Annotated in this window: 111 protein-coding genes and 5 tRNA genes (2 of these 116 only partly in view); 85 read left to right on the top strand and 31 right to left on the bottom strand. The window is 65.1% G+C overall.

The genetic code is table 11. The features are described from left to right. The 9 genes from nrdR to ACE3TH_RS08880 form a co-directional block, all read left to right on the top strand. Positions 1-135, top strand: the final stretch of a protein-coding gene (nrdR, locus tag ACE3TH_RS08920) for a transcriptional regulator NrdR (RefSeq protein ID WP_374599330.1). The gene continues 333 nt to the left of window position 1, outside the view; 135 of the gene's 468 nt are visible here — the last part of the coding sequence; its start codon lies off the left edge, out of view; the stop codon is at positions 133-135. Beyond that, positions 135-770 (top strand): RibD family protein, encoded by a 636-nt coding sequence (locus tag ACE3TH_RS08915; protein ID WP_374599328.1) that lies wholly within the window; start codon positions 135-137, stop codon positions 768-770. Before nrdR ends, ACE3TH_RS08915 begins: the two co-directional genes overlap by 1 nt. A 113-nt stretch (positions 771-883) precedes the next feature. After that, positions 884-1,474, top strand: coding sequence for a riboflavin synthase (locus ACE3TH_RS08910; protein ID WP_374599326.1), 591 nt, complete (start codon positions 884-886; stop codon positions 1,472-1,474). Then, the gene (gene ribB, locus ACE3TH_RS08905) at positions 1,474-2,607 is read left to right on the top strand and encodes a 3,4-dihydroxy-2-butanone-4-phosphate synthase (protein WP_374599324.1); all 1,134 of its coding nucleotides are present in this window, start codon (positions 1,474-1,476) and stop codon (positions 2,605-2,607) included. Before ACE3TH_RS08910 ends, ribB begins: the two co-directional genes overlap by 1 nt. Continuing rightward, entirely contained in the window at positions 2,601-3,065 is a 465-nt protein-coding gene (gene ribH, locus ACE3TH_RS08900) for a 6,7-dimethyl-8-ribityllumazine synthase (protein ID WP_374599348.1), read from the top strand. The genes ribB and ribH overlap by 7 nt, the downstream gene beginning before the upstream one ends. Then, complete coding sequence (gene nusB / locus ACE3TH_RS08895; RefSeq protein WP_296167682.1) at positions 3,062-3,589, top strand: transcription antitermination factor NusB; 528 nt, start codon at positions 3,062-3,064, stop codon at positions 3,587-3,589. Before ribH ends, nusB begins: the two co-directional genes overlap by 4 nt. Then, positions 3,589-4,578: a thiamine-phosphate kinase gene (gene thiL, locus ACE3TH_RS08890; protein ID WP_374599322.1), complete on the top strand. Its 990-nt coding sequence runs from the start codon at positions 3,589-3,591 to the stop codon at positions 4,576-4,578. Before nusB ends, thiL begins: the two co-directional genes overlap by 1 nt. A gap of 42 nt (positions 4,579-4,620) precedes the next feature. Continuing rightward, complete coding sequence (locus ACE3TH_RS08885; RefSeq protein ID WP_374599320.1) at positions 4,621-5,046, top strand: hypothetical protein; 426 nt, start codon at positions 4,621-4,623, stop codon at positions 5,044-5,046. A gap of 179 nt (positions 5,047-5,225) precedes the next feature. After that, the gene (locus tag ACE3TH_RS08880; RefSeq protein ID WP_374599318.1) at positions 5,226-7,376 is read left to right on the top strand and encodes a sodium-translocating pyrophosphatase; all 2,151 of its coding nucleotides are present in this window, start codon (positions 5,226-5,228) and stop codon (positions 7,374-7,376) included. A gap of 78 nt (positions 7,377-7,454) precedes the next feature. Here the strand turns inward: ACE3TH_RS08880 and ACE3TH_RS08875 are convergent, their stop codons facing one another. Next, the gene (locus ACE3TH_RS08875; protein ID WP_374599317.1) at positions 7,455-7,934 is read right to left on the bottom strand and encodes an outer membrane protein assembly factor BamE; all 480 of its coding nucleotides are present in this window, start codon (positions 7,932-7,934) and stop codon (positions 7,455-7,457) included. Positions 7,935-8,021: 87 nt separating this feature from the next. On the opposite strand from ACE3TH_RS08875, the gene ACE3TH_RS08870 reads away from it, so the two are divergent. The 7 genes from ACE3TH_RS08870 to ACE3TH_RS08840 all read left to right on the top strand — a co-directional run bounded on the left by ACE3TH_RS08870 (position 8,022) and on the right by ACE3TH_RS08840 (position 12,159). Further along, positions 8,022-8,561: a ubiquinol-cytochrome C chaperone family protein gene (locus tag ACE3TH_RS08870; protein WP_374599314.1), complete on the top strand. Its 540-nt coding sequence runs from the start codon at positions 8,022-8,024 to the stop codon at positions 8,559-8,561. Beyond that, positions 8,558-9,073, top strand: coding sequence for a DUF177 domain-containing protein (locus ACE3TH_RS08865; RefSeq protein WP_374599312.1), 516 nt, complete (start codon positions 8,558-8,560; stop codon positions 9,071-9,073). The genes ACE3TH_RS08870 and ACE3TH_RS08865 overlap by 4 nt, the downstream gene beginning before the upstream one ends. 124 nt (positions 9,074-9,197) lie before the next feature. After that, positions 9,198-10,241, top strand: a complete 1,044-nt coding sequence (gene plsX, locus ACE3TH_RS08860) for a phosphate acyltransferase PlsX (RefSeq protein WP_374599346.1) — start codon at positions 9,198-9,200, stop codon at positions 10,239-10,241. Beyond that, positions 10,238-11,215 (top strand): beta-ketoacyl-ACP synthase III, encoded by a 978-nt coding sequence (locus ACE3TH_RS08855; protein ID WP_374599310.1) that lies wholly within the window; start codon positions 10,238-10,240, stop codon positions 11,213-11,215. Before plsX ends, ACE3TH_RS08855 begins: the two co-directional genes overlap by 4 nt. Positions 11,216-11,291: 76 nt before the next feature. After that, positions 11,292-11,600 carry an integration host factor subunit alpha gene (locus tag ACE3TH_RS08850; protein WP_374599308.1) on the top strand — a complete coding sequence of 103 codons (309 nt, stop codon included), beginning with the start codon at positions 11,292-11,294 and terminating at the stop codon, positions 11,598-11,600. Between the two features lie 5 nt (positions 11,601-11,605). Beyond that, on the top strand, positions 11,606-12,031 hold the full coding sequence (locus ACE3TH_RS08845; protein WP_374599306.1) for a MerR family transcriptional regulator: 426 nt from the start codon (positions 11,606-11,608) through the stop codon (positions 12,029-12,031). Between the two features lie 51 nt (positions 12,032-12,082). After that, a tRNA-Pro gene (locus ACE3TH_RS08840) sits at positions 12,083-12,159 on the top strand. 127 nt (positions 12,160-12,286) lie between these two features. Here the strand turns inward: ACE3TH_RS08840 and ACE3TH_RS08835 are convergent. Both ACE3TH_RS08835 and ACE3TH_RS08830 read right to left on the bottom strand, forming a co-directional pair. Beyond that, entirely contained in the window at positions 12,287-12,493 is a 207-nt protein-coding gene (locus ACE3TH_RS08835) for a DUF2842 domain-containing protein (RefSeq protein WP_374599304.1), read from the bottom strand. Continuing rightward, positions 12,493-12,744: an LPXTG cell wall anchor domain-containing protein gene (locus ACE3TH_RS08830; protein ID WP_374599302.1), complete on the bottom strand. Its 252-nt coding sequence runs from the start codon at positions 12,742-12,744 to the stop codon at positions 12,493-12,495. Before ACE3TH_RS08830 ends, ACE3TH_RS08835 begins: the two co-directional genes overlap by 1 nt. A 134-nt stretch (positions 12,745-12,878) precedes the next feature. Between ACE3TH_RS08830 and ACE3TH_RS08825 the strand changes: the two genes are divergently transcribed. Next, on the top strand, positions 12,879-13,946 hold the full coding sequence (locus ACE3TH_RS08825; protein ID WP_374599300.1) for a COX15/CtaA family protein: 1,068 nt from the start codon (positions 12,879-12,881) through the stop codon (positions 13,944-13,946). Here the strand turns inward: ACE3TH_RS08825 and ACE3TH_RS08820 are convergent. After that, the gene (locus ACE3TH_RS08820; protein ID WP_374599298.1) at positions 13,915-15,327 is read right to left on the bottom strand and encodes an alkaline phosphatase PhoX; all 1,413 of its coding nucleotides are present in this window, start codon (positions 15,325-15,327) and stop codon (positions 13,915-13,917) included. The genes ACE3TH_RS08825 and ACE3TH_RS08820 overlap by 32 nt on opposite strands. Positions 15,328-15,622: 295 nt before the next feature. Here ACE3TH_RS08820 and rplM point away from each other — a divergent pair, with 295 nt between their 5' ends. The 4 genes from rplM to msrB all read left to right on the top strand — a co-directional run bounded on the left by rplM (position 15,623) and on the right by msrB (position 18,412). Next, complete coding sequence (gene rplM / locus ACE3TH_RS08815) at positions 15,623-16,099, top strand: 50S ribosomal protein L13 (RefSeq protein ID WP_292169462.1); 477 nt, start codon at positions 15,623-15,625, stop codon at positions 16,097-16,099. A 2-nt stretch (positions 16,100-16,101) separates the two neighbouring features. Further along, complete coding sequence (gene rpsI / locus ACE3TH_RS08810; RefSeq protein WP_374599296.1) at positions 16,102-16,599, top strand: 30S ribosomal protein S9; 498 nt, start codon at positions 16,102-16,104, stop codon at positions 16,597-16,599. A gap of 335 nt (positions 16,600-16,934) precedes the next feature. Next, positions 16,935-17,867, top strand: a complete 933-nt coding sequence (gene argC, locus ACE3TH_RS08805; protein WP_374599294.1) for an N-acetyl-gamma-glutamyl-phosphate reductase — start codon at positions 16,935-16,937, stop codon at positions 17,865-17,867. A gap of 47 nt (positions 17,868-17,914) precedes the next feature. Beyond that, complete coding sequence (msrB, locus tag ACE3TH_RS08800) at positions 17,915-18,412, top strand: peptide-methionine (R)-S-oxide reductase MsrB (RefSeq protein ID WP_374599292.1); 498 nt, start codon at positions 17,915-17,917, stop codon at positions 18,410-18,412. Between the two features lie 4 nt (positions 18,413-18,416). On the opposite strand, the gene ACE3TH_RS08795 is transcribed toward msrB, so the two are convergent. Both ACE3TH_RS08795 and phaC read right to left on the bottom strand, forming a co-directional pair. After that, on the bottom strand, positions 18,417-18,800 hold the full coding sequence (locus tag ACE3TH_RS08795) for a hypothetical protein (protein WP_374599290.1): 384 nt from the start codon (positions 18,798-18,800) through the stop codon (positions 18,417-18,419). Then, positions 18,797-20,791, bottom strand: coding sequence for a class I poly(R)-hydroxyalkanoic acid synthase (gene phaC / locus ACE3TH_RS08790; RefSeq protein ID WP_374599288.1), 1,995 nt, complete (start codon positions 20,789-20,791; stop codon positions 18,797-18,799). Before phaC ends, ACE3TH_RS08795 begins: the two co-directional genes overlap by 4 nt. Before the next feature lie 90 nt (positions 20,792-20,881). Between phaC and ACE3TH_RS08785 the strand changes: the two genes are divergently transcribed. The 13 genes from ACE3TH_RS08785 to ACE3TH_RS08725 all read left to right on the top strand — a co-directional run bounded on the left by ACE3TH_RS08785 (position 20,882) and on the right by ACE3TH_RS08725 (position 29,934). Next, a complete protein-coding gene (locus tag ACE3TH_RS08785; RefSeq protein ID WP_374599286.1) occupies positions 20,882-21,328 on the top strand; it encodes a hypothetical protein in 447 nt (148 codons plus the stop codon). Between the two features lie 66 nt (positions 21,329-21,394). Beyond that, entirely contained in the window at positions 21,395-22,351 is a 957-nt protein-coding gene (gene glpX, locus ACE3TH_RS08780; protein ID WP_374599284.1) for a class II fructose-bisphosphatase, read from the top strand. Beyond that, the gene (gene recJ, locus ACE3TH_RS08775) at positions 22,351-24,153 is read left to right on the top strand and encodes a single-stranded-DNA-specific exonuclease RecJ (RefSeq protein ID WP_374599282.1); all 1,803 of its coding nucleotides are present in this window, start codon (positions 22,351-22,353) and stop codon (positions 24,151-24,153) included. Before glpX ends, recJ begins: the two co-directional genes overlap by 1 nt. A gap of 61 nt (positions 24,154-24,214) precedes the next feature. Further along, positions 24,215-24,289, top strand: a tRNA-Glu gene (locus ACE3TH_RS08770). Positions 24,290-24,543: 254 nt separating this feature from the next. Next, positions 24,544-25,110, top strand: coding sequence for a cold-shock protein (locus tag ACE3TH_RS08765; RefSeq protein ID WP_374599280.1), 567 nt, complete (start codon positions 24,544-24,546; stop codon positions 25,108-25,110). 28 nt (positions 25,111-25,138) lie between these two features. After that, positions 25,139-25,624, top strand: a complete 486-nt coding sequence (locus ACE3TH_RS08760) for a DUF192 domain-containing protein (protein WP_374599278.1) — start codon at positions 25,139-25,141, stop codon at positions 25,622-25,624. Between the two features lie 49 nt (positions 25,625-25,673). After that, positions 25,674-25,750: transfer RNA gene (locus ACE3TH_RS08755), tRNA-Pro, on the top strand. A 79-nt stretch (positions 25,751-25,829) separates the two neighbouring features. Further along, positions 25,830-26,135: an ETC complex I subunit gene (locus ACE3TH_RS08750; protein ID WP_374599276.1), complete on the top strand. Its 306-nt coding sequence runs from the start codon at positions 25,830-25,832 to the stop codon at positions 26,133-26,135. A 90-nt stretch (positions 26,136-26,225) separates the two neighbouring features. After that, positions 26,226-26,302, top strand: a tRNA-Arg gene (locus tag ACE3TH_RS08745). Between the two features lie 47 nt (positions 26,303-26,349). Continuing rightward, positions 26,350-26,577, top strand: a complete 228-nt coding sequence (locus ACE3TH_RS08740; RefSeq protein ID WP_374599274.1) for a hypothetical protein — start codon at positions 26,350-26,352, stop codon at positions 26,575-26,577. Between the two features lie 69 nt (positions 26,578-26,646). After that, positions 26,647-27,390 (top strand): Crp/Fnr family transcriptional regulator, encoded by a 744-nt coding sequence (locus ACE3TH_RS08735; protein ID WP_374599272.1) that lies wholly within the window; start codon positions 26,647-26,649, stop codon positions 27,388-27,390. Between the two features lie 79 nt (positions 27,391-27,469). After that, positions 27,470-28,582 (top strand): amino acid ABC transporter substrate-binding protein, encoded by a 1,113-nt coding sequence (locus tag ACE3TH_RS08730; RefSeq protein WP_374599270.1) that lies wholly within the window; start codon positions 27,470-27,472, stop codon positions 28,580-28,582. Positions 28,583-28,611: 29 nt separating this feature from the next. After that, complete coding sequence (locus ACE3TH_RS08725) at positions 28,612-29,934, top strand: dicarboxylate/amino acid:cation symporter (RefSeq protein ID WP_374599268.1); 1,323 nt, start codon at positions 28,612-28,614, stop codon at positions 29,932-29,934. A 1-nt stretch (position 29,935) separates the two neighbouring features. Here the strand turns inward: ACE3TH_RS08725 and sseA are convergent, their stop codons facing one another. Then, complete coding sequence (gene sseA, locus ACE3TH_RS08720) at positions 29,936-30,751, bottom strand: 3-mercaptopyruvate sulfurtransferase (protein WP_374599266.1); 816 nt, start codon at positions 30,749-30,751, stop codon at positions 29,936-29,938. A 14-nt stretch (positions 30,752-30,765) separates the two neighbouring features. Here sseA and ACE3TH_RS08715 point away from each other — a divergent pair, with 14 nt between their 5' ends. Then, positions 30,766-32,340, top strand: a complete 1,575-nt coding sequence (locus ACE3TH_RS08715) for a cryptochrome/photolyase family protein (protein ID WP_374599264.1) — start codon at positions 30,766-30,768, stop codon at positions 32,338-32,340. On the opposite strand, the gene ACE3TH_RS08710 is transcribed toward ACE3TH_RS08715, so the two are convergent. Beyond that, positions 32,337-33,785 (bottom strand): deoxyribodipyrimidine photo-lyase, encoded by a 1,449-nt coding sequence (locus tag ACE3TH_RS08710; RefSeq protein ID WP_374599262.1) that lies wholly within the window; start codon positions 33,783-33,785, stop codon positions 32,337-32,339. The two genes, ACE3TH_RS08715 and ACE3TH_RS08710, sit on opposite strands and share 4 nt — an antisense overlap. 99 nt (positions 33,786-33,884) lie before the next feature. Here ACE3TH_RS08710 and kdsA point away from each other — a divergent pair, with 99 nt between their 5' ends. From kdsA to ACE3TH_RS08690, 4 genes are read left to right on the top strand one after another with little or no spacing between them, the layout of a single operon-like run. Further along, on the top strand, positions 33,885-34,754 hold the full coding sequence (gene kdsA / locus ACE3TH_RS08705; RefSeq protein ID WP_374599260.1) for a 3-deoxy-8-phosphooctulonate synthase: 870 nt from the start codon (positions 33,885-33,887) through the stop codon (positions 34,752-34,754). A gap of 18 nt (positions 34,755-34,772) precedes the next feature. Next, complete coding sequence (gene rfaE2, locus ACE3TH_RS08700) at positions 34,773-36,227, top strand: D-glycero-beta-D-manno-heptose 1-phosphate adenylyltransferase (protein WP_374599258.1); 1,455 nt, start codon at positions 34,773-34,775, stop codon at positions 36,225-36,227. After that, positions 36,224-37,225: an ADP-glyceromanno-heptose 6-epimerase gene (gene rfaD / locus ACE3TH_RS08695; protein ID WP_374599256.1), complete on the top strand. Its 1,002-nt coding sequence runs from the start codon at positions 36,224-36,226 to the stop codon at positions 37,223-37,225. The genes rfaE2 and rfaD overlap by 4 nt, the downstream gene beginning before the upstream one ends. Then, a complete protein-coding gene (locus ACE3TH_RS08690) occupies positions 37,222-38,328 on the top strand; it encodes a DUF3089 domain-containing protein (RefSeq protein WP_374599254.1) in 1,107 nt (368 codons plus the stop codon). The genes rfaD and ACE3TH_RS08690 overlap by 4 nt, the downstream gene beginning before the upstream one ends. Positions 38,329-38,350: 22 nt before the next feature. Here ACE3TH_RS08690 and recG read toward each other — a convergent pair whose 3' ends face one another. Then, positions 38,351-40,438, bottom strand: a complete 2,088-nt coding sequence (recG, locus tag ACE3TH_RS08685; RefSeq protein WP_374599252.1) for an ATP-dependent DNA helicase RecG — start codon at positions 40,436-40,438, stop codon at positions 38,351-38,353. A 115-nt stretch (positions 40,439-40,553) separates the two neighbouring features. Here recG and ACE3TH_RS08680 point away from each other — a divergent pair, with 115 nt between their 5' ends. Together ACE3TH_RS08680 and mfd are read left to right on the top strand one after the other, a co-directional pair. Continuing rightward, on the top strand, positions 40,554-40,871 hold the full coding sequence (locus ACE3TH_RS08680; RefSeq protein ID WP_374599251.1) for a succinate dehydrogenase assembly factor 2: 318 nt from the start codon (positions 40,554-40,556) through the stop codon (positions 40,869-40,871). A 14-nt stretch (positions 40,872-40,885) separates the two neighbouring features. After that, positions 40,886-44,320: a transcription-repair coupling factor gene (mfd, locus tag ACE3TH_RS08675; protein ID WP_374599249.1), complete on the top strand. Its 3,435-nt coding sequence runs from the start codon at positions 40,886-40,888 to the stop codon at positions 44,318-44,320. A 115-nt stretch (positions 44,321-44,435) separates the two neighbouring features. Here the strand turns inward: mfd and ACE3TH_RS08670 are convergent, their stop codons facing one another. After that, positions 44,436-45,755 (bottom strand): diguanylate cyclase domain-containing protein, encoded by a 1,320-nt coding sequence (locus ACE3TH_RS08670; protein WP_374599247.1) that lies wholly within the window; start codon positions 45,753-45,755, stop codon positions 44,436-44,438. A gap of 249 nt (positions 45,756-46,004) precedes the next feature. Between ACE3TH_RS08670 and ACE3TH_RS08665 the strand changes: the two genes are divergently transcribed. Next, positions 46,005-46,853 carry a YihY/virulence factor BrkB family protein gene (locus ACE3TH_RS08665; protein ID WP_374599344.1) on the top strand — a complete coding sequence of 283 codons (849 nt, stop codon included), beginning with the start codon at positions 46,005-46,007 and terminating at the stop codon, positions 46,851-46,853. Here ACE3TH_RS08665 and ACE3TH_RS08660 read toward each other — a convergent pair. Continuing rightward, complete coding sequence (locus ACE3TH_RS08660; RefSeq protein WP_374599245.1) at positions 46,819-47,052, bottom strand: sulfurtransferase TusA family protein; 234 nt, start codon at positions 47,050-47,052, stop codon at positions 46,819-46,821. The genes ACE3TH_RS08665 and ACE3TH_RS08660 overlap by 35 nt on opposite strands. Continuing rightward, complete coding sequence (locus ACE3TH_RS08655) at positions 47,049-47,540, bottom strand: CinA family protein (RefSeq protein WP_374599243.1); 492 nt, start codon at positions 47,538-47,540, stop codon at positions 47,049-47,051. Before ACE3TH_RS08655 ends, ACE3TH_RS08660 begins: the two co-directional genes overlap by 4 nt. An 81-nt stretch (positions 47,541-47,621) precedes the next feature. Here ACE3TH_RS08655 and ACE3TH_RS08650 point away from each other — a divergent pair, with 81 nt between their 5' ends. Continuing rightward, positions 47,622-49,931, top strand: a complete 2,310-nt coding sequence (locus tag ACE3TH_RS08650; protein WP_374599241.1) for a spermidine synthase — start codon at positions 47,622-47,624, stop codon at positions 49,929-49,931. Here the strand turns inward: ACE3TH_RS08650 and ACE3TH_RS08645 are convergent. Beyond that, the gene (locus ACE3TH_RS08645; RefSeq protein ID WP_374599239.1) at positions 49,928-51,085 is read right to left on the bottom strand and encodes a bifunctional 2-C-methyl-D-erythritol 4-phosphate cytidylyltransferase/2-C-methyl-D-erythritol 2,4-cyclodiphosphate synthase; all 1,158 of its coding nucleotides are present in this window, start codon (positions 51,083-51,085) and stop codon (positions 49,928-49,930) included. The two genes, ACE3TH_RS08650 and ACE3TH_RS08645, sit on opposite strands and share 4 nt — an antisense overlap. A 64-nt stretch (positions 51,086-51,149) precedes the next feature. On the opposite strand from ACE3TH_RS08645, the gene dusB reads away from it, so the two are divergent. The 6 genes from dusB to hflX all read left to right on the top strand — a co-directional run bounded on the left by dusB (position 51,150) and on the right by hflX (position 58,498). Then, positions 51,150-52,202 carry a tRNA dihydrouridine synthase DusB gene (gene dusB, locus ACE3TH_RS08640; protein WP_374599237.1) on the top strand — a complete coding sequence of 351 codons (1,053 nt, stop codon included), beginning with the start codon at positions 51,150-51,152 and terminating at the stop codon, positions 52,200-52,202. After that, positions 52,199-54,496: an ATP-binding protein gene (locus tag ACE3TH_RS08635; protein ID WP_374599236.1), complete on the top strand. Its 2,298-nt coding sequence runs from the start codon at positions 52,199-52,201 to the stop codon at positions 54,494-54,496. The genes dusB and ACE3TH_RS08635 overlap by 4 nt, the downstream gene beginning before the upstream one ends. A 9-nt stretch (positions 54,497-54,505) precedes the next feature. Further along, positions 54,506-55,921, top strand: coding sequence for a sigma-54-dependent transcriptional regulator (locus ACE3TH_RS08630; protein WP_374599234.1), 1,416 nt, complete (start codon positions 54,506-54,508; stop codon positions 55,919-55,921). Next, on the top strand, positions 55,918-56,781 hold the full coding sequence (locus ACE3TH_RS08625) for a D-amino-acid transaminase (RefSeq protein ID WP_374599232.1): 864 nt from the start codon (positions 55,918-55,920) through the stop codon (positions 56,779-56,781). The genes ACE3TH_RS08630 and ACE3TH_RS08625 overlap by 4 nt, the downstream gene beginning before the upstream one ends. 118 nt (positions 56,782-56,899) lie before the next feature. Beyond that, on the top strand, positions 56,900-57,145 hold the full coding sequence (gene hfq / locus ACE3TH_RS08620; protein ID WP_168048505.1) for an RNA chaperone Hfq: 246 nt from the start codon (positions 56,900-56,902) through the stop codon (positions 57,143-57,145). Further along, entirely contained in the window at positions 57,146-58,498 is a 1,353-nt protein-coding gene (gene hflX, locus ACE3TH_RS08615) for a GTPase HflX (RefSeq protein WP_374599230.1), read from the top strand. It begins immediately after the preceding gene. A gap of 96 nt (positions 58,499-58,594) precedes the next feature. Here the strand turns inward: hflX and ACE3TH_RS08610 are convergent, their stop codons facing one another. The 3 genes from ACE3TH_RS08610 to ACE3TH_RS08600 all read right to left on the bottom strand — a co-directional run bounded on the left by ACE3TH_RS08610 (position 58,595) and on the right by ACE3TH_RS08600 (position 59,403). Next, positions 58,595-58,918 (bottom strand): HPF/RaiA family ribosome-associated protein, encoded by a 324-nt coding sequence (locus ACE3TH_RS08610; RefSeq protein ID WP_374599228.1) that lies wholly within the window; start codon positions 58,916-58,918, stop codon positions 58,595-58,597. A gap of 33 nt (positions 58,919-58,951) precedes the next feature. After that, complete coding sequence (locus ACE3TH_RS08605) at positions 58,952-59,170, bottom strand: hypothetical protein (protein WP_374599226.1); 219 nt, start codon at positions 59,168-59,170, stop codon at positions 58,952-58,954. 80 nt (positions 59,171-59,250) lie between these two features. Beyond that, the gene (locus ACE3TH_RS08600; RefSeq protein ID WP_374599224.1) at positions 59,251-59,403 is read right to left on the bottom strand and encodes a hypothetical protein; all 153 of its coding nucleotides are present in this window, start codon (positions 59,401-59,403) and stop codon (positions 59,251-59,253) included. Positions 59,404-59,501: 98 nt separating this feature from the next. On the opposite strand from ACE3TH_RS08600, the gene nhaA reads away from it, so the two are divergent. After that, positions 59,502-60,737, top strand: coding sequence for a Na+/H+ antiporter NhaA (gene nhaA / locus ACE3TH_RS08595; protein ID WP_374599222.1), 1,236 nt, complete (start codon positions 59,502-59,504; stop codon positions 60,735-60,737). A 135-nt stretch (positions 60,738-60,872) separates the two neighbouring features. After that, complete coding sequence (locus tag ACE3TH_RS08590; protein ID WP_374599220.1) at positions 60,873-61,409, top strand: hypothetical protein; 537 nt, start codon at positions 60,873-60,875, stop codon at positions 61,407-61,409. Between the two features lie 15 nt (positions 61,410-61,424). On the opposite strand, the gene mazG is transcribed toward ACE3TH_RS08590, so the two are convergent. Together mazG and ACE3TH_RS08580 are read right to left on the bottom strand one after the other, a co-directional pair. Next, the gene (gene mazG / locus ACE3TH_RS08585; protein WP_374599218.1) at positions 61,425-62,213 is read right to left on the bottom strand and encodes a nucleoside triphosphate pyrophosphohydrolase; all 789 of its coding nucleotides are present in this window, start codon (positions 62,211-62,213) and stop codon (positions 61,425-61,427) included. After that, positions 62,210-63,640, bottom strand: coding sequence for an MFS transporter (locus ACE3TH_RS08580; protein WP_374599216.1), 1,431 nt, complete (start codon positions 63,638-63,640; stop codon positions 62,210-62,212). The genes mazG and ACE3TH_RS08580 overlap by 4 nt, the downstream gene beginning before the upstream one ends. 149 nt (positions 63,641-63,789) lie before the next feature. On the opposite strand from ACE3TH_RS08580, the gene ACE3TH_RS08575 reads away from it, so the two are divergent. From ACE3TH_RS08575 to wrbA, 3 genes are all read left to right on the top strand, one after another. Beyond that, positions 63,790-64,668 carry a D-alanyl-D-alanine carboxypeptidase family protein gene (locus tag ACE3TH_RS08575; protein WP_374599214.1) on the top strand — a complete coding sequence of 293 codons (879 nt, stop codon included), beginning with the start codon at positions 63,790-63,792 and terminating at the stop codon, positions 64,666-64,668. After that, entirely contained in the window at positions 64,665-65,129 is a 465-nt protein-coding gene (locus ACE3TH_RS08570) for a hypothetical protein (RefSeq protein WP_374599212.1), read from the top strand. The genes ACE3TH_RS08575 and ACE3TH_RS08570 overlap by 4 nt, the downstream gene beginning before the upstream one ends. 73 nt (positions 65,130-65,202) lie before the next feature. Continuing rightward, positions 65,203-65,805, top strand: coding sequence for an NAD(P)H:quinone oxidoreductase (gene wrbA, locus ACE3TH_RS08565; protein WP_374599210.1), 603 nt, complete (start codon positions 65,203-65,205; stop codon positions 65,803-65,805). 45 nt (positions 65,806-65,850) lie between these two features. On the opposite strand, the gene ACE3TH_RS08560 is transcribed toward wrbA, so the two are convergent. From ACE3TH_RS08560 to ACE3TH_RS08535, 6 genes are all read right to left on the bottom strand, one after another. After that, the gene (locus ACE3TH_RS08560; RefSeq protein WP_374599208.1) at positions 65,851-66,255 is read right to left on the bottom strand and encodes a DoxX family protein; all 405 of its coding nucleotides are present in this window, start codon (positions 66,253-66,255) and stop codon (positions 65,851-65,853) included. Between the two features lie 93 nt (positions 66,256-66,348). After that, a complete protein-coding gene (gene cysN / locus ACE3TH_RS08555) occupies positions 66,349-68,223 on the bottom strand; it encodes a sulfate adenylyltransferase subunit CysN (RefSeq protein ID WP_374599206.1) in 1,875 nt (624 codons plus the stop codon). Further along, complete coding sequence (gene cysD / locus ACE3TH_RS08550; RefSeq protein ID WP_374599204.1) at positions 68,223-69,134, bottom strand: sulfate adenylyltransferase subunit CysD; 912 nt, start codon at positions 69,132-69,134, stop codon at positions 68,223-68,225. Before cysD ends, cysN begins: the two co-directional genes overlap by 1 nt. A 122-nt stretch (positions 69,135-69,256) precedes the next feature. Further along, positions 69,257-70,330, bottom strand: a complete 1,074-nt coding sequence (locus ACE3TH_RS08545; protein ID WP_374599202.1) for a PA0069 family radical SAM protein — start codon at positions 70,328-70,330, stop codon at positions 69,257-69,259. Positions 70,331-70,468: 138 nt separating this feature from the next. After that, positions 70,469-70,553, bottom strand: a tRNA-Leu gene (locus ACE3TH_RS08540). Positions 70,554-70,648: 95 nt separating this feature from the next. Next, a complete protein-coding gene (locus ACE3TH_RS08535) occupies positions 70,649-72,313 on the bottom strand; it encodes an amino acid permease (RefSeq protein WP_374599200.1) in 1,665 nt (554 codons plus the stop codon). Positions 72,314-72,506: 193 nt separating this feature from the next. On the opposite strand from ACE3TH_RS08535, the gene hrpB reads away from it, so the two are divergent. The 9 genes from hrpB (at position 72,507) to ACE3TH_RS08490 (ending at position 83,015) form a co-directional block, all read left to right on the top strand. Further along, positions 72,507-74,969 carry an ATP-dependent helicase HrpB gene (hrpB, locus tag ACE3TH_RS08530; protein ID WP_374599198.1) on the top strand — a complete coding sequence of 821 codons (2,463 nt, stop codon included), beginning with the start codon at positions 72,507-72,509 and terminating at the stop codon, positions 74,967-74,969. A gap of 155 nt (positions 74,970-75,124) precedes the next feature. Beyond that, positions 75,125-76,036, top strand: coding sequence for a 30S ribosomal protein S2 (gene rpsB, locus ACE3TH_RS08525; RefSeq protein WP_374599196.1), 912 nt, complete (start codon positions 75,125-75,127; stop codon positions 76,034-76,036). A gap of 94 nt (positions 76,037-76,130) precedes the next feature. Further along, entirely contained in the window at positions 76,131-77,072 is a 942-nt protein-coding gene (tsf, locus tag ACE3TH_RS08520; RefSeq protein WP_374599194.1) for a translation elongation factor Ts, read from the top strand. Positions 77,073-77,206: 134 nt separating this feature from the next. Further along, positions 77,207-78,823, top strand: a complete 1,617-nt coding sequence (locus ACE3TH_RS08515; RefSeq protein ID WP_374599192.1) for a M20/M25/M40 family metallo-hydrolase — start codon at positions 77,207-77,209, stop codon at positions 78,821-78,823. A 70-nt stretch (positions 78,824-78,893) separates the two neighbouring features. Continuing rightward, the gene (mce, locus tag ACE3TH_RS08510) at positions 78,894-79,319 is read left to right on the top strand and encodes a methylmalonyl-CoA epimerase (RefSeq protein ID WP_374599191.1); all 426 of its coding nucleotides are present in this window, start codon (positions 78,894-78,896) and stop codon (positions 79,317-79,319) included. After that, a complete protein-coding gene (locus tag ACE3TH_RS08505; RefSeq protein WP_374599189.1) occupies positions 79,319-79,579 on the top strand; it encodes a DUF1467 family protein in 261 nt (86 codons plus the stop codon). The genes mce and ACE3TH_RS08505 overlap by 1 nt, the downstream gene beginning before the upstream one ends. Positions 79,580-79,652: 73 nt before the next feature. Further along, positions 79,653-80,969 (top strand): proline--tRNA ligase, encoded by a 1,317-nt coding sequence (gene proS, locus ACE3TH_RS08500; RefSeq protein ID WP_374599187.1) that lies wholly within the window; start codon positions 79,653-79,655, stop codon positions 80,967-80,969. Then, positions 80,966-82,267 (top strand): lipoprotein-releasing ABC transporter permease subunit, encoded by a 1,302-nt coding sequence (locus ACE3TH_RS08495; protein ID WP_374599185.1) that lies wholly within the window; start codon positions 80,966-80,968, stop codon positions 82,265-82,267. Before proS ends, ACE3TH_RS08495 begins: the two co-directional genes overlap by 4 nt. Continuing rightward, the gene (locus ACE3TH_RS08490) at positions 82,260-83,015 is read left to right on the top strand and encodes an ABC transporter ATP-binding protein (protein ID WP_374599183.1); all 756 of its coding nucleotides are present in this window, start codon (positions 82,260-82,262) and stop codon (positions 83,013-83,015) included. Before ACE3TH_RS08495 ends, ACE3TH_RS08490 begins: the two co-directional genes overlap by 8 nt. Positions 83,016-83,030: 15 nt before the next feature. Here ACE3TH_RS08490 and ACE3TH_RS08485 read toward each other — a convergent pair whose 3' ends face one another. Beyond that, a complete protein-coding gene (locus ACE3TH_RS08485) occupies positions 83,031-83,147 on the bottom strand; it encodes a hypothetical protein (RefSeq protein WP_292169289.1) in 117 nt (38 codons plus the stop codon). 251 nt (positions 83,148-83,398) lie between these two features. Between ACE3TH_RS08485 and dnaE the strand changes: the two genes are divergently transcribed. Next, the gene (gene dnaE, locus ACE3TH_RS08480; RefSeq protein WP_374599181.1) at positions 83,399-86,905 is read left to right on the top strand and encodes a DNA polymerase III subunit alpha; all 3,507 of its coding nucleotides are present in this window, start codon (positions 83,399-83,401) and stop codon (positions 86,903-86,905) included. 5 nt (positions 86,906-86,910) lie between these two features. Here dnaE and ACE3TH_RS08475 read toward each other — a convergent pair whose 3' ends face one another. The 3 genes from ACE3TH_RS08475 to ACE3TH_RS08465 are packed head-to-tail and all read right to left on the bottom strand — an operon-like array spanning position 86,911 to position 90,027. After that, positions 86,911-87,711, bottom strand: coding sequence for a TrmH family RNA methyltransferase (locus tag ACE3TH_RS08475; RefSeq protein WP_374599179.1), 801 nt, complete (start codon positions 87,709-87,711; stop codon positions 86,911-86,913). Next, on the bottom strand, positions 87,708-88,598 hold the full coding sequence (locus ACE3TH_RS08470; protein WP_374599177.1) for a class I SAM-dependent methyltransferase: 891 nt from the start codon (positions 88,596-88,598) through the stop codon (positions 87,708-87,710). Before ACE3TH_RS08470 ends, ACE3TH_RS08475 begins: the two co-directional genes overlap by 4 nt. Continuing rightward, the gene (locus tag ACE3TH_RS08465) at positions 88,570-90,027 is read right to left on the bottom strand and encodes a glycosyltransferase family 2 protein (protein WP_374599175.1); all 1,458 of its coding nucleotides are present in this window, start codon (positions 90,025-90,027) and stop codon (positions 88,570-88,572) included. The genes ACE3TH_RS08470 and ACE3TH_RS08465 overlap by 29 nt, the downstream gene beginning before the upstream one ends. Before the next feature lie 147 nt (positions 90,028-90,174). Here ACE3TH_RS08465 and ACE3TH_RS08460 point away from each other — a divergent pair, with 147 nt between their 5' ends. The 4 genes from ACE3TH_RS08460 to ACE3TH_RS08445 are packed head-to-tail and all read left to right on the top strand — an operon-like array spanning position 90,175 to position 93,363. Continuing rightward, positions 90,175-90,801 carry a TetR/AcrR family transcriptional regulator gene (locus tag ACE3TH_RS08460; RefSeq protein WP_374599173.1) on the top strand — a complete coding sequence of 209 codons (627 nt, stop codon included), beginning with the start codon at positions 90,175-90,177 and terminating at the stop codon, positions 90,799-90,801. Then, positions 90,798-91,595 carry an ABC transporter substrate-binding protein gene (locus ACE3TH_RS08455; protein ID WP_374599171.1) on the top strand — a complete coding sequence of 266 codons (798 nt, stop codon included), beginning with the start codon at positions 90,798-90,800 and terminating at the stop codon, positions 91,593-91,595. Before ACE3TH_RS08460 ends, ACE3TH_RS08455 begins: the two co-directional genes overlap by 4 nt. Beyond that, complete coding sequence (locus ACE3TH_RS08450) at positions 91,592-92,572, top strand: FecCD family ABC transporter permease (protein ID WP_374599169.1); 981 nt, start codon at positions 91,592-91,594, stop codon at positions 92,570-92,572. Before ACE3TH_RS08455 ends, ACE3TH_RS08450 begins: the two co-directional genes overlap by 4 nt. Continuing rightward, on the top strand, positions 92,560-93,363 hold the full coding sequence (locus ACE3TH_RS08445; RefSeq protein WP_374599167.1) for an ABC transporter ATP-binding protein: 804 nt from the start codon (positions 92,560-92,562) through the stop codon (positions 93,361-93,363). The genes ACE3TH_RS08450 and ACE3TH_RS08445 overlap by 13 nt, the downstream gene beginning before the upstream one ends. Here ACE3TH_RS08445 and ACE3TH_RS08440 read toward each other — a convergent pair. After that, entirely contained in the window at positions 93,315-95,399 is a 2,085-nt protein-coding gene (locus ACE3TH_RS08440) for a transglycosylase SLT domain-containing protein (RefSeq protein ID WP_374599165.1), read from the bottom strand. The two genes, ACE3TH_RS08445 and ACE3TH_RS08440, sit on opposite strands and share 49 nt — an antisense overlap. 108 nt (positions 95,400-95,507) lie before the next feature. Between ACE3TH_RS08440 and dapA the strand changes: the two genes are divergently transcribed. Beyond that, positions 95,508-96,392: a 4-hydroxy-tetrahydrodipicolinate synthase gene (dapA, locus tag ACE3TH_RS08435; RefSeq protein ID WP_374599163.1), complete on the top strand. Its 885-nt coding sequence runs from the start codon at positions 95,508-95,510 to the stop codon at positions 96,390-96,392. Continuing rightward, positions 96,392-96,862: an SsrA-binding protein SmpB gene (gene smpB / locus ACE3TH_RS08430; protein ID WP_292169314.1), complete on the top strand. Its 471-nt coding sequence runs from the start codon at positions 96,392-96,394 to the stop codon at positions 96,860-96,862. The genes dapA and smpB overlap by 1 nt, the downstream gene beginning before the upstream one ends. 3 nt (positions 96,863-96,865) lie before the next feature. Here smpB and ACE3TH_RS08425 read toward each other — a convergent pair whose 3' ends face one another. Continuing rightward, positions 96,866-97,225, bottom strand: coding sequence for a hypothetical protein (locus tag ACE3TH_RS08425; protein WP_374599161.1), 360 nt, complete (start codon positions 97,223-97,225; stop codon positions 96,866-96,868). Positions 97,226-97,317: 92 nt separating this feature from the next. Continuing rightward, positions 97,318-97,971, bottom strand: coding sequence for a uracil-DNA glycosylase (locus tag ACE3TH_RS08420; RefSeq protein ID WP_374599159.1), 654 nt, complete (start codon positions 97,969-97,971; stop codon positions 97,318-97,320). Positions 97,972-98,042: 71 nt separating this feature from the next. Here ACE3TH_RS08420 and folK point away from each other — a divergent pair, with 71 nt between their 5' ends. From folK to ACE3TH_RS08345, 15 genes are all read left to right on the top strand, one after another. Continuing rightward, on the top strand, positions 98,043-98,555 hold the full coding sequence (gene folK, locus ACE3TH_RS08415) for a 2-amino-4-hydroxy-6-hydroxymethyldihydropteridine diphosphokinase (RefSeq protein WP_374599157.1): 513 nt from the start codon (positions 98,043-98,045) through the stop codon (positions 98,553-98,555). 85 nt (positions 98,556-98,640) lie between these two features. Then, positions 98,641-99,000 (top strand): DNA-directed RNA polymerase subunit omega, encoded by a 360-nt coding sequence (rpoZ, locus tag ACE3TH_RS08410; RefSeq protein ID WP_296165124.1) that lies wholly within the window; start codon positions 98,641-98,643, stop codon positions 98,998-99,000. 218 nt (positions 99,001-99,218) lie between these two features. Continuing rightward, entirely contained in the window at positions 99,219-101,285 is a 2,067-nt protein-coding gene (locus ACE3TH_RS08405) for a bifunctional (p)ppGpp synthetase/guanosine-3',5'-bis(diphosphate) 3'-pyrophosphohydrolase (protein WP_374599342.1), read from the top strand. 37 nt (positions 101,286-101,322) lie between these two features. Then, positions 101,323-101,907 (top strand): orotate phosphoribosyltransferase, encoded by a 585-nt coding sequence (pyrE, locus tag ACE3TH_RS08400; RefSeq protein WP_374599155.1) that lies wholly within the window; start codon positions 101,323-101,325, stop codon positions 101,905-101,907. Next, entirely contained in the window at positions 101,904-102,665 is a 762-nt protein-coding gene (locus tag ACE3TH_RS08395) for a pyridoxine 5'-phosphate synthase (RefSeq protein ID WP_374599153.1), read from the top strand. The genes pyrE and ACE3TH_RS08395 overlap by 4 nt, the downstream gene beginning before the upstream one ends. After that, on the top strand, positions 102,662-103,063 hold the full coding sequence (gene acpS / locus ACE3TH_RS08390) for a holo-ACP synthase (protein ID WP_373257626.1): 402 nt from the start codon (positions 102,662-102,664) through the stop codon (positions 103,061-103,063). The genes ACE3TH_RS08395 and acpS overlap by 4 nt, the downstream gene beginning before the upstream one ends. Positions 103,064-103,123: 60 nt before the next feature. Beyond that, positions 103,124-103,936, top strand: coding sequence for a signal peptidase I (gene lepB, locus ACE3TH_RS08385; protein WP_374599151.1), 813 nt, complete (start codon positions 103,124-103,126; stop codon positions 103,934-103,936). Next, positions 103,936-104,652 carry a ribonuclease III gene (rnc, locus tag ACE3TH_RS08380; protein WP_374599149.1) on the top strand — a complete coding sequence of 239 codons (717 nt, stop codon included), beginning with the start codon at positions 103,936-103,938 and terminating at the stop codon, positions 104,650-104,652. The genes lepB and rnc overlap by 1 nt, the downstream gene beginning before the upstream one ends. A 20-nt stretch (positions 104,653-104,672) precedes the next feature. Then, complete coding sequence (era, locus tag ACE3TH_RS08375) at positions 104,673-105,608, top strand: GTPase Era (RefSeq protein WP_374599147.1); 936 nt, start codon at positions 104,673-104,675, stop codon at positions 105,606-105,608. Between the two features lie 4 nt (positions 105,609-105,612). Next, positions 105,613-106,845 carry a serine hydrolase domain-containing protein gene (locus ACE3TH_RS08370; protein ID WP_374599145.1) on the top strand — a complete coding sequence of 411 codons (1,233 nt, stop codon included), beginning with the start codon at positions 105,613-105,615 and terminating at the stop codon, positions 106,843-106,845. Between the two features lie 56 nt (positions 106,846-106,901). After that, positions 106,902-107,513: a flavodoxin family protein gene (locus ACE3TH_RS08365; protein ID WP_374599143.1), complete on the top strand. Its 612-nt coding sequence runs from the start codon at positions 106,902-106,904 to the stop codon at positions 107,511-107,513. A 35-nt stretch (positions 107,514-107,548) separates the two neighbouring features. Next, positions 107,549-108,001, top strand: coding sequence for a nuclear transport factor 2 family protein (locus ACE3TH_RS08360; RefSeq protein WP_374599141.1), 453 nt, complete (start codon positions 107,549-107,551; stop codon positions 107,999-108,001). Positions 108,002-108,055: 54 nt separating this feature from the next. Further along, the gene (gene recO / locus ACE3TH_RS08355) at positions 108,056-108,787 is read left to right on the top strand and encodes a DNA repair protein RecO (RefSeq protein WP_374599139.1); all 732 of its coding nucleotides are present in this window, start codon (positions 108,056-108,058) and stop codon (positions 108,785-108,787) included. Between the two features lie 39 nt (positions 108,788-108,826). Beyond that, a complete protein-coding gene (gene parC, locus ACE3TH_RS08350) occupies positions 108,827-111,031 on the top strand; it encodes a DNA topoisomerase IV subunit A (RefSeq protein ID WP_374599138.1) in 2,205 nt (734 codons plus the stop codon). 89 nt (positions 111,032-111,120) lie between these two features. Next, positions 111,121-111,374: the beginning of a LemA family protein gene (locus ACE3TH_RS08345; protein WP_374599136.1), read on the top strand. Its footprint extends 319 nt past the window's final position; the window shows 254 of its 573 coding nt (coding positions 1-254); the start codon lies at positions 111,121-111,123; the stop codon falls past the right edge of the window.

The raw sequence follows: 111,374 nt of genomic DNA, 5'->3' as shown, positions 1-111,374 counted from the left end.
ATCATGAAGGCACTGAAGTCGGTCGATGAAGTGGCTTATGTGCGATACGCCTCGGTCTACAAGGATTTCCGCGCCACCGGCGACTTCGCCCGCTTCCTGGGCGACGAAGGGCTGGACGAGCCGGGCAAGGGCTGATGCCCATCAAGGTGACACTGAAACTGGCGACGTCGCTGGACGGTCGCATCGCCATGCCGTCGGGCGAGAGCCGCTGGATCACGGGCGAGGCGGCGCGGGCGCAGGGGCATCGGCTGCGTGCGGCGCATGAGGCCATACTGGTCGGGGTCGAGACGGTGCTGGCGGACGATCCGGAACTGACGGTGCGGTTGGGGGAAGAGGGGCGTGACGTCGCTCAGCCCCTTCGTGTGGTCCTCGACAGCCGCCTCCGCACACCCTCGTCGGCTAAGGTCGCATCCGGCAATACCCTGATCCTGACCGCCACCGAGCCGCATCCCGTCGGTAGCGCCGAAGTCGTCCGGGTCGCGTCAGCCGATGGCCGACCCATCATCGAGGCCATCATCGGCGCTCTGTCCGAGCGCAATATCACCTCCGTGCTCATCGAAGGGGGAGGGCAGGTGGCGGCCGCCTTCATCAGCGCCGGCTGCATCGATCGACTGGAGTGGTTTCGCGCGCCTATCCTCCTCGGCGCGGAGGGACGCCCCTGTATCGCCGGCCTGGCCCTTGCGAAGCTGGGCAACGCCCCCAAGTTCCGTCGTCTGTCGGCCGAACCCCTCGGAGACGATTTGTGGGAACGCTATGAAGCGGTTCGCTAGCCCTTGCAGGCCCACCGGCGCTGGTGAGAAGGATCGAGCGACGACCTCCCATGCGGACTCAGTGGACCCAGTGGACTCTGTTTTTCGTCCACGTCTAAGCAGGCACGCCTGACATGTTCACCGGCATCATCACCGACATCGGCCGCGTGCGTTCCGTGCGCCAGACGGACCGTGACCACCGCTATGAGGTCGAGACCGTGTGGGACACGGCGACCATCGATCTGGGGGCCTCGATCAGCCATGCGGGCTGCTGCCTGACGGTCACCGAGAAAGGGCCCGGCTGGTTCGCGGTCGAGGTGTCGGGTGAGACGCTGTCGAAGACCACTCTGGGCGGCTGGGCCGAGGGGCATCGGGTCAATCTGGAGCGGGCGGCGAAACTGGGCGATGAACTGGGCGGCCATATCGTCTCGGGCCATGTGGATGGTCTGGGCCGCGTCGTCTCGGTGACGCCGGACGGCGGGTCGCACCGGATAGAGATCGAGGCTCCGGCCCCGCTGCACCGCTATATCGCCGCCAAGGGCTCGATCACCGTGGACGGGGTGTCCCTGACGGTCAACGCCGTCGAGGGCGCGATTTTCGGCCTGAACATCATCCCGCATACCTGGGAGGCGACCACCCTGGGCACTCTGAAAGCCGGGGATCCGGTCAATCTGGAGATCGACATGCTGGCGCGATACCTCGCGCGGTGGCAGGAGACGGCGTGATGCAATTGGCCGCGAACATGAATGACAGTCCGATCAGTCCCATCGAGGACATTCTGGAGGATGCCCGCAATGGGCGTCCCTACATCCTGGTGGATGCCGAGGACCGCGAGAACGAGGGGGATGTCATCATCCCGGCCCAGTTCGCGACCCCGGACCAGATCAACTTCATGGCCCGCCATGCGCGGGGCCTGATCTGTCTGGCCATCACCAGTGACCGCGCGCGGCAGCTTCGCCTGCCGCCCATGGCCGCCGACAATCGCACCAGCATGGGGACGGCCTTCACCGTTTCCATCGAGGCGCGCGAGGGCGTGACGACGGGGATTTCCGCCGCTGACCGCGCCCGGACCGTGCAGGTGGCCTCCGATCCGACCAAGGGAGCCGACGACATCGTCTCGCCGGGGCATGTGTTTCCGCTGGTCGCGCGGGACGGCGGTGTTCTGGTGCGGACCGGCCATACGGAGGCGGCGGTCGACATCAGCCGCATGGCCGGACTGACGCCTGCGGGCGTGATCTGCGAGGTCATGAACGACGACGGGTCGATGGCGCGGATGCCCGATCTGGTCGCCTTCGCCCAGTTGCATGGCCTGAAGATCGGTACCATCGCCGATCTGATCGCCTATCGCCGCCGCACCGAACGCTATGTCGAGCGGGTCATGGATACGCCGTTCGACAGCGTCCACGGCGGGCCGTTCCGCCTGATGCTGTATCGCAATACCATCGAGGGGGCCGAGCATATCGCCCTGGTCAAGGGCAAGGTCGAGGCCGGCAAGCCGACGCTGGTGCGCATGCACCAGGTCGATTTCGCTGCCGACATTCTGGGCCACGTCGAAGCGCGGCAAGACTATGTGCCCCAGGCTCTCAAGGCGATTTCGGATCATGACGGGGCGGGCGTGACCGTCTTCCTGCGCGACCCGGACCTGCATGGCTTGGCCGAGCGGCTGTCGGGGGTGCCCCGGCCGCAGGCGGCGGATCGTTCGCTGAAGAACTACGGGGTCGGGGCGCAGATCCTGCTGGACCTGGGCGTACGCGACATGATCGTGATGAGCTCTACCCGCCCCAATCCCACCGCTCTGGAGGGGTATGGCCTACGCATCGTCGGCTGGCGCAGCATGGATGGAGAAGAGCAATCCTGAGTGAACCCATCCGCGTCCTCATTGTCGAGGCGCGCTTCTATGACGATCTGGCCGACGCCCTGCTGGAAGGCGCGAAGGATGCCCTGCGCGAGCAGGGGGTGCAGTTCGACGTCGTTTCCGTGCCCGGCGCGCTGGAGGTGCCCACCGTCATTGCCCTCGCCGAAGAGGCCGGCCGCTATCCGACCGCGCCGCGTTATGACGGCTATGTCGCGCTGGGCTGCGTGATTCGTGGCGAGACCTATCATTTCGAGATCGTCTCGGATCAGTCGGCGGCCGGTATCCGCAATCTGGGCCTGAAGGGCATCATCATCGGCAACGGCATCCTGACCACCGAGGACGAGCATCAGGCCTGGGCGCGCGCCCGGATCAGCGAGGGGGACAAGGGCGGCGGCGCGGCCCGCGCGGCCCTGGACCTGATTGCGCTGCGCAAGCGGCTTCGCGTAGGACTGGGCTCGTGACCCAGCCCAACAGCATTCAATCCGTCCTCGAACAACTGGCAGAAAACCAGAAGGCCAATGCCGAGCCGCAGCTGAGCAGCCGTCAGAGGCGTGCCCGGACGGTCGCGCGTCTGGCCGCCGTCCAGGCCCTGTACCAGATGGAGCTGGCCGGCGAGGGCGTGGACACGGTCATCACCGAATTCTCCAACCACCGTTTCGACGCCGACATCGAAGGCGAGCCCCTGGCCGAGGCGGACGAGGACTATTTCGCCCAGATTGTGCGTGGCGTGGTCGGTGAGCAGTCGGCCATCGATGCGGCGGTCAAGGCGCGTCTGGCCTCCAACTGGCGGCTGGAGCGGCTGGACTCGACCCTGCGCGCCCTGCTGCGCAGCGGAGCGTGGGAGTTGCGGTCGCGCCCCGACGTGCCGCGCGAGATCGTGATCGACGAATATGTCGAGCTGGCCAAGGCCTTCTTCGACGAGGCGGAGGCCAAGTTCGTCAATGCTGCCCTGGATGGGGTAGCGCGGGACGTACGCGCGGCCTGATGCCCTCGGTCGATGTCGCCGGTGAGTTCGAGACCATCCGGCGATTGTTCGCGCCCCTGGCCCATCCCGAATGGGGCAGGGAACTGAAGGACGATGTTGCTGTTGTGCCGTCGCGGGCCGGCTTCGATCTGGTCCTGACCAAGGATGCGATGGTCGAGGGGGTGCACTTTCTGCCCGAAGACCCTCTGGACACAGTGGCGCAGAAGCTGTTGCGGGTAAACCTGTCTGACTTGGCGGCCAAGGGAGCGGAAGCCTTCGGCTATATGCTGGCCTGCCATTGGTCCGACCGCTGTGGCTGGCCCGAGCGGGAGGCCTTCGTCGACGGCCTGCGGCGTGATCAGGCGATCTTCGAAGTTTTACTGCTGGGCGGCGACACCGTCTCGACCAAGGGGCCGGCCAGCTTCTCCCTGACCCTGATGGGATGGACGCCGAAGGGACGGACGGTCGGGCGAGCGGGAGCCAGGCCCGGCGATGTGGTCATGGTCACGGGCGCGATCGGCGACGGCTGGCTGGGTCTGCAGGCGGCGCAGGGCAAGCTGTCGCTGGAGATGGAGCGGATCATCGCCCTGGTCGAACACTATCGCCGACCCATGCCCCAAACCGACTTCGCCACGACGATCCGCGATCTGGCCAGCGCATCCGTCGATGTGTCCGACGGCCTGATCGCGGATCTGGGCCATATCGCCTCGGCCAGTGGGGTTGGGCTGGAGATCGACCTGGAGGTCACGCCCCTGTCGCTGGCCGGCCAGGCCTGGTTCGAGCAGAGAGTCGATCCGCAGGCCGCGCTGGAGAAACTGGCCACTGGAGGCGACGACTATGAGATCGCCTTTACCGCTCCCGCAGCCAGCGAGGAGCTTCTGCGGCGCGAGGCGGACCGTCGGCATATTCCCCTCACGCGTGTCGGTCAGGTGGTCGCGGGCAAGGGCATGACCGTGCGCTATCAAGGTCAGGCCGTGACCTTGGCCAAGCCGGGGTTCACGCACAGCTAGGCTGCAAACGAAATCTCAAGCCCTGTTGGGTATTAGGATATCATGCGCCGTCGTGACCTCATTGCTGCCTCCGCTGTCCTGCCTGCCGGTCTGCTGGCGGGCGACGCCTTGGCTGGCGAGGATGCCCCGACCGGGCCCGCGCCGCTGAGCATCGCAGGTGTGGGTCTGCCGGTGATCACCGAGGGGCGCATCCGCAACTATGTCTTCGTTTCGCTGAGGCTGCATCTGGGTGCGGGCGCGACGGCGGAGGCTCTGCGGGTCAAGGAGCCCTATTTCCGCGACGCCCTGGTACGCGCCGCCTATCGCACGCCGTTCACGGTCGCGAACAACTGGACGGTCGTCGACGGGGCAGCCGTGGCGGCCAGCCTAATGCGGGCGGCCACGACCATCGCGGGGCGGGGCAAGGTCGCGCGGGTCGAGATCGTCAGCCAGACTCCGCGCCGCCGAACCGGTGTCCGCGCCGGCTGATCGCCGTTCACCGTAAGTGGTTGCGTCCTGTTGACGCATTTGCCAGTCTTCCGACGCAATCCCCACAGGACGCAGTTCCGCGTCCGTCGCGCACGGGGGGACCGGAAGGCGGAAGAGGCCAAAAAGGCCCGCCGCGCCAAGGATCCGGGCGCTCAATGCACTCAGGGTTTGGAAACGCCATGAACAATTATCTGTGGCTGGTCATCGCCGCAGGCGCGCTGGGAGTCCTTTATGGACTTGTCCAGACCGCGGCGCTGATGAAGGCCAGTACCGGCAACGACAAGATGCGCGAGATCGCCGCCGCGATCCAGGAGGGCGCATCCGCTTATCTGCGGCGGCAGTATATCACCATCGGCATGGTCGGGGTCGTCATCCTGATCGCCGCCTGGCTGCTGATCGGTGAATGGGCCGCGATCGGCTTCGTCATCGGCGCGGTTCTGTCCGGCCTGGCCGGCTTTGCGGGCATGCTGATCTCCGTCAGGGCCAATGTGCGCACGGCACAGGCCGCGTCGGAAAGTCTGTCCAAGGGACTGAACCTCGCGTTCCGCTCGGGTTCCATCACCGGCATGTTCGTGGCGGGCGGGGCCTTGCTGGGCGTCGCGGGCTATTATGCCGTCCTGACCGAAGGTCTAGGGCTGGAGCGTACGGGCCGAGAGGTCATCGACGGTCTGGTGGCACTGGGCTTCGGCGCTTCGCTGATCTCCATCTTTGCCCGCTTGGGCGGCGGCATCTTCACCAAAGGTGCGGACGTCGGCGGCGACATGGTCGGCAAGGTCGAGGCCGGCATCCCGGAAGACGATCCTCGCAATGCCGCGACCATCGCCGACAACGTCGGTGACAACGTCGGCGACTGCGCCGGCATGGCCGCCGACCTGTTCGAGACCTATGCGGTGACGACGGTGGCGACCATGGTGCTGGCGGCCATCTTCTTCCGCGACCAGCCCTATGTCGAAGCTATGATGCTGCTGCCGCTGGCGATCTGCGGCATCTGCGTGGTGACCTCGATCATCGGCAGCTTTTTCGTCCGTCTGGGCAAGTCCAACAACATCATGGGCGCGCTGTATCAGGGCCTGATCGTCACCGGCGTCCTGTCGGTCGGTGCGGTCTGGTGGGTCATCACGTCTATGACGCCTGCGACCATCACCGTGCCGGGCGTGGCTGAGGCCATTCCGGCCATGAACCTGTTCTGGTCCGGCCTGGTCGGCCTGGCGGTCACCGCCGCGATCGTGGTGATCACCGAATTTTACACCGGCTCGAACTTCCGCCCGGTGCGTTCGGTGGCCAACGCCTCGGTCTCGGGTCACGGCACCAATGTGATCCAGGGTCTGGCCGTCTCGCTTGAGTCCACGGCCCTGCCGGCCCTGACGATCATCGTCGGCATCGTGGTCAGCTTCCAGCTGGCCGGGCTGTTCGGCATCGCCATCGCCACCACGACCATGCTGGGCGTGGCGGGGATGATCGTGGCGCTAGACGCCTTCGGTCCCGTGACGGACAACGCGGGCGGCATCGCCGAAATGGCGGGCCTGCCCTCTGAAGTCCGTCATTCGACCGATGCCCTGGACGCGGTTGGCAACACCACCAAGGCGGTGACCAAGGGTTATGCGATCGGTTCGGCGGGCCTTGGCGCGCTGGTGCTGTTCGCCGCCTATACGTCGGACCTTCAGTACTTCTCGGCCAATCCCGCGGACTATCCGTTCTTCGCTAACATGGGTGCGGTAACCTTTGACCTGACCAACCCGTATGTCGTGGTCGGCCTGCTGTTCGGGGGGCTGTTGCCCTTCCTGTTCGGCGGGATGTCGATGATGGCGGTGGGACGTGCGGCCGAATCCGTCGTGGCCGAGGTGCGTCGCCAGTTCCGTGAAAACCCGGGCATCATGACCTATGAGACCAAGCCGGAATACGGCAAGGCGGTCGACATCCTGACGCGTGCCGCGATCCGCGAGATGATCGTGCCGTCCCTGCTGCCGGTGCTGTCGCCCATCGTGCTGTTCGTCGCCGTGCTGTTCCTGGCGGACAAGGCCAATGCCTTTGCCGCGCTGGGGGCCATGCTGATGGGTGTGATCGTGACGGGCCTGTTCGTCGCCATCTCGATGACTTCGGGCGGCGGGGCCTGGGATAATGCCAAGAAGGTGATCGAGGAAGGGTTCACCGACAAGAACGGCGTCGTCCACGGCAAAGGTTCGGAAGCGCACAAGGCCGCGGTGACTGGCGACACGGTCGGCGATCCCTACAAGGACACCTCCGGCCCGGCGGTGAACCCGATGATCAAGATCACGAACATCGTGGCCTTGCTGCTGCTGGCGGTGCTGGCGAGCGGGAAGATCGGTTAGGTTATCCCGACGGTTCAACGAAATGCGCCCCGGAGAGAGACCTCCGGGGCGTTATTCTTTTGGGGAGGGTGCTGGCCGTTAGTCGTCGCGGCGCTGCTGGCCGGGAACGTCCTCGTCGGTGCGTGGCAGCTGGCCGCGGCCGACGTTGCCGAGCAGCTGTTCCAGGATGGTCAGCTGGCGACCGCGGGTCGGGGTCTCATTGCCGTTCATAGCCAGGCGCTGACCATCTTCCAGACCCAGGGTGCGGACGGCCGCGACCTGACCGGCTTCGTTGAAGGTGATTTCCGTCACACTACGCTGCGTAACCTGGGGGCGGTTGTAGGTGTATTTTTCCGTCGTCTGGCTGATGTAGTACCAGATGGTGTCCTTCTCGAACGTCGAGGTGGTCGAGGGCGAGCCCAGACGGGTCAGGACGGTCTGGCGTGTGTCGGTGCCCGCGACGATATCCGTCGGCTTCGCGTCGATGGCCTGAAATCCGTTCTGGCCCACGGTCGGGGCACAGGCGACGGTCAGGACAGCGGCTGAAAGAACGGCGAAAGTCAGCTTGGTACGGAGCATGAGCGAGCCTGCGACAAAACAAGGTCTTTGACCTAACCGGACCTGCGCCTTAGTTCAACGGCGCGGCGGAAAAGGGGCCGTATGATCATGCTGTCAAAACTGTTTCGATCCCGACCCCACGCCAGGATGGGCGAGGCCCTGTATGAAAGGGCGGTCGATCAGGCGCGCCAGCCCGATTTTTACACGACGCTGGGGGTCACGGACCGGATCGATGCGCGGTTCGAACTTTACACCCTGCACGCCCTGCTGCTGATTCTGCGTCTGCGCGACGAGGACAAGACTGGCGAGGCGGGCGGGGCCGAGGCGGCGCAGTCTCTGTTCGACGCCTATGTGTCGGCGCTGGACCACGCGCTGCGCGAGCTGGGCGTGGGAGACACTTCCGTCGGCAAGAAGATGCGCAAGCTGGGCGAGGCGATGTACGGCCGGATGCAGGCCTATGAGACGCCCTTGCGTGCCGGCGATCACACGGCGCTGGCCAGCGGGCTGGCCCGCAATGTCTATGAAAGCGACGACCCCGCCACCGGAGACGCCCTGGCGCGTTACGCCGCGGCCAGCCGCCAGCGTTTGGCCGCGCAGGGTTTCAGTGATCTGGTGAAGAGCCCGGACTGGGCGGAGATTGCGGCATGATCGAAAGCGGCTTGCCCTACAGTGTTCCGGTGCGCCTGATTCAGGTCGGTGCGGGACTGGATCGTCGACTTGAGCCGGATGCGGCCGAGCGGGCAAGGATCGCCAAGTCGCTGGACCTGGCGTCGCTGGATGCCTTTGAGGCGGACATGCGGCTGGAACCCCATGGCAATGTCGGTTGGCGCGTGTCGGGGCGAGTACGGGCTGACGCGGTCCAGACCTGTGGTCTGACGCTGGAGCTGTTGCCGGTCCATATCGATGCAAAGTTCTCGATCCCGCTAACCGAGTCGGTCGAAACCGAAAGTGACGAGATCGATGTCACCCTGGATGACGATGCGCCCGATCTGATCGAGGATGGGCAGATTGATCTGGGCCAGTATGCCGTCGAGCAGCTGGCGCTGAAGCTGGATCCGTTTCCGCGCAAGCCGGGGGCGGAGTTTGTCCAGCCCGAGGAACCGGCGGAAATTTCGCCATTCGCGGTGCTGAAACAACTGAGACCGTCCGACGAAGGTTGACGCAGGGTCCGCGTGGTTGCATCCCGCCCGCGCGGGTCTATCCTTCCGCCTCGATGCGCCCGAGTCCCCGGCGCGACGGAGTCGTACCGGCTTGCCATCCTCCATTCTGATATCGCTCGACGGCATGGGCGGAGACCACGGTCCGCCCGTCGTGATCGCCGGCATCCGGGACTATCGCAGACAGCACGGCGGCGAAGATGTCCGCTTTCTGGTGCATGGCGACGAGGCCGCTATCCGTGCAGAGATGGCGAAGTGCGGTCTGGGCGACGACCTGATTGACGTGCGGCACACCGACAAGGTCGTGGGCATGGAAGAAAAGCCCGCCCAGGCTATGCGGCGCGGCAAGGGCTCCAGCCTGTGGAACGCCATCGAAACCGTGAAGACGGGCGAGGCGCACGCCGTCGTCTCTGCGGGCAACACCGGGGCGCTGATGGCCATCGCCAAGCTGATCCTGCGGATGTCGGCCCATGGGCTGGAGCGTCCGGCCATCGTGGCCAGCTGGCCGACGCTGCGCGGCGTGACTGCGGTGTTGGACGTCGGAGCCAATATTGAGAGCGATGCCGAACAGCTGATCGAATTCGCCATCATGGGCGAGGCCTTCCATGCTGCCGTGCATGGCGTGGCGCGCCCGACCGTCGGTATTCTGAACGTCGGCTCCGAGGACATAAAGGGCCATGAAGAGGTCCGCGAGGCTAGCCGCATTCTGCGCGACGGCGGCTTGGGCCTGAACTATCGCGGCTTCGTCGAGGGAGACGACATCGCCAAGGGCACGGTCGATGTGGTGGTCACCGACGGCTTCACCGGCAATATCGCGCTGAAGACGGCCGAAGGCGTGGCGCGGTTTATCTCGGCCCTGATGAAGGAGGCGCTGACGTCCAGCCTTCAGGCCAAGGTCGGCGCGGCGATCGCCATGCCAGCGCTCAAGGCCATGGGGCGCCGGATCGATCCCAGTTCGATTAATGGCGGACCCCTGCTCGGCCTGAACGGCATCGTGGTGAAGAGCCACGGAGGCGCGGATGCCAAGGGCTATGCCAACGCCATCCGCATCGCGGTCGATCTGGCCCGCAGCGACTATCTGACCAAGGTGCAGGACAGCCTGGGACGTCTGTCCGCGACCCTGGAACTGGCGGCGACCGCGCCGCAGACCGTGACGGAGCCTTTCCAGTGAGCGTAGTGCGCAGTGCCGTGACCGGCGTCGGGTCCTTCCTGCCCGAACAGGTCGTTACCAATGCCGACCTGGCCCAGATCGTCGATACTTCCGACGAATGGATCCAGGAGCGCACCGGTATCAAGCAGCGCCACAAGGCGCGTGACGGCCAGCCGACCAGCGACCTGGCCGTCGAGGCGGCTCGGCGAGCCCTTGCCGATGCGGGCAAGACCGTGACCGATGTCGATCTGATCATCGTGGCGACCACGACGCCGGATATGACGTTCCCGGCCACCGCCTCGATCGTGCAACGCAAGCTGGGCGCTTCGGTCGGCATTGCGTTTGACGTTCAGGCAGTCTGTTCGGGCTTCGTCTATGGGATGAGCGTGGCCGACGGCTTCGTGGCGCGCGGCCTGGCCAAATGCGCCCTTGTGATCGGTGCCGAGGAGATGACCCGGCTGATGGACTGGACCGACCGGTCGACCTGCGTCCTGTTCGGTGACGGGGCCGGGGCCTTCGTCATGGAACCGCGCGAGGGGCAGGGGACCAAGGCGGATCAGGGCCTGCTGGGCTTTGCCCTGCGCTGCGACGGCAACAAGACGGACCTTCTGTATGTCGACGGCGGGCCGGCGACGACGGGGACCGTCGGCCATCTGCGGATGGCGGGCAATCAGGTCTTCCGGCACGCGGTCGTCAATATCGCCGAGGCGATCACGGCGGCCTGCGAGGCGTCGGGCATCGAGGTGGCGGATGTCGACTGGTTCGTGCCGCACCAGGCCAATCAACGGATCATCAAGGGTGTCGGCGACCGGCTGGGTCTGGACGAGAACAAGGTGATTTCGACCGTCGCCATCCATGCAAATACGTCGGCGGCGTCGATTCCTCTGGCCATGGACGCCGCCATTCAGGATGGCCGGATCAAGCGAGGCGACATGGTCCTGCTGGAGGCCATGGGCGGCGGACTGACCTGGGGGGCCTGCGCCTTCCGGTTCTAGGCAGGAAATTCGGCTTTCCATTTGGCTGCGCTTGCCCTTTTATGGGGGCGAACGACCCTCGGAGGGGAGCGGCCTCGTGACCGACCAGCAAACACTGACCCGTGCCGACCTGTGTGAAGCCGTCCATGAAGAGGTCGGCTTGTCGCGTCTGGAATGCGCCGCCTTGGTGGAGCGCACTCTGGAACTGATCATCGAATCGCTGGAGCGCGGCGAGACCGTGAAGCTGTCCGGCTTTGGCGTTTTCCAGGTTCGCGAGAAGCGGGCGCGCATGGGCCGTAACCCCAAGACCGGAGAACCGGCGGCGATCAATCCGCGCCGGGTGATCAGCTTCCGCGCCTCGCAGATCATGAAGGGCCGGGTTCACGACGCGATCGTGAGCGCCTGACGCCCGTGGCCAAGAGCCCCAACGCCTTCCGCTCCATTTCCGAAGCCGCCGACGAGGTGGGCGTGCCCCAGCACGTGCTGCGATTCTGGGAGACGAAGTTCGCCTTCGTCGCGCCGATGAAGCGGGCCGGGGGCCGACGGTTCTATCGCCCGCAGGATCTGGTGCTGCTGAAGGCGGTCAAGCGCCTGCTGCACGACGAGGGTCTGACGATCAAGGGCGTGCTGCGGCTGCACAAGGAGCAGGGACTGAAAGCGCTGGCGCGCTACGGCGACCCCGGTGGCGTGGTCAGTTTCGATGGTGAAGAGGCTGTGGCCGTGCCGGATGCGAGACCGCCATCGGGTCGGGCGACGGTTCGGCTGCGTCAGGCCCTGGCCGAGATCGAGGGTGCGAGGGCCCGACTGGACGCCGTTCTGATGAGAAGCGCCAACTAAGCCATTTTTCCGTTTGCGGCGCGGCCAAGCCCGTCTATAGGGAGCGCCTCTCGGAGCGTGGCGCAGCCTGGTAGCGCACTTGACTGGGGGTCAAGGGGTCGCAGGTTCGAATCCTGTCGCTCCGACCATCTTCCCTTGACCCGGTCCATTTTTGTTTGTCCTAACGCTTGCGACGTGGTCGCGCGCTGCTTGAGGACATTGCTGGTCCTGATGCTCGCGACGCGGTCGCTCTCTTTTTTGAGGACGGTGTTGCGGTCAGTCTTTCGATTTGCCGCCCTCGGCCCATTTGATCAGTGGGAACAGCGGCACGCCCCAGGCGATGCCAGCGATGGCAAAGAAGGCCAGGTCGATCAGGGGCGAATCGGGAAGACGCTCGCCGATGGCGATCACAGCCCAAACGTAGAAGGTCAGAAAGGTGACGCTGCCCAAGGCGGCGATCAGACGGCGGAGACGCGGGTTCATCAGCGCTTGTTCCGGAACAGAAAGAAGGTGCCGAGCGACACGGCGGCCGCAATGCCGGACCAGGCCAGCCAGAGCCACTGCTGCGATGTCGCCACGCCGAAGACCCTGACCGCCAGAAACCAGCCGGCGACCGCGCCGACACCGGACACCAGCGCCATGGCGAAAAAGCCACGCCGTCCGGTCAGCATATCGGCCGCCCCGGCCAGGGCGACGGCGATGGCCACGGCGGCGGCGATCTGGGCGTAGGGCAAGCAGCGTCTCCTGTTGCGGCGATCAGACGCCGTAAAGCGACTGGCACTCGTCGTTCGGGGCGGGCATACCGCTCATCCCGGCGGTGGACCAGCGCCACTGCGAACAGTGTAACGGTCGGAACGGCAGGCGTCGAATGAAGCGTTTCAGCGCAAACGGGCAGAGCCGGGCGGTGGCGATCTGGCTTTTCGCGACCGCAGCCCTGGTCTTTGCCATGGTGGTCGTCGGCGGGGTGACGCGCCTGACCGGATCGGGCCTGTCGATCACGGAGTGGAAGCCGATCATGGGAGCCCTGCCGCCGATGAACGGTGCCGACTGGGCCGACGCCTTCCAGAAGTACAAGACGATCCCCCAGTACGAGCACATCAACCCGGACATGACCCTGGACGGATTCAAGACCATTTTCTGGTGGGAATGGGCGCACCGGTTCCTGGGCCGGATCATCGGGGTGGTGTTCGCCGTACCGTTCTTCGTCTTTCTGGCGCTGCGCAAGATTCCGAAGCGGCTGATCGGGCGGTGCGCGGTGCTGCTGGCCCTGGGCGGGCTGCAGGGCCTGATCGGCTGGTGGATGGTGTCCAGCGGCCTGTCGGAGCGGGTCGACGTCGCGCCGGAGCGACTGGCGACGCACCTGGGGCTGGCGCTGCTGATCTTCATGGGCCTGATCTGGACGGGGCTGGAAGCTTGGAGAGGCGAGGAGCATGCGCGGCCGCCCGTGGGCTGGAGCCGGGGGGCGGCGGTGCTGCTGGGGGCCGTGTTCGTGCAGTGTCTGCTGGGTGGACTGGTGGCGGGGGCCAAGGCGGGCTTCGTCTATACGGACTGGCCGCTGATGAACGGATCGGTCCTGCCGCCGGTCGAGTGGGGTGCGGGGGCGCTGACCTTCCTGCACGATCAGGCCCTGGTGCAGTTCAATCACCGCATCGCGGCCTATGCCCTGCTGATCGGCGGGACGGTCTATGCGGTGCAGGCCTGGCGGTGGCGGCTGGCCGAGGGGCTGGGAGTCAGCGCCATGGTCGTGGCGACCGTGCTTTGGATGCAGGCGGCGCTGGGCGTCGTCACCCTGATCCACGCCGTGCCCTTATGGCTGGGCGCGCTGCATCAGGCGGGAGCAGCGCTGGTTCTGGCCGTGGTGACGATCAACCTGTGGCTGGTGCGCCGGTCTCTGCCGCGTCTGTTCATGTCCGGACCGAGGACCAGGGTCCTCTGATCGCCAGGGTGATGCCCGGGTACATGATGTTGACGAACAGCACTTCGCCGTCGGGCGAAAAGACCGCCCCGGCGAACTCGGAGTTGCCGGCGAAGACGTTGCGGGCAATCGCATAGACCTGACCGTCCGGGGTGACGCCCTTCACATGATTGCGGACGTCATCGGAATAGTTGTCTTCGCAGACCACCAGATGACCCCAGGGCGCGACGGTGATGTTGTCGCCCATGTTCATGGTCCGCAGGTCCGCGCTTTCGGTGAACAGCTGCAGACGGCCGGGACGGTCGACCTCGCCGGTCTGGCCTTCGTCAGGCGAGGGGACATAGCGCATGATCTGGCCACGCTTCAGCGGTCCCCCCGAGGTGGCGGTCAGATACAGTTCGTTGTCGCCCCAATGAATGCCTTCGCCGCGGGCGACCAGCGCCGCACCGGTCGCGTGGCCGCGCAGACGCAGGTCGTCGTTCGGCGATTCGACGTCGTCCAGATCGATCCATACGACCTCGCGCCAGTCGCGCACGGCCCATTCGGCACTGTCCCAATTGCGGGTATCGGCGCGGGGCTTGTCCTTGAAGGCCATGGCCTGGAGGCGACCGCCCTCGACCAGCTTGCCGGGGGTATTGGGGATGAAGCGGTAGAAGAGGCCGTCGCCCTTGTCCTCGGTTTCGTAGACGATGCCCGTGCGGGGATCGACGCAGACGGCCTCATGCTCGAACCGGCCCATGGCTTTCAGCGGCACGGGATCGACCAGGCCGGTCGCAGTCGCGGGCACTTCGAAGATGAAGCCGTGCGGTTTGGTCACGTCCTTGTTGGCGGGCGTGTCGACATTCTCCTCGCAGGTCAGCCAGCTGCCCCACGGAGTCTGGCCGCCACAGCAGTTGGTCGAAGTGCCGGCGAGGGAGAGATGCTGGCTGACCTTCCGTCGCGTCGCCAGGTCGTAGATCAAGGTGGTGGTACCGCCGGGCAGGGCGCGACCGTCCTTGTAGGTGTCATAGCCCTTGGTGGGGTCCAGCAGGCCGATCCGCTGCTGATGAAAGCCGCCGGGACCAAGGTTGCGATGAAGGGCGCTGGAGCCCTTGAGCTCGTGGTTGCAGACCAGGGCGACGCGGGTACCCTCCAGCGGAAAGCAGCCCATGCCGTCCGGTTGGCCCGGGACGAACAGGCCGTCATCCATGGTGTCGCCGCTCTGGGACACGATCTCGTAGCTAAAGCCTTCGGGCAGATCGAGCAGCTTGTCGGGATCGGCGATCAGCGGGCCGTAACCATGGACGTCATTGACATAGGTTTCGCCCGTCGGAGCCGCCTGGGCCCTGACATTGCTGGCTAGGCCAGCAAAGGCGACGGCGGCGGCCGAGCCGGTGAACAGCTGACGACGATCAGGGCGCATGGGCAAATACTCTCCGAACCAAGCCCGCTTATGCCGGGCGGGGAGGGCGCAATCATCATGGTTCTGTGACGAAGCGCGGAATAACATAGGGTCCGGTGCGCAACGAGGTTGTCAGAAAATGCGGTATTTTATTACCGCATCCAAAAAGTTGTTTTTAGACATGAGGTTAGGCTGGAACAGGTCAATAAACTATCGTTGACCTCCAGACTTGCATCCCCTAGTAAGCGCGCCTTCCGCTTCTTCCGGCCATCTGGCGGGGAGGGGCCTCGTATCGCCTTCCCGGGAAACCCACGTCATGCTGAAGAGCACTACGGCTTCGCTGAAGCCGGCCGACGTCGAGAAGAAGTGGATCCACATCGATGCCGAAGGCGTCGTGGTGGGCCGTCTCGCGACGTTCATCGCCAACCGTCTGCGCGGCAAGCACCGCGGCGACTACACCCCCCACGTCGATTGCGGCGACTATGTCGTCGTCACCAACGTCGACAAGGTGGTGTTCACCGGCAAGAAGAACACCGACAAGATCTACTACCGCCACACCGGTCACCCGGGCGGCGTCAAGCAGACGACGCCGGAAAAGGTCCTGAATGGCCGTTTCCCCGAGCGCGTCCTTGAAAAGGCTGTCGAGCGCATGCTGCCCAAGGAGAGCCCGCTGGCTCGCAAGCAGATGACGCATCTGCGCCTGTTCGCCGGTTCGACCCACGACCACGAAGCCCAGAAGCCCGAGACGATCGACTTCAAGTCGGCCTCGACCAAGAACACCCGGAGCGTCTGAGCATGACCGACGTCACCAACACCGAAACCGCCACCGGCTTCGATGCTCTGAAGAGCATGCAGACCCCCGGCGCGGGCGAAGAGCACCCCGTCTACGAGCAGAAGCTGGACGCTCAGGGCCGCGCCTATTCGACCGGCAAGCGCAAGAACGCGATCGCCCGCGTCTGGGTAAAGCCCGGCACCGGCAAGTTCACGATCAACGGCAAGGATCAGATGCAGTATTTCGCCCGCGAAATCCTGCGCATGATGATTGCCCAGCCGCTGGTCGTCACCGGCCGTGAAACCCAGTTCGACGTGGTCTGCACCGTCGAGGGCTCGGGCCTGTCTGGCCAGGCCGGCGCGATCCGCCATGGCCTGTCGCACGCCCTGACCCACTACGAGCCGGCGCTGCGCCCGGTCCTGAAGCCGCACGGCTTCCTGACCCGCGACAGCCGCGTCGTCGAGCGCAAGAAGTACGGCCGCGCCAAGGCCCGCAAGTCCTTCCAGTTTTCGAAGCGCTAGTCGGTCACAGCGGCGACTTGGATTACAAGGGCGCTCCGGGGAAACCTGGAGCGCCTTTTTCTTTGGCAGCCAGAAGGGCTGAAGAACATGTCTAAATACTGCGTAAGACACTGGTCCGGGGTCCGTGAGTCGTTCGGAAATTATCGCTACGAGATCACGCAGAATGGCGAGGTCGTCGCCGAGTATTTCCACGACTACCGGGGTGACGAGAAGTGGCTCGAGGTCCGGGGTTCAACGCACGACTGCGACAACATATTGACGGGGGGCGGTCCTCAGCCTCTCGGCCTGAGTCAAGAGGCCGAAGCACTTTTGGATCGCTTTCTGGAGTTCACGGGTTGACCCACACCATCTTCATCGACGGCGAGGCCGGGACCACGGGGCTGGAGATTCGCGAGCGGCTGGAGGCGCGCGGCGATCTAGATCTGATCCTGCTCGGCGACCGGCGGCGCGAGGTCGAGGCGCGGCGCGAGGCGCTGAATGCGGCCGATGCGGTAATCCTGTGCCTGCCGGACGACGCGGCGAAGGAGGCGGTCGCCATGATCGACAACCCGGCGGTGCGGGTGATCGACGCCTCGACGGCCTTTCGGGTCGATCCGTCCTGGACCTATGGTTTTGCGGAGATGGCACCGGGTCAGAGAGAGCGGATCGCAGGCGCGACGCGGGTGTCGAATCCGGGCTGCTATCCGACCGGCTTTATCGGCCTGATCGCACCGCTGGTGCGGGCGGGGCTGCTGCCCGCCGACTGGCCCGTGACGGTCAATGCGGTATCCGGCTATTCCGGCGGCGGCAAAGCGATGATCGCGGAGTTCGAGGGCGGAACCCCGACCCCCTTCCGCGCCTATGGCCTTTCGCTGACGCACAAGCATGTGCCGGAGATGACGCGGCATACGGGCCTGTCGCGCGACGTGCTGTTCGCGCCGGCAGTCGGCAACTATCGCCAGGGCATGCTGGTCGAGGTGCCGCTGCATCTGTCGGCCCTGCCCGAGACACCGTCCATCGAGCGCATCCATGGAGCTCTCGTCGAAGCCTACGACGGCCAGAGGTTCGTCGAGGTGGCGGAGCTCGAGAGGACCGAGGCGATGACGGGTCTGGATCCCGAGGGCCTGAACAGCACCAACCGGATGCGGCTGCATGTATTCGGCGACCGGTCGGGCGGGCAGGCGCGGCTGGTGGCCCTGCTGGACAACCTGGGCAAGGGCGCGTCGGGTGCGGCGGTGCAGAACCTGAACCTGATGCTGGGGCTGGACGAGGGCGCGGGACTGGGGTGATCCGCCGCGCTTGAAACCTACGCGGTCCTGCCGACGTATATCCGGTCATGACCCAGACCCTGAGCCGTCGAACCCTGTTCCTGACCGCCGGTGCGGTCGCACTGACCGGCTGTGCGCCCGAGACGGCGGACGCCTCGACCCGTCAGTACGCCAACTCGCCCTTCCGCCGCGTGACGGATGCGCAGTGGCGGCAGCGTCTTCCCCGCGCGGCCTATGACGTCCTGCGCCATGAGGCCACCGAGCGGCCGGGCTCCAGCCCTCTGAACAACGAGAGCCGGCGCGGGACCTTTGTCTGTCGCGGCTGCGACCTGCCGCTGTTCCGGTCGCAGTGGAAGTACGACAGCCGCACGGGCTGGCCCAGCTTCTATGACGTCATCGCCGCCAATATCGGGACCAAGACCGACTATGCGATCGGCATACCGCGCACGGAATACCACTGCGCCCGCTGCCTGGGGCATCAGGGCCATGTGTTCGACGACGGTCCGCGCCCCACGGGCAAACGCTACTGCAACAACGGCGTGGCGCTGAAGTTCGTCCCGGCCTGACCGGTCAGCCCTGTTCTCTGGCCGTGAGGGCCGATTGGATGGTGATGCCGAAAAGGATAGAGCCGATCACCACCATCAGGCCGTAGTTGAAGCCCCTGACGAAGAACGGCACGACCGCCATCACAGTAACGATAGTGGGGAAAATACCCGCCCAGATGGCCGAGGTCGGGGCCAGCGGACTGATCATGGGCGGCCGGTCGGCATTCAGCTTCATCAGCTTGGACAGCGGTTTATTCAACCCCACGAAGATGATGGTGTACAGCACCGCCAGCGCCGGGTTCAGCCAGCCCGGCCCCGGCTCGCCATAGACGGTGGCCGTCATCGTCAGCAGCAAAAGCGGAATGCCGGTCGCAAAGGCCAGCAGCAGGTTGGGTTCGATACGCGTCAACTCTTGACCTTCACATAGGAGCCAGGTGCCGGTTCTATCGGCGAAAGTGGGCCGGATTTGGGGTCGCGGGCCGCCACCCACTCGCCGGACTTGTCATGCAGCCACCCGGCCCAGTGGTTCCACCAACTGCCGGGATGCTCTTCGGCTCCGGCCTGCCATTCGGCCAGGTTGGCGGGTAGGGCGGGGTTGGTCCAGTGCTGGTATTTGTTGGCGCTGGGCGGATTGATAACGCCTGCGATATGGCCCGATCCGGCCAGCGTCAGGGTCACGTCGGCGTTGGTGAAGGCCTTTGCCGAGCGATAGACCGAGTTCATCGGCGCGATGTGATCCTCGCGGCTGGCCTGGAAATATAGCGGGATCGTCACCTTTGACAGATCGACCGTGATGCCGCCGATCTCGAACTGCCCCTGGGACAGCCGGTTCTGCCCGTACATGGAGCGCAGATAGTCCATGTGCAGCCGCTTGGGCATGCGGGTCTGGTCCGCGTTCCAGAACAGCAAATCGAAGGCCGCCGGCGACTTGCCCATCAGATAGTTGGACACGAAGAACGACCAGATCAGGTCGTTGGCCCTCAGCGCATTGAAGGTGTCGGCCATGGCCGCGCCGGGCAGTACGCCGCCGGCGGCATCCATCTGTTCCTCAATCTGCTGTAGCCAGTGCTCGTCGGTGAACAGCAACAGATCGCCCGCCTCGGCGAAGTCGTGCTGGGCCGCGAAGAAGGTGGTCGAGGCGACGGGCTGCACGCGCTTTTCGGCCATATGGGCGAGGGCCGCCCCCAGCAAAGTGCCGCCGATGCAGTAGCCGACGGTGTTCAACCGCTTCGACCCCGACTGTTCGAGGACCTTGGCGACGGCGCGATAGATGCCTTTTTCCAGATAGTCGTCGAAGCCGAAGTCGGCCTTGTCCACGTCCGGATTCACCCACGAGCAGACGAAGACGGTGAACCCCTGGGCCGAAAGCCAGCGGATCAGGGAATTCTCCGGCTGCAGGTCCATGATGTAGAATTTGTTGATCCACGGCGGGAAGATCAGCAGGGGGATGGCCCGCTGCTTCTCTGTGGCGGCATCGTACTGGATCAGTTCGAACAGCTCGTCACGCCAGACGACCTGGCCCGGCGCGGTAGCGACGTTCTCGCCCACGACGAACCGGCCGTAGTCGGCCTGGCTGATCTTCAGCTTGCCGGCCCCGCGCTCCATGTCGGCGGCGAAGTTCTGCATGCCCCGGACCAGCGATTCGCCATTGGTCTCAGCCAGGGCTTTCAGGGCCGCGGGGTTGGAGGCCAGGAAGTTCGACGGCGAAAAGGCATCGGTCAGCAGCTTGGTAAAGAACTCGGCGCGGCGCTTGGTCAGGGGATCGACGTCCTCGACGCTGGATACCAGCCCGTTCATCCAGTCGGCTGTGACCAGATAGGACTGGCGCATCATGTCGAACATCGGATTTTCCGACCAGGCCGGATCCTTGAACCGCTTGTCCTTCGACGGCTGAGGCGCTTCCTCTCCCGCCGCCCGTCGCGTCGTGGCGGCCCACAGGTCCATGTAGCGGTTGAACAGATCGGCCTGCGCCGCGAACAGCCGGTCGGGGCGCGACGCCAGGCTGGTCATCACGCTGTTCATCGCCGGGCCGACATTGAACGGGTCGGGCGACAGGGCGGCGGGACCCGAATTTGCCGTCTGCGACAGCGCGGCCTCGGCAATGGCGGTCTGGGCCGTCATGGCGGCGCGAGCCAGATTCAAAGACAGCGTTTCAATCATCTGCCGCTGCTCGGCACCGACATCGGCAAAGGGGAATGACGGCGCTCCCGTTTCCGGCGGTTGCGCCGATGGCGCGGAGGCTTCTGGCGGGGCCGTCTCGAGAATGGGGGGCGGTACCGCCTCCATGCGCTCAGCGGTTTTTGCTCGGGGACGGGGCGGCTTGGGCGACGTGGGGCGGCCAGACTTGCGAGGGCCGGGGGGCACGACGGAAGGCGGCGGCGAGGACGGAGACTTGGCCATGGTCGGGCTCCCGAAAGATCGTCGCGTGGTGCGAGAGACATGTGCCCGCCCTTCCGCCTGTCGCAATCATGGCATATGAGCGCACCTGAAATGAACGCATTGATCCAGAAAATCGGCAGCGTCCTGTTCCTGGCGGTCTGCGCCTCGGTGCTGACGGCCTGTGCGTCCTCGTTCAACCCGCGCACCGATGAGACATCGCCGGTCGCAGCGCGGGTCCAGGCTCTGGTCGATGCGAATCGCGAGTATCCGCGCTGGGCCGACTTCCCGAAATCCACCGAACCCGCCCCGACGCCGACGTCCATCGCCGCTGAGGTCAACACTTTGAGGGTCACGCGCGGTGCACTTGCCGGAGAGGTGGCACGCATCGACTGGACCCTGACCGACGATCCGGCGGCATTTGCGGAGGCTCTGCGGTCCCGCGTCGCGGCCACCGCCGTAGCGCCAGCGACCCAGCAGACCCAGGCCGAGATCGACGAATACCTGCGCCGTGCCCGCGAACGTGGTCGCGCGCCCCCACCCATCACGCGCCGCCAGTAGCGGCCTGGCCGACGCGCTCGCCCGGATCGGAGAATCCGGCGATCATAACCTTCAGGAGATACGCCCATGGCCGATCAGGCCCCTTACGCCTCTACTTTGGCTGCCGACGCGGCGCGCGTGACCGAACTGGCCGCCATCGCGTCCTGGGCCCAGATCGGACGCGGCGACGAGAAGCACGCAGATCAGCTGGCGGTGGACGCCATGCGCACGGCCCTGAATGCCCTGGATATCGACGGCAAGATCGTGATCGGCGAGGGCGAGCGCGACGAAGCCCCCATGCTGTACATCGGCGAGAAGGTCGGCACCGGCAAAGGCCCGGCCATCGACATCGCTCTGGATCCGCTGGAAGGCACCACCCTGACCGCCAAGGCCATGGCCAATGCCCTGACGGTTCTGTCGATGTCGCCGGGCGGAGGCATGCTGCATGCGCCCGACACCTATATGGACAAGATCGCCATCGGTCCCGGCTATGCGCCCGGCACCGTCGATCTGGATATGACGCCGGGCGATAACGTCCGCTCGCTGGCCTCGGCCAAGGGTGTGCGCCCGGACGACATCACCGTCTGCGTCATGGACCGTCCACGCCACGCCGAACTGATCGCCGCCCTGCGCGAGGTCGGGGCCAAGGTCATGCTGATTACTGACGGTGATGTGGCCGGGGTCATCCATACGGCCGAGCCGGACACGGGCATCGACCTGTATCTGGGGTCCGGCGGAGCGCCGGAAGGCGTGCTGGCGGCCTCGGCCCTGAAATGCGTCGGCGGGCATTTCCAGGGGCGTCTGATCTTCCGCAATGACGAGGAGCGCGCGCGGGCCAATCATACGGGCGTCACCGATTTCGATCGCAAATATGATCTGCATGAGCTGGTTTCCAAGGATGCCATCTTTGCGGCGACTGGCGTAACCAAGGGCGCGATGCTGGACGGGGTGCAGGTCAAGGACGGCTTCGTCTCGACGCACACACTGGTCATGGATTCCTCGACCCGCACGGTTCAGCGCATCCGCACGATCCGCCCGCTCTGATGGCCGACGGCGCGGGCCAGCCTGCGTTTCTGGGCATCTCCCGCTCGCTGTCGGGCCGGGCCTGGCGGCAGCGCCCGGCCGAGGCCGGCCTGATTCGTGCGCACATGCAGACCCTGGGCCTGGACGAGCCGCTGGCACGCGCGCTGGCAGCACGCGGCGTGCAGGCGGACCAAGGGGCGAACTTCCTGCGACCGACGCTGAAGGCGATGTTTCCCGATCCGTCCAGCTTCATGGACATGGACGTCGCGGCTCAGGTCATCGTCGAGGCCCTGCAGGCCGGTCAGTCCATCCATGTGTTCGCCGACTATGACGTCGATGGCGCATCCAGCGCGGCCTTGCTGGTCCGCTGGTTTCGGGCATTGGGCGCTGACCTGCCGATCTATGTGCCCGATCGCCTGACCGAGGGCTATGGCCCCAGCGCCAAGGCGTTCGACACCTTGAAGGCCTCCGGGGCTGATCTGGTCATCACGGTCGACTGTGGGGCGGCGGCCAACGAGGCCGTGGCGCACGCGGCGGCTATCGGGCTGAAGGTCGTCGTCATCGATCACCACATGATGCGCGAGCAGCCGCCTGTCTGTGCTGCCGTGGTCAATCCGAACCGGCCGGGCTGTGGCTCTGGTCAGGGCAATCTGGCGGCTGCGGGGGTCGTATTCGTGCTGCTGGCCGCGCTGAACCGGGAGGGGCGGGGTAGGGGGCTGTTCGTCGATCGCAAGGAGCCGGACATCCGCCAGTGGCTTGATCTGGCGGCCATGGGCGCGATCTGCGACGTGACGGGCCTGACCGGCTTCAACCGCGCCCTGACCAGCTTGGGACTGCGCGTCATGTCGGACTGGGGCAATCCGGGTCTACGAGCGCTTCTTGCGGCTGCAGGCGCCGAGCCAGGGCCGGCCAAGTCCAATCACGCGGGCTTCATTCTAGGGCCTCGGATCAACGCGGGCGGGCGGATCGGTAAATCCGACCTGGGGGCGCGGCTGCTGTCGACTGACGACGAAGCCGAGGCTGTGTCGCTGGCGGCTGAACTGCATGCGCTGAACATCGAGCGCCGCGAGGTGGAGCGGTTGGTGACCGACGAGGCGACGCGCCGTGTCGAGGCGACGGGCGCGCATGAAGACGGGTCCGCGGTCGTAGTCATCGAGGGCGCGGACTGGCATCCCGGCGTCGTCGGCATCGTCGCCGGGCGTCTGCGTGAGCGCTGGCGCAAGCCGGTCGTGGTGATCGGCGTCGATGCGATCAACGGTATCGGCAAGGGCTCGGGTCGGTCTCAGCCCGGCATGAACCTGGGCAAGGCGATCCAGGCTGCCTGGAACGAGGGCGTGCTGCTCGCGGGCGGTGGCCATGCGATGGCGGCCGGCCTGACCGTGCGGGTCGAGGCTATCGGCCGTCTGCGCGATTTCTTGAACGAGCGGATGGCAGGTGAACAGGCCGAGGCCGAAGCATTGGACGGCGTCGAGATCGACGCCCTGATCGAGCCGGGTGCGGCGACGCGCGGCCTTTTCGAGCAATTCGAGCAGCTGGCTCCCTTCGGTCCGGCGAATCCAGAGCCCCTCTTTGCCCTGTCGCACGTCAGCGCGCGTGAGGCCGTGGCGATGACGGGAGGGCACGTTCGGTGCCGGCTGGTCGGAGCCGACGGCGCTTCGGTCAAGGCCATCGCTTGGCGCTGTGCCGACCTGCCCTCCGGTCAGGCCTTGCTGTCGGGGCAGGGCGGACTGAGTGTCGTCGGTCGTCTGAAGGCTGACGACTGGAACGGTCGCAAGGGTGTCCAGTTCGAGATCGAGGATGTGGCCGATCCGCGGATGAATTAATCGCTCATCGGCGCTTGCATCCCCGAAAATCGGCGGCTATATCGCCGCTTCCCCGCGCAGCGGTCCCTTCGTCTATCGGTTAGGACGTCAGGTTTTCAACCTGAAGAGAGGGGTTCGACTCCCCTAGGGACTGCCAGCGCGGGGCGTTCCATTTCCTGACATCGCAAATCTTAAAGCCGGCCCGGTCGGATGGGGAGGACGCGCGACTTGGTCGCCAGAGAACGTGATGTCATGCTGGAACGCCTGTGCGCTCGGAAGCCTTGGCAGGGCGTCGGAAGGCAACAAATCCGCCCTTTGTCGGGCTTGAGCGTGTTTTTTCTCTTTTCCAGTGTTCACAGAACCGTGTTAAACGGAACCCGTCCGTAAGGTTAAGCGGACGGAGGGGTGGCTGTGTCTGACTACGCGGGCGTTGAGACGGGTACGGGGGCGGTTGTTCGCGTCACCGGTCATGTGAAGTGGTTTGATCCGGGCAAGGGTTATGGTTTCATCGTGCCTGATGATCCTGGCCTAACGGACGACCGTGACGTCCTGCTGCACGTCACCAGCCTGCGCGACAAGGGCCACGACACGGCGGGCGAGGGAGCGGCCATCGTCTGCGACTGTGTGCGGCGGCCCAAAGGCTGGCAGGTCACCGAGATCCACGAACTGGCGCAGACGGAAGCGCCATCAGAGCTCGTGCGCCGCTCCGCCTACGATGGCCTGCGCAATCACCCAGACGCGCTGACGCTGGATGATGCGGATGCGGCCGGCCTGGAGTCCGCCGTGGTCAAATGGTTCAATCGCACCAAGGGCTATGGATTCGTCGTGCGGAATAATGAGCCCGGCGATATCTTCGTGCATGTCGAGACCTTGCGGCGTTGCGGTCTGGATGATCTGTTGCCTGGCGAGGCGGTCGCCGTGCGCTTCGCCGATGGGCCAAAGGGCCTTGTGGTTGCGGAAATCAGACCGGGCGGTTGATCGGACCGCCCCATGAGGGTGTGAGTCTATGTCGAATCGTCGTGGATTTTTGAGCGGTCTGGGCGCAGGCGTGGTCGGCCTGACCCTGTTGGCGGGTTGCGCAGGCGCGGGTACGCCCAAGGATGCGCAGGGTAATCCGCTGGAGCCGCTGACCGTCGTGACGTCGTCCGGCGAGCATCGTTTCATGGTCGAGATCGCCGACGATGACGCCGAGCGGCAGCGCGGGTTGATGGAGCGCCCACCGCTGGCTGACGACCGGGGCATGCTGTTCCAGTTTCCGGACGTCGCCCCACGTGCGTTCTGGATGCACAATACCCCCAGTTCGCTGGACATCATCTACATCGATCCGCGCGGCGTGATCGTCTCGATCGCGCCCAACGCCCCGCCCAACAGCGATGCCTTGATCCCCTCCAATGGTCCAGCCAGCGGCGTGCTGGAGCTGCGGGCCGGTCGGGCGGCAGAGATAGGGGCCAAGGCCGGAGACCGGGTCCGCCACCCCTTCTTTGCCGAATAAGCTATTTGCTGCGTTGCGGTGCAGGCCCGAGTGTGTCAAATCCCGCCGCCGGAGTGTAGCGCAGCCTGGTAGCGCATCTGGTTTGGGACCAGAGGGTCGGAGGTTCGAATCCTCTCACTCCGACCATTCATTTGGCGGCTACCGCTCGCGCCGCGGGCGCTCGCTGCTTGAGCCGCGGATATCCGCCAGCGACGAGACCGACATCATGCTCGCCCGCATCTATCGTCCCGCCAAGACCGCCATGCAGTCCGGCAAGGCCAAGACCTTGAGCTGGCGGCTTGAGTTCGAGCCGGCTTCGGCGCGGACCATCGACCCGCTGATGGGCTGGACGAGTTCTGACGACATGAACGGCCAGGTGCGACTGACGTTCGACACGGCCGAGGAAGCGGTGGCCTATGCCGAAAGGCACGGGATCCCCTTTCGCCTGCACGAGCCGCAGGAACCGCCGGTCATCATCAAGGCCTATGCCGACAACTTCGCCACCTTCCGTAAACAGCCCTGGACGCATTGATTGCGGGGCGGCTGACGCTTGCGACGGGTCGCTCGCTGGGCCGCGTTTTCGTTTGCGGCGCTCGCGCTTTGCGCTAGTTGAGCCGCGAGAGCGCCCATAGCTCAACCGGATAGAGCACCCGCCTTCTAAGCGGGATGTTGCAGGTTCGAGTCCTGCTGGGCGCGCCATTTCATCCAATGCGGAACAAACGGTCGCAACAACGGCTTTTGCGACCATGCCGCGCTATTTTTTCGATACGACCGCTGACGGAACGCCGGTGGATGCCGAGGGCGAAACTCTGCCGAATGACGCTGCAGCCTGCGCTAGCGCGGTTGCCAGCCTGTCGGAGCTGTTGCCAGGCCATGCCTCAGACCTCCTCGGAGGCGGGTCGTTCGGTGTCACGGTTGCGCGGGAAGACGGTACTGTCTTCTACCGGATAGAAGCGGTCGCCACAGAGTTGTAGTAAGTGGGCCACAAGAGGTGTAGCGCGTATCGCGTCATGAAACCGTGACGCTGGGGACCCCGAATCGACATGGCCAGCGGACTGAGCGCAGAGCACAGCGGCAACGGTTTGCTAGAATCGATGGATGAGGCCGACCAGATCGCGCTTGGACCCCATCTTCGCCGCATAACCGTGGAGAAAGACCAGGTCCTGATCGAGCAGGATGTGCGGGTCCGGGAAGTTCATTTTCCGGTCGCCACCGAACTGTCCAACGTCATGGCCTTCAGCGACGGTCGTGTGGTCGAAATTTCGACCGTGGGTTCGGAAGGGGTTTCGGGCCTCGCGGCCTTCCTAGCCGAAGCGCCATGCGCTTGGCGCGTGACGGTGCGCGAGGGGGATACCGTGATTGCCCTTTCGGCCTCCGCCCTGCGCAAACAGGTGGTCGAGAGCCCGCGCCTTCTGAAGCGACTGATGCTGCTGACCCACGACAATCAATCGCAGGGAGCCCAGAACGCCGCCTGCAATGCGATCCATGACAGCACCTCACGACTGGCGCGCTGGATCTTGACCCTGTGCGACCGCACGGGGCGTGAGGCGCTGGACCTGACGCAGGAAGAGATGTCGGTGATGCTGGGCGTCCAGCGCACGACCGTGTCCGCAGGTGCCGCCGAGTTGAAACGTCAGGGGGCCATATCCTACGCGCGAGGCGCACTGAGGGTTGAAAACCGTCGCCGTCTCGAGGCGGCGGCCTGCGAATGCTACATGATGCAGCGGACACGGACCGACAAACTCGGCCTCGCTCCTGGTCAGAGCATGCTGGAACCCGAAGACTAATTGCGGCCTGTCGGTTGATACCGCCGTCGCGAACGGTTCTAAAGGCGCGGGGTACAGTTGCGACGACGGCGAGGCGGCGATGCGATCAGCGAAGGTCGGGAAGGCAGGGGTCACCGGCGCAGTTCTGACGCTGGCGCTGACCCTGGGCGCCTGCGACCTGATCGGCAACCGAAATCAGGCTGACGAGACAGCCCCAGTCACCGAAACCAGTACGGTCGCGCCCGATTTCGCCAGCCCGACCCTGGAGGCGATCAAGGCCCGGGGGCGGTTGAACTGCGGCGTCCATGAGGGATTGGTCGGGTTCGCCTATACGGACAATCGCGGACAGTGGCGGGGCTTCGACGTCGATTTCTGTCGAGCCCTGGCGGCGGCTGTGTTGGGCGACGCGAATGCGGTCCGTTTCGTGCCGGTGTCCAATGCCCAGCGGTTCGAAGCCCTGCGCAGCGGGCGGGCCGACGTTCTGTGGCGCGAGACGTCCTGGACCTTGTCACGCGAGGCGCAGGAGGGCGTGCGCTTCGCAGGCATCAACTATTACGACGGCCAAGGCTTCATGGTGCGCCGCGCCCTGAACCTGACTAGTGCGCAGGAGCTGAATACTGCCCGTGTCTGCGTCCAGCGCGCCTCGACATCCGAGGGCAATGTGGCCGACTGGTTCCGGGCGCGCGGCCTGGAGTATCGCAAGGTCGAAGCGATCAGCGCCGAGGCCGCAGCGGCAGCCTATGGTCGCGAGGAATGCGATGCGCTGAGCGCCGACATCTCGGCCCTGGCGGCGGCGCGAACCACGCTGGCCAGCCCGGATCAGCACATGATCCTGCCCGATGTCATCTCCAAGGAACCCTTAGGGCCGGCGGTGAAGCGGGGCGACGAGGCCTGGACGTCGGTCGTGCGCTGGACCCTGAATGCGCTGGTCGCGGCCGAGGAATTGGGCGTGACGTCCGAGAATATCGATGTTCAGGTCGAGGAGGCATCCGACCCGCGCATCCGCCGTCTGCTGGGCGTTGAGGGCGAGCTCGGATCCATGCTTGGCCTGTCCGACGACTGGGCGAGGCGCGCGATCAAGGCACAGGGCAACTATGGCGAAATCTTCGCCCGGAATATCGGCCCCGATTCTCCGCTCGACCTGGAGCGGGGGCTTAACGCACAATGGAACGCGAGGCCGGGCGGCCTGATCTACGCCCTGCCCATTCGATGACAGCGCCCGATCAACGGGCCGGGGGACGCATGGACGACACCAAGAAGGGCGGTTTGCCGCTGCACTGGCTGATGCTGATCGGCTTTGTCGTGGGACTGGGCGGCGGCATGGCTGTCCACCTGCTGGCCGGGGCTGAGGCGCCGTGGGTGGTGTGGGTCACGTCCAACATCACCGGGCCCGCCGGGCAGATTTTCCTGCGCCTGCTGTTCATGCTGGTGATCCCGTTGCTCTTCTCGGCCCTGGTGGTCGGTGTCGCAGAGATGGGCGACCTGAAATCTCTCGGTCGCGCAGGGTGGAAAACGCTCGGTCTGACCGTCGTGGTGTCCAGCATCGCCGTCATCATCGGCCTGGCCATGGTCAACATCTTCCAGCCGGGTGCCGGTGTGGATCCCCTTCTGGCGGCCAGCCTGCTGGAGCAGGGACGTGAGGGGGCGACGGCCATCACCGAGAAGGCACCGGAGACGGTGCAGTTCGGTCAGTTCTTCCTGGACCTGATCCCGTCAAACGTCTTCACGGCGGCGTCTGAGAACCAGATCCTGCCGGTGATGATCTTCGCCCTGTTCTTCGGCATCGGCCTGGTCATGGCCAAGAGCCCGGCGACCGACCGACTTCAGACCGTGATTGAGGGCATCCTCGAGGTCACGATGAAGCTGATCAACATGGTCATCAAACTGGCCCCCTATGCGATCGCCTGTCTGATGTTCAACCTGGCGGCGCTGTTCGGCTGGGATCTGCTGGTCAAGCTGGCGGCCTTCGTCGCCGTCGCGGTCGGCGCCATGCTGATCCACATGTTCGTGGTCTATCCGCTGGTCGTCTGGATCGGGGCGCGTCGCTCGCCGCTGGCCTTCTTCCGCGGCATCCGCGAACCGATGGTCGTGGCATTCTCGACGGCCTCGTCCAACGCCACCCTGCCTGTCGCGCTGAAGGCGGCGGACGAGCAGCTGAACCTGCCGCGCAAGATCGCTCGCTTTGTTCTGACCGTCGGTGCGACCGCTAATCAGAACGGCACGGCGCTATTCGAGGGGGTGACGGTGCTGTTCTTGGCGCAGTTCTTCCAGATCGAGCTGTCGCTGACGCAGCAGGTCGTGGTGATGCTGGTCTGTATTCTGGGCGGAATCGGGACGGCGGGTGTGCCGGCAGGCTCCCTGCCGGTCGTGGCGATGATCCTGGTCATGGTCGGTGTGCCCGCCGAGGGCATAGGCCTGATCCTGGGCGTCGACCGCTTCCTGGACATGTGCCGCACCACCCTGAACGTCACGGGTGATCTCGTTCTGGCCACCGTCGTCTCTCGCGGCGAAGATGACGTTCCGGTCGTGGCGGACGACGAGGTACCTGTCGCGCCTGCGACCTGACCTAGTCGATCTGAACCGGGGTGTCCGACCGGGCACCCCATTCGGCCCAGGAGCCGTCGTACAGGCGGCTGTCGCTGCCAAGTTCCGCCAGGGCCAGGCTGAGGACGGCCGCCGTGACGCCGGAGCCGCAGGTCGTGACGATGGGGCGGTCGATGTCCACCCGGGCGTTCTGGAACGTCTCGGCCAGAGCCTCGCCCCGCTTCAGGCGACCGGTGTCGTCCAGGACCGCCTTCATCGGCAGATTGATCGCGCCCGGCATATGACCCGCGCGCAGGCCGGGACGTGGCTCCGTCGTCTGCCCCGAAAACCGGGCGGCGGGGCGGGCGTCGACGACCTGGGCATCGCCGGTCAGGGCCGCCATGACGGTGGGCACGTCGACAACAGCGTTGCCGTCAAAAGTGGCGCGGAAATTTGCCGCCGGCGGCGCAGGGCGTGGCCCGGATTCGACAGGACGGCCCTCGTCTCCCCACGCAGGCAGACCGCCGTCTAGGACGACGACCCTGTTTGCCCCCATCACCCGGAATGTCCACCAGACGCGAGCGGCGGAGAACAGGCCGTGGGTGTCGTAGACGACAATGGTGTCCGTCTCGGCGATACCGAGCGCGCCGGCGGCCTCCGCGAACGCTGCGGCAGTCGGCAGCATGTGCGGCAGGTCGCTGGTATGGTCTGAGATGGCGTCCAGATCAAAGAAGACGGCACCTGGGATGCGGGCGGTCTCGAAATCGGCCCGGGCGTCGCGCCCATCCAGATGCCAGGATCCGTCGACGATGCGAAGATCGGGATCGTTCATCCGCGTGGCGAGTTCGGTCGTGGACATCAGGGGAGAGGTCATTGGGCCAGACTAGCACAGCCGCCACCAGGGCGGGCAGGGGCACGCTGCGACTGATCCTGGGCGATCAGCTCTCGGATAGCCTGTCTGCGCTGGAGGGGCTGGATGCCTCGCGCGATGTCGTCCTGATGGCCGAGGTCCGGGATGAGGCGACCTATGTGCAGCACCATAAGCAGAAGATCGCCCTGATCTTTGCGGCCATGCGGAGTTTTGCCCTGCGGCTTGAGGACCGGGGTGTGACCGTGCGCTATGTGCGGATCGACGATCCGGACAACACCCATTCGATCACGACGGAGCTGGATCGCGCTCTGGAGGACCAGCCTTTCGAGGCTGTGGCCATCACCGAGTGCGGGGAATGGCGGCTGGCTCAGGCCCTGGCCGCCTTCGCCGAGACGGCGAAGGTACCGGTTGAGGTGTGCGAGGACCGACGCTTCATCTGCTCACACGACCGCTTCCGCCGCTGGGCCTCGGGCAAGTCGGCTCTGCGGATGGAGTTCTTCTATCGCGAGATGCGGCGCGAGACCGGCATCCTGATGGACGGCAAGGCCCCCGAGGGTGGCCAGTGGAACTATGACGCCGAGAACCGCAAGAAGCTGACGAAGGGGCTGCGGCCGCCCACGAGGCTGCGCACCACGCCCGACGCAGTGGCAAAGGAGGCGATCGCGGACGTGGAGCGGCTGTTTCCCGGTCACTTCGGCAGCCTGGACTACTTCGGCTGGCCCACGACGGCAAAACAGGCTGAGGTCGTAGTTGCGGACTTCCTGAAGGACATTCTGCCGTCGTTCGGAGATTGGCAAGACGCCATGGCCGAGGGCGAGCCCTGGATGTGGCACGGCCTGATATCGACCTCGATCAATCTGGGTCTGGTCGATCCGCTGGACGTCTGTCGGCGCGCCGAGGCCGAGTATCGCAAGGGGCGAGCACCCCTGAATGCGGTCGAAGGCTTCATCCGCCAGATCCTGGGCTGGCGGGAATTCGTGCGCGGCGTCTATTGGTTGAAGGTGCCGGAGTATCGAAAGCGCAACTTCCTGGACGCGGACCGCAAACTGCCGTGGTTTTACTGGTCTGGCGAGACCGACATGGCCTGTATCGCCGACGTCGTCGCCACTTCACGCGACAATGCTTATGCGCACCATATCCAGCGGCTCATGGTCACCGGCAATCTGGCCATGCTGCTGGGGGTGCATCCGGACGCGGTCGATGACTGGTACATGACCGTCTATGCCGACGCCTATGAGTGGGTGGAGATGCCCAATACCCGCGGCATGGCGACCTTTGCGGACGGCGGCATCGTGGGATCCAAGCCCTATGCGGCGTCTGGAGCCTATATCGACCGGATGAGCGACTATTGCGGCGGCTGTCGCTACGATGTGAAGGCTAAGGCGGGCGAGGGGGCGTGCCCGTTCAATCGCCTCTATTGGGGTTTTCTGGAGCGCAACCAAAAGCGCCTGCGGGACAACGTCCGACTGGCCATGCCCTATCGAACGCTGGAAAACTTCGGCGCGGAAAAGCGAAAGGCTCTATTGGCCGAAGCGGAGGCGTGCAGGACCATGCTGGGCGCGGTCCCGACCGACTAGGGCTCCGGATCTTCCTTGTTGGCGACGGTCTTCAGAGCCGCCAGGGCACGGGCGCGGCCTTCGGCGTGGTCCACGATCGGACGCGGATAGTCGTGACCGAGCCTTAGGCCGATCTCGCGCAGCACCTCCGGCGGGGCCATCCAGGGCGAATGCAGCCATTTGTCCGGCACGCGGCGCACCTCCGGCACCCAGCGGCGGACATAGGTGCCGTCGGCGTCGAACTTCTCGCCCTGGGTGATGGGGTTGAAGATGCGGAAATAGGGGGCGGCATCGGCCCCCGAGCCCGCCACCCACTGCCAGTTCTGGACGTTGGAGGCCAGGTCGGCATCCACCAGCGTGTCCCAGAACCAGGCCTCGCCCTCGCGCCAGTCGATCAGCAGATGTTTGATCAGGAAGGACGCCACGATCATGCGCACGCGATTGTGCATGATGCCCGTGGCCCACAACTCGCGCATGCCGGCGTCCACGATCGGATAGCCGGTCTGGCCGGTCTGCCAGGCCTTCAGACCCTTCGCGTCCTTGCGCCAAGGCATGGCGTCGTATTCGGGGCGGAAGGCTTCGGTCGTGATCTGCGGAAAGGCGGCCAGCAGATGGGCCGAGAACTCGCGCCAGACGATCTCCGAGATGAACTTCTCGGCTTCCTTGCCGGCAGCCTCGCTCTCCCGCGCGGTCTCCACGACCCGCCAAGGGCTGATTTCGCCGAAGTGCAGGTGAGGGGACAGGCGACTGGTGCCTGCCTTGCCCGGCAGATCGCGGTCGCGGCTGTAGGTCTTGGCGGCTGACCCGAGAAACGCCGTCAGCGCGGCTTTGGCCCCGGCCTCCCCAGGTGTGCCACCAAAGTCCTTGGACCAATCGGGGCGCGCGGGATGCAGGCCCCAGTCATCAATCTTGTCGGAAGCCACACCTTGTAGGCTCTTGATCGCGCGCGGGACCGCGACATGGGCAGGGGGCGTCGCCTCGGCCAGCAAGGCCTTCATGAAGGGCGTGAAGACCTTGTAGGGCTGGCCCGAGCCATTCAGCACCTTTCCCGGCGTGCACAGCAACGTGCCGTTGAAGCCCTTGCAGTCGATGCCGTCGGCCTGAAGGCCGTGGGCGATATCGGCGTCGCGGGCAAAGGCATCGGGTTCGAACAGCCGGTTCATGTAGACCGCCTCGGCCCCCGTCTCCTCGATCAGACGACGCAGTTCCGATTCGCTGTCGCCACGCCGCAGGATCAGCTCGGCACCGTGTGATTTCAGCGATTGCGCCAGCGCCCGCAGAGACTTGTCCAGCCACCACAGCGAGGCGGCACCTATCGGCCGGACGCGGCTGCCTTGATCCAGGATATAGACCGGCACGACTGGACGGCCGCTCTTCACCGCATGGTCCAGCGCCGGATTGTCGGCCAGGCGCAGGTCCTGACGGAACCACAGGATGAGGGGGCGGTCGTCGGCCTTGGTGGTCATGCGGTCGCGCTCCGTGATAGCTTGCGAACACCAACGTCCGACGCCACCTGATCGCCGCATAGGTGCGTCAGTTGCGCCGTCTCTCCAAGCCGAAAGTCCATGCCTGTGTCAAAGCCCAACGCCATCATCGACATCAAGGACGGCCTGACCCGCCCCGTCTCCATCGGTGGCGGCCAGCGGATCGTCTTCATCGCCGGCCCGTGTCAGCTGGAAAGCCGCCAGCACGCGCTGGAGATGGCCCATGCGCTGAAGGAGATCGGCGAGCGGCTGAACGTCGGCATCATCTACAAGACCAGCTTCGACAAGGCGAACCGCACCAGCGCCACCGCCGCCCGCGGGTTCGGCCTGGAAGGCTCGCTACCGATCTTCGCCGAGATCCGCGAAGTGACCGGTATGCCTGTCCTGACCGACGTCCACACCGAAGAGCATTGCCGTATCGCCGCCCAGGCCGTGGATGTACTGCAGATCCCGGCCTTCCTCAGCCGCCAGACCGACTTGCTGCTGGCCGCCGCAGCGACCGGCAAGGCGATCAACATCAAGAAGGGTCAGTTCCTGGCTCCCTGGGACATGAAGAACGTCGTCGCCAAGGTCACCGGCGCGGGCAATCCGAATGTCATGGCCTGCGAACGCGGTGCCAGCTTCGGCTACAACACCCTGGTGTCGGATATGCGGGCCCTGCCGGTGCTGCGCGACATCGGCTGCCCGGTCGTCTTCGATGCGACCCACAGCGTCCAGCAGCCGGGCGGGCAGGGGACGTCCTCGGGCGGCCAGCGTGAGTTCGTGCCGGTGCTGGCCCGGGCGGCCGTGGCCGTTGGCGTCGACGCCGTCTTCATGGAAACCCACCAGGATCCGGACAATGCCCCGTCGGACGGCCCGAACATGGTACCGCTCGATCAGTTCGAAGCCTTGGCCGCCGAACTCATCGCCTATGACGACTTGACCAAGAGCCGGATGGCGAAAGCGGCGTGAATCCGATAGGCCCTAGGCATGGCTGAACGGACGCTCGACCTCGGACAACTGCAGGCTCTTCTGGAGAAGGTGCGCGGGTTGAAGATCGCCTGCGTGGGCGACCTGATGCTGGATCGCTACGTTTATGGCGAGGTCAGCCGCATTTCACCGGAAGCCCCCATCCCTGTGCTGAAGACGCGCCGGACGACGGCCATGCCGGGCGGCGTCGGCAATGTCGCGCGCAATGTGGCGGCCCTGGGCGGCGTGGCGCGTTTGGGAGCCCTGGTCGGGCAGGACGCGGCCGGCGATGAACTGATCGGGCTTATCTCGGCCGAAGACGGGATCGAGAATGCGCTCGAGCAGCGCGTGGGTGCGGCCACCATCATCAAGACGCGTTTCGTCGCGGCTGGTCAGCAGCTACTTCGGCTGGACGACGAGGACAGCCCGATCGCTGCAGCCGATAGCGACGCCTTTTCAGGTGCTTCTATAATTCTGTTGTCAGATTATGCCAAGGGCGTGGTCAGCGACGCCATGATCGCCAAGGCCATCGCGGCGTCGCGATCGGCTGGTGTGCCGGTTGTGGTCGATCCCAAGGGTCGGGATTTCGCGCGCTATGGGGCCGTCGATCTGATCAAGCCCAACGCCAGCGAACTGGCGGGGGCCACGGGCCTGCCGGTCGAAACGGATGAAGAGGTCGAGGCGGCGCTGGCGGCGCTTCTGGCGACCACCACGGCCAAGGCTGTCGTCGTCACACGCGCCGGCAAGGGCATGAGCCTGATGCGGCGAGACGGACCTGTCGCGCACTTCCCCGGTCGTGCGCGCGAGGTATTCGACGTTTCGGGCGCAGGCGATACGGGGCTGGCGGCGCTGGGGCTCGCGCTCGGTGCCGGCACGTCGCTGGAGACGGCGGTGGAGTTTGCGATCCTGGCTTCGGGCGTGGTGGTCGGCAAGGCGGGCACGGCGGTCGTGACGCCTGCCGAGCTGATCGACGCCGAGATGAGCCAGCATGCCGCCAGCGCCCATGCCAAGGTCATGCCGCTGGATGATCTGGCGCATGTCGTCGAGGGCTGGAAGCGGCAAGGGCTGAAGGTCGGCTTCACCAACGGCTGTTTCGACATCCTGCACCGCGGCCACGTCGCCTATCTGGCCCAGGCGCGCAGCTGGTGCGACCGACTGGTGGTGGCGCTGAACACGGACGCGTCGGTCCGCGCGCTGAAAGGAGAGGGGCGGCCGATCAACGATCTGGACAGTCGGGCGGTCGTCATCGGCGGGTTGCAGTCCGTCGATCGGGTGACGGCCTTCGACGATCCGACGCCCCTGGCGCTGATAGAGCGACTGCGGCCCGATGTCCTCATCAAGGGCGCGGACTACACGCGCGAGGGTGTTGTCGGCGGCGATCTGGTCGAGAGCTGGGGCGGCGTCGTGCGGCTGGCAACCTTCGAGGACGGCTATTCCACCACGCGCACGATCGAGAAGATGAGGATGGACGGATGACGCGGCGCATGATCGTGGTGACCGGCGGCGCGGGCTTCATCGGCTCCAACATCGTGGCCCGGTTGTGCGGCGAGGATCGCTACGACGTGGTCGTCTGCGACCGTCTGGAAAACGCGGCCCTAGGCAAATGGAAGAACATCGCCAAACACCCCATCGCCGATTTCTGGCAGCCCGAGGAACTGTTCGAAAAGCTGGGTCGCCATGCCGAGGCAATCGAGGCCGTGGTCCATATGGGCGCCATCTCCTCGACGACGGAGGCGGATGCGGACCTGATCATGCGCACCAACTTCAGCCTGTCGCGTGACCTCTGGAATTGGTGCGCGCTTCATGATGCGCGGCTGATTTATGCCTCATCCGCCGCAACCTATGGCGATGGCGAGGCGGGTTTTGCGGATGACGACAGCCCTCAGGCACTGGGTGCGCTACGGCCGCTAAATGCCTATGGGTATTCGAAAATGCTGTTCGATCAATATGCAGCGCGGCAGTCTGATCAAGGGCAGTCACCCAGCCAGTGGGTCGGGCTGAAGTTCTTCAACGTCTATGGCCCAAACGAATACCACAAGGGTGGTATGAAGTCGGTCGTGGCCCAGATATGGCCGAAGGTGCAGGCCGACGAGGCGGTGACCCTGTTCCGCTCGCACAACCCTGCCTACACCGATGGCGGACAGATGCGCGACTTCGTCTTCGTGGACGATGTGGTCGACATCATCGCCTGGCTGCTGGATACGCCGTCCGTGTCGGGCGTGTTCAATGCCGGATCGGGCCAGGCGCGGTCGTTTCTCGACCTGGCGCATGCGACATTCGCCGCAGCCGGAAAGGCTCCCAGGGTCGACTATGTCGATACGCCCGAAAGCATCCGCGACAAATATCAGTACTTCACCGAGGCTCGGATGGAGCGGCTCCGCGCCGCAGGCTATTCGGGCCAGTCCACGCCGCTGGAGGAGGGGGTCCGTCGCTACGTCCAGGGCTTCCTGTCACGACCGGACGCCTATCGTTGACGCGCACGCGGCTGACGTTCAGGCAGTGGGTCGGCTGGACCGGCTTTGCTCTGATCGCCGTCCTGACCCTGGCGATCGCGATCTGGCGTGGAGACATTCTGCAGGCTTGGCTGGACCCTGGTGTGCCGTTCCAGACCTATACGCCGCCGCCCGCGCCCGACTATGCCCAAGCCGACAGCTGGGCCCTGAACGAAGCACGTGTGCCGCAGGCCGGGACCGCAGCGGTCTTCTTCTTGCACTCCACAACGTTCGACGGCGGTCGAGACTGGAATAGCCCCATCGCTGATGTCGAGGCAGATCGCTATCTGAGGCGCGTCGTCCTGCCGAACTACGCTGGGCCATTCGCCATGGCCGGGGCCATCAGCGCGCCGCGCTATCGCCAAGCCAGTCTCTATACCCGCCTGACCTCGCGCGAGGATGCGCGAGAAGCTCGCGCCTTTGCCTATCGCGACGTGGCCGCCGCCTTCGATGTCTGGCTCGCGCGCCATCCGACGGGGCCGTTGCTCCTCGCAGGCGTCGAACAGGGCGGAGAGTTGCTGGAGCGCCTGGTTCGGGAAAAGGTCGCGGGCAATCCGGCGATCCGGCGACGGGTCGTCGCCGTCTATCTGATCGATGTGGTGACCCCCGCGCAGGCGCTACAGCCGCAATTGCCCGCATGCCGGTCTCGAATCCAGACAGGCTGCATCGTCGGCTGGTCGCCGGTCAGCGACGACAACGATGGTGCCGCGTCTCGGCGTCTGAGAAGGGCTCTGGTTTGGGACGCGGGGGGTCAGCTGGTCAATCTGGATGGCCGCGCGGCTCTGTGCGTCAACCCTGTCACGGGCAGCACCGGCGACACTGCGGTATCGGCAAGGCTTCACGCCGGCGCGACGAATGCCACCGGTCTCGAATGGGGGGCCCGGCCAGCTCTGCTGGCCCGCGAAATTGCGACGCGATGCGAGGACGGTGTCCTGAGACATTCGCCACCGACGTCAGAGTCTTTCAAGCCTTCCGGCAGCTGGTCTGATAGGCGAAAGTCCAGGCCTTACAATCTGTTTTACGGCGATATTGAACGTGACGTTCAGGCAAGGCTAAGGATGTATGCTGACGGGCCAGCGGCTTAAGGTCGGTTCAGTTGGCTGGCCGTCAGTCTGCGGACGCTCGATCGTTTCGCCAGTCAAACAGCGCTTCCAGCACGCGAACCGCCTCACCGCGTGGAGACGTCAGGTCCGGATCGCTCCCCAAAATCAGGCGCGCATCGTCGGCTGCCGCCAGCAAGAGACTGCGGTGACGGATGGCATCGGCGAAGCGATAGGCCGGAAATCCGCTTTGTTTCAGACCCAGCGGGTCGCCACCGCCGCGTAGCCGGAAGTCTTCCTCGGCGATCTCGAAACCGTCCTCGGTCCGCCGCAGGGTCTCGAGGCGCATTCGAGCCGTCTCTCCCAGCCCGTCATCGCCGCCGCCATACAGCAGGATGCAGGCACTGGCCTTGGCTCCACGACCGACCCGTCCTCTGAGTTGATGAAGCTGGGCCAAGCCGAATCTGTCTGCGTGTTCGATGACCATGATCGTCGCATTCGGGACATCGACACCGACCTCGACCACGGTTGTTGCGACCAGCAAGGGCAGTCGACCATCCGCGAAATCGGCCATGACGGCCTCGCGTTCAGCGCCCGGCATCTGGCCATGGGCCAGGCCGACCTCGACCTTCAGAAGGCGGCGGAGATCGGCGGCGCGAGCCTCTGCGGCGGCCAGGTCGATGGTTTCGCTCTCGGCGACGAGGGGGCAGATCCAGTAGGCCTGGGCTCCACTAGCCAGCGCGGCTTTCAACCGTTTGGCGACCTCGCCAATGCGGGTCTGGGGCAAGACGGCGGTCGTGACGGGCGTGCGGCCCGGCGGCTTTTCCATCAGGCGCGACACCTCCAGTTCGCCATACTGGGTCAGTTCCAGCGTTCGCGGGATGGGTGTGGCCGACATCGTCAGCAGGTGAACGCCGCCGGTGCGCGGGTCGCCCTTGGCCTGAAGTCGCTGGCGCTCGTTTACCCCGAAACGGTGCTGTTCATCGATGACGGCCAGGGCCAGTCGGTCGAAGCGGACGGCATCTTGGAACAGCGCGTGGGTGCCGATGGCGACCTGGGCCCGACCAGATGCCAGGGCCGCGAGCCGCTCGCGCCGCTCGGATGGAGTGTCCCGCCCTGTCAGCAAAAGGCTGGTTACACCCGCGTTTTCGAGCAATGGCGCAAGACGTTGATAATGCTGACGTGCGAGGATTTCTGTCGGCGCCATCAAGGCGGCCTGGAAGCCCCAAGACGCCGTATCCGCCAGGGCGAGGGCGGCCACGGCCGTTTTGCCGGAGCCGACATCGCCTTGCAGCAGCCGCCCCATCTGCCCGCCCGATGCCAGGTCGCGCCGAATGTCCTCCAGGGCCTCCGCTTGGGCACCTGTCAGGCGAAAGGGCAGGGCGTCCACCAACCGGGTCGAGGCGTCCCCTGGCATGATGCGAGGTGCCGGGGTGATCTTTCGGGCGCGCCGGCGGCGGGCCAACGCCATCTGATGGGCCAACAGCTCATCATAAGCCAGGCGTTGGCGTGCCGGGGCCTCTGGCAGCAGATCCGCCTCGGAAGATGGCGCATGCAGCCGGTTCAGCGCCTCATGCCAGCTCGGCCAGCGCATCTTCGCCAGCCAGGCCGCATCCTGCCACTCTGCGAGCTCGGGGACATGGACTAGTGCCGCTTGGGCCAGTTTGCGGACCACCCGAGAGGTCAGCCCTTGTGTCGCCGGATAGACGGGCTCGACGGCGGGAATATCGGCGGCCTGTTCCGGGGTGAAGATGTCCGGGTGGACGATCTGGACCTCGTTGTTGAACCGCTCGACCTTGCCCGATACCCACCGCTTCTGGCCCTTGGGCAGCAGGCGGTCGATATGCTGGGCCGAGCCTCCGAACCAGATCAGGTGGACGAAGCCGGTCTGGTCCGTCGCGCGCACCTTGATCGGTGCACCCGGTTTGCCCGGCACAATCAGCCGGTCGATGACGATCTCGAACAGGCCGACCTGCCCCTCGACCGCGTCGACGGCGGTCATGGGGCGGCGAATGATCAGGCCGGACGGAGACAGAAAGGCCAGGTCGCGCACCAGCGGCCCGGCCAGTTTCTGGACCAGGGGCAGGATTTTCGGCCCCACGCCCTTCAGGCTGGAGACCTCCGCGAACATGGGAAAGAGAATCTGCGGCCTCATGACCTGCAGCATAGCTGGCGAAAGGCCGGTTGGAACGCTATCTGCATCATCCTGTTGCGCACGGGTGACCGACGCGGCCGACCACATCCAACGGAACGACCGGGCAAGGAACCTTGTGACCGATACACACGCATGTCTGACGGACGACAAACGGAACCGGCTTGGGCGGATCGCCTTCCGGGCGTGGCGGCGCGGGTTCCGCGAGGCCGACCTGGTGCTGGGGCCGTTCACCGATCAGGTCGGGCCAACGCTGACGGACACCGAGCTGGACGATTTCGAGGCCTTGCTGGCCCAGGACGACGACCATGAACTCTATGCCTGGATCATCGAGAGCCGCCCGACCCCTGACGTCCACGACACGCCGTTGATGGCAAAGATCAGGGCCTTCATGCGCGCCCATGTGGCCGCGGCCGTGGCCGAGGGGGCGGGTTGATGGACGGCAAGGCGATGCGGCGCGATGATCGCGAGCTGGGCGGTGCGCCGGAAGGGCTTGATGCCCTGACCGTTGCCGAGCGATTGAGGGTGGACGGGGGTGTCGGCCTCTTCATCGCACGCGACCACGGCCGCATGGGCGAGTTCGTTCAGGCTCTCGGCTTCTTCTCCAAGGATATTGAAGTCGTCGAGTTTCCAGCTTGGGATTGCCTGCCCTACGACCGCTTGAGCCCGACATCGTCCATCTCTGCAGAACGGATGGCGGCACTCACACGACTGGCGCGGCGCGACCCGTCGGATCGACGACCGCTGCTGGTCGTCACGACCGTTGGGGCCGCCATGCAGCGCACGCCGCCGCGAGAGGTCACCGAAGCCGCAGGGTTTGAGGCCGTGACCGGCACCGAACTGGATACGAGCCAGCTCGAGCGATATTTCGCGGCCAATGGCTATATGCGGGCCTCGACCGTGTCGGAGAAGGGCGAGTTCGCCGTGCGCGGCGGCGTCATCGACGTCTATCCGCCCGGTTTTGAGGAGCCCGTGCGTCTGGACATGTTCGGCTCGGAACTCGAGTCGATCCGTACCTTCGACCCGGCAACACAGCGATCGACCGGACAGAAGACCTCCGTCGCCCTGGCTCCTGTGTCCGAAGCTCTGTTGGACCCCGACAGCATTTCGCGGTTCCGCACCGGCTATCTAACCCTGTTCGGTGCGCCGGGTGACGACCCTCTGTATTCGGCGATCAGCGAGGGCGCGCGACGTCAGGGCATGGAGCACTGGCTGCCTCTGTTCTATGACCGGCTGGAGACGCTGTTCGACTATTTGCCGGACGACGCGCGACTTTTTTTGGACAATCAGGTGGAGGCAGCGCGGGCCGAGCGCTGGACCCTGACGGCCGACGCCTATGAGGCCCGGCGTGATGCTTCAATGACCAAGGCCGGGGCCGCAAACCGCGCCCTGCCGCCACAGCGGCTGTATCTGGACGCCGGCGACTGGAACAGCGCACTGGCCGGACGATGGGTGCGCCGGTTCTCGCCTCTGGCGGTCCCGGGTGAGGATGGGGGCGGACGTCTGGGCCGCAGCTTTGCCGCCGAGCGGGCGCAGGACAGCATCAACCTGTTCGAAGCCGTGGCGCGCCATGCCGAGGCGCTCAAGGCTGCGGGCAAGCGGGTGCTGTTCGCGTCCTGGACAGAGGGCTCGTCCGATCGCCTGGCATCAATGATGGCCGATCACGGGCTGGAGCATGTCATCGCCGTGCGTGACTGGGCAGATGTCCAGGCCGCGCCGAAAGATGTCTATCTGCGCGGCATCCTGCCGGTCGAGCATGGGTTCGAGACGGACGATGTCGCCGTCATCTCCGAGACCGACATGCTGGGCGACCGGCTGGCGCGTCCACGCAAGAAGCGGCGCGCGTCCAACTTCCTGGCCGAGGCGTCCGCTCTGACGACGGGCGATCTGGTGGTCCACCTCGATCACGGCATCGGGCGGTATGAGGGCCTGAAGACGCTGGAGATCCAGGAAGCCCCGCACGACTGTCTGGAACTCATGTATGCCGGTGAGAGCAAACTCTATCTACCGGTTGAAAATATTGATCTTCTGACCCGCTACGGCAGCGATGCCGATGGTGCCCAGCTGGACCGTCTGGGCGGGGCTGGCTGGCAGGCGCGCAAGGCCAAGGCCAAGCAGCGGCTGCGCGACATGGCCGAGGGGCTCATAGCCCTGGCCGCCAAGCGGGCCTTGCGGACCTCTGAAGCCATCACGCCACCGCAGGGTCTGTTCGACGAGTTCTGCGCCCGCTTCCCCTATGAGGAGACGGACGACCAGCTGAACGCTATCGGCGACGTGCTGGAAGATTTGGGCAAGGGCACGCCCATGGACCGCCTGATCTGCGGCGACGTCGGCTTCGGCAAGACCGAGGTGGCGCTGCGGGCTGCCTTCGTGGTCGCCATGACTGGGCAGCAGGTGGCCGTGGTCTGCCCCACGACGCTGCTGGCCCGCCAGCACTTCAAGACTTTCAGCGAACGGTTCGCGGGCTGGCCCATCACCGTGCGGCACCTGTCGCGCATGGTCGCGGCCAAGGATGCGTCCGAGACCCGCGCGGGTCTGAAGGACGGCACGTTCGAGATCGTTGTCGGCACCCATGCCGTCTTGAGCGAGCAGGTCGGGTTCAAGGACCTGGGCCTTGTTATCGTTGATGAAGAGCAGCACTTCGGCGTCAAGCACAAGGAGAAACTCAAGTCGCTTCGGGCCGACGTTCACCTGCTGACCCTGACCGCCACGCCGATCCCGCGCACGCTCCAGATGGCGCTGTCGGGCATCCGCGAGATGTCGATCATCGCCACCCCTCCGGTCGACCGGCTGGCGGTTCGCACCTATGTGACGCCTTGGGATCCGGTTCTGATCCGCGAGGCGCTGCTGCGCGAGAAGTACCGTGGCGGCCAGGCCTACTATGTCGCGCCACGCCTGAAGGACCTGCCTGACATCGAGCAGTTCCTCCGCGAGCAGGTGCCCGAGGTTAAGTTCGTCGTCGGCCATGGTCAGATGAGCCCGACCCAGTTGGAAGAGGTCATGAGCGCCTTCTATGACGGCACCTATGACGTGCTGCTGTCGACCACCATCGTCGAGAGCGGGCTGGACGTGCCGACGGCCAATACCCTGATCGTGCACCGCGCCGACATGTTCGGCCTGGCCCAGTTGCACCAGATCCGGGGCCGGATCGGACGGGCGAAGGCCCGGGCCTTTGCCTACCTGACCACGGATCCGAAGCGGCCGCTGTCGCTGTCGTCCGAACGACGACTTCAGGTGCTGCAGTCGCTCGACAATCTGGGCGCAGGCTTCCAGCTGGCCAGCCACGATCTGGATCAGCGTGGGGGCGGCAATCTGCTGGGCGACGAACAGTCGGGTCACATCCGAGAGGTCGGCGTCGAACTGTACCAGCAGATGCTGGAAGACGCCGTCGCGGAGCTGAAGTCCAACGGCGAAGGCGGCGAGATCGACAGGGGTTGGTCGCCCGCCATCAATGTGGGCGCGGCTGTACTGATTCCAGAAGCTTACGTGCCGGACCTCAATGTACGTCTCAGCCTGTATCGTCGTCTTTCGGATGCGGAAAAGACCGAGGAGCGCGAAGCACTGGCCGCCGAACTGATCGACCGGTTTGGCCCGCTACCGGATGAGGCGAAACAACTGCTGCGGATCGTTGGTATCAAGGCGAACTGCAAGACGGCCTGTATCGAGCGCATCGACATCGGGCCAAAGGGGGCCGTCCTGACCCTGCGCAACAACGCCTTCCCCAATCCGATGGGTCTGGTCGGCCTGATCCAGAAGAACCACGCCTTCTGGAAGATACGTCCGGATCAGAAGATCGTGGTTAAGGGCGACTGGGACACGCCTGAAGAGCGACTAAAAGTGGCCGAGCGGATCACCAGCGATCTTGCGCGGGTGGCCGGAGCCTAGAGTCTGATCGGCTGCGGAGGAATCGCTTCGCGATTCCGCTGATGCCGTGAATCAGGCTCCAGAACTATGCCGGTGCGAAATCTTAGCCGAGTTGGACGGCGTCCAACTCAACCGATTAGCTCTGGCGGGCGGCATTGATGTCGCGCGATGCCCGCTCCAGCACGGCAGCGGGGCTCTCGCCCGGCTGAACTTCCGCGACGCCGCATTCGAACTCGACGACGAAGGGCGTCTTGTCGGGTCCGGCCTCGAAGGCGGTGCAGCCGATGACGGCGGCGATGCGATCCGCCGCGATCCGGCCGGCGCCACCTCGCGTGGCGGGCAGGGCTAGGGCGAAGATGTCGGGAGCCAGGCGGGCCGCAGTATCTTCGGTCCGGATCAGGCGCGAGACCATGGTGCCGATCTGAGGCAGGGCGCGATCCAGCCAGCCGCCGCGCCGAGCCTCACGCACGGGCTCCGTCTCACTCACGCGCAGCACCGCGACCGACAGAGGACGACGACGCAGGCGCGCGCCCTCGGCGACGCGGGCCAGGTGACTGGCGAACAGTTCAGGGGTGAACAGGCCGGTATTGGGGTCGGTCAGGCCGGAGCCGCGCGCGCTTTCCAGCGACTTGCGGATGGCAACATGGCGACGATGGGCGCGGGCGAGGGCGACGATCCGGTCGGCGGTCTCCTCCTCCGGCGTATCGGCGGCCGCGACGTCGGCAAAGCCACGATTATACAACTCCGCCAGATTGATTTCGGCTGAACCGCGCAGATAGAGCACCGCCGGGATGTGATAGAGGCGGGTATTCCGCTTCATGCCCGAGGCGATGGACAGAGCCGGGGCGTGATCCTCTGCCCCCCAGAGGACGGCGGCGTCGAAGGCCCGCTCATGCAGATAGTCGAAGGCGGTATAGGGCGTCGGGGCGGCGACGACCTCGCAACCGTGGACCTCCAGCGCATTGGACAGGGCCAGGAAATGCCGGTCTGCCTTGCCGGCCGCCAGGACCCGCAAAGGGGCCTCATCGACATCGACCGGCTTCAACGGCTCGCCGCGCGCAGTGAAGGTCGTTTCGCGCAGGGCGACCTCTTCCTCCGCAATGGCCGAGCGAACCAGCGCCTCCAGCCGCAGGGCCGCCTGCGCCGGATGCGGTGCGACCGACATGACCAGATCGGCTTGGGTACCCACCCACTGTGTCGCCTCGTGTCCGATGGCCAGAACCGGCAGGCGGCGCGGGGCAACGGCGAGCCTCAGTGCCTCGACACTGGCTTCTGTGTCTTCGATCCGGGCGTCCAGAATGACGGCCTCCAGCGGCCAGTCCATTAGCACCGTCAGTGCCGCAGCCAGCGAACGCGCCGTGACTGTCCGCCAGCCCAAGGCATCCAGCCCCTGGCACAGCGGGCCGACCACCGCGTCGTCATGGGCGACGACCAGAATGCGAGGATCGGAACTCAAGGGCTGACATCTCCAGCGCCGACCGGATTCGACGTAGGCCGAACATAGCGACCGCACCCCAAGCGGAGCAACAGCGACGAGAGGCTTTCCCCCGCCTTCAGATGGGCTATGGTGATCGGCTGTAGGGCGGTTGTGGGGACCGGATTGTTATCTGAAAAGAATACGCACCCGGCGACGCGATGGGCCACGCCTGCGCTCTGGGGTCGCCTGGCGGTCAAGGCCTTCGCGCGCAGCTGGGGCCGCGACGTCATGCTGTACACCGGCGGGGTCTCGTTCTTCGCCCTGCTGGCCGTGTTTCCGGCCATTGCCATCCTGATCGGCTTCTACAAGGCGGTGCTGACGATCGGCCAGGTCAGCGAGCAGGCGGCCGCCCTGGCCGACGTCATGCCCTATGCCGCCCGCGCCATATTCATGGCCGAAATCGACCGGCTGGCCAACGCCTCGGCCAGGACGGTGTCGGCCCAATCGGCCTTCGCCCTGATCATCGGCGGCTATGCAGCGCATCGAGGATTCAAAGCTTTGCTGGCCGGACTTAATCTCATACATGACGAGACAGAGCCGCATGGCTTCTTCAAGTTCAACCTACTGGCCTTTTTTGTAGCCGTATTTGCTTTCCTGCTTTTCACCGTCGTGTCGGGTGCGGTCGTCACCTCGCGGATCATCGAGCGGGCCAGCGCGGACGAGCCGGGGCGGCTGGTATCCAACTGGAGCTGGGACGCCCTTTGGCCAGCGCTAGGTCTGGCGATCGGCCTGACCCTTCTTTACCGCTATGCCATGTCGCACCGTGCGCCCGTGGCCTGGCTTCCGTCGCTGGTGGGCGGCATAGTCGCCACGATCATGTCGACCATCTCGTCGTGGCTGTGTGCCATCTACGTCGAGCAAATTGCGCCTCTGGGGGCCACCTATGGCTCGGTCGGTGCGGTCGTGGTGCTGCTGATCTGGCTGTCCTGGAACGTCAACGCCATCTTCTATGGCGGGGCCTTCACGACAGAGATGGAACTGGCCACGCGTTCCAAGGGTGCACCGGAACTGGCCCCCGTAGAGCCCTTGCCGGAGACTGTCGTCAAACTGTCGGATCGCCGGGCGCAACGACGGTGATCGACAGCACGCCGTCAGTTTCCTCGATAGCGACGACCTGACCGCCCAGTTGGTCCATCAGGAAGGGTACATCGATCCGGGCCATGGGATCGGTGGCCAGCAAGGTCACCTGCGCGCCGGGCAATGCCGTTTGCAGCGCCTTCTGCAACCTCAGACTGGGCACAGGGCAACGATGACCGCGGGCATCGATCACGGTCATGCTTTGATCCGGTGAAGCAGTATCTCCAGCGCGGTCCGAATGCTGGCCAGCCGAACGCCGTCGCGCCCGATGTCGCCATAGCGATGCTCCGCATGAATAACGCCGTCGGGACCGCAGGCTGCAAAATGCACCAGGCCCACCGGCTTGTCCTCCGAGCCTCCGCTGGGTCCGGCTATCCCGGTTATGGAGACCGAAACCGTTGCGTCGGACCGATCGACCGCGCCGATGGCCATGGCGCGTGCGACGGACTCTGACACGGCACCGTGCGTTCCGATCAGGTCCGCCGGTACGCCCAGCATGCTGGTCTTGGCCGCATTGCTGTAAGTCACGAACCCTCGGTCCACCACGGCAGACGACCCGGCAACGGCGGTCAGCGCCCCGGCCACCAGACCGCCCGTGCAGCTTTCAGCGGTCGCAATAATCAGGTTCCTGGCCGCTGCGGCCACGACGACCTGACGGGCTATAAGGGCAATGTCGTCCGGGAACATGGTTGGGCTTTCCGAAGCGGCGGGGTTCTGGTCTAGGGTAGTGGATCGCCGCGGGACCGGAAGACCTTTCATGAGCCGACTATGACTGAGACGACCCTCAGCCCGCAGATGGAGGTCTCCCCCCGGCGTCCGTCTGCAGACCGCCTGACCCCTCTGCTATTCGCCTTGGCTATCTTCACCTCGGCGGCCTTGGTGTTTGGCGTTCAGCCGATGGTGACCAAGCTCGTCCTGCCCATGCTGGGTGGTTCGCCGTCGGTGTGGAATACAGCGATGGTCTTCTTCCAGACCGCACTTCTGATTGGCTATGGCTATGCGCACCTGCTGCAGCGCATCGGCTCGATCCGGACTCAGGTCGGGGTCCATCTGGTACTGCTGGTGCTGGCGGCACTATTCCTGCCACTCCGGATCAGTGGCTGGCTGGGCGATCCCGATCCTTCCGCTCCGATCGGCTGGTTGCTGGTCACTCTGACTGTGTCGGTCGGTGCTCCGTTCGCGGTGTTGTCGGCGACAGCGCCGCTGCTGCAAGCCTGGTATGCGCGTGTGAGGTTTGAGCATGCGGATGGCCAAAACCCCTATGTGCTGTATGCCGCGTCGAACCTGGGCAGCTTTCTGGCCCTGCTGTCCTATCCGGTTCTGATCGAGCCCCTGGCAACTTTGTCGGGGCAGCGTCTGGGGTGGAGCTTGGGCTACGGCCTGTTCATCCTGATGGTCCTGGCCCTGACCGCGGTAGTCTGGACCCGACGGCTTGATCACTCTCACGAGCCGGCACCCCTCGCCCAAGGTGTGCCGATCCCATGGAAAGAGAAGATCAGGTTCGTGCTTCTGGCTGCGGCCCCATCAAGCTTGATGCTGGGGGTTACGGCGCATCTGTCGACTGACGTGGCGTCCGCTCCCTTCCTTTGGGTCGTTCCACTGTCGCTATACCTGCTCACTTTCGTCTTAGCATTCCAGGCGCGGCCCTGGATTCCGCTGCCGGTGACCATGGTCTTGTCCGCTGCCTTGGGTGCCATAGGGGTAGTGCTGGTGGCCTTCCGGTCCATCGAGTGGACGCAGGCGTTCACCGTCAACATCCTTGCCTTCTTCTTCCTCACCCTGATGTGCCACCAACTGCTGGCGGCGAGACGGCCTGCGCCAGACCGCTTGACCGAGTTCTATCTACTGATGTCGCTCGGCGGCGTCCTGGGCGGGGCGTTCACCGCCCTGATCGCGCCTCTGCTGTTTGACATGGTCTGGGAATACCCACTGGTGCTGTTGCTCGTCGGCCTGTTCAGACCGTGGGGCAAGGGAGAGCTATCGCCACGTCAGTGGGGAGCCGTGATGATCGCGCTCGTTGCCGCGGCCGCGCCGGTGCTGATCTCCATCGCCCTGAATGCGGACGATTACGCCCGGACGATATTCTACGCCAGATCACCGCTGATGATGCCGCAGTTGACCATCCTTCTGCTGCTCCCGGCCGCCGTATGTGCCTATCTGCTGAGAGACCGGGCCCTGGCGTTCACGGGCATCCTGCTGCTCATGACTCTTTCGGCTCAGTGGGTCGGCCGAGGCCACGATACCAGCTTCTCGGGCCGCAGCTTCTTCGGTGTAGTTCGCATCGCTAACGTGCGGGATGACCGGATGGGTGGGGACGTCCATGTTCTGACGCATGGCACGACCTATCACGGAGCTCAGTCGCGAAATCCGCTATTCGCTTGCGAGCCTCGCATGTACTACGCACGGACGACGCCGATCGGGCAATCAGCCCTGATGGTTGGGCGACGCGGGCCGGCGAATATCGGCGTCGTCGGTCTGGGGACGGGGGCCATGGCGGCCTACAAGCGCGCCGAAGACCGCATGACCTTCTTCGAGATCGATCCGATGGTCGACCGTCTGGCGCGGGATCCGGAATGGTTCACCTACATCTCGGACTGCGCCCAGGGACCGGTACGCACGGTTCTGGGCGACGCGCGACTGACGCTGGCGAAAGAGCCTGTCGGCAGCTACGACCTGCTAGTGATCGACGCCTTTTCTTCGGACGCCGTGCCGACGCATTTGCTGACGGTCGAAGCGATCGAGGGCTATCTGAAACAGGTAAAGTCTGACGGCGTGGTGGTCCTGCACCTCTCGAACCGCAATCTGGATATTACTCTCCCCGCCATCGCTGCCGCCCAAGCTTTGGGACGGCCCAAGCTGCATCAGATTACTTATCAGGGGCCTGACACGCCCGATCTTGCCGAAGCCTCCACCGAGGTGTTGATCCTGTCGCCAACTGAGCAGGGCCTGGCGGATTTCCGTCTCGACCCGCGCTGGATCGATCCTGCTGATACCGACGTCGCGGCTTGGACGGATGACTACGTCAATCTGTTCGGCGCGATGCAGCGGCGATATTTCCCACCGCAGCCTCAGACCTAGGCGCGAACGGGCAGTTCGATGGTGGCCAGAGCCTGCGCCGCCAAGCCTTCACCGCGTCCCGTAAAGCCCATTGCTTCGGTCGTGGTCGCCTTGACGCTGACGGCATCCAGCGGAAGCGCCAGCAGTTCGGCCAGGCGCTCGCGCATGGCCTGACGATGCGGCTTCACCTTGGGTCGTTCGCAGATCAGGGTCACATCGACATTGACCAGCCGTCCGCCCCGCGCGGACAGGCGCTCGACCGCATGGATCAGAAACAGGTCGGACGACGCCCCCTTCCACTGGGCGTCGGTCGGCGGAAAGTGATCGCCGATGTCGCCATCGCCCATGGCCCCCAGAATGGCGTCTGTCAGGGCATGCAGCCCGGCGTCCGCGTCGGAATGGCCGATCAGGGTCTGATCGTGAGGAATCTCGACGCCGCACAGCCACACCGTTTCACCCGGCCCCCAGCGATGGGCGTCAAAGCCCTGGCCGACACGGATCTGACGGGGGACGTAGGCCTCGGCCATGGCGAAATCCTCTGGATAGGTGAGCTTCATCAGGCGGGCGTCGCCCGCAACAATCCGGACCCGGCCGCCCGTGCGCTGCACAACGGTGGCCTCGTCGGTAGCGACTTCCCCGGTGGGCCAGGCGGCATAGGCCGAGGTGATGGTGGCATATCGGAACGCCTGCGGGGTCTGGGCTCGCCATAGGCCTTCGCGTCCGACCTCGCCGGCGACCAGATCTTCGGCCCCGCGCCGCAGGCTGTCGGCGACGGGCAGGGCGGGGAGCCCCCCGTCGGCATGTTCGAGGGCCGCCAGCACACGCGCCACAACGTCGCGATCCAGCAATGGACGGGCGGCGTCGTGGATCAGCACGGGACGTTCGGCCGGCCCGCCCAAGGTCATAAGGCCATTCTGCACAGACTCCGCCCGAGTCGCTCCGCCCATCGCGGTGCGCCAGCCGCTCAGGCCCGCAAGCGCCGCTTGGGCTTCGGGCTCGGCAGCGCCCGCCACCACCACGACCACGTCCTCCGCCCCGGCGTTCAGCAGGACCTCGACCGACCAGCGGATCACCGGCTGCCCCCCCAGGTCCCGCCACTGCTTGGCCCCGCCGGCACGGCTGCCGGAGCCGGCGGCCACGACGATGGCGGCAAAGGCGGGGAGGGGGGATGTCATCCCGGCCTTCTAATCGCCGCGCTCATGCTTGACGAGGGGGGCTGACCGCGCAGTAAGGGGCCACATGGCCACAGGCATACAGATTGGCGACGTTTGGGTGCCCGGACGGGTGCTGACCGCGCCCATGACCGGGATCACGGACCTGCCGTTCCGCGTCCTGGCTTCGAGGCTCGGTGCTGCCTATGTGGCGACCGAAATGGTGGCGGCGGCCGAACTGGCGCGGGCTCGGCCCGATGTGGTGCGACGCGCAGCGGTCGGCGACGGCCTGCCCTTGACCGTGATCCAGCTGGTCGGACGCGATCCTGAAGCGATGGCCCAGGGGGCGCGCATGGCCGAACAGGCCGGCGCCGACATCATCGACCTGAACTTCGGCTGTCCGGCCAAGGAAGTCACGGGCTCGGCCTGTGGTTCGGCCCTGATGCGGACACCCGATCTGGCCGCACAGCTGATGCAAGCGGCAGTGCAGGCCACGTCGCGGCCCGTGACGGTCAAGATGCGTCTGGGATGGGACGACGCCAGCCGCAATGCCCCCGACATCGCGCGCCGGGCCGAAGACCTGGGCGTCAAGGCCATTACCGTTCACGGACGCACCCGCCAGCAGTTCTATACCGGCCGAGCGGACTGGCAGGCAGTGGGCGAGGTCAAGGCGGCGGTTGGCCTTCCGGTGATCGTCAACGGCGACATCCTGACGGCGGATGACGCGCGTGAGGCGCTGAAGCAATCGGGAGCCGACGCCCTGATGCTGGGCCGCGGCGTGTACGGGCGGCCCTGGCTTGCGGCGCATCTGGAGCGGGCGCTGGCGGACGGCACCGTCCTGATCGAGCCGGATCGCGCCGAACGCACCGCCATCGTCATCGAGCATCTGCGAGCCTCTGTCGCCTTCTATGGCTTGCCGCTGGGGCTGAAGATGTTCCGCAAACATCTGGGCTGGTATGTCGAACAGGCCCCTTGGCCCGCCGATCCGCTGGAGCGCCGCGCGGCCAAGGCGCGTCTCTGCCGCCTCGACAGCCCGGACGATGTCGAGCAGGCGATTACGCAGCTGTGGTCACCAGTGACGCTTTCCAGTCACTCGCCTGTTGATCTAGAGCCACAGTTGGTAGACGCTGGAGGCCTATGACGGATACGCCCACCGCGACCCATCCCGATCAGACGTCCTCGCCGAGCGGTGTGGGGCGCTGGTTTTCCGGCTGGTCCGAAGAGCGTCGCCGCAATCTGTTCCTGATCACCTTCGGTCTATCGTTCCTGATCACGGCGGCGGCCATCTGGCTGGTCGCCGAGGCTCCAGGCACCAGTGGTGATGGCGCCCGCGATCTCGCGAGCCGGGCGGTGCTGTGGATACTGTCGGTCAATCTGGTGCTGATCCTGGCGCTGGCGGCTTTCGTTGGCAGACGCGCGATCGGTCTTTTCCGCCGACGAAGCGATGCCGGTGCTCGCCTGCACCTCCGGTTCGTGGCCCTGTTTTCGCTGGTCGCGCTGGTGCCCTCGATCCTGATCGCCCTGGTGTTCGGCCTGCTAGTCAACCGCGGCGTGGACCAGTGGTTCAGCCAGAACGTTCAGTCAGCGGTTCAGAACGGGGCGGTCATCGGCCGTGCCTACACCGATGACGTGGCCAATGAGATGGACGGTGACATCCTTGTGGTCGCCGAACAGCTGAACAGCGTGCGCCCCCTGTTCGACAACAGGGTGCAGTTTTCCGATGCCCTGACACAGGTCGGCCAACTGTTCGGTTATCCTGCGGTCTATATTCTCGGTGCCGATGGTCAGGTGCTGGCCAGTGGCGAGACGCCGGGGGCCCCGCCTTATGTGGCCCCCTCCATGCAGGCGCTGGAAGAAGCATCGCTGCAAGGGGCGGCTCCGGCCCAAGAGGTGACAGAGGGGCCTGATGCGGTTCGGTCCGTGATGACCTTGCCGGCTTACGGTGACGCTTTTCTCTACATGGTGCGGCCCTTGAAGCCGGGCCTGCTGGCCCAGATGCGCAACAGCGAGGAATCGATCCTGGCCTATCGAGAGGCCCAGGCCAGCCGCGAGCGCATCCAGGCCTCCTTCGCCCTCAGCTACATCGAAACCGCCCTTCTTGTTCTTGTTGGCGCGGTGTGGCTCGGCATGTCGGCGGCCAGTTCGATCTCAGGCCCCATCGGACGCCTGGTCGAGGCGGCGGACAAGGTGGCGGGCGGCGATCTGACCGCGCGCGTGGACGGTAACGACGGACCCGGCGAAATCCGCACCCTGTCAGCCTCCTTCAACCGCATGACCGACGATCTGGCCGCCCAGCAATCCGCTCTTCGGGCTGCCAGCGAGGAGGCCACGGGTCGCAGCCGGTTCATCGAGACTGTCCTGTCCGGCGTGTCGGCGGGCGTGATCGGACTGGACCGCCTGCGACGGGTTTCGGCCATCAACGACAGCGCCATCGAACTTCTGGCCATCCGTGAGGCCGAGATCATCGGACGACCGCTGGGGGAGGTGTCGCCCGAACTCAGCGAACTGGCGGCGCGCGCCGAAGCCCACATCGAGGAAGAGATCGATGTGACTCTGGAGGGCGAAACCCGGCGCCTGCGCGTCCGCATCGAGGGCGGACTGGGTGGGGAGATGGTTTTGACCTTCGACGACATCACGCGCCTCGTCACGGCCCAGCGGAACGCCGCCTGGCGCGACGTGGCCCGCCGTATCGCCCACGAGATCAAGAACCCGCTGACGCCGATCCAGCTGTCGGCCGAACGGCTGCGTCGCCGCTATCGCAAACAGGTCGAGGACGACGTCGAGGTTTTCGACCGCTGCACCGAAACCATCATCCGTCAGGTCGGCGACATCGGCCGGATGGTCGACGAATTCTCGGCCTTCGCCCGCATGCCTGCCCCGCGCTTCACCTCTGCCGATCCAGCGGAACTGCTGCGCGAGGCGGTCTTCGCTCAGCGTGTGGCCGTCGCCGACATCGACATCCAGATGGCCGAGCCCCTGCCCAAGGTCACGATCCACGCCGATCGTCCGATGATCGGTCAGGCGCTTGCCAATATCTTGAAGAATGCGGGGGAGGCGGTGGCTCTGCGCCGCGAGACAGACCCCAGGGGCGGCGACAGCGACAGTCCCGGCATCCTCGCCCGCCTGCTGGTCGAGGACGACATGGCCACCTTCGTCATCGAGGACGACGGCCCCGGCCTGCCTGCCAAGGACCGCGACCGCCTTACCGAGCCCTATGTCACAACGCGCGAGAAGGGCACGGGCCTCGGCCTCGCCATCGTCAAACGCATCTGCGAGGAGCACGGCGGCGAGCTGAAGCTGGCCGACGCCGAGACGCTGGGCGGGGCTAAAATCTGCCTGATCTTTCCTCTGAAATCCCAACAGCCATCGACCGTTTCGGCCAAGGGGAAGGACGCTCCGGCGTCCCGATCCGCGACCGTTTCGGCCAACGAATAGCGAGGCGATATGCGATCCACGGGAGCCGATATTCTGGTCGTCGACGACGAGGCCGACATCCGCGAACTGGTGTCCGGTCTGCTGGAGGACGAGGGTCACGCCGTGCGCGTGGCCTCAAACTCCGAAGAGGCTCTGGCCGCCATCCGGGCCCGCAAGCCGTCGCTGGCTTTGCTCGACATCTGGATGAAGGGCGGCGGCCTGGACGGGCTGGAGCTGCTGGACGTCATCAAGGAACTGGACCCCGACCTGCCCGTGGTCATGATCTCCGGCCACGGCAATATCGAGACGGCGGTCACGGCCCTGCAGCGCGGGGCCTATGACTTCATCGAAAAGCCGTTCAAGTCCGACCGTCTGGTCGTCGTCGTCCAGCGCGCGCTGGAAACCAGCTCCCTGCGGCGCGAGAACCGACGCCTGAAGGCCCAGGTCAACGAGCCTGCCGGCTTCATCGGCAAGTCCGCAGCGGCCCAAGCCCTGCGCAGCACCATCGCCAAGGTCGCCCCGGCCAACAGCCGCGTCCTGATCTCTGGCCCTCCAGGCTCAGGCAAGGAACTGGTCGCCCGCCAGATCCACAAGGCCAGCGCCCGATCGCGCGGCGAATTCGTGGCCATCGCCGCCGCCGGCATGACGCCCGAACGGCTGGATGTCGAACTGTTCGGGGAGGAGGGCCACGACGGCCGCCCGCGCAAGATCGGCGTCTTCGAACGCGCCCACAACGGCACCCTTTATCTGGACGACGTCGCCGACATGCCGCGCGAGAGCCAGAGCCGCGTCTTGCGCGTCCTGGTCGAACAGCGCTTCCGCCGCGTCGGCGGCGAACAGGACGTCCAGGTCGACATCCGCGTCATCACCTCGACCTCGCGCGACCTCAAGGTCGAGATCGCCGAGGGCCGGTTCCGCGAGGACCTGTTTCATCGCCTGAACGTCGTGCCCATCCGCGTGCCCGCCCTGTCGGAGCGGCGCGAGGATATCGGCGAGCTGATCGACTATTTCATAGACACCCTGTCGGCCTCGCAGGGCCTGCCCAAAAGGCGGCTGGGCGATGACGCCATCGCCGTGCTGCAGGTCCACCCCTGGCCGGGCAACGTCCGTCAGCTGCGCAACAACGTCGAGCGGCTGCTGATCCTGGCGACCGGCGATCCGTCCCAGCCGATCAGCGCCGACATGCTGCCGTCCGAGGCGACCAATGCCAACTCCACCGGCACCCTGGGGGCCGAGCGGATCATCGCCCTGCCGCTGCGTGAGGCGCGCGAAGTGTTCGAGCGCGAGTACCTGGCGGCCCAGATCATGCGTTTCGGCGGCAACATCAGCCGTACCGCCGCCTTCATCGGCATGGAGCGCTCGGCCCTGCACAGGAAGCTGAAGTCGCTGGGCGTATCGCCCGCACGCGGCGGCGAGGACGAAGACGAGCCGGTGAGCGAAGCATGAGCCGCGTCGCCTACGTCAACGGCCAGTACCATCCGCACGGCCAGGCCATGGTCCATGTCGAGGATCGCGGCTTTCAGTTCGCCGACGGCGTCTATGAGGTCTGGTCCATCTTCGACGGGCGGATGGCCGATTTCGACGGCCACATGACCCGCCTGCACCGCAGCCTGAACGAGCTGCGGATCGACATTCCGATGAGCCGCGAGGCCCTGACGCGGGTGCTGCACGAGACCATCCGGCGCAACCGCGTCCGGAACGGCATCGTCTATCTGCAGGTCACGCGCGGCACGGCCCGGCGCGACCACCCGTTCCCGGCCGAGGGCACCCCGCCCAGCGTCATCGTCACCTCCCGCTCCATCAGCGCCAGCGAGGCGGAGGCGCAGGCGAAAAAGGGCGTCGCCATCTTGACCCAGCCCGACATCCGCTGGGGCCGCTGCGATATCAAGACCGTGGGCCTTCTGGCCAATGTCCTGGCCAAACAGGCCGCGCGCGAGGCCGGGGCCTATGAGGCCTGGATGGTCGACGAAATGGGTCTGGTCACCGAGGGCTCCTCGACCAATGCCTGGATCGTCGACGAGCACGGCAAGCTGCGGACCCGCGACACCCAGGCCAACATCCTGAAGGGCATCACCCGCACCGCCCTGATGGCCCTGATCCAGCAGGAAAAGCTGGAGCTGGACGAACGCCCCTTCAGCGTGGACGAGGCCAAGCGCGCCCGGGAGGCTTTCTTCACCGCCGCCGGGGCCTTCGTCATGCCGGCGGTGTCCATCGACGGCACCACCATCGGCGACGGCACGCCCGGCCCCATCGCGACCCGCCTGCGCACCCTCTATCTTGAACAGGCCCGCCGCGACGCCATTTAGGGTCGCGCCGCTGTTGCGATGCCGCCTTGGCGGTGCGTAATGTGGCGGGCCGGGCATTCGATCCGGTCCAGCGTCCTCCTCGACGCGGCGGAACAAGCAAGAACAGGACAAACCTGCCATGTCGCAAGACAAATCCAAGAACCTTCAGGACACCTTCCTCAACTCGGTCCGCAAGACCAAGACGCCGCTGACCATCTTCCTGGTCAACGGGGTCAAGCTGCAGGGCATCGTGACCTGGTTCGACAACTTCTGTGTGCTGCTGCGCCGCGATGGCCAGTCGCAACTGGTCTACAAGCACGCCATCTCCACCATCATGCCGTCAGCACCCGTGCAGCTGTACGAGCCTGACGCCGACGAAGACTGATTGACCCAAAAACTCATCGACCACGCCGTCCCGCTGATCCGGGCGATCGTCATCCACCCCGATGGACGCAGCGAAAGCAGTCGCGCGGCGGAGGAACGGCTTGAAGAGGCGGTGGGCCTGGCCCGCGCGCTGGACCTGGACGTGCGCGCCGAAGAGATCGTGCGCCTGCGCAAGGTCACGCCCGCCACCCTGTTCGGCACCGGCAAGGTCGAGGAACTGGCCGCCCTGGTCCGCGCCGCAGAGGCCGAAGCCGTGGTCATCGACGACGACCTGACCCCGGTCCAGCAGCGCAATCTGGAAAAGGCCTGGCACGCCAAGGTCATCGACCGCACCGGGCTGATCCTCGAAATCTTCGGCCGCCGCGCCCGCACCAAGGAGGGCCGCCTTCAGGTCGAGCTGGCCCGGCTGGACTATGAGAAGTCGCGCCTGGTCCGCACCTGGACCCACCTGGAGCGGCAACGCGGCGGCACCGGCAGCACGGGCGGCCCCGGCGAGACCCAGATCGAGCTGGACCGCCGCCTGATCGCCGACCGCATCGTCAAGCTGAAGGTCGAGCTGGACGAGGTGCGCCGCACGCGCGGCCTGCACCGGAAACAGCGCCAGAAGGTGCCGTTCCCGACCATCGCCCTGGTCGGATATACAAATGCCGGCAAGTCGACCCTGTTCAACCGTCTGACGGGGTCAGAGGTCATGGCCAAGGACCTGCTGTTCGCCACCCTGGACACGACCCAGCGCACCATCCGCCTGCCGCAGGGCCGCCCGGCCATCATCGCCGACACCGTCGGCTTCATCTCCGACCTGCCGCACGAACTGGTCGAGAGCTTCCGCGCCACGCTGGAAGAGGTGGGCGAGGCCGACCTGATCCTGCACGTCCGCGACATCGCCTCGGCCGACACGGCGGCCCAGGCCCGCGACGTCGAGGCGGTCCTGAAACAGATCGAACAACCGACGGCCGCCGATGGCACGGTCAGGCCGCGCCGCATTCTGGAGGTCTGGAACAAGACCGACCTGCTGGACCCCGAGGCGCGCGAAGCCATCGAGGGTCAGGCCGCCCGCTCCGGCAACACCGCCGTCGCCGTTTCCGCCTGGAATGGGCAGGGGATCGAGACCCTTCGCCATTCCATCACCGAACTGATCGACGACGACCCTGAAATGGATCTGGTCCTGCAACCCTCCCAGGGCGAGGCCCTGGCCTGGCTGTACGAACACGGCCGCGTCACGGCGCGTGATACGGATGCGGAGGGGCGGACGCATCTGACGGTGCGGCTCGATCCGCAAGCGATGGGGCGGTTCGAGCGACAGTTTCAGGCGGAGGCACCTGCTGAACGCTCGGCCACCGACTACCACCGCTGATAGACAGAGGAACTCCGGAAGGCCACGTGAGTGGCTACGACGAATGTAGGTGTCTTCAACGAATGAAAGCAGGTTCAAAGCTTGGGCTTTGCTAAGTCAGTGCCCTTTCCGGTTCGTCGACTTGCCGATGTGACGCTCAAGCGCCGTCGTCATTTTCGAAAGCGCGCCACTGGCTGCGCCATCCAGTGTCTCGGCCTCGTCGGTGACGGTGATGGGATCGCCTCCGGCAAGACGGGCTTCGACTGCGCACCGCTTGTCGTTGCCGACCTCGCGTTGGGCTGAGTGGTCAGAGAAGTGGAGTTCAACGCGAGTCAGACGGTCGGCAAACCTCGACAGGCGGGAGCGAGCGGTGGCTTTCATGGCGTCGGCGAAGCCGCCGGTGCCGTCGACGGCGTTGGACGTGTTGATCAGAATTTCCATGATGTCTCCGAGTTGATTGCGTTTGGGTTTGGCTCAGCGCGCTTTGCGGGATCTCTCGAGCACAGGCCGCTGACCTTCGGCATCGAATGCACCGGACGGGGCGATCGAGCCATTCGGCGTCGGGTTCATGCCCTCGTTTGGGGTTTGGCCGGGGGCCGGATTGTCGCTGGACTTGGCCTCAGCTTTCAGTTCTGAGGCAAACCTTGAGGGCTCCACCTGGGCTGCCTTTTTGGACGTGTCCGGATCGGACATGGCGACCTCCATTCTGTTTTCGGTACCCCGAACCAACCCGGCTGAACGGTGACGGTTGCCCCGGGAGCTTGTAACCGCGATCAAGCCTGGGTGAGGTCGGCGTGATCGAACAGGTCAAGCTCGACCATTGCTCCACGGCTGATGCGCTTACTCCGATAACGCCGGTTTGATCGGTGAACCGGCCGCATCAGGTTGATCCGGGTTTCGATAGCTTTAGTGTATCCAGCAGCCATCAGGTCCTCCGGACCAGGCCGGCGCCTCCTTGGCGAAACCGGTCAGACGCCCGTCGATAACCTGGCGTCACGACTGTCCACCTTCACCGGAGGCCGCCGTGGCGCGCAAACTGACGATTGATTTCCTGAAGACAGAGGCTGCATCGGGCATGGCGCTGGCGCTGGCCGCCATTGCTGCGGTCGTAGTGGCGAACTCACCGTGGTCCGCAGACTATTTCGCGTGGCTGAAAAGCTACCACCTTCTTCGTGTCGGCCCGCTGCAACTGAACCTGACGATCTCGGACTGGATCAAGGAAGGGCTGATGGCGATCTTCTTCCTCGTGGTGGGGTTGGAGATCAAATACGAAATCATGCGTGGTGAACTCAGTGATCCACGCAAGCTGGCCACACCCGTCTTTGCCGCTATCGGCGGCATGGCAGGACCTGCCGCCGTCTACCTGTTGCTGTCCGGCCTGATCGGCGCACCCCATCAAGGATGGCCTATTCCGCTGGCGACCGACATTGCGTTCGCGCTGGCCATCTTCGCCTTCGTGGGCAAGGGCCTTCCGTCATCGCTCCGCGTGTTTCTGCTGACGCTGGCAATCGTGGATGATCTCGGGGCAATCGCCCTGATCGCCGTACTGTTCAGCGACGGCGCGAATTGGACGCCTCTGTTCGCGACCCTCGGCTTTCTGGTGGCAGGAGGTCTGGTTGCCCACCGCTTCCGCGTCCCCGCCCCCTTCTGGGTCCTGGGCTTTGCGCTGGTCTGGTATCTGACGGTGTTGTCCGGGATCAGCACGTCGCTGACGGCCGTCGCGTTTGCGATGATCGTTCCGATCGCCGCACGCAAGGAGGACCTGCAAAGCCCCCTCAAGGAAGCGATGCACGATCTGCATCCTTGGAATGCCTTCCTGGTCCTTCCACTCTTCGCCTTTGCCAAAGCCGGGGTGTCATTCGCCGGACTGTCCATGGATCAGGCGTTCGCTCCGCTGGTCATCGCGATCGCGCTAGGGCTGTTCGTCGGCAAGCAGATCGGCGTGATGGGGATGGCCTGGCTGGCGTCGGCATTCAAGATCGGTGCGCGGCCGACCGGGGCCAGCTGGATGCAGGTCTACGGGATCTCGATGCTCTGTGGCGTGGGCTTCACCATGAGCCTGTTCATTGGCGTCCTCGCCTTCCCCGGGGCGGTCGATTCGCCTGAGCAGATCGAGGTCAAATTGGGTGTCATCGGCGGTTCGATCCTATCGGCGCTGGGAGCGGCGATCGTGCTAGGGCTGGCCAGCCGTCGGCGCGAGACCGATTCGGTTGCAGCCGATCCTGATGTCGAACCGATCGGTACCGACGGGCGGTCCTGACTCTGGCTCCTGCAGGCCCGGCCCTCGCAAGGAAGATAATCCGCCTTTAGACCTTGCGGACATGAATTACGTCGTCATCCTGCGCTGACGCGACCGTTTCTGACGTACCCGCATGCCAGACTGCGTCCCATGTCGATGAGCACGCAAATCAATCCCGCCGACTACGATGAGGACGGCGGTAACGTCTGGGATCATGCGCGGCGGGAGTATCTGGCGGGCGTGAAGGCGACGCATATCTGTCAGCGGTACGGCATGTCGCTCAGTTCGTTCCGGCTGCATGCGCGGGTCGGGGGCTGGCGGCGGATGGATCAGCCGACCTGTGACGCCCCGCCCGAGCCCGGCGAATACCATCCCGACGACGCCGTCAGCTTCGCCGACCTGGCCCAGGAGGCCTTTCTGAACATCCGCCGCGCCCTGGGCACGGGCCGTGCGTCCGAGGCCTCGACCTGGCTGCGCGTCTACGACCGCCTCGCGGACAAGGCCCGCGCCCACGTCATGGCCGAGCTGCCAGACATCGTGACCCCACAGCTCGAGTCCAACCGCGACCCCCTGACCCTGTTCGCGGCGGAAGACGAAAACACCAACGATCTGAATGCGATGGCCGAAGGCTCAGAGGCTGAACCTCAAGAATTGGACTCCTTGCACCCGGTTTTTCCGGAGTCCAAAGTGTAAGCTGAGCAGACGAGGCTACCCCCGCTCCGCCACCTTGGCCGCGTCCCACAGGGCGTCCATCTCGGCCAGATCGCTCTGCTCCGGCGTCCGTCCATCCTTCGCCAGTTCCGCCTCGATGAAGCCGAAGCGGCGCACGAACTTGGCATTGGCCCCGCGCAGGGCATCCTCGGGCTCGACCCCCAGCTTGCGCGCCAGGTTGGCGACGACGAACAGCAGGTCGCCCATCTCCTCGCGCGCCTTGTCCAGGTCGCCGGCGGCGATCTCGGCCCGCAGTTCGGCGACCTCCTCGTCCAGCTTGTCGAAGACCTCGTCGGTCGAGGGCCAATCGAAGCCGACGCGGGCCGCCCGCTTGGTCAGTTTGGCCGCGCGGGCCAGGGCGGGCAGGCCGACCGGCACGTCATCCAGCACCCCATGCTGCGCCTTCGCCAACCGCTCGGCCGCCTTGATGTCCTCCCACCGCGCCTTCTGGGCCACCCCGTCCGCCTTGGCTGCCTCATCGCCGAAGACATGCGGATGGCGCCGCTCCAGCTTGTCGGCCATGGCGTTGGCGACGTCGTCGAAGACGAACAGCCCCTGTTCCTCGGCCATCCGGGCGTGGAAGACCACCTGGAACAGCAAGTCGCCCAGCTCGCTCCTCAGGTCGTCATAGGCCCCGCGCTCGATGGCGTCGGCGACCTCATAAGCCTCCTCGATCGTATAGGGGGCGATGGTGGCAAACGTCTGCTCCACGTCCCACGGACAGCCGCCAACGGGGGCCCTCAGCCGGGCCATGATGGCGTTCAGGCGGTCGATGGGGGTGCTCATCCCTGGGCCTTCGCGTCCAGAGCCGCCCGGATCTCGGCGTGGCGCGCCTGATCCAGCGGATAGCGATGGAGGGCCACCGCCGCCAGCAGCAGGCAAAGCGCGGGCAGGCCGGCGAACATGATCTGCAGCCACATCAGGGCCGGGCCAGAGTTCTGACCGCCCAGACCGGGATCGAACCCGGCCATCTGCAGGCCCGCAAACGTCAGGACCGACACAGCATAGCCCAGCTTCGACGTTGCCGTCAGAATGGAGAACAGCAGGCCGGTCCGGTCCGCCCCGTCATCCAGCCGCACCTGATCGCTGACGTCCGCCATCATGGCCCGGAGCAGCAGGTCGCCCGAGGCGAAAGCCAGCCCCACCAGCGCCACCATCGCCCCGGCCATCAGCAGGTCGGTATAGGGGGCCGGATTGCCGGTCATGCCCTCCAGCGCGGACCGTGCCGGCTCGACCAGCACAGGGGCCAGGAAGGCCGCGAACATCAGGGTGACGGCGAAATAGACGCAGGCCCAGATCAGCGCCTTGTGCTTGCCCAGCCGTACCGCCAGCCAGCTCCACGCCGGGGCTCCGAACAGGCCGAAGACGAAATAGACCAGCAGCAGGATCGAGGTCTCCGCCCGCTCGAACCCCCGCGCCGCCTCGAAGAAGTAGAAGAACAGCGCCCCGACCACGCCCCGCGCGATGCCCAGTGCCAGGTCCGCCGCCAGCAGCCGCTGGATCACCGGCCGCTTGAACAGGGCCAGATAGCCGAACCGCGTCTCGGCGGCGGTCGCAGGTCCAGGCGGCGGCTCGGGCGTGAAGGCAAAGGTGATGGCCAGCGAGACGGGCAGGGTGACGATGATGAACCACCCCTGCCATTGCACCGCCCGCGCATAGTCGCCCCAGCCCATGTTCTGGACGAGCACAGGCACGAGCAGGACCGCCAGCACGCCGATGATGTTCGCCGTCTGCCACCAGCCATAGATGCGCGAGCGCTGGTTGTAGTCGCTCGACAGGGCCGAGGCCCAGCTGACCTGCGACAGCAGGCTGACCGAAAAGCCCAGCGAAAGCACCACCAGCCAGATGGTCAGATAGGCCGGTCCCGCTCCGGGCCGCGCCATGAACAGCATCCCCACCGCCAGCATCAGCACCGGCGCCGCCAGCCCCATCCACAGGCGATAGCGGCCAAAGCGGCTATGGGTTCGGTCGATGACCATGCCCAACGCCGGATCGACGACGATGTCGGCCATTCGGATGATCAGAAAGATCAACCCGACCACGGCCAGATCTACGCCTATATGGCTGGCGTAGAACTCCGGCAGAGTCACATAGACCGGCAGGCCCAGCGCCGCATAGGGCAGGCAGGCAGCGGAGAAGGCGGCCAGAACGCCATTGCTGCGACGCGGCGCGGCGGCTGTGGCGGCAGGGGAGACGACGGTGGCGTCGGTCATGGACGGGTCCATCTGGAAAGCCGGTGAATCGGCCTGTCGCACCATGCCGCCTTTGCGGGCAGGGCGCGAGACGGGCGGTGACGCTTTCGTCACCGGCGGCGCGGAAATGGCCTTGCCGCCGCCACAGGCCTGGAGTCAGCATGCCTGCCATGTGGACTCGTCTCGTGCCCGGCCTTCTGGCTGCCCTTTGTCTGATCTTTGCGGCCCAACCGGTCGCAGCCCAGGCGCGCGATCAGGCCGAGGCCTGCGAGGCGACCTCTCCCGACTGGGACGGCGCGGCCTTCGCCAACTTCATCTCGGTCAACTCGCTGGAGTGGACCCCCTTCAACCAGATGGAGTGGGGGTGGCAGACCTATGTGCCCCTGATCCAGCAGGAGATCGGCACCCGCTGCGACGTCGGCACCGTTCGCTTTGCCCAGGCCCTGGCCCGATTTCAATCGCAGCGCGGCCTGATCGCCAACGGCATCTTCGACGACGCCATCTTTCAGGTCTTCAAGGGCGTCTGGCAGGAGCGTCGCCCCTTCATCATGGCGCGGGTGAGGGGAGAGCCGTGCCCGGCCCCGCCGCCCCTGTCGGAACTCGGCTATCTGGTCGAGGAGGAGGAGCATGCCGACCGCCTGACCCGGCTGCTGCGCCGCGACGTGCTGGTCGCCTATCGCCGGATGGTCCAGGCCGCGCGGCGCGAGGTGCCCGAGGTCGCGGCCAATCCCGAACTGCTGCAGATCTTCTCCGGCTTCCGCGATCCGGAGGCTGACGCCGCCCGCTGCGCGGCCCAGGGCAATTGCGATGGCCTGAGACGCGCGGTCTGCTCGGCCCATCGCACCGGCACGGCGGTCGACCTCTATGTCGGTCAGGCTCCGGGTCTGGGCGTCGACAATACCAGTCCGGCCAGCCGCCAGCATATGAGCCAGACCCAGACCTATATGTGGCTGGTCCGCAATGCCCGCCGCTTCGGCTTCGTGCCCTACGCCTTCGAGCCCTGGCATTGGGAATGGATCGGCCCGACCGGCGAAAGCGGCGCGCCATGATCCGTGGCCTGACAGCAGAGGAACAGCGGCTGGCGCGGGACGCGCTGGGCGATGCGGTCGATCTGGAGAGGGTGCGGTTCTTCCCGACGCCCTGGCCATTCGATCGCGCCTTCGTGCCCGGCCGATGGTTTGGCCGCGACTGGATCGCCTGGCCGGCGCGGCAACTCCCCCGCGACTTCGCCAAAGCCCCGCTGAGGCTTCAGGCCGTGCTGGTCCATGAACTCGTCCACGTCTGGCAAGCCCAGACAGGGGTCAACCTTCTGGTGGCCAAGCTGAATGCCGGGGACGGCGCGGCATCCTATCGGTACGCGGTCAGCGACGACTGTAGTTGGGACGTCCTGAATATCGAACAGCAGGCCATGGTCGTCGAGCATCGCTTTCGGCTGTCACGCGGGGAACGAACACCGGCAGATCAGGCTTTCTACCAACGCGTCTGCCCATTGCCTCACCGCATGGCTTGAAATCCAAAAGGGCAGGGTTATATCCGCTACTGATGCGGTTGCGGATTGGCGCGCCGTCCAAGCGGAGAGCGAAATGCCCAAGGTTCTGGTCCTTTATCATTCCACCTATGGCCATCTGGAAACCATGGCCGAAGCGGTCGCCGAGGGTGCGCGATCGGTTGAAGGGGCCACGGTCGACATCAAGCGGGTCGCCGAGACGGTGCCGGACGAGCTGGCCAAATCGAGCGGCTACAAGCTGGATCAGTCGGCGCCCATCGCCAAGGTCGAGGATCTGGCCGATTATGACGCCATCATCGTCGGGGCCGGCACACGCTTCGGCACGGTTGCCTCGCAGATGCGCAACTTCTGGGACCAGTCGGGTGGGCTGTGGTTCCAGGGCAAGCTGGTGGGCAAGGTCGGCGGCGTCTTCACCGCCACGGCGACCCAGCACGGCGGGCAGGAAACGACCCTGATCGGCATGATCCAGACGCTGATGCACCACGGCATTCTGGTGGCCGGTCTGCCCTATTCCTTCCAGGGTCAGATGCGGAACGACGAGATCACGGGCGGCTCACCTTATGGGGCCACGACTATCACCAATGGCGACGGCTCGCGCCTGCCCAGCAAGAACGAACTGGACGGTGCCCGCTACCAGGGCCGCCACATCGCCGAGGTGGCCAAGAAGCTGTTCGGCTAAAGACGCCGCATGCCGCCGCCAGACGTACTGGCGGCGGCGATCCGGTCAGCGGCGGCGCTTGCCGCGCAGATTGTCGATCGCCCATTCGCCCGGTCCGGCGAAGATCAGATAGAAAAAGACGAAGCAGTAGAGCGCTGCCAACTCGCCCTGATTGACGATGGGGTAGGGGCTCTGGGGCGCATGGACCATCCAGTAGGCCACAGCCATGAAGCCAGACAGGAGGAAGGCCGTCCCGCGCGTGAACAGGCCCAGGATGATCAGTATGCCCCCGACCAGTTCGATCGGTCCGGACCATCCGGCGAGGGTCGATAAGTCGATGCCGCCGCCCTGACCGCCCGGCGGAAAATGCAGGATTTTCTGCGTCCCATGTTGAAGCAGAAGCAGACCCGCGACGACACGGAAAAGGCTAAGCGCACGAGGTGCCCAAGCTGTTAAATTAGTAGTGTTCATTACCGGTCCGCCCACATCAGAGTTATAGCAAGTTAGTTTTACAATACCGCAACTCATGAAACTTAATTGGTTAGGCTCTGTCAATATAGCCTATCAGACACATGTTCGCTCAATGTATTGCACTATTTGGATTGCCGCATCTTTCGCAGAAGTAACCGCCGTGTCGATCACGATTTCTGGTGCGATCGGGACCTCGTAAGGGCTATCGATACCCGTGAAATGCTTAAGTTCTCCAGCGCGCGCCTTCTTGTAGAGCCCCTTGGCGTCACGTTTTTCAGCGACGGCAAGCGGCGTCGAAATATAAACTTCGACGAACTCGTTATCCTCTAACAACTGCCGTGCCGTGTCTCTCTCGGCACGGAAAGGAGAAATAAAGCTGGCAATAACGATCAATCCGGCATCGATCATTAGACGGGATACTTCTGCAACCCGTCGAATGTTTTCGACGCGATCCTCATCCTTGAAACCCAGATCGCGGTTCAACCCAAGTCGGACGTTATCTCCATCAAGGAGATAGGTATGGCGGCCCAATTTATGCAAATCCTGCTCAACCAGATTAGCAATCGTCGACTTTCCTGCTCCTGACAATCCGGTCAGCCACACCACGCGACCTTTCTGATTTTTGATTGCGGCACGCGCATGTTTGTCGATAGCGACCGGCTGCGTGGATATACTGTGAGAACGGCGCAGATCGAAGTTGATCAAGCCGCAAGCCACTGTCTCATTGGATAAGCGGTCTATCAGTATGAATCCGCCAAGCGCTGGGTTTTCCTTGTAAGACTCGAAAGCGACTGGACTGCTCAAAGAAATATTGGCAACGCCTACCTCATTCAGCTTCAACCTCTTCGCGGCATTATGCTGCAATGTGTTTACATCCAGCCTGTATTTAAGTTGAGATATGGCAGCATCCACGACGCGCGTGCCAATCTTCATGAGATATCGGCGTCCAGGTAACATGGCCTCATTGCTCAGCCATATCACGGTACAGTCGAACTGGTCGGCCAGGACAGCGGGATGATCGCGACTGCTGAGCACATCTCCCCGCGAGACATCTATATTTTCGGTCAGCGTTACAGTGATAGATTGGCCTGTGGTGGCTTCATTCAGATCTCTGTCAGCCGTAACGATGCGATCGACCCTCGCGCTGATACCGGAGGGCAAAGCCACTACTTCATCACCCGGCCTGATAGAACCGGCGGCCACTACGCCCGCATACCCCCGAAAATCCTGGTTAGGTCGGTTGATCCACTGAACCGGCAGCCGAAAGGGGGCGGAGGAAGCGGATGCGCGTACGTCAAGGCTTTCGAGCAGACACATCAATGTCGGCCCCTCATACCAAGACAAATCGCTACCTCTGGAAACAAGGTTGTGACCTGAGATGGCCGCTATGGGCACGCAGTGGATTGATGTCGATTTTAGATCCACGCTGAAAGCTGTGAATTCGGCAGCAATTCGATCAAAAACGCTCGATGACCAACTGACCAGATCCATCTTGTTGACAGCAAGAATGAGATGACGAACGCCGAGCAATGAGGCCAGATAGGCGTGTCTGCGTGTCTGAGTCAGAAGCCCCTTGCGAGCATCGACCAGAACGATCGCGGCATCGGCTGTAGATGCTCCCGTCACCATGTTTCGGGTGTATTGCTCGTGCCCGGGGGTATCAGCGACGATGAATTTCCGGTTCCGGGTCGAGAAATAACGATACGCTACGTCGATCGTAATGCCTTGCTCTCTCTCGCTAGCAAGGCCATCGACTAGCAGTGCGTAGTCGACTTCATTTCCAGTAGTGCCGTATCGCTGACTATCGGTTCCCAGCGTGATCAGATGATCGCTATGAATCACATTTGCATCGTAGAAGAGACGGCCAATCAAGGTGGACTTGCCATCGTCGACCGAGCCGCACGTTATGAATCGCAGTATTGATTGGTCGTCAGGGTTGCCGACCGTTCTATCTCGTTCAGCCGACATCAGAAATAACCCTGTCGCTTCTTCATCTCCATCGAAGCCGCAGCATCGTGGTCGATAAGCCGGCCCTGGCGTTCAGATGTTTTTGCCTCCGCCATTTCCAGGATGATGGATTCGACATTCGAGGCACGGCTCAAGATCGCTCCGCTCAAGGGATAGCAGCCCAGAGTTCTGAAGCGGACTGACCGCATAATCGGGATTTCGCCAAGATTGAGACGAAAGCGATCATCGTCGACCATTATCAACGCACCATTCCGCTCGACTACCGGTCTCTCTGCCGCGAAATATAAAGGAACGACCGAAATTGCTTCCCATTTTACGTATTCCCAGACGTCCATCTCCGTCCAGTTCGACAACGGAAAGACCCGGAGACTTTCGCCTGCTCGCTTCCTAGTATTAAACAGGGACCAGAGTTCGGGCCTCTGATGACGCGGATCCCATTGGTGATCCTCACCGCGAAACGAGCAAATACGCTCTTTGGCGCGAGACGCTTCTTCATCGCGTCTTGCTCCGCCAAAGGCTGCGTCGAAGCCGTAGTGGGTGAGCGCCTGCTTCAATCCCTCCGTCTTCCACATGGCGGTGTGGCGGTCCGCGCCGTGGTCAAAGGGATTGATACCGAGGTCGCTAGCTTCCTGGTGAGTGAAAACTATCAGTTCGACGTCCGGTTGCGAAGCAAGACGAGCACGCTCTGAATACATGGCCCGGAACTTCCAGGTTGTGTCCACATGAAGAAGCGGGAACGGAAGCGGCGAAGGAAAGAAGGCCTTTCTGGCCAGATGCAACATGACTGCAGAGTCTTTCCCCATGGAATAGAGCATCACCGGTTTACGAGTTTCAGCGACAATCTCGCGAAATATCTGGATGCTCTGATCCTCCAACTCCCGCAGATGTTTCGGCGCGGCTGGAGATTTCATGGAGCGCTTCTTTAATCGGGATGGACCTAGTCGCCACAGAAGATGGTGACTGGATGGAGCTTGAGGTTCACAGCCACTGGCTAATGAAACTTTTCAAGGCACACAATCCGATGAACGCATCTTCACGCATCTAGAAAAAGATCGCGTTGTGAACGCGCTTCACACGGCACGCGAAACTGACTTTCGTCTAACTGATGGCGTGGCGCGTCCAGACCGTAACGTTTGACGGCGGCACGGAACCGGGTCGCGATCAGGTCGGCGACGGGACCGGTGCCCTTCATCCGGGTGTTCCAGTCGGGATCGTAGTCGCGGCCACCGCGCGTCTGGCGAATCAGGGACATGACACGGGCGGCCCGATCGGGGCGGGCGTCGGCCAGCCATTCGCGGAACAGGTCCTTGATCTCCAAGGGCAGGCGCAGGGCGACATACATGGCGGTCGTGGCCCCGGCCTTGGCGGCAGCCTCCAGCACGGCTTCCAGTTCATGGTCATTCAGGCCGGGGATGACGGGGGCGAAGCCGACACCGACCGGAACCCCGGCCTCAGCCAGGCGCGATATGGCCTCCAGCCGCTTGGCAGGGGTGGAGGCACGCGGCTCCATGGCACGGGCGAGGCCGCGATCCAGTGTGGTGATTGAAACGAACGCCGAAGCCAGGCCGTCCCGACCCATCGGACCCAGGATGTCGGCGTCCCGCGCAATCAGCACCGATTTTGTGATGATGCTGAACGGATGGCGGAATCGCTGCAGCACCTCCAGTACGCCACGCGTGGACTTCAGCTCGCGCTCGACCGGCTGATAGGGGTCGGTGTTGCCGCCTATATGGATGCGTTTGCAGACGTAGCGGGGGCGGGTGAACTCCTGCTCCAGCAAACGCGCCGCTTCGGGTTTCCAGAACAGTCGGCTCTCGAAATCCAGGCCCGGGGATAGGCCCATGTAGGCATGGGACGGACGGGCGTAGCAGTAGATGCAGCCATGTTCGCAGCCCTTGTAGGGATTGATGGACCGGTCGAAACCGATGTCCGGACTGGTGTTTCTGGCGATGATTGTTCGGGCGTGCTCGGGCGTTAGGATGGTGCGCAGGGGCACCGCCTCGGCATCCTGATCGGTCCAGCCGTCATCGAAGGCCTGGACGGTTTCCGGTTCGAACCGCCCGGTCGCATTCGACCGCGCCCCTCGTCCCTTTGCCGCCTCTGCCATGGAGAGAAGTTAGCAGAGCGGCGGAACAAAACAAGAACAATAATGGGCGCCGGAATTTAGCGAAGACATCGTCGGGGGTTCAGCATCTTGGCCCTCAAGCAGCGGATCGCCGCACGATCTGCGATAGGGCGACAAAGATGGTGCGGATGAGAGGACTCGAACCTCCACGCCTTGCGGCGCTGGAACCTAAATCCAGTGCGTCTACCAGTTCCGCCACATCCGCATAGGTTCTGGAGACAGCCTCTAGGCGATGCCGCGCAAAAGCGAAAGGCCCGGGATCGCTCCCGGGCCTTTGCTTCATCGATTGGACTGAAGAGATCAGTCCTTCTGGTTGTCGACACCTTCGCCGAGAGCGGCGGCCGGAGAGGTCATTGTGGTCTCCTCGGTGATATCGATGCCCTTGGCCAGCTTGGAGTTCCAGTAGCCGTAGGCGATGTAGACCACGGCCCCGACGACCGCGTAGATGCCCAGGATGGTCAGGGGCAGCGGGTTGTCATTCAGGGCGTGCTGAACCATCGGGATGAAGTTCAGACCGGCCAGGGCCGCGCAGGCCATGATGCCCAGGACGGCGGTGAAGATGCCGCCCGGAACCTTGAACGGCCGCTCCATCTCGGGGTGACGGATGCGCAGCATGATCACCGACAGACAGACGATGGCGAACGCGCTGGCCGTGCCCAGCGATACGAGGTCGCCAAGGATGGAGATCGGCAGGAAGGACGCCGCGATCGCGATCACGATGCCCAGCAGGATGGTGCCGATCCAGGGGGTGCGGAACTTAGGATGGATCACGGCGAAGGCCTTGGGCAGCAGGCCGTCACGCGCCATGGTGTAGAAGACGCGCGTCTGGCCGTAGCACAGAACCAGCATGACCGAAGACAGGCCGGTGATGGCACCGATCTTGATCAGGAAGCTGATGGCGTTCAGCGGGCTGCCGTCCGGGGTGGTGATCGGCAGGTCGGCCCACTCGAGGCCCATGCGGTCGATGGCGACGGCGATCGGCGCGGGCGAGGCCAGCTCCAGGTAGGGGACGACGCCGGTCATGACGGCCGCGACGGCCATGTAGATCAGCGTACAGACCACCAGGGCGCCCAGGATGCCCACAGGCACATCCTTGGACGGGTTCTTGGCCTCGGCCGCAGCGGTCGAAACCGCCTCGAAGCCGACATAGGCAAAGAAGATGATCGACGCCCCGCGGAAGATGCCGCCGACGCCGAACTGATCCCAAGTGCCGCCCTCGGGCGTGGCCGGGATGAAGGGATCCCAGTTGGCGGGGTTGATGTACTGCACGCCCACCAGGATGAAGGTCAGCAGGACGATGATCTTGATGACCACGATGGCGTTGTTGATGTTGGCCGATTCCGACACACCCAGCACCAGCAGGCTGCAGACCGCGGCGATGCCGATGGCGGCGACCAGGTTGAAGGTGCCCGTCATCGGGAAGCTGGAGCCGCCTTCGCCCGTCACATACTGGACCAGGGGCGTGGCCCACTGAGGCCCCTCGCCACCGGCGTACTGTATCGTTGGGAACAGCGTATCGCTGATACCGAAGTCAGTCAGGATGGATACGACATAGCCGGACCAGCCGACGGCCACGGTCGAGGCCGCGACGCCGTATTCGAGCACGAGTAGCCAGCCCATGATCCAGGCGAAGACCTCGCCCATTGTGCCATAGGCATAGGTATAGGCCGAGCCGGACACTGGCATGGTCGAGGCCAGTTCGGCGTAGCACAGGCCCGCCAGCGCGCAGGCGATGCCGGCCAGCACGAAGGAGAACATGATCGCTGGACCGGCATGGGCCGAGGCCACCTGTCCGGTCAGAACGAAGATGCCGGCGCCGATGATGGCACCGATGCCCAGGCTCATGAGGTTGATAGGGCCCAGCGTCCGTTTCAGCTCGCTCTTGGCGGCTTCTTTTTGGATCTGGCTAATGGATTTTCTGAGGAACAGGCGGTTCCCCTTTGGCCGAAGCCCTTCTGCGGACATAGAGTCTCGCCCCCTGATACTACGGCGAACCCTCCCCGGGCCACCTCCAATGGCGCGGACGCTAGCGGTGCAAGACCGCGCTGGCAACGCGGTTTAGGAATGGTGAAGGCCAGACGACGCTTTCGTGAAGCCGGTAGAGGCGTCTAAACCACATCGAAGATGCGCGTGGCGCACCTCGAATCTGTCGAGCCGCATGACCCTTCTGCCTATCCACGCCGTTCTGGAGCCGCTGAAAACCGCGCTCGTGGCCCACAATGCCGTGGTCCTGGCCGCACCGCCCGGTGCAGGCAAGACGACCGTGGTGCCGCTGGCTCTGCTGGATGAGCCATGGCTGGAGGGCCGTCGGATACTTGTGCTGGAACCGCGCCGGCTGGCGGCCCGGGCGGCGGCGGAGCGGATGGCGGCGACGCTGGGGCAGCCGGCGGGCGAGACCGTCGGCTATCGCACCCGACTGCAACGCCGGATCGGGCCCAAGACGCGGATCGAGGTCATCACCGAAGGCGTCTTCACGCGGATTATTCTGGACGACCCCGGCTTGGAAGGCGTCGGGGCTGTCCTGTTCGACGAGTTTCACGAACGCAGCCTGGATGCGGACCTCGGGCTGGCCCTGGCGCGCGAGAGCCAGACCATTCTGCGTGATGACTTGAGGCTGCTGGTCATGTCGGCGACACTGGATATCGCGGGCGTGTCACGCCTGCTGGCGGGGACGGACGGCAAAGCTGCGCCCGTAATCGAGGCGGAAGGACGGATGCATCCCGTCCAGACGCGGTACCTCGGTCGCAATCCGGCCGAGCGACTGGAGGATGCGGTGGCCCGGGCGGTTGTCCAGGCGCTGGGCGACGAGGCGGGCTCGATTCTGGTCTTCTTGCCGGGGCAGGGCGAGATCCATCGCACCGCTCAACGGCTGTCCGAGCGACTGCGCGAGCCAGCGGTCGATGTAGTGCCTTTGTACGGCGGGCTGGAGCGGGCGGCGCAGGACAAGGCCGTTGAACCGGCGGCACCGGGACAGCGCAAGGTCGTGCTGGCCACCTCGGTCGCCGAGACCAGCCTTACCATCGAAGGGGTTCGGGTCGTGATCGATTCGGGTCTGTCTCGTGTTCCCCGTTTCGAAGCGGCGAGCGGCCTGACACGACTTGCGACGGTCAAGGTCAGCAAGTCCTCGGCCGAGCAGCGTCGCGGGCGGGCGGGGCGAACGGAGCCGGGAGTCTGTCTGCGTCTGTGGGATGAGGAGCAGACGCGAGGATTGGTACCGCATCAAAGGCCAGAAATCCTGGAAGCGGATCTGACCGGGTTTGCGCTTGATCTGGCGCGATGGGGGCGGGCCGATGTGCAAGGGTTGGCGCTGCTGGACATGCCGCCGGCGGGCGCATTCGCAGAGGCGCGAGCGGTGCTGGGGCGGCTGGGTGCGCTGGATGAGTCGGGAGCGCTGACACCGCACGGACAACGGCTGACGCGCATGCCCCTGACGCCGCGTCTGGCGCACATGGTCTGCGTGGCCGCCGATGCCGGTGACGCCGGACTAGGGGCCCGGATCGCGGCAGTGCTGAGCGAGCCGGGGCTGGGTGGAAATGCCGTCGATCTGGGCGAGCGGCTGCAAGGGTTGGCGCGAGATCGATCTCCGCGGGTCCGGGACGCCATGACGCTGGTCGCTCGCTGGGCCAAAGCGGCGGAGCGAGACGTCGTCGCGCGCAAGGCACAGGCGGGCCAGCTAGAGGCCGGCGCGCTGCTGGCCGAAGCCTTTCCCGAGCGCGTCGCCAAGGCGCGGGGCAAGCCCGGAGAGGTGCTGCTGGCCTCCGGGCGCGGGGCGTTCCTGGACCCGACCGAGACGCTGTCGCGGGAGCCTTGGCTGGCGGTGGCCGAACTGGGGGGAGGGGACGCCCGCGATCGCATCCGGTTGGCGGCCCCGGTCGATCCCGTCGATCTGGAGGCGCGGATTGTTGTCGAGGACAGGTTGGTGCAGGAACCGTCGGGCCGGATGGTCATGCGGCGCATCCGTCGGATAGGGGCCATCGTCGTTGACGAACGGGTCATGGGGCCGCCGGACCGCGCCGCGATCACCGCTGCCTTGCGCGAGCAGGTCGAGCGTGGCGGTCTGAAGGGTCTGAAGTGGGGAGAGCGGTCAGTGGGGCTGCGCGCAAGGCTGGCCTTCCTGCATACACTGGACGAGACCTGGCCGGACGTTTCCGATGCGGCCCTGCTGACCTCGCGGCAAGACTGGCTTTGGCCGCTACTGGATGGCGTCCAGTCGATGTCTGCCATAGCGGACACGGCGCTGGAGCAGGGGCTGAAGGCGCTGATCCCCTGGGACCGGCACCGGGCGCTGGATGAGCTGGCACCGGCGCGCCTGGAGACGCCGCTGGGGTCCACCGCCATCGACTATGCCGCCGAGGGTGGGCCGCGGGTGGATATTCGGGTGCAGGAGCTGTTCGGGGTGACCACGCACCCGACCGTGGGTGGCGGAGCGGTGCCCCTGACCCTGGCCCTGCTGTCGCCGGCGCGACGACCGGTGCAGGTCACCAGGGATCTGCCGGGCTTCTGGGCTGGCAGCTGGGCGGCGGTGCGGGCCGAAATGCGGGGACGCTATCCGCGTCATCCGTGGCCTGAAGACCCGGCGGCGGCCCAGGCCACATCGCGAGCCAAGCCGCGCGGGACGTGACGCTTGCCTTTTATCCCCATCGCGCCTAGAGAGCGCCCGCACTTCACACGCAGGCGTGGCGCAGGTCGGGGAGACATCCCGGTTTGCACCGTTCCGAGGGCCATTTGGCCTTTCAGCGCCTGCGGCGGATCAATCGGATAAAGGACACTACACTCATGGCTCTGCCAGAATTCTCCATGCGTTCGCTGCTCGAAGCCGGCGCGCACTTCGGTCACCAGACGCACCGCTGGAACCCGAAGATGGACCGCTACATCTTCGGCTCGCGCTCGAACATCCACATCATCGACCTGTCGCAGTCGATACCGCTGCTGCACCAGGCCCTGGTCGCCGTGCGCGATGTGGCCGCCAAGGGTGGCCGCGTGCTGTTCGTCGGCACCAAGCGCCAGGCCGCCGATCCGGTCGCCGAGGCCGCCAAGCGCTGCGCCCAATACTATATGAACAACCGCTGGCTGGGCGGCACGCTGACCAACTGGAAGACGGTCTCGGGTTCGATCGCCCGCCTGCGCGAGCTGGACGCCCTGCTGGAATCCGGCGGCGAAGGCCGGGTCAAGAAGGAACTGCTGAACCTGACCCGCGAACGCGACAAGCTGGAGCTGTCGCTGGGCGGCATCAAGGACATGGGTTCGGTGCCGGACATCATGTTCGTGATCGACACCAACAAGGAAGCGATCGCGATCCAGGAAGCCCGCAAGCTGAACATCCCGATCATCGCCATCCTGGACACCAACTCGGACCCCGACGGCATCACCTATCCGGTGCCCGGCAACGACGACGCCGCCCGCGCCATCCAGACCTACTGCGACCTGATCGCTGACGCCGTCCTGGACGGTCTGGCCGCCGGTGCCTCGCAGTCGGGCGTGGACCTGGGTGCCGCCGTCAACCCGGACGAGCCGATGCTGCGCGAAGCCAAGGCCCCCAAGGCTGAAGCCGAAGCCGCCCCGGCCGGCACCGAGGCTGTCGCCGCCGAACTGGAAGCCGCCGCTGAGCCGGCCGTTGCCGACGAAGCCGCCCAGGCCGCCACGTCGGAAGCCAACGACGCCGTCGAAACCGAGAAGGCCGCGGTCTGAATCGAGCCGCCTTCGTCTGACGGCGAAAACTGACATACGGCCGGGCTAAACCAGCCCGGCCGTTCCCGCATTCGAATACCCAAGGAGCTATACAATGGCCGAGATCACAGCCGCCCTCGTCATGGAACTGCGCGCCAAGTCGGGCGTCGGCATGATGGACTGCAAGAAGGCGCTTCAGGAAACCGACGGCGACATCAATGCCGCAATCGACTGGCTGCGCGCCAAGGGCCTGTCCAAGGCCGCCAAGAAGGCCGACCGCGTTGCCGCCGAGGGCCTGGTCGCCGTCGCGTCCAAGGAAGTCGGAGCCGGTGAAGTCGGCGCCGCCATCGAGTTCAACGCCGAGACGGACTTCGTTGCCCGCAACGAACTGTTCCAGAACGCCGCCAAGTCGTTCGCTCAATTGGGTCTGGAGCACGCCACGGTCGAGGGCCTGCACGGCGCCGAGCTGGAAGCCGGCAAGACGGTCCAGGACGAGGTAACCAACCTGATCGCCACGGTCGGCGAGAACATGCAGCTGCGTCGCGCCGCCCGCCTGTCGGTCGATGAGGGTGTCGTCGCCTCCTACGTCCACAATGCCGTGTCGCCCGGCGTCGGCCGCATCGGCGTGCTGGTCGCCCTGCACGGCGGTGGCGACAAGGCCGCCCTGCGCGAACTTGGCCGCAAGATCGCCATGCACGTGGCTGCGACGGCTCCGCTGTCGCTGAACACGGACGATCTGGACCCTGCCGCCGTCGAGAAGGAACGCGAAGTCCTGACCGAAAAGGCCAAGGAAGAAGGCAAGCCCGAAAACATGATCGCCAAGATCGTCGAAGGCCAGATCAACAAGTTCCAGAAGGACGTGGTGCTGATCAAACAGCCGTTCGTCATGAACCCTGATGTGACCATCGAACAGCTGGTCGCCGACACGGGCAAGGAACTGGGCGCGCCCGGCCTGCACCTGGCCGGCTTCGTCCGCCTGGCGCTGGGCGAAGGCGTCGAGAAGGTCGAGGGACCGGACTTTGCTTCGGAAGTGGCCTCCATGATGGGCGGCAACTGATCGGTTCAGCCCAAGGCTGAATGATGGAAACGAAGGGTCGGTGGCGAGGCGTCACCGGCCCTTTTTCTTTGGGACTTGGCGAGGCCACGTCCGATGCGCCAAATGACGGCCTGCTGATTCAAGGGGTCTGTTTCATGAAGCGTCTGCTCGCCGCCGTATCCGCCATCGCCATCCTGGCCGCCGCGCCCGTACAGGCCCAGGACGTCGACCGTGTCGCCGTCAATCGCATCATCGATCAGGGACTGAACCATTCCGAGATCATGCAGACGGCGGCCTATCTGACGGACCGGATCGGCGGGCGGATGACCAACTCGCCCCAGATGCGTCAGGCGGAACAGTGGACGCAGCAGAGGTTCCGCGACTGGGGCCTGTCCAATGTGCGTACCGAGGGGTTCGAGTTCGGGCGCGGCTGGTCCATCGTCCGGTCCAGTGCCCGCATGACTGAGCCGCGGGTGCTCGACCTGCGGGTCATCCCCATCGCCTGGACGCCCGGCACCAACGGCGTGATCTCGGGCGACATCGTCGTGGCACCGATCACCAGTCCCGGCCAGTTCGAGCAATGGCGCGGCAAGCTGCGGGGCAAGATCGTCCTGCTGACCCGGCCTGACAACGGCTCGGAGCCGACCGAGCCCGCCTTCCGCCGCTGGACCGATGAGGAACTGGCCGGCCGGAACACCTATGTCCTGCCTCGCAACGATCCGGAGGCGGCCGAGCGCGCTGCGCGATCCGGTCGGGCCGACTTCGCCATGCGGCTGGATGCCTTCCTGGTGGAGGAAGGCGCTATCGCCATGGTCCGCATGTCACAGAGGGACGGTGGCCTTCTGCACGGCACAGGCTACACCTATCAGGCGGGCGCGACACCCAGGACGCCGGGCTTGGAACTGGCCGCCGAAGACTATCGCCGTCTGGCGCGTCTGGCCCTGACCGACACCCCGCCGAAGTTGGAGCTGATGAGCGAGGTCCAGTTCCACGACGAGGACGTCAATGCCTACAATGTCTTCGCCGACATTCCGGGCTCTGACCGGTCGGGCGAATATGTGATGGCCGGGGCGCATCTGGACAGCTGGGTCGCCTCCGACGGGGCCGTGGACAATGCCGCCGGTAGTGCCGTGGTCATGGAGGCCGCACGCATTCTGAGAACCATGGGTGTGCGGCCCAAGCGCACCATCCGGTTCGCCCTCTGGAACGGTGAGGAACAGGGCCTGCTGGGATCGCTGGCCTATGTCGACCGGCATCTGGCGACGCGCGCGCCCCTGAGCGATGCGGCGGATGCATCCCTGCCCAACAGCCAGACCTGGCGCGCCCGCTGGCCGATCCAGCCGCGCGAGGGCCACGACGATCTGGTGGCCTATTTCAATCTCGACAACGGCTCGGGCAAGATCAGGGGCATCAACGCCGAGGGCAATGTCGCCGCCGCGCCGATCCTGCAGAAGTGGCTTGAACCCTTTGCCAGCATGGGGGCCACGACCGTGTCGCTGCGACCCTCGGGCGGGACGGACCACGTCTATTTCCAGACGGTTGGGGTGCCCGGTTTCCAGTTCATCCAGGATCCGCTGGATTACAGCAGCCGACTGCACCACACCTCGATCGACAGCTACGACCATCTGCGGGCCGACGACCTGCGTCAGGCGGCGGTCATTCTGGCCAGCGTCCTGCTGAGTGCCGCCAACTCTGACGAGCCGCTGCCGCGCATGCCGCTGCCGACGCGGCCGACCGCAAGTGATCCGTTCGCCTATCCCGGTGGGGAGTGACGGCGCGCTGCGGCGACACGGACACGTCATCCGACTTCTGCCGCGCTTCGCTACCAGCTAAAGGTGCGGGATGATTGGAAGATTGAACCACGTCGGTATCGCCACGCCCTCCATCGAGACCAGTGTCGCGATGTATCGCGACCTTCTGGGGGCGAGGACGGCTCATGCGCCGTTTGAGCTGCCGGCACAGGGGGTCAGGGTGTGCTTTATCGACCTGCCCAACAGCCAGATCGAACTGATCGAGCCGCTGGGTGAGGATTCGCCGATCCACGGCTTTCTGGCCAAGAACCCGAAGGGCGGGCAGCATCACGTCTGTTTCGAGGTCGACGATATTCTGGCGGCGCGGGATGATCTGCGGGCGAAGGGCGCGACCATCCTGGGCACGGGCGAGCCGAGGATCGGCGCGCATGGGACACCGATCCTGTTTCTGCATCCCAAGGATATGGGTGGGGTGCTGGTCGAGCTGATGGAAACGCCAGAGAACGGAGCGCACTGATGCCCATCGGTCCTGTCACCATGTTCGCCATCTATGTGGTCTGCTGGTGGGTGGTGTTGTTCACCGTGCTGCCGCTGGGCACCTCGCAGGAGGTGCATGAGCCGCCGACCGACGGGACACAGTGGGGAGCCCCCAAGACCCCGAACCTGAAGCGCAAATTCATCACCACGACCTGGGTTTCGGCCCTGATCTGGCTGCTGGTGATGGTGCTGGTCTTCATCGGCTGGATGCCGCTGCCGGATCTGGCTCCGCCTGTTTGATCGCCTGGCCTAGCTTTCGCCCCGGTCGCCCGGCTAAAGCAGGTCTTTCCTGACTGATTGCCGGATTCCGCCCATGCGCCTGTCGCGCTACTTCCTGCCTACGCTCAAAGAGGCGCCCTCGGACGCCACCATCGTCTCGCACCAGCTGATGCTGAGGGCGGGCATGATCAAGCAGGAGGCCGCCGGCATCTATGCCTGGCTGCCGCTGGGTCTGCGGGTGCTGCGCAAGATCGAGCAGATCGTGCGCGAGGAGCAGGAACGGGCCGGGGCGGTCGAACTGCTGATGCCGACCCTGCAACTGGCCGATTTGTGGCGCGAGAGCGGGCGCTACGACGCCTATGGCCCGGAGATGCTGCGCATCACCGACCGGCATGAGCGTGAACTGCTGTACGGGCCGACCAATGAGGAGATGATCACCGACATCTTCCGCGGCTTTGTGAAGAGCTACAAATCCCTGCCGCTGAACCTGTTTCACATCCAGTGGAAGTTTCGTGACGAGCGGCGTCCGCGGTTTGGTGTGATGCGTGGGCGCGAGTTCCTTATGAAGGACGCCTACAGCTTCGACATCGACGAGGCGTCGGCGCGCAAGGCCTATAACCGCATGTTCGTGGCCTATCTGAACACCTTCGCGCGGATGGGTCTGAAGGCCGTGCCGATGCGGGCCGACACCGGGCCGATCGGAGGAGACCTGAGCCATGAGTTCATCGTCCTGGCCGATACGGGCGAGAGCCAGGTCTTCTGCGACCGCAAGCTGGTCGAAATGCCGGCGCCGGGTGGCGATGTGGACTGGGACGACCTGCAGGCCATCGTCGACGAGCGGATCGGCCTGTATGCCGCAACCGAGGAGATGCACGACGCCGGCCAGTTCGAGACGCAGACGGCCGAAGCCGACCGCCTGACCGCGCGCGGCATCGAGGTCGGCCATATCTTCTACTTCGGCACCAAATACTCCGCCCCGATGAAGGCCAGGGTCGCCGGGCCGGACGGTCAGGACACCGAGGTCCACATGGGCAGCTATGGCGTCGGTGTGTCGCGCCTGCTGGGGGCCATCATCGAGGCCAGCCATGACGACGGCGGGATCATCTGGCCCGACGCCGTTGCTCCGTTCGACGTGGCAGTGATCAATCTGCGCAACAGTGACGAGGCGGTGAACGCCGCGTGCGAAGAGGCCGTGCATCGTCTGGAAGCCGCTGGCCGCGATGTGCTGTATGACGATACCGACGAACGTCCGGGCGGCAAGTTCGCGCGGGCGGACCTGATCGGTGTGCCGTGGCAACTGACCATCGGGCCCAAGGGTCTGGCCGAAGGCACCGTCGAACTGAAGCGCCGCGCGACCGGCGAGAAGACGTCCGTGCCCCTGGACGAAGCGATCTCGAGGCTGCTGGCATGACCGATGCAGTTGTGGCCAAGACCACGAAGCCGGCCGGGCCGTTTTCGGCCTGGGAAGTCGGGCTGGCGCTCCGCTATCTGCGGGCCAAGCGCAAGGAAGGCGGAATCGCGATGATCGCCGTCATCTCCTATGTCGCCATTGCCCTGGCGGTCATGGCCCTGATCGTGGTGATGAGCATCATGGCCGGGTTCCGCTCGACCCTGCTGGACCGGATGCTGTCCTTCAACAGCCATATGTACGTTCAGGGCCAGATCCTGAACGATCCGAACCGCGAGCAGGCCCTGGAACGGATCAAGGCCGTGCCGGGCGTCATCAGCGCCGCGCCCATGATCGAGGCCCAGAGCCTGGTGCGGGCCGGTGGCATGACCACAGGAGCGATCGTCAAGGGCATCCGCCCGGACGACCTGCGCTCGCTCAACTATGTCTATGACAGCCTGGACCCGGAGGCGCGCCGCACCTTCGGTCAGGGCGAATACGGCGGGGACAACATCATCATCGGGCGGGCTCTGGCCGAGGGCATGGGCCTGCGTGTCGGCGACGCCATCACCCTGTATTCGCCCACCGGTGCGGACAGCGCCTTCGGCAATCTGGGCGGGCTGGAGAAAAGCTATCGCATCGGCGGGCTGTTCACCTCGGGCACGGCGGACTTCGACCGCGCCTTCATCTTCATGCCCCAGGAACAGGCCCAACTTTTCTTCGGCAAGGAGGGTGTCTCGGACGTCATCGACGTCAAGGTCGCCAAGCCCGACGAGGTCGGTGCCATGATCGCGCCCGTGCGGAACGCAGCGGGGGCGGGGGCCTTCGTCACCGACTGGCGCGATCGCCTGGCCGCCTTCTGGGGGGCGTTGAAGGTCGAGCGGGTGGCGATGTCGATCATCCTCGGTCTCGTCGTCGCCATCGCGGCGCTGAACATTATCTCCGGCATCGTCATGCTGGTGAAGAACAAGACGCGCGACATCGCCATCCTGCGCACCATCGGGGCCAGCCAGTCTTCGATGCTGAGGGTCTTCTTCATGGCCGGGGCGACCATCGGCGTCGCGGGCACGATTACGGGCCTGACGCTGGGCCTGCTGTTCTGCCTGAATATCGGCTCGATCCAGCATTTCCTGGAGTGGGTGTTCCAGACAAAGCTGTTCGATGCGGACGTCTATATGCTGGACGCCGTGCCGGCTCTGGTCGATCCGCTCGACGTGCTTTGGGTCACCTTGTGGTCCACCTTCATGTCCTGCGTTGCGGGTCTGATCCCGTCGTGGCAGGCGGCCAAGCTCGATCCGGTGGAGGCCCTGCGCTATGAGTGAAACCCTGACGCAGGATGCGACCATACAGAGCTGTCCACAGGCTTATCCCCAGGGTGCCGTCTTTTCCGCACGCAATGTGACGCGGACCTATCCGACGGCGTCGGGCGGACTGACGGTGCTGAAAGGCGTCGATCTGGACATCATGCCGGGCGAGATCGTGGGCCTGATCGGTCCGTCGGGGTCGGGCAAGTCGTCGCTGCTGCATGCCGCGGGCCTGCTCGAGCGTCCGACCTCGGGCGAGATCCGTTTCGAAGGCGCGGATGTCGGGGATCTGAGTGAGCGCGAACGGACGCATATCCGTCTGGCCAGCATCGGCTTCGTTTATCAGTTCCATCATCTGCTGCCGGAGTTCGACGCGCGGGACAATGTGGCTCTGCCGCTGCGGATCGCAGGCGTTGGCCTGTCGCAGGCGCGGAAGCGTGCCGACGAGGTTCTGACCAGCCTGGGTCTGGGCGAACGACTGACGCATCAGCCGTCGGAGTTGTCGGGCGGGGAACGTCAGCGCGTGGCCGTGGCCCGTGCCCTGGCCAACCGGCCGCGTCTGCTGCTGGCCGACGAGCCGACGGGCAATCTGGACCCCGCCACCAGCCAGACGGTGTTCGAGGCCCTGCACGATCTGGTCAAACAGACCGGCGTCGGGGCCTTGATCGCCACGCACAACATGGAGCTGGCCGGACATATGGACCGCGTCTTCGCCCTGAAGGACGGCCATTTGGAAGAGCGTCCGGCGCAAAGCCAAGCGTACTGAATCCTCGTACCGGGCCTATTTCTTGCCCGGGGGCGTGGTGAAAGGCGAACTGCCCACGCTGACGGGCGGCTTGGCCTTTTCCGCCTTCGGTTTGCGAGCTTCCTTGTTGCTGCGGACCTGACCCTTGGCCATGTGCTTGTCTTTCATGACGCCTGCCGCCGAGGGGCGGGCAGGGCGGCGTCCGCAGCACCCTACGCCCGCGCCATGATCTTCGCCATGCGGGTTGACGAGAACAAAACCGCAACATAGAACATACAGGCAACATTCAACCTGGGGACAAGATCATGGCGCGTTGGACGAGAGATATGCTGTCGCTTGCGTCGTGCGGCGGCTTCGTCTGGATGACATGGCAGGCCGCCTATCTGATTCAGTGAGTCGGTAAGATGGGCCTGTTCAAGGAGAACCAGGCCATCGCCACGACATCTGCCCAGTTCGTCCACCTCAGGGTCCGTTCGGCCTATTCGCTGCTGGAAGGCGCGATCAAGGCAGGCAAGGTCTCGACCCTTGCAGCGGATGCGGGCATGCCGGCCGTCGGAGTCGCGGACCGCGCCAATCTGTTCGGAGCGCTGGAGTTCAGCGAGGGGGCCAAGGCTGCAGGCGTTCAGCCCATTTTGGGCTGCGCCCTGCCGGTGACCGGCATAGGCGGGCAGATCAATCAGCGTTGGGCCAAGGTGCCGACCGTGGTTCTGCTGGTCCAGAACGAGGCCGGGTGGCTGAACCTGTCGGCCCTGTCGTCATCCGCGTTTCTCGATGCCGGTGCGACCGACGAGCCCAGCGTACCCTGGGACAAGGTCGTCGCGCACTCCGAGGGTCTATTGCTGCTGTCCGGCGGGCCGGACGGACCGGTCGATCCTCTGTTCGTCCAGGGCAAGGCCGCCGAAGGTCAGGCGGCTCTGTCGGCCATGCAGGCGGCGTTCGGCGACCGCTTTTACGTCGAGCTTCAACGCCACGGCCTGGCCAGCGAGCAGCAGGCCGAGCGCGGGCTGGTCGACTGGGCCTATGCCCACGATGTGCCGCTGGTCGCAACCAATGACGTCCACTATGCCAAGGCCGCGCAGGCCAAGTCGCATGACGCCCTGCTGTGTATCGCCGATGGGGCCTTCGTCGGCCAGGACGACCGGCGAAAGATCACGGGCGAACACTGGTTCAAGCCGGCGGCGGCCATGCGGGAGCTGTTCGCCGATCTGCCCGAGGCCTGCGACACCACCATCGACATCGCCCGGCGCTGTGCCTTCCTGGCCCCCACGCGTGCGCCCATCCTGCCGCGGTTCGACACCGGTGCGGGGCGGTCGGAACCCGACGAGTTGATGCATCAAGCTCGCGAGGGGCTGAAGGAGCGGCTGAAGCAGGTCGTGCCCGCCGCGCCCGAGGCCGACTACTGGACCCGTCTCGAATGGGAGGTCGGGATCATCCAGCAGATGGGGTTCCCCGGCTACTTCCTGATCGTGTCGGACTTCATCAAATGGGCCAAGACGCACGGGATCCCGGTGGGGCCGGGGCGGGGATCGGGGGCCGGGTCGCTGGTCGCCTGGGCCCTGACCATCACGGATCTGGATCCTTTGCGGTTCGGCCTGCTGTTCGAGCGGTTCCTGAATCCCGAGCGGGTCTCCATGCCCGACTTCGACATCGACTTCTGTCAGGAGCGGCGCGAGGAGGTCATCGACTACGTTCAGGACCGCTATGGCTCCGACCGGGTCGCCCAAATCATCACCTTCGGCACACTTCAGGCACGCGCCGTGCTGCGCGACGTCGGCCGGGTGCTACAGATGCCGCTGGGTCAGGTGGACCGACTGGCCAAGATGGTGCCGGCCAACCCCGCCAATCCGGTGACCTTGGCCCAGGCCATCGAGATCGAGCCGCGCCTGCGCGAGGCGCGCGACAACGAGGCCTCGGTGGCGACCCTGCTGTCGACAGCTCTGGAGCTGGAGGGGCTGTACCGCAACGCCTCGACCCACGCCGCCGGTATCGTGATCGGCGACCGGCCGCTGGTCGAACTGGCACCGCTGTATCAGGACCCGCGCTCGACCATCCCGGCCAGCCAGTTCAATATGAAATGGGTTGAGGCGGCGGGTCTGGTCAAGTTCGACTTCCTGGGCCTGAAGACGTTGACCGTACTGGATCGCGCGCGGCAGTATCTGGAGCGTCGCGGGGCCGCCCCCGACTGGAACGCCCTGCCGCTGGACGATCCGGCGACTTATGAGCTGATGGCCTCGGGTCAGACGGTCGGTGTGTTCCAGCTGGAATCCCAAGGCATGCGCGACACCCTGCGTAAGATGCGTTGCGGCTCCATCGAGGAGGTCACGGCGCTGATCTCGCTCTATCGGCCCGGCCCAATGGAGATGATCGACACCTATATCGACCGCAAGTTCGGCCGGCAGGAGGTGGACTATCTGCACCCGACCCTGACCGAGGTGCTGACCGAAACCTATGGCGTCATCATCTATCAGGAACAGGTGATGAAGATCGCCCAGATCCTGGCGGGCTATTCGCTGGGCGAGGCCGACCTTCTGCGTCGCGCCATGGGCAAGAAGAAGAAGGAGGAGATGGACTTCCAGCGCGCCCGTTTCGTGAAGGGTGCGTCCGAGAAGGGTGTGCCGGAGGCGCAGTCCGGGTCCATCTTCGATCTGGTGGCCAAGTTCGCGGGCTATGGCTTCAACAAGTCGCACGCCGCCGCCTATGCCCTGATCAGTTTCCAGACCGGCTGGTTGAAGGCGACCCATCCGGTCGAGTTCATGGCGGCGTCCATGTCGCTCGATCTCAGCAATACCGACAAACTGGCTGTTTTCTATCAGGATTGCCGCCGGTTCGACGTGCCGGTGAAGTCGCCGGACGTGAACCGGTCGTCCGCTGATTTCGACGTGGCGTGGGACGAACAGGCGGACGGGACCAAGGTCGGCTCGGTCCTTTATGCTCTGGGGGCCATTCGCAACGTCGGACTGGAAGCGATGAAGCATCTGGTGCAGGTGCGCGAAACCGGTGGGCGGTTCACCGACATTTTCGACTTCCTCGAACGGGTCGATCCGAAGTTCGTGAACAAGCGGGCGTTGGAAAATCTGGCACGCGCCGGGGCCTTCGACAGCTTCCACACCAACCGCCGCCAGCTGGTCGAACAGGCTGATACCCTGATGGCCTATTGCCAGAGCGTGGCGGCGGAACGGGCCTCGTCGCAGGTGTCGCTGTTCGGAGGCGACCAGGCAGGGGCGGCGCGGCCGCGCCTCAAACCGGTCGAGCCCTGGATGGGACCGGAGCGGCTGGATCAGGAACTGTCGGCCGTCGGTTTCTATCTGTCCGGCCATCCGTTGGAGGACATGGCGGCAGCGCTGAAACGCAAGCGCGTGACCTTCGTGGCCGAGGCCACGGCCCTGGCGGAGAGCGGGCACGAGGCCTTCATGATGGCGGGTGTTGTGCGCCGTCGTCAGGAACGGGCGAGTGCCAAGTCAGGCGAAAAGTTCGCCTTCGTCACCTTCTCGGACCCGACCGGCGAGTTCGAATGCCTTTTCCCGCCGGAGCAACTGCGTAAATGCCGTGAGGTGCTGGAGGTCGGGGCCTCCATCATGGTGCGGGTGCGGGCCAAGAGCGCGGACGGCGAGGTGCGCTTCTTCGGCGATGACGCCAGCCGTCTGGACACCCTGATCGACGATGGGGCCATGGGTCTGAGAGTGCATGTCTCGGCGCAATCGTCAGACGTGATCGAGGCGCTGAAAAGCCGGCTGGAGCGGGCCAGGGCGAATGGCAAGGGCGGAGAGGTTGCCCTGATCGCCGCGATCGACACCCCTTCAGCAGGGCGACGCGAAATTGAGATGAAATTGCCGGGTCGCTATCGTCTGGACGGGGCACTGCGCGGGGCCCTGAAATCCGCACCCGGCGTGGTCCTGCTCGAGGATGCCTAGTCGGCTCAGACCGCGTCGGTCACCGCATAGACCATGATCCCCGTGGCGACGGCCAGGTTCAGGCTGTCGGCCCGACCCCGCATCGGGATCTTGACGTTGACGTCGCAGGCGGCGGCCAGAGCGTCGGTCAGCCCCGCCTGCTCATTGCCCATCAGTATGAGCGCCGGATGCTGGATCGCGGCATCGCGATAGCGGTGGGTCGCATCCAGTCGGGTCCCGATCACGCTGCCCGGCCAGCGCTCACGCCAGGCCAGAAATTCCGCCTGGGTGGCACGGGCGATAGCGACGGCGAAGACCGAGCCCATGGTGGCGCGCACAGCCTCCACCGAATAAGGATCGACGCAATCTCCGATCAGGATGACGCCGCCGCACCCGGCGGAATCCGCTGTGCGGACGATGGTGCCCAGATTGCCGGGATCACGCACCTGCTCCAGGGCGACCCAGGCCGGGGCCGAGGCGGGGTCGATGGCCGACAGCGGGGTATAAATCTGATCGAAAACCCCAAGCACGGTTTGCGGATTGTCGCGCCGGCTGATCTTTTCAAGGATCGGGTGGGTGACAATCACGACCTCGCCGCCGGCCTTGCGCGTCTCGGCTTTCGCGCGGTCGAGGATAGGATGTTCGCGCGCTTCCATACCGACCAGGAGCAGGCGAGGGATGCGGCCCTGATCCAGCGCCTCACCGATGAATTTCAGTCCTTCAGCCAGGAAGCGACCCGTGGTCTCGCGCTCCTTGCGCATATGGAGGGCGCGTACCGCCTTAACGGTGTCATTGGTTAGAGAGGTGATCAGCCGGTCGCCGCTCATGCCGACCAACGCGCGAAGAAACTGAGGCCGATGGCGCGGCCATCAGGACCATCCTCGGCCAGTGCCAACTCTCCCCAGTCGATGGTGCCGCCGCGATCCGCGGTCGCCTCAGCCATCATGTGCGCCAGCGACAGGCCCGAAATTCGCGCGGCATAGGCGTTCAGCAGAAGAAACGACGCGTCATCCGACAGAAGGGTGGCGCAATCCCTCAGCAGTCCCGGCAGGTCCTCGAACAGCCGCCAGACCTCGCCCGTCGGGCCGCGACCGTATTTCGGGGGGTCCAGAATAATGCCGTCATATTTGACACCGCGCCGGACCTCGCGGGCCGCATATTTGCGGGCGTCCTCAACGATCCAACGGATCGGGCGGTCGGCCAGACCAGACAACTCGGCATTCTCGCGGGCCCAGGCGACCGACTTCTTGGATGCGTCCACATGTGTGACCTCGGCCCCGGCGGCAGCACAGGCCAGTGAGGCGACGCCGGTGTAGCCGAACAGGTTCAGAATGCGGGGCTTGTGAAGCGTGCGAAGCCGTAAATCCAGCCATTCCCAGTTCGCCGCCTGCTCCGGGAAGAAGGCCAGATGCCTGAAGGGCGTGAATCGGCTTGTGAAGCGCACGTCGCGCCAGGCTAGTGGAAAACTGTCGACCGGCTTGCCCGCGAAGCGCCAGCGCCCGCTTTCATCCTCGTCAGTCGGATCGAAGACGGCGGTGGCCTGATCGAAGGCTAGAGGATCGCGCGGCGACCAGAAGCACTGCGATTCCGGTCGCACGACGGTGTGCGGGCCGTACCGTTCCAGCTTTTGCCCCCCGCCACTGTCCAGCAGGGCATAGTCCGCCCAGGCTCGGGTGACGAGGGTTTCAGGTAACGGGTTCAGGCGCGGCGACATGGGACGCTGATAGGCGGACGGGCAAGGCCTCGTCCAGCCCCGAGCTTTCCGCGACTGCATCGTGTTCGATCAGCGTCGGCAGATCAGGTTCGTGAGCCGTCTTGTCCCAAGCATAAGGCTTTACGATCAAGCGCCAGACCGCATGCACGAAAGCCAGGCTTAGCAACGACCAATAAAATGGAGCTGCCAACATGTCTTTCGCGGTATAGGACACGCCTGCTCGTCGAGCTCCGATCACGCAACTCAGCCAAGCACAAGCAGTGCCTACACTGAGTACCCACAAAGCCAGAAGGGGAACGTGCGGCGGCATGCCGGCAGCGATAGAAACGGCGATCGTGGTCGTGAGCCAAGACATCGAAGGTCCTTGTAGCGCGGCAGAAGCCAAGCCAATGCCAAGCGTAACGCAGAGCGCGAACACTCCGCGGAAGCCCAGTTCCTGGGGCCTTCGTGTATGCGTAAGCCAAGTCTGCATATACCCCTTCAGCCAGCGAGTACGTTGCGGCAACCAGGCTCGCATGCCACCAGGCGGCGTTTCCCATGTGGGTCGCGAAATGACGCCCAGCCTCCACCCTCGTCGCCAAAGTCGAAAGCCCAGATCGGCGTCCTCTGTGACGTTGAAGGAATCCCATCCGCCGATCCGACGCAGCACATCGACTCTGAAATGATTGCTGGTTCCGCCGAGTGGAAAGGGCAGCCCCAACCTCGCCATTCCGGGCAAGACGGTTTCGAACAATGCCGCGTATTCACCCGCGAATTGCTGGTCCAGAAAAGACGAGGCGATTCTTGCCTTGTATCGGCGCCGAATGCGTAACGGAGCCTGAAGACAGGCCAATCTTCCAGTCATGTCTTCAGCGAACCGTCCTGCACTCTCCTTAAGTTGCGATGGATCGGGATCGTCTTCTGCATCATAGACGACGAGAAGATCGCCGGTAGCATAGGGCAGAGCGCAGTTCAGAGCACGTGGTTTGGTACGAGGCGTTCCCGGCGGTGCTATGTAGATCTCAAGCCAGCTCGGACGCGGAGCTTCCAGAGCAGCGTTGATTGTGGCGAGATCATCGGCCTCCACAACAAGCATGCCCTGTAACTGATCAGCCGGATAATCAATACGGCTTAGCCGCTCGATTAACTGAGGCATGACCTCCGCCTCGTCGTACAACGCGGCTAGGACAGTGTAGCGCGGCCAGACGATTGGCTCGACGGGACTGACAAGAGGTTTCGCGCTTACAACGATCAATAGCAATCGCCATAACGAGAATGACAAGAACGTAGTGGCCGCCGCTACGACCAGGATCGACCAGAGAGTTTGTGGGGCAAGTTTGATCCCGGCCACTAACCCCGCGGTCAATCCTGCGATTATGAGCCATTGACTGCGTGTCAAATTTCGCATCGAAGCGCTGTCGTTCGCCGACAGGTCCGAGGTGGCGCGCAAGCACGACTTTTCGCTCAATGTGCTGCCCCCGCCCGCCTCATCTGCAACCAGAAGAGAGCTGATTTAAGTCAGGCAAGTCAAGGTGGCGTGGCGATTGGCGGAGGTGACGATTGTCGCTATTCACTGAAGATCGTGACGGAGTTTCCCTTGAACCTGCCCGCATCCAGCGCCCGTTCGCAACGCAAGCCGAAGGGCGAGGGGCATGCCCGACGCGCGGAAATCCTTGCGGCGGCTGAGCGAATTTTCGTCGATCACGGCTATGAAGGCGCCACGATCCGCAAGATCGCCGACGAGGTCGGACTGTCCTCGACGGCGCTCTACATGCACTTCTCGGACAAGAGCGAAATCCTGCACGAAATCTGTGAGCGGGCTTTCGAGCAACTGCTGATCATGAACCGAGCGGTTCTGGATGAGCCGGGTACGTCCGAGCAACGTATGCGGAGGCTGATGCAATCCTATGTGCGGTTCGGGTTCGATAATCCGAATGCCTATCGCCTGGTCTACATGACACGGCCACTCGAGGCCCAGCAGGCGCAGAGTGTGGCCCAGAGCCTGGGCTATGAGCTGTTTGGTGCTTTTGTCCGGGTTGTGGAAGAGGCTGCGGCGGAAGGTCGGCTGCGCGGTGAGCCGCGTCCGACAGCCCAGGCTCTGTGGGCCGGGGCCCACGGTGTCGTATCGCTGATGATCACCAAGCCCTACTTCGACTGGGTCGATCGGGAGCATCTGGTCGATACCCTGCTGGACGCCCTGTTCGTCGGCTTGCTGAAGCCGTGAGACCATTTGGAGCCGTAGCCCTAGCGGCGGGCGTGCTGGTCGCCGGGACTGCCGATGCGCGGCCCCTGCGGGTTATGTCGCTGGACCAGTGTGGGGACCAGTATGCGATGGCGCTGGTACCGGACGCCACCCTGGCTCTGTCGCCGCGGGCCGACGATCCCGACTCCTGGATGAAGGCCGAGGCCTCGCGACATCGTCAGGTCCGGCCGACGCTGGAAGCGGCGATCGCGTTTCAGCCGGACGTGGTCATGCGATACTGGGGCGGGGAGCCACGCTTGCTGGCCGCGCTGGAGCGTCGCGGCGTGAAGGTGCTGATTATTGACGATGCCACGACCGTGGAAGGCGTACGGGCGAACGTCATCAAGATGGCGGAGGGCCTAGGCCAGCGCTCCAGAGGTGATGCACTGGTCATTTCGATGGAGGAGCGGCTGGATGAGGCCCGGCCCGGCACTGGGGGACCGACATCGTCGGCCCTGTATCTGACACCGGGAGGGTTCACGGCCGGAAAGGGGACGCTGGTGGATGCGATCCTGACGGCCGCCGGATTTGCCAATTTGGCGACGTCGCCCGGCTATGCGCCCGTGAGCGTGGAGCGGATGGCTCTGTCACCGCCGAAGCGATTCATTCTGGGCTTCTTCGACCTGTTTCGCTCCGACTGGCGTGGGCCGGGTCGGCATCCCGTCGTCCAGCAGGCCGCGAAGGGGCGGGTTGCCGCGCGCCTGCCGGCGTCGGCCCTCACATGTCCGGCCTGGTTTGCCGCCGATGCCGCCGTCATGGCCAGCGAGGGGCGATGAGCCGCCTGGTGTGGGGCCTCCTGCTGCTGATCGTCCTGGCTGCGGCTGCTGGTATCGGCCTCGGTGAAAGCCTGTTCGATACCGAGCAGTGGCGCTCGGCTTTCATCGATCCGGCATCGGGCCCGGCCGAAGTCCTGTGGCAAGTTCGCGCGCCGCGGGTGGCCACGGCCTTGACGGTCGGGGCGGCGCTTGGGCTTGCGGGTGCCGTCATGCAGGGGCTGCTGCGCAATCCGCTGGCGGATCCCGGGGTATTGGGCGTGTCGGCTGTAGCAGCCTTGGGCGCTGCTTTGGCCATTGTCGCAGGCGCGGCGGCCGTGCCCGGCGCGGTCGAGGTGTCGGCTTTGATCGGAGCGGGTCTGGCGGGGGGGCTGCTGATCCTGTTCGCGGCTCGGGTTCGCTCGCCGGAGGCTCTGATCCTTTTCGGCGTCGCCCTGTCCAGCTTTGCGGGGGCCGCGACAGCGCTGATCTTCAACCTGTCGCCTTCCCCGATCGCTACGGCCGAGGTCATGAGCTGGCTGCTAGGTTCGGTGCAGAACCGTAGCTGGATCGATGTGGCCTGGGTCACGCCGGCGGTCTTGTTGTCAGGTGTGCTGGCGACGATGGCGGCACCGGGCCTGCGGATGCTAAGCTTGGGCGAGGAGACCGCCCGAACGTCGGGCCTGCCGATGGCGCGGTCGAGATTGCTGGCCCTGTTGGCGGCGGCACTGGCGACAGGGGCCGCGGTGGCGGTGGCGGGCGTGATCGGCTTTGTCGGCCTGGCCGCGCCGCATCTGGTCCGGACGCTGGTTAGGGGGGACCCGGGTCGCGTTCTGTTGCCGTCGGCCTTGGCGGGCGGCCTGATGCTGGTCGTGGCTGACTTGCTAGCCCGGATGACGCCGACGGATCAGGAACTGAAGCTGGGTGTTTTCACCGCTCTGGTCGGGGCGCCGTTGTTCGCCCTGATCGCCTGGCGGGCCGCGCGGGAGTGGCGGCTTTGAACGCGCTTGCACTGGAATTGGCAACGGCTCGTCTGGGAAACCGGGCGGTGCTGGACGCGGCGTCGCTGACGGTGCGTGCGGGCGAACTGGTCGCTCTGGTCGGGCCCAACGGCGCGGGCAAGTCGAGTGCCATTCGCGCACTCGCGGGTCTGTTGCCCCTGTCGGCGGGTCGGGCGCTTCTCGGTGACAAGACAATCAAGAGCCTCAGCCCTCGGGCCCGCGCGGCGGCAGCGGCCTATCTACCGCAAGAGCGACGCATCGCCTGGAACATGCCGGCGGTAGAGGTCGCGGCACTGGGCGCGCCGTTCCTGTCGCCCGCCGAAGCACTGTCAAGCGCGTACGCGGCGCTGGAAGCCGTCGAGGCCGATCATCTGACGGATCGCGGCGTGGCCGAGATGTCGGGTGGCGAGCGGGCGAGGGTACTACTGGCGCGGGCCTTGGCCGCGCAGAGCCACGCCTTGCTCGTCGACGAGCCGATAGCGGGGCTGGATCCGGACGCTCAGTTGATGGTGCTGGATTTGTTGAGGACGCGGGCCAGGGCCGGGCAGGCGGTGCTGGTCAGCCTGCACGATCTAGGTCTGGCGGCGCGATACGCCGACCGCGTTATCGTCATGCATCAGGGCCGGGTCGTGGCCGATGCCGTGCCGACCGAGGCCCTGACGCCCCGCGTAATGGTCGAGGTGTTCGGCCTGTCAGCGCGGTGGATCGACGGACCGGACGGCCCGTTGCTGATCCAGAGCCGCTATTCTGATGGTTGCTCGGTTGGTGTGAACTCGCCCGCGCCGACGTAGGCATAGGGCTGAGCGGTGCCGCGCGGGGTGCCGCGACGCAGGTCCTGCGACAGGGTCAGGGGGGCGGAGCCCCCATTCAGCCGCGCCTTGTAGACCGACATGTTTTCCATCACCCGCATCATATAGTTGCGCGTCTCGGTGAAGGGGGCGCACTCGATGAAATCGACGGGATCGACCTGACCGCCGCGCGGGTCGCCACAGCGTGCCACCCATTGCGGGGGGCGAGCCGGACCAGCGTTGTAGCCGACGGTTGTCAGCAGCCACGAGCCGTTGAAGTTGTTGGTCAGGTCGCCGAGGTGGAAACTGCCCAGGGTCATGTTGAAGTCCGGGTCGTACAGCCGCTCGTCGCTGTAGGGCAGGCCCAGCTGGCGAGCGACGGCGCGGCCGGTGCCGGGAACGAACTGCATCATGCCGCGGGCATTCGCGCCCGAGCGCGCCATCGGGTCGAAGCTGGATTCCTGGCGGGTGATGGCCAGGGTGAACTCCAGCGGCGCGGCTCCGGCGACCGGCGGCGGCAGGCGCACGGGATACTGGCGCTCGGGAATCAGGAAGCCGCGCTGGCTGGCGGCACGGCCGACCATCATGGCGGTGAAACCTTCGCCATAGTTGCGCGACAGGTCCATCAGAAGGGCCAGATCGCCCGCCGTCGGCAGGACATCGTCTAGCTGATAGGCGAAGACGCGAAACAGGCTGGTCTCGCCCGTCTCGCCCAGGATGCGCATGGCCCGGACCATCTCATTGGCTTCGAACGCCGCGATCTCGGCCTGGGTCGGGTCGGGGTCGCCGGGCAGGGTCAGGGTCGTCTGCCCGGCCTTTTCGGCGGCCAGCTGGCCATAGAAGGTCTGGATGTGACGCGACCCCGCCTGATAATACTCGATGGCCATGGGCGTATTGCCGTTGGCCTCGGCGGCGCGACCCAACCAATAGAGGGCGCGCCCTTGCGTGATCGGCGTGGCCGACGACTGGCGCAGGACCTCGAAATGGCGTGCGGCGCGTGCGGGGTCATTCAGCTTGGTCAGGGCAACCCAGCCGGCGAAGAACTCGGCATCCACCTTGCGCTCCCCCGAAGGAAAGGCGTGGCCGTTCATGGCGTCATAGGCCGCCTGCCAGTGGTGGACCTGCAGCGCGTCCAGGAAATAGTTGCGGCGTTCGCTCCACAGGGTGTTCTGACCTTCGGTATGTGAGGGGGCTGGGGGCAGGGCGGACAGCAGGGCAAAGCCCTCGGACTGCCGACCCTGCGAGCGCAGGATGCGAACCCGCTCCAGCACGATGTTCGGGTCCCGCGCCTGGGAGGCGCTGAGTGAGGCCACCATGGCGTCGGGGCTATAGGCGGTGCGCAGGGCCAGGACGGCGTTGGCGACTGACTGGCGCTCAGGCGAGGCGAGGGCGATCATGGCACGGGTGGCCGGACCGTGCGGACCGGATAGCAGCATGGTCAGGCGGGCATCGTGATCGCCCTGGTTCAGCCAGCCGCCCCAGCGACCGAGGATGCGGTTCTGACTGGCGTCGTCGAAGGAGCGGGTGCGCCACCAGTCGCGGATCAGCGCCTGGGCCTCGTCACGACGACCGGTCTGCTCATAGGCTCCGGCCAGGGCGATGGCTCCCTGCACCGTCGACGGCGGGGTCTGGGCGAACAGACGAAGCGTTGCCTCGGCACCGGCATAGCCGCCGTCCAGGGCGCGTTCGGTCGCCGCGCGGCGGCTGTCGCCGCGGGGCCAGCCGGCGAAGGTCGAATCGGCGACGGCCAGATCGCTGAACCCCATCTGTGAGGCTGAGGTATCGAGCAGGGCCCATTCGATCAGCTTGCGACCCGCAAGGTCGCGCATGGCGGCGGCGGCGCTGCGAGCCCCGGCGATGTCGCGGGCGCGGGCGGCGGCCAGACCCTGGCGGAACAGCGCCGTGTCCTGATCGTCCAGCACGCGCGGCTGATTGCTGACATTTGGGGCCACCGACGTGTAGGGAACCGCCTGTGGCAGCAAGGCTTCGGGAGCGGGGCCGAGAAGGGCCAGCGCGGCTGCCAGGGAGGTCATCATCATGCCGTGTCTTATCCTCATGCGTCGTGGTTGCGATCAGGCGACCGGCAACCTACCCTTTGCGCCCGCTGTCGGCGTGTGCCGTCACTTCCTCGCAGGATCATCGTTTCAATGACCGCCCCTTTGTTCAAGGGCGTGATCACCGCCCTGATCACACCTCTTCGTGACGGAAACGTGGACGAAGCCGCCTTCGCCACCCTGATCGAACGCCAGATCGCCGCCGGCGTCGACGGCGTCGTGCCCATGGGCACAACGGGCGAGGGGGCCAGCATGGATCTGGACGAGCACAAGCATGTGATCGATCTGTGCGTGCGACTGGTCGCCGGACGGGTACGGGTGATCGCGGGCACGGGCTCGCCCTATACCAAGGAAGCCATCGACCTCGCTCGCCACGCCAAGACGGTGGGGGCCGACGGCGCGCTTGTCGTGACACCCTACTATATTCGCCCGTCGCAGGCCGGGTTGGCGGCGCATTTCGAAGCGATCGCCGAGGCGGTCCAGTTACCGATCCTGCTCTACAATGTGCCCGGTCGCACCGGGATCGATCTGGCCAATGAGACCGTGGCGCGGCTGGCGAAACATCCGAACATCGTCGGCATCAAGGACGCCACCGGCGACATGAGCCGGGTCAGCTGGATGCATGCCAATATCGATGGTCAGTTCGACCTGATCTCCGGCGATGACCCCAGCTATCTGGGCTATCTGGCCTATGGCGGGGTCGGGCTGATCTCGGTCGCTTCGAATGTCGCGCCCGAGGCCATGGTGGCCCTGCACAAGGCGGCGGTGTCTGGCGATGCGGCCAAGGCGCGCGACTGGCAGGATCGGCTGATCGGCCTGCACAAGGCGCTGTTCCTCGACAACTCGCCGTCGCCGACGAAATACGCCCTGGCGAAGCTGGGCCTGTGTACCGAGGAGGTGCGCCTGCCCCTCTCGCTGACCGCAGACGCGGTCAAGCCCGCCATCGACCGCGCCATGGCGGATGCAGGCGTCGGCTGATGGCGGCTGAAAAACCCAAGACCAAGTTGTTGGCCGAGAACCGGCGGGCGAAGTTCGATTATTTCCTGGAGGATTTCGTCGAGGCGGGAATCCAGCTGCTGGGCACCGAGATCAAGGCTCTGCGCGACGGGCGGGCCAATATTGCCGAAAGCTATGTCTCGCCCGAGGGGCGGGACCTGGTGCTGATCAACGCCGACATCCCGCCGTACAAACAGGCCAACCGCTTCAACCACGAACCGCGCCGCCCGCGCCGTCTGCTGCTGCACCGCAAGCAGATTGACCGCATGATCGGTGCAGTCCAGCGCGACGGCCAGACCATCATCCCGGTGCGGCTTTATCTGAATGAGGCCGGCAAGGCCAAAATCGAGATCGCTATGGCCAAGGGCAAGAAGCTGCACGACAAGCGTCAGGCCACGGCGGACCGCGACTGGGCACGGGACAAGGCGCGGCTGATGAAGGAGCGGGGGTGACTGCTAAGTTGCGAGAACTAAATCGCCGGTCACAACAATTTCGCCACCAGCCGCCTCGAACTTTGCAAAACTGAGATTATCGATGATTTCGGCTCCACCGGAGCAATTGATGCAGTCAAAGGTCAATCGTGGCGGTCGGTAGGAACTTGCAAACTCCCGAAAGCTGAAGCCGACTGGTGCCATGCTAGGTTCACTTTTCCGCAGCGACACCGGCTTGAATGAACCTTGAAGGTTACGGCTAATATAGTTGGCAAACTGCCGCAGGGCCAATCCGTATGACTGCGCTTTGTCAACTTGGACCTCACCCAATGCAACGCGATTATCGCTCAATGCTGTGGCAGCTACGAGATCGAGCGTAACCATATCGGTGTCTCCGCTGAACTGAACTGCCGGAAAGATGCTCCGGCACTTGTTGCATTGGAGGATCAGAACGCTTCCCTCGACTCGTCGCATCTTTAGTCGTCCCCGCTGTTTGCAATCGCCGCCTTCGCCCGATCGAAAATCTCCTCGAACATCGCCGCCGTCAGTCGTCCGGTGTTCGTGTTCAGGCGGGAGCAGTGGTAGCTGTTAATCAGGGTGTAGCCCGCGACCTGGCCCTCGACGCCGTGGCCTGGGGGGATGGCGGTGCCCGGCAGGCCGAGGGTCTTGAGGATGCTGCGGCGCGAGACGTCGCCCAGGGTGACGATGACCTTCAGCCGGGGCAGTTCGGCCAGGCGGGTCTTAAGGAACGGGCGGCAGGTCGCCTCCTCGACCGGCAGGGGCTTGTTCAGCGGCGGGGCGCAGCGGACGGCATTGGTGATCATGCAATTCACCAATTCCAGATCGTCATTCCCGTCCGGATCGTAATGGCCACGCGCGAAGCCGGTCTTTTTCAGCGTCTCGTACAGAATGATCCCCGCGCCATCGCCGGTGAAGGGTCTGCCCGTGCGGTTGGCCCCGGTCCGGCCGGGGGCCAGGCCTGCGATCAGCAGTCGCGCGTTCGGATCGCCGAAGGACGGAGCTGGGCCGTTCCACCAATCGGGATGCGCCGCCTGATTCTCGGCCCTGTAGGCGACCAGACGGGGACATAGCGGGCAGTCGCGGGGCGGTTCGGGCGGGAAGGGGCTCATCTGTCGCTGATACACCGAGCCTGCGCGGCGTCACACTCCCGCAATGTCCGCGATTGGAGTAGAATGGGCGGATGAAACGCTACGACGGCCCTCTGGACGATGCAGTGATCGTGGCCCTAGGCTGCAACGACTGCGGCGTCTGGCGCGACTGCCGCGAGGCGCTGGAGGCGGCGCTGGCGCGGTTCCGGGCCGAAGGCATCGATGTGCTGGCCCGCTCGTCCTGGTGGTCGTCGCTGGCCTGGCCCGACCCGACCGATCCACCGTTCCTGAACGGCGTCGTCATCGTGCGCAGCGACCATGACCCGCACGCCCTGATGCAGGCGCTGGGGCGGATCGAGGAAGCCTTCGGTCGCCAGCGGCATCAGCAGAATGCCCCACGGACCCTGGATCTGGACCTGATCGCTTATGGTCGGCTCAGCGGCGACATGGACGGCCTGATCCTGCCGCATCCGCGGGCGGCCGAGAGACGCTTCGTCATGGGGCCGCTGGCCGAGATTGCACCCGACTGGGTGCATCCGCACGGGGGCAGGGCGGTCGATGTGGCAGAGGCCGCGACCGTCGGTCGGGACGCGCGTCCGGCCTGACGCCGCATTGCTGCCCATGTGGCGTTGCACAATCAAGCTCAACACTCTATTTTGTGCGGTTCCGATTGCCGCCCGAGGATTTTGAATGGCCCGCGTAACCGTCGAAGACTGCATCGAAAAGGTGCCGAACCGTTTCGGTCTGGTCCTGCTGGCCGGTCACCGCGCCCGCAACATCGCTAACGGCGCGCCGCTGATGCTGGACCGCGACAACGACAAGAACCCTGTCGTGGCCCTGCGTGAAATCGCCGAGGACAAGGTCGTTCCGGAAGAAATGACCGAGACGATCGTCGTGACGCTGCAACGCGTCGACGAGCGCACCGAAGCCGAGGACGAGGCCGAGATCGTCGGTCTGCTGGCCGAGCCTCAGCACATGAACATGGCCGAGGCCGAACTGATCCGTGCGCTGCAGAGCGACCGCGACGGTGGCCAGGAGGAGCGGTACTGACGGCCGAACCCGCCAACGGTATCACCATCCTGCCGGCGCGGCAGTCCGCCCCGCCGCTGCAAGCTGCCAATCTGAACGACCCGGACGGAGCCCGCCCGGTGAAGGGAGCATCCGAGCCCAAGGCCCGGGTGCTTCGTCAATTCGAGCTGGTGGAGGCGGTCCGCGCCTATGACCCCACCGCCGACGAACAGCTGCTGAACCGCGCCTACGTCTATGCGATGAAGATGCACGGCTCGCAACTGCGGGCCAGTGGCGACCCCTATTTCGCCCATCCCATCCAGGTCGCGGGGATCCTGACCGACTACCGGCTGGATACCGCCACCATCGTGACCGCCCTGCTGCACGATGTGGTCGAGGACACGTCGGCCACACGCGACGACATCGCGGCCATGTTCGGCGAGGAGATTGCGGTCCTGGTAGAGGGCGTGACCAAGCTGTCGCGATTGGAGCTTCAGGCCGAGCATACGCGCCAGGCCGAGAACCTGCGCAAGTTCATCCTGGCTATTTCCAAGGACGTCCGCGTCCTGCTGGTCAAGCTGGCCGACCGTCTGCACAACATGCGGACGCTGAAATACGTCAAGCCGGAGAAGCGCGAGCGGATCAGCCGCGAGACGCTGGAAGTCTATGCGCCGCTGGGCCGGTCGATCGGCATCCATTCGATCGCCTCCGAGCTGGAAGAACTGGCGTTCGAGCATCTGAATCCGACCGCCCGAACGGCCATCGAGCGGCGCCTTGAAGCGTTGAAGCTGGAACACGGCCGCGCCATCGAGGGCGTATCGCGCGAGGTCGAGCGGGTTCTTCAGGAGGGCGGGGTCAAGGCCAAGGTCTATGGTCGCCAGAAGACGCCCTATTCGATCTGGCGCAAGCTGCAACGCAAGTCGGTCGGCTTTTCGTCGCTGTCCGACATCTATGGCTTCCGGGTGATCGTGGAAGCCGAGGACGACTGTTACCGCGCCTTGGGGATCATCCACCGCGCCTGGCCGATGGTGCCCGAGCGGTTCAAGGATTTCATCTCCACGCCCAAGTCCAACAACTATCGCAGCCTGCACACGACCGTCGTGGGACCGTCGGGTCTCCGGATCGAGATGCAGCTGCGGACTGAAGCCATGGACCGGGTAGCCGAGGACGGCGTGGCCGCGCACTGGGCCTACAAGAACAAGTCCTATGGCTTCGACAAGGAGGCGATGGAGGCGGACGGCGGACGCGATCCGCTGCAGAACCTGCGTCACCTGGTGCAGGTCATCGAGCACGGAGAGGGCGGCGAGGACTGGGTCGAGCACGCCAAGCTGGAGATGTATCTCGAGCAGGTCTTCGTCTTCACGCCCAAGGGGTCGCTGATCACCCTGCCGCGCGGCGGCATGGCCCTGGATTTCGCCTATGCTGTCCACACGGAGGTCGGCGACACGGCGGTGGGCGTCAAGATCAACGGCGAACTGAAGCCCATGCGGACGCAGCTTCAGAACGGCGACGTGGTCGAGATCGTGCGCGGGGCCAAGCGGGAAATTCCCGTCGACTGGCGCTCGCTGACGGTCACAGGGCGGGCGCGATCCGCGATCCGGCGCCACATCCGCACCTCCGAACGCGGCGAGTTCCAGAAGCTGGGCCGGACAACCTTCGAACAGACCCTGTCGCGCGCGGGCAAGACGGCGGCTGAGGTGTCGCTGGCTCCTGTGCGGGAGACGCTGGGGTTCACATCCGACGACGACCTGTTCGAGGCCATCGGTCGCGGACGGCTGTCGGCGGCCAAGGTCGGCGAAACCCTGTTCCCGGCCTTGAAGGGGCGTCTCAAGGCCGGGCCGGACCGCAAGCGGATCGCCGACGATCAAGCGCGGTTGTTTGTCCGTGGCGGCGGACTGACGCCGGGCGTCAGCATCCATTTCGGCCATTGCTGCTCGCCGGTGCCCGGCGACCGCATCGTCGGCATTCTGGAGCCCGAGGCCGGACTGACGGTCCACACCATCGATTGCCAGAAACTCGCGGACTTCGCCGACGACGATTCGGTCTGGCAGGACCTGCAATGGACGCCTCAGGCTGAGCAGGGGGCTGTGGCATCGGCGCGCATCCGCGCCACTATCCAAAATGCACCCGGCGTCCTGGGCCAAGTCGCTACCCTGATCGGAGAGGCGGGCGGAAACATCTTGAACCTGGTCATGAGCCACCGCCAGCAGGACTTCTTCGATGTCGACATTGATGTGGAGGTCGAGGACGCAAAACATGCCACCACCCTGATGGCAGCCCTGCGCGCCAATCCGGCGGTCGATACGGTCGAGCGGGCGCGGGGATAGGCTTGGATGGCGCGGCAACGCTCGCTATGACGGCCCCATGAACACCGAAGATGTCCTGAACGAGTTCCGCGATGCCGGTGCCCTGCGCGAGGGGCATTTCGTGCTGTCCTCGGGCCTGCACAGTCCGGTCTTCTTGCAGAAGAACCTGGTCTTCATGGACACCGCCCGTTGCGAGCGGCTGTGCAAGGCGCTGGCGGACAAGATCGTGGCGACGGTGGGGGCGGTCGATGTGGCCATCTCTCCGGCCGTCGGGGGCATTATCCCGGGCTATGAGACGGCGCGGCACCTGAAGGTGCGTTCGCTCTACGTCGAGCGTGAGGGCGGACAGTTCAAGCTGCGTCGCGGCTTTACCGTTGAGGCGGGCGAGAAGGTGGTGATGGTCGAGGATATCGTCACCACGGGGCTGTCGTCGCGCGAATGCATCGCGGCCATCCAGGCGGCGGGCGGCGAGGTGGTCGCGGCAGCCTGTATCGTCGATCGGTCCGGCGGTCGCGCCGATGTGGGAGTACCGCTGGTCGCGCTGGCGACGCTGGATGTCCCGGCCTATGCGGCGGATGCCCTGCCGCCCGAACTGGCGGCCTTGCCGGTAGAGGATCCGGGCAGTCGGCGGTTGTCCAAATGACCCATCCCCTCCGCCTCGGCGTCAACATCGACCACGTCGCCACCGTGCGAAATGCGCGCGGCGGTCTGTATCCCGATCCGGTCCGCGCCGCCCAGGAGGCGCTGGCGGCGGGTGCCGATGGCATTACGGCGCATCTGCGTGAGGACCGACGCCACATTTCGGATGCCGATATCGCTGGTCTGTCCGAGCTGCTGAACCGTCAGGAGCGGCCGCTGAATCTCGAAATGGCGGTCACGCAGGAGATGCTGGCCATCGCCCTGCATCATCGCCCCCACGCCGTCTGTCTGGTGCCGGAGAAGCGCGAGGAGCGCACGACCGAGGGCGGGCTGGACGTCGTCGGCGGTCACAACTGGATCACGCCTTTCGTGGGACAGCTGAAAGAGGCGGGATGCCGGGTCTCGCTGTTCATCGGGGCCGATCCCGAACAGATTCATGCGGCCCAGCGCACGGGGGCCGCGGTCGTCGAACTGCATACCGGGGCCTTTTGCGATGCTGTGCGTGAGGGTCGGGTCGAGGATGCGCAGGCGGAGTTGTCCGCACTTCGGGACGGGGCCACACTGGCCGCACTGCTGGGACTGGAGGTCCATGCCGGCCACGGCATCGATTACAAGACGGTCGGCGACGTTGCGGCCATCCCAGACCTTGCCGAGCTGAACATCGGCCACTTCCTGATCGGCGAGGCGATCTTCGTCGGTCTGGGGCCGGCCATCCGGCGAATGCGCGACCTGATGGATGCGGCGCGCGAGCCCGCCGCATGATCATCGGTGTCGGCGCGGACCTGTCGGACATCCGGCGTATCCAGGCTTCGCTGGACAGGTTCGGCGACCGGTTCAAACAGCGCTGCTTTACCGAGCACGAGCGCGCCCGATCCGACCGCAAGCCGGACCCAGCCTGGAGCTATGCCAAGCGGTTCGCGGCCAAGGAGGCCTGCGCCAAGGCGCTGGGCACCGGCATGCGGGCGGACGTCTACTGGCGGGACATGGGGGTGGTGAATCTGCGCTCGGGCCAGCCGACGCTGGCCCTGACCGGACATGCCGCCGAGCACCTGCATCGCTTGATGCCACCGGGCCATGAGCCGCGCATTCACCTGACGCTGAGCGACGAACACCCCTATGCACTCGCCTTCGTGGTGATCGAAGCCTTGCCCGTGGCGTAATCAGCCTATACCGACCGTTCGACATTGACCCGCGTGCGCGCGGCTGGGAATGACTTTCTGATGAGCGACGACACCACGTCCAATGCGCCGGTCACGGACATCAAGCGCACCCCGATCTTCGGCGGAGGTAAGGCCGAGAAGAAGCCGCAGAACGAGGGTCTGGAGATCTTCAAGACCATTTTCTACGCCCTGCTGATTGCCCTGGTCCTGCGGGTGCTTCTGTTCCAGCCGTTCACCATTCCTTCGGCTTCGATGGAGCCCAATCTGTACGAGGGCGACTACATCGTCGTGTCGAAATGGTCGTATGGCTATTCGCGCCATTCGATGCCGTTCAGCCCGGAAATTTTCGAGGGGCGTATCTTCGGCTCGGCTCCCAAGCGGGGCGACATCGCCGTGTTCAAGCTGCCCCGCGACAACCGCACGGACTATATCAAGCGCGTGATCGGCCTGCCCGGCGACCGGGTCCAGATGATCGACAACGTACTGCACATCAACGGCGTGGCGGTTCGCGACGTGGTGGTGTCCGGCAACGAACTGTCGGGCATGTTCGGCCAGCAGGTCATTCAGGCGCGCGAGACCCTGCCCGGCGGCAAGACCTTCACCATTCAGGATTTCGGCCCCGGCAACGATCTCGACAATACGCCAGCGTTCGAAGTGCCCGCCGGTCACTATTTCATGATGGGCGACAACCGCGACAACTCGATCGACAGTCGGGTCGAGCAGACCCAGGGCGTCGGCATGGTCCCGGAAGAGAATCTGGTCGGCAAGGCCGAGATCATCCTGCTGTCGTGGGAGCCCGGTGCCTCGCTGTGGAACCCGGTGAGCTGGTTCTCCAACATCCGCCCCAGCCGGTTCTTCCGCGTCCTCGACTGATGGCTGACCGTCGCGCAGAGGCGGTGCGCGCGCTGTCGACGGCCCTGGGCCACCACTTTGCCGACCCGCGCCTGCTCGATCTTGCCCTGACCCATGCCAGCGTGGGGGAGGGAGCGGAGCGTGATGCAAGGGGCCGTCCATTCGCCGACAATCAGCGGCTGGAGTTCCTGGGTGACCGGGTGCTGGGCCTGCTGGTCGCGGATCGATTGATGCGCGATTTCCCCGACGCAAACGAGGGCGAGATGTCGTCGCGGCTGCATGCGTTGGTCGACAAGGCGGCTTGCGCCCGCGCCGCAGACGCGCTCGGTGTTGGGCCCGCCATGCGTCTGTCGCCGGGCGAGGCCAAGCAAGGTGGTCGGCGTCGCGAAGGCGTTCTGGGCGACGCGATGGAGGCTATTCTGGCGGCGGCCTGGTTGGACGGCGGCATGGAGGCCGCGCAGGCCGTGTTCGATCAAGCCTGGGCCGCCGAATTGGCCGCGCCGCCCGTGCGCTCGGTCAGCAATCCCAAATCGGCGCTGCAGGAGTGGGCCCTGGGTCAGGCCAAGGCCCTACCCATCTATCGCATTCTCGAACGGACAGGCTCCGACCATGCTCCGACCTTCACGGTTGAGGTGAATGTCGACGGATATGCGCCCTTGACCGCACAGGGCCGTTCGCGTCAGGACGCAGAGAAATCGGCCGCCATCGGCCTGTTGCAACGTGAAGGCGTCATTTGACCGATCCCCAGGACAGCAGCGTGACCACCCGCGCAGGCTTTGCCGCCATCATCGGCGCGCCCAATGCCGGCAAGTCCACGTTGGTCAACCGCCTGACGGGCACCAAGGTTTCGATCGTCACCCAGAAGGTCCAGACGACGCGCTTTCCCGTGCGCGGGATCGCTATCGAGGGCGACGCCCAGATCGTTCTGGTCGATACCCCCGGCATCTTCACGCCGCGCCGCCGGCTGGACCGGGCCATGGTCGCCTCGGCCTGGGGCGGTGCGGACGATGCCGATGTAGTCATCCATCTGATCGACGCCGCCTCGCATATCGCGTCCGAGGGCAAGGAGGGTCAGGCAGCGGATCGCCGCTCGGCCGAAGACACAGAAACCATCATTGCCAATCTGAAGGCCGCGGGAAAACAGGTCATCCTGGCGCTGAACAAGATCGACGGCATGCGCCGCGACACCCTGCTGGCCCTGTCGCATCAGTTGTTCGAGACCGGCGTCTATTCCGAGGTCTATATGATCTCTGCGCTGAGCGGCGACGGGGTCGACGACCTGAAGCAGCGGCTGGCGCGTGCCATGCCTGCCGGACCCTGGCTCTATCCCGAAGACCAGTCGGCGGACGTGCCGATGCGTGTCCTGGCCGCCGAGATCACACGCGAGAAGGTCTATCTGCGCGTCCACGAAGAACTGCCCTATTCCGCGGCGGTCGAGACGACGTCCTTCGAGGACAAGGCCGACGGTTCGGCCCGCATCGAGCAAACAATCTATGTCGAGCGCGAGAGCCAACGGCCCATCGTGCTGGGCAAGGGGGGACAGACCCTGAAATGGATCGGCCAGAAGTCACGCGAGGAGCTGACCGAGCTTCTGGATCGCCCGGTTCACCTGTTCCTGACCGTCAAGGTCGATCCCAAGTGGCAGGACAGCCGCGCCCTGTACGCCCAGTTCGGGCTGGATTTCGACGTCTGATCTCTTGTTCCACGTCCCCAGACATTCCGGTGGCCATCCGCGCCTGACCATCGCGGTCATCAGTGCGGTGCTGATCGCCTCGGCCGGGCTGATCGGCTGGTTCAGCGTGCGTCCCAATGCCGAGGCCTCGGACGTGGCGGAAACCTCTGCACCGCCGCGTCCCCCCCTGGTGGTGGTCGAGAGCCTGCCGAACCTCAAGGCGCATCTGGACCGCTGGGGCGCGAACGATCAGTTCACGGGGGCGGTGCTGGTCGCGAAAGGCGACCAGATTCTGTTTCGCCAGACCTATGGCATGGCGGATCGCGCGACGGGTGAGCCGTTGAAGCTGGATTCCCGCTTCCGCCTGGCCTCGGTCAGCAAGCAGTTTACCGCCGCCGCCATCTTGCGACTGCAGGACGAGGGCAAGCTGTCGGTGGACGACCCCCTCTGCCGCTGGATCGAGGATTGTCCACCCGCCTGGGCCCCGATCCGGCTGCACCATCTGCTGTCGCATACGTCCGGCATTCCGGATCTGATGGCGCGACCCGGCTGGGGCAATCGGCGGGTGACGCCCGCGACGCCGCAAGAATTGACCGAAGACTCAAAGCGTTTTGGGCTCAGCTTCGCGCCGGGCACCAAGGTCGGCTACAACAATGCGGCCTATAATCTGCTCGGCGTGGTCGTCGAAAAGGCCAGCGGCCAGCCCCTGCACGACTATCTCCGCACCGCCTTCTTCGAGCCGCTGGGCATGAAGGACACCGGCTATGACGACGACCAGTCCGGGGTCGTCATGGGCTATGCCAATCTGGCGGGCGGGGTGACGCCTCAGCCGAATGCCAACCTGTCCATCATCTTCGCGGCGGGTGCGCTGTACTCCACACTCGACGATCTGCTGATCTGGGAGCGGGCCCTGCATCAGGGCGATCTGCTGACCCCCGCCAGCTATGCCCGGATGATCGCCGATCATTCGCCAGCCGATACGCCGGACGAGCGGGGTCGGCCACACAGGGCCTGGGGCTATGGGGTCTTCGCCAACAGTCTGGGTCATCGTGTCACCCCCGGCTTTGACGAGCGCCAGATCTATCACACCGGCAGCTGGTCCGGGTTCCGCAACATGATGACCCACCAGCCGGATCAGGATGTGACGGTGATCGTCCTGTCCAACAACTATCACCAGCGCGATGCGGTCTTCTTGATCTCGCAGCAGGCCATGGCCGAAGCGCTTGGGCACTCTTTTCCGACGACCATGTCGCGCTGAGGCGGGAACGCGCGGTCGTCGCAAGGGTTGGGTCTGATGAAAACCGGAGCCCCGCCATGAAAGCCGTCGTCCTCAACTGCACCCTCAAGCCGTCGCCGCAGACCTCCAGCACGGAGGCACTGGCCAAGGTGGTGATCGCCGAACTCGAAAAGGGCGGGGCCGATGTGGAAATGATCCGGCTGGTCGACCTGCACATCAAACCCGGGGTCAGCGCCGACGAAGGCGATGGTGACGAATGGCCTTCGGTGGACAAGAAGCTGAAGGCGGCGGACATCATCGTCTTCGCCACTCCGACCTGGCTGGGTCAGATGTCCAGCGTCTGCCTGCGTGCGCTGGAGCGAATGGATGCCTGGTTCGGCGAAACCGATGACAGCGGTCGTCCCGTAGCCTTCGGCAAGGTCGGGGGCGTCGTGATCACCGGCAATGAGGACGGGGCGCACAATATCGTCGCGACCGTCTGTCAGGGTCTGATCGACATGGGCTTCACGATCCCGGGGCAAAGCTGGACCTATTGGCACCTGGGCCCGGGTCCGGGGCCGGACTATGTCGAAACCGATCAGGGGCATGACTATTCCGACCGCGTCGGTCGCAACGCCGCCCGCAATCTGCTGGCCCTGGCCAAGGTGCTGAAGCCGACCACCTATCCGGTTCCGGAAAACGGGGAGTAGGACTAGGCTGGCGGCTCGTTTCCGGAGCAATGCCGATGCTGAGCCTGTTTGCCGCAATCTCCATACTGTCCGCATCGCCAGAGGCCGATGCCGCGGCGGTGATCGATCGCATGCATCAGGCGGCGTCTCGTGCCGACGGCCAGGAGTATTTCGCCCAGTTCACGCCCGACGCCCGCTTCATCGGAACGGATGCGAGTGAGCACTGGTCGCTTGCCGCTTTTAGGGCTTATGCCGAGCCCTATTTCGCGAGGGGCCAAGGCTGGACCTACACGCCCCGCCAACGAAGCCTGACGATCGCGCCCATCGACTGCCGCTGCATCGCCTGGTTCGACGAGACGCTGGAAAGCGCCAGCTATGGCCAGGTGCGTGGTTCAGGCGTGCTGCGATTGACGGACGAAGGCTGGAAGATCGAGCAGTATGTCCTCAGCTTCGCCGTGCCGAATGACCGGGCGGATGCTGTGGTTCAAGCGATCAAGGCTCGCGACTGACTTTGCGACTGTAGAACGTATGGCCAACATCGCAGTGAGCCGCTAACGACAGGCATGGATTTCACCGACGACGCCTTCGTGCTGTCCGCGCGTGCCCACGGTGACACCGGCGTGGTGGTCGAGCTGCTGACCTTGGATCACGGCCGGCGAGCGGCCTATGTCGCCGGCGGGGCGTCCCGCAAGATGAAGCCGTTTCTGCAGGCCGGTGCGCGCGTGACCGCCGACTATCGCGCCCGCACCGCCGATCATCTGGGCTCGGCCCGGCTGGAGCCGTTAGGGGAGGGGCCCAGCGCCCTGTTCGACGATCCGATGGCTCTGACAGGTCTGGCGGCGGCGGCGGCGGTGGCGCAGGGCGCGATGCCGGAGCGGGAACCCCATCCCGGAGCCTTCCTGGCGTTTGAGGCCCTGATGGGAGCCTTCGTCCTGCCCGACGTCTGGCCCGCCATCTTCGTGCGGTTTGAGGCGGGGTTGCTGGAAGATCTGGGCTTCGGCCTGGACCTGTCGCGCTGCGCCGTCACGGGAAATATGGATGATCTGATCTGGGTCAGCCCGCGCACAGGTCGCGCGGTCAGTCGCCATGCCGGCGCACCCTATGCCGACAAGCTGCTGGCCCTTCCGCCCTTCCTGCTCGGGGCGCAGGCTGGGTTGAAGCGGGGCGACGTCGGCGCGGGTCTGGCCCTGACCGGCCATTTCCTGGAGCAGTTCGTCTTTCACCCCCAGAACCGGCCCATTCCGCCCGCCCGGGTGTGGATGATCGACAAGCTGGGCGAGGCCGGACGACTTTAAGCGCTAGACTCTGGCGCTGGGATTACCGATTCGGACGCCATGACCATTCACACCCCGCCGCCGGAAGGTGGCCGCATCATCGATGAGCCGATGAGCGAGGCGCTCAGCCGTCGCTATCTGGCCTATGCGCTGTCGACCATCACCAACCGCGCCCTGCCGGACGTGCGCGACGGCTTCAAGCCTGTGCACCGGCGCATCATGTACGCCATGCAGCAAATGCGCCTGAACCCGCAGGCCGCGGCCCGCAAATGCGCCAAGGTCGTTGGCGAGGTCATGGGGGGTTATCACCCCCACGGTGACGCCTCGATCTATGACGCCCTTGTGCGTCTGGCCCAGGATTTCTCTCAGCGCTATCCACTGGTCGATGGCCAAGGCAATTTCGGCAATATCGACGGCGATAATGCCGCCGCCATGCGCTACACCGAGTGCAAGCTGACACCGGCGGCCGTCCTGCTGATGGACGGGATCGACCAGGACGCCGTCGATTTCAAACCGACATATGACGATCAGGACGAGGAACCGGTCGTCCTGCCTGCTGGGTTTCCCAATCTGCTGGCCAACGGCTCTTCCGGCATCGCCGTCGGCATGGCCACATCAATTCCGCCGCACAATGTCGGCGAACTCATCGACGCCTGCCAGCTGCTGCTGGAGCGGCCGGACGCGACGACGGATGAGTTGGTCGCCATCGTGCCGGGGCCGGACTTCCCGACGGGGGGTGTCGCCGTCGAGGGGCATGCCTCGATCCTGGAGGCCTATGAAACTGGCCGGGGCGGTGTGCGTCTGCGCGCGCGCTGGGAGCGGGTGCCGCTAGACCGCGGCGGCTATCAGATCGTCGTGACCGAGATGCCGTATCAGGTCGGCAAGTCCAAGCTGGTCGCCGATCTGGCCGATCTGATCGAGCAGAAGAAGGCCCCTCTGCTCGCCGATGTACGCGACGAGTCCGCCGAGGACATCCGCCTGGTCCTGGAGCCCAAGTCGCGGACCGTCGAGGCGGACGTCCTTATGGAAAGCCTGTTCAAGCTGTCCGATCTGGAGGTGCGCTTTCCGATCAACATGAATGTGCTGGATGCGACGGGCACGCCTGGCGTCATGGGTCTGAAGGCCTGTCTGCAGGCGTTTCTGGAGCACAGGCGCGAGGTCCTGGTGCGCCGGGCGCACTGGCGGATCGAGCGGGTCGAAAAGCGGCTGCATCTGCTGGAAGGCCTGCGGATCGTCTTCCTGAACCTCGACGAGGTCATCCGCATCGTCCGCGAGGAAGAGCAGCCCAAGGCCGTGCTGATTGCCCGGTTCGGCCTGACCGAGCTGCAGGCCGACTTCATTCTCGACACTCGTCTGCGTCAGCTGGCGCGTATTGAAGAGATGACGATCGAGAACGAATTCAAGGCTCTGATGGAAGAACTTGCGGGCCTGAAGTCGTTGTCCATCACCCCCGCCAAACAATGGAAGCAGGTCGGCAAGGACCTGGAAGCTGTGCGCAAGGCCATGGTGTCGCCGCGCCGCACCACCATCGCCGAAGCCGTCGACAGCTCGGCCTTCGCCGCCGCCGTCGAAGCCTTCATTCCGCGCGAGGCCATTTCAGTCATCCTGTCCGAGCGCGGCTGGATCCGGGCCGCCAAGGGCAAGGTCGACGATCCGTCGGAGTTGAAGTTCAAGGAGGGCGATAGCCTGGCCTGGCTGGTGCCGGCTTTCACGACCGACAAGCTGCTGGTCGCAGCCTCCGACGGGCGTATTTTCACCATCGGGGCCGACAAGCTGGCATCGGGCCGCGGACACGGTGAACCGTTGCGCCTGATGATCGATCTGGATGAGAAGGCCGAGATGGTAGCCCTGCTGGCGCATCAACCTGGCGGCAAGCTGCTGGTCGCGTCACGTGCGGGGTATGGCTTCATTGCGCCAGAGGACGACCTGCTGGCCCAGAAACGCGGCGGCAAACAGGTGCTGAACGGCGAGCTCAAGGCTGTGCTTCGCGTCACCGGCGACCACGTCGCCACCATCGGCGACAATATCAAGGCCCTGATCTTCCCGGTCGCCGAGTTGCCGGAGATGGGACGTGGCAAGGGCGTGAAGCTGCAGAACTACAAGCAGGGCGGTCTGGCGGATGTCACGGTGTTCAGCGCCGAGGCCGGTCCGGAATGGGTCGATGGCGGCGCGCGCCGGCGCAACTGGCCGGACTGGAAAGACTGGCTGGGCAAACGCGCGGGTGCAGGTCGTCAGGGTCCGAGAGGGCTCAGAAAGTTTCGCTGAGGTCAGGTGACACCGATTTCACTATCCGGTGCCTCAAGCCCGCGCGATAATCCCTAGATGGCCCATTCCGGGCCGGGTTGGAGATGTTCATGCTCATCACCCTGATCGTTATCGCCGTCGTGGTCGCCATCGTGCTGTTCGTCGTCGTCGGGGCCTACAACAAGCTGGTCGCCCTGGATCAGCGCGCCGACCAGTCGTTCGCCGACATCGATGTCCAGCTGAAGCAGCGTCAGGACCTGATCCCCAATCTGGTTGAGACGGTGAAGGGCTATGCCACGCATGAGGCTGGCACCCTGGCGGCCGTGACCCAGGCCCGTGCCGCAGCCGCGGGGGCCACCTCGGT

The sequence above is a fragment of the Brevundimonas sp. genome, assembly GCF_041919755.1.
Lineage (GTDB): Bacteria > Pseudomonadota > Alphaproteobacteria > Caulobacterales > Caulobacteraceae > Brevundimonas.
The sequence above is the reverse complement of the archived record's forward strand: the minus strand, read 5'-3'. Positions and strand labels throughout refer to the sequence as shown.

What these genes read in the sequence shown, in the direction of transcription:
- folK (WP_374599157.1), top strand. Translation starts at nt 98,043, where the DNA reads ATGAAACGCTACGACGGCCCTCTGGACGATGCAGTGATCGTGGCCCTA.
- sseA (WP_374599266.1), bottom strand. Translation starts at nt 30,751, where the DNA reads ATGTCCACGACCGAACTCGCCACGCGGATGAACGATCCCGATCTTCGC.
- ACE3TH_RS08605 (WP_374599226.1), bottom strand. Translation starts at nt 59,170, where the DNA reads ATGTCCGATCCGGACACGTCCAAAAAGGCAGCCCAGGTGGAGCCCTCA.
- ACE3TH_RS08660 (WP_374599245.1), bottom strand. Translation starts at nt 47,052, where the DNA reads ATGACCGTGATCGATGCCCGCGGTCATCGTTGCCCTGTGCCCAGTCTG.
- tsf (WP_374599194.1), top strand. Translation starts at nt 76,131, where the DNA reads ATGGCCGAGATCACAGCCGCCCTCGTCATGGAACTGCGCGCCAAGTCG.
- ACE3TH_RS08870 (WP_374599314.1), top strand. Translation starts at nt 8,022, where the DNA reads ATGCTGTCAAAACTGTTTCGATCCCGACCCCACGCCAGGATGGGCGAG.
- hfq (WP_168048505.1), top strand. Translation starts at nt 56,900, where the DNA reads ATGTCGCAAGACAAATCCAAGAACCTTCAGGACACCTTCCTCAACTCG.
- ACE3TH_RS08885 (WP_374599320.1), top strand. Translation starts at nt 4,621, where the DNA reads ATGCGCCGTCGTGACCTCATTGCTGCCTCCGCTGTCCTGCCTGCCGGT.
- recG (WP_374599252.1), bottom strand. Translation starts at nt 40,438, where the DNA reads ATGAGGCCGCAGATTCTCTTTCCCATGTTCGCGGAGGTCTCCAGCCTG.
- ACE3TH_RS08625 (WP_374599232.1), top strand. Translation starts at nt 55,918, where the DNA reads ATGAGCCGCGTCGCCTACGTCAACGGCCAGTACCATCCGCACGGCCAG.
- ACE3TH_RS08590 (WP_374599220.1), top strand. Translation starts at nt 60,873, where the DNA reads ATGAGCACGCAAATCAATCCCGCCGACTACGATGAGGACGGCGGTAAC.
- dapA (WP_374599163.1), top strand. Translation starts at nt 95,508, where the DNA reads ATGACCGCCCCTTTGTTCAAGGGCGTGATCACCGCCCTGATCACACCT.
- ACE3TH_RS08360 (WP_374599141.1), top strand. Translation starts at nt 107,549, where the DNA reads ATGCTGAGCCTGTTTGCCGCAATCTCCATACTGTCCGCATCGCCAGAG.
- ACE3TH_RS08750 (WP_374599276.1), top strand. Translation starts at nt 25,830, where the DNA reads ATGCTCGCCCGCATCTATCGTCCCGCCAAGACCGCCATGCAGTCCGGC.
- ACE3TH_RS08650 (WP_374599241.1), top strand. Translation starts at nt 47,622, where the DNA reads ATGACTGAGACGACCCTCAGCCCGCAGATGGAGGTCTCCCCCCGGCGT.
- ACE3TH_RS08875 (WP_374599317.1), bottom strand. Translation starts at nt 7,934, where the DNA reads ATGCTCCGTACCAAGCTGACTTTCGCCGTTCTTTCAGCCGCTGTCCTG.
- ACE3TH_RS08505 (WP_374599189.1), top strand. Translation starts at nt 79,319, where the DNA reads ATGCCCATCGGTCCTGTCACCATGTTCGCCATCTATGTGGTCTGCTGG.
- parC (WP_374599138.1), top strand. Translation starts at nt 108,827, where the DNA reads ATGACCATTCACACCCCGCCGCCGGAAGGTGGCCGCATCATCGATGAG.
- ACE3TH_RS08910 (WP_374599326.1), top strand. Translation starts at nt 884, where the DNA reads ATGTTCACCGGCATCATCACCGACATCGGCCGCGTGCGTTCCGTGCGC.
- mazG (WP_374599218.1), bottom strand. Translation starts at nt 62,213, where the DNA reads ATGAGCACCCCCATCGACCGCCTGAACGCCATCATGGCCCGGCTGAGG.
- ACE3TH_RS08785 (WP_374599286.1), top strand. Translation starts at nt 20,882, where the DNA reads ATGAACGCATTGATCCAGAAAATCGGCAGCGTCCTGTTCCTGGCGGTC.
- rplM (WP_292169462.1), top strand. Translation starts at nt 15,623, where the DNA reads ATGCTGAAGAGCACTACGGCTTCGCTGAAGCCGGCCGACGTCGAGAAG.
- hrpB (WP_374599198.1), top strand. Translation starts at nt 72,507, where the DNA reads ATGACCCTTCTGCCTATCCACGCCGTTCTGGAGCCGCTGAAAACCGCG.
- thiL (WP_374599322.1), top strand. Translation starts at nt 3,589, where the DNA reads ATGCCCTCGGTCGATGTCGCCGGTGAGTTCGAGACCATCCGGCGATTG.
- ACE3TH_RS08580 (WP_374599216.1), bottom strand. Translation starts at nt 63,640, where the DNA reads ATGACCGACGCCACCGTCGTCTCCCCTGCCGCCACAGCCGCCGCGCCG.
- lepB (WP_374599151.1), top strand. Translation starts at nt 103,124, where the DNA reads ATGAGCGACGACACCACGTCCAATGCGCCGGTCACGGACATCAAGCGC.
- ACE3TH_RS08735 (WP_374599272.1), top strand. Translation starts at nt 26,647, where the DNA reads ATGGCCAGCGGACTGAGCGCAGAGCACAGCGGCAACGGTTTGCTAGAA.
- ACE3TH_RS08425 (WP_374599161.1), bottom strand. Translation starts at nt 97,225, where the DNA reads ATGGTTACGCTCGATCTCGTAGCTGCCACAGCATTGAGCGATAATCGC.
- recJ (WP_374599282.1), top strand. Translation starts at nt 22,351, where the DNA reads ATGGCCGACGGCGCGGGCCAGCCTGCGTTTCTGGGCATCTCCCGCTCG.
- ACE3TH_RS08575 (WP_374599214.1), top strand. Translation starts at nt 63,790, where the DNA reads ATGTGGACTCGTCTCGTGCCCGGCCTTCTGGCTGCCCTTTGTCTGATC.
- ACE3TH_RS08645 (WP_374599239.1), bottom strand. Translation starts at nt 51,085, where the DNA reads ATGACATCCCCCCTCCCCGCCTTTGCCGCCATCGTCGTGGCCGCCGGC.
- rpsB (WP_374599196.1), top strand. Translation starts at nt 75,125, where the DNA reads ATGGCTCTGCCAGAATTCTCCATGCGTTCGCTGCTCGAAGCCGGCGCG.
- ACE3TH_RS08365 (WP_374599143.1), top strand. Translation starts at nt 106,902, where the DNA reads ATGAAAGCCGTCGTCCTCAACTGCACCCTCAAGCCGTCGCCGCAGACC.
- acpS (WP_373257626.1), top strand. Translation starts at nt 102,662, where the DNA reads ATGATCATCGGTGTCGGCGCGGACCTGTCGGACATCCGGCGTATCCAG.
- ACE3TH_RS08545 (WP_374599202.1), bottom strand. Translation starts at nt 70,330, where the DNA reads ATGGCAGAGGCGGCAAAGGGACGAGGGGCGCGGTCGAATGCGACCGGG.
- wrbA (WP_374599210.1), top strand. Translation starts at nt 65,203, where the DNA reads ATGCCCAAGGTTCTGGTCCTTTATCATTCCACCTATGGCCATCTGGAA.
- ACE3TH_RS08470 (WP_374599177.1), bottom strand. Translation starts at nt 88,598, where the DNA reads ATGTCGCCGCGCCTGAACCCGTTACCTGAAACCCTCGTCACCCGAGCC.
- ACE3TH_RS08535 (WP_374599200.1), bottom strand. Translation starts at nt 72,313, where the DNA reads ATGTCCGCAGAAGGGCTTCGGCCAAAGGGGAACCGCCTGTTCCTCAGA.
- rfaE2 (WP_374599258.1), top strand. Translation starts at nt 34,773, where the DNA reads ATGGCTGAACGGACGCTCGACCTCGGACAACTGCAGGCTCTTCTGGAG.
- ACE3TH_RS08730 (WP_374599270.1), top strand. Translation starts at nt 27,470, where the DNA reads ATGCGATCAGCGAAGGTCGGGAAGGCAGGGGTCACCGGCGCAGTTCTG.
- dnaE (WP_374599181.1), top strand. Translation starts at nt 83,399, where the DNA reads ATGGGCCTGTTCAAGGAGAACCAGGCCATCGCCACGACATCTGCCCAG.
- cysN (WP_374599206.1), bottom strand. Translation starts at nt 68,223, where the DNA reads ATGTCGGCTGAACGAGATAGAACGGTCGGCAACCCTGACGACCAATCA.
- pyrE (WP_374599155.1), top strand. Translation starts at nt 101,323, where the DNA reads ATGAACACCGAAGATGTCCTGAACGAGTTCCGCGATGCCGGTGCCCTG.
- ACE3TH_RS08570 (WP_374599212.1), top strand. Translation starts at nt 64,665, where the DNA reads ATGATCCGTGGCCTGACAGCAGAGGAACAGCGGCTGGCGCGGGACGCG.
- ACE3TH_RS08490 (WP_374599183.1), top strand. Translation starts at nt 82,260, where the DNA reads ATGAGTGAAACCCTGACGCAGGATGCGACCATACAGAGCTGTCCACAG.
- ACE3TH_RS08820 (WP_374599298.1), bottom strand. Translation starts at nt 15,327, where the DNA reads ATGCGCCCTGATCGTCGTCAGCTGTTCACCGGCTCGGCCGCCGCCGTC.
- rfaD (WP_374599256.1), top strand. Translation starts at nt 36,224, where the DNA reads ATGACGCGGCGCATGATCGTGGTGACCGGCGGCGCGGGCTTCATCGGC.
- rpoZ (WP_296165124.1), top strand. Translation starts at nt 98,641, where the DNA reads ATGGCCCGCGTAACCGTCGAAGACTGCATCGAAAAGGTGCCGAACCGT.
- ACE3TH_RS08635 (WP_374599236.1), top strand. Translation starts at nt 52,199, where the DNA reads ATGACGGATACGCCCACCGCGACCCATCCCGATCAGACGTCCTCGCCG.
- glpX (WP_374599284.1), top strand. Translation starts at nt 21,395, where the DNA reads ATGGCCGATCAGGCCCCTTACGCCTCTACTTTGGCTGCCGACGCGGCG.
- ACE3TH_RS08725 (WP_374599268.1), top strand. Translation starts at nt 28,612, where the DNA reads ATGGACGACACCAAGAAGGGCGGTTTGCCGCTGCACTGGCTGATGCTG.
- ACE3TH_RS08915 (WP_374599328.1), top strand. Translation starts at nt 135, where the DNA reads ATGCCCATCAAGGTGACACTGAAACTGGCGACGTCGCTGGACGGTCGC.
- msrB (WP_374599292.1), top strand. Translation starts at nt 17,915, where the DNA reads ATGACCCAGACCCTGAGCCGTCGAACCCTGTTCCTGACCGCCGGTGCG.
- ACE3TH_RS08440 (WP_374599165.1), bottom strand. Translation starts at nt 95,399, where the DNA reads ATGATGATGACCTCCCTGGCAGCCGCGCTGGCCCTTCTCGGCCCCGCT.
- recO (WP_374599139.1), top strand. Translation starts at nt 108,056, where the DNA reads ATGGATTTCACCGACGACGCCTTCGTGCTGTCCGCGCGTGCCCACGGT.
- kdsA (WP_374599260.1), top strand. Translation starts at nt 33,885, where the DNA reads ATGCCTGTGTCAAAGCCCAACGCCATCATCGACATCAAGGACGGCCTG.
- proS (WP_374599187.1), top strand. Translation starts at nt 79,653, where the DNA reads ATGCGCCTGTCGCGCTACTTCCTGCCTACGCTCAAAGAGGCGCCCTCG.
- ACE3TH_RS08450 (WP_374599169.1), top strand. Translation starts at nt 91,592, where the DNA reads ATGAGCCGCCTGGTGTGGGGCCTCCTGCTGCTGATCGTCCTGGCTGCG.
- rnc (WP_374599149.1), top strand. Translation starts at nt 103,936, where the DNA reads ATGGCTGACCGTCGCGCAGAGGCGGTGCGCGCGCTGTCGACGGCCCTG.
- ACE3TH_RS08495 (WP_374599185.1), top strand. Translation starts at nt 80,966, where the DNA reads ATGACCGATGCAGTTGTGGCCAAGACCACGAAGCCGGCCGGGCCGTTT.
- smpB (WP_292169314.1), top strand. Translation starts at nt 96,392, where the DNA reads ATGGCGGCTGAAAAACCCAAGACCAAGTTGTTGGCCGAGAACCGGCGG.
- ribB (WP_374599324.1), top strand. Translation starts at nt 1,474, where the DNA reads ATGCAATTGGCCGCGAACATGAATGACAGTCCGATCAGTCCCATCGAG.
- ACE3TH_RS08880 (WP_374599318.1), top strand. Translation starts at nt 5,226, where the DNA reads ATGAACAATTATCTGTGGCTGGTCATCGCCGCAGGCGCGCTGGGAGTC.
- ACE3TH_RS08665 (WP_374599344.1), top strand. Translation starts at nt 46,005, where the DNA reads ATGCTGTACACCGGCGGGGTCTCGTTCTTCGCCCTGCTGGCCGTGTTT.
- ACE3TH_RS08760 (WP_374599278.1), top strand. Translation starts at nt 25,139, where the DNA reads ATGTCGAATCGTCGTGGATTTTTGAGCGGTCTGGGCGCAGGCGTGGTC.
- cysD (WP_374599204.1), bottom strand. Translation starts at nt 69,134, where the DNA reads ATGAAATCTCCAGCCGCGCCGAAACATCTGCGGGAGTTGGAGGATCAG.
- ACE3TH_RS08740 (WP_374599274.1), top strand. Translation starts at nt 26,350, where the DNA reads ATGCCGCGCTATTTTTTCGATACGACCGCTGACGGAACGCCGGTGGAT.
- ACE3TH_RS08835 (WP_374599304.1), bottom strand. Translation starts at nt 12,493, where the DNA reads ATGAACCCGCGTCTCCGCCGTCTGATCGCCGCCTTGGGCAGCGTCACC.
- ACE3TH_RS08655 (WP_374599243.1), bottom strand. Translation starts at nt 47,540, where the DNA reads ATGTTCCCGGACGACATTGCCCTTATAGCCCGTCAGGTCGTCGTGGCC.
- ACE3TH_RS08475 (WP_374599179.1), bottom strand. Translation starts at nt 87,711, where the DNA reads ATGAGCGGCGACCGGCTGATCACCTCTCTAACCAATGACACCGTTAAG.
- mfd (WP_374599249.1), top strand. Translation starts at nt 40,886, where the DNA reads ATGCGGCGCGATGATCGCGAGCTGGGCGGTGCGCCGGAAGGGCTTGAT.
- ACE3TH_RS08420 (WP_374599159.1), bottom strand. Translation starts at nt 97,971, where the DNA reads ATGAGCCCCTTCCCGCCCGAACCGCCCCGCGACTGCCCGCTATGTCCC.
- ACE3TH_RS08630 (WP_374599234.1), top strand. Translation starts at nt 54,506, where the DNA reads ATGCGATCCACGGGAGCCGATATTCTGGTCGTCGACGACGAGGCCGAC.
- ACE3TH_RS08405 (WP_374599342.1), top strand. Translation starts at nt 99,219, where the DNA reads ATGAAGATGCACGGCTCGCAACTGCGGGCCAGTGGCGACCCCTATTTC.
- ACE3TH_RS08710 (WP_374599262.1), bottom strand. Translation starts at nt 33,785, where the DNA reads ATGACCACCAAGGCCGACGACCGCCCCCTCATCCTGTGGTTCCGTCAG.
- ACE3TH_RS08600 (WP_374599224.1), bottom strand. Translation starts at nt 59,403, where the DNA reads ATGGCTGCTGGATACACTAAAGCTATCGAAACCCGGATCAACCTGATG.
- ACE3TH_RS08395 (WP_374599153.1), top strand. Translation starts at nt 101,904, where the DNA reads ATGACCCATCCCCTCCGCCTCGGCGTCAACATCGACCACGTCGCCACC.
- ACE3TH_RS08560 (WP_374599208.1), bottom strand. Translation starts at nt 66,255, where the DNA reads ATGAACACTACTAATTTAACAGCTTGGGCACCTCGTGCGCTTAGCCTT.
- ACE3TH_RS08515 (WP_374599192.1), top strand. Translation starts at nt 77,207, where the DNA reads ATGAAGCGTCTGCTCGCCGCCGTATCCGCCATCGCCATCCTGGCCGCC.
- rpsI (WP_374599296.1), top strand. Translation starts at nt 16,102, where the DNA reads ATGACCGACGTCACCAACACCGAAACCGCCACCGGCTTCGATGCTCTG.
- plsX (WP_374599346.1), top strand. Translation starts at nt 9,198, where the DNA reads ATGGGCGGAGACCACGGTCCGCCCGTCGTGATCGCCGGCATCCGGGAC.
- mce (WP_374599191.1), top strand. Translation starts at nt 78,894, where the DNA reads ATGATTGGAAGATTGAACCACGTCGGTATCGCCACGCCCTCCATCGAG.
- ACE3TH_RS08865 (WP_374599312.1), top strand. Translation starts at nt 8,558, where the DNA reads ATGATCGAAAGCGGCTTGCCCTACAGTGTTCCGGTGCGCCTGATTCAG.
- ACE3TH_RS08610 (WP_374599228.1), bottom strand. Translation starts at nt 58,918, where the DNA reads ATGGAAATTCTGATCAACACGTCCAACGCCGTCGACGGCACCGGCGGC.
- ACE3TH_RS08485 (WP_292169289.1), bottom strand. Translation starts at nt 83,147, where the DNA reads ATGGCCAAGGGTCAGGTCCGCAGCAACAAGGAAGCTCGCAAACCGAAG.
- dusB (WP_374599237.1), top strand. Translation starts at nt 51,150, where the DNA reads ATGGCCACAGGCATACAGATTGGCGACGTTTGGGTGCCCGGACGGGTG.
- phaC (WP_374599288.1), bottom strand. Translation starts at nt 20,791, where the DNA reads ATGGCCAAGTCTCCGTCCTCGCCGCCGCCTTCCGTCGTGCCCCCCGGC.
- ACE3TH_RS08825 (WP_374599300.1), top strand. Translation starts at nt 12,879, where the DNA reads ATGAAGCGTTTCAGCGCAAACGGGCAGAGCCGGGCGGTGGCGATCTGG.